We start from the raw sequence: 115,343 nt of genomic DNA on the forward strand, positions 1-115,343 counted from the left end.
AGACGGCGCAGAAGGATTATGCCGCATAGCCGCTGCCGGTGGCACAGCAATTGTACAGGATCCGGCTACGGCAGCTTTTAACACCATGCCGCAAGCCGCCTTAGATCAATGCGCAGACATACAATCCATGACGCCGGATCAGATGATCCGTTACTTAAGAAATATAAGCACCGCAAATAAACGTTGAGAAATGAAGCAACACAAACCGAAAACATTTACTATACTGTTGGTGGATGACAAAGCGGAAAACCTCGTATCGCTGGAACATATGCTGGAAGGCGATCACCGCGTTATCCTGAAAGCCACTTCCGGTAATGAAGCATTGAAAACCGTATTACGTCACGATGATATTGGGCTCATCATGCTGGATGTGCAGATGCCTGAAATGGATGGCTATGAAGTAGCCAGGCTCTTACAGACAAATCCTAAAACAAAAGATATCTCCATCATCTTTGTAACTGCCATCAACAAAGAGGAACAATATGTAATGCGCGGTTTTGAACAGGGCGCCGTAGATTACCTGTCCAAGCCACTGGATGTAAATGTGACCCGGGCCAAGGTGACCGTGTTTGAAAAGTTGTACCGCTATCAACATCAGCTGAAAGAGGCGATGATCGAGAAAGAGAAAGTAAACAAACAGCTGGAAAGGTTTATGTACGTGGTGGCACATGACCTGAAATCCCCGCTGTCCGGCGCTATTGGCCTCCTGGCACTGATCAATGAAGACGAACGGATTCAGAGCGCTCCCGATCTGAAAGAATATATGAAAATTGTATTGGGCGCCACCAATCACCTCACAGAAATGATTACCTCCATGCTGGATTATACCCGCCAGAGCGACATGGAACAAACGATAGAAGAAGTTAATGTACATGAACTGGTAACACAGTTATCGAAGCTGCTGTTTCCTCCTGCCAATATTCATATCGAAACAGGGGGGACCCTGCCGGTACTGGAAACCAACAAGCTGAAACTGCAACAGGTGTTTCAGAACCTCATCTCCAATGCCATCAAATACAATGATAAGAAGGATGGTCTTATCACCATCGGGGGCACCGACAAGGGCGAATTCTATGAATTCTATGTAAAAGATAATGGCCCCGGTGTAGCCAAACGCGATACCGACCGCATTTTCAAGCTGTTTGAACGGCTCGATAATGAAGGGAAAGGAGAAGGCTCCGGTATAGGCCTGAATATCTTTAAGCTACTGGTAGAAGAACAGGGAGGTAAGGTATGGGTAGAATCTTTACCCGGAGAAGGAAGTACATTTTATTTCCTCTGGCGGCAACGCTATTGATCCAGGGTTTCAAAGATCCATAGCCGGCCGCTGATCTGTTGGGTGGTAACAGGAAGACATGATACCGAGAGGGTGCTGTTTTCCAGTTGCCAGGTCCAGTTGGTCAGCGCATTTTCAGGAGAGGAAAACAGGTGTACGGCCTTTTTATAGATCTCTTCTGTATTCAATGCTTTATTCCGCAATTGCATCATCGCATCTGAAAGTACCGCCGGGAGCTGTTCTCCCGGTCCGGATAATCCCAGTAGTGTAGCGCCTTCCTGGTTCACCCATCCGGAAAAACCATCGTTGTTGATAAATACCAATGCATGCGGAATGGTGTGCAGGATGGCCGCAAAACGGATAGCTACCCGCTGAAAGTACAGCTGTTGCTGGGATTGCAGCAGAATTTCTTTCAAACGTAAACGGATCGTTTCTATACATTCTACAAAATCCGGTTCAAAGGAAGGCGGCTCACTCCAGCCCAACACCAGCAGGCTGTTGTTGGGCGTGGTATTTACCGGTATAATAATAGCAGACGACAACGCCTGCAATACCTCTTTAAATACATTTTCCTTTGGTACGGGCAGCTCCCGCCAGTAAATGGTTTTAAAGCCATGGGCGTACAGCAGCTTTTTAATGGGCTCCGGGTTCAGCACAATGTCGTTGAGATGAACGGGAGACGCGCATTTCACTTTGGCGGTATCTTCATCCTCAAACTCCAGTTGCAGGGCTATGTCGGCCCCGGTCAGATTTTTGACGAGCGAAATACTGAATGCAAGAAAGGAAGAGATGTGCTTGTCCTTATCCCACCGACTCGTTTGATTGATAAAATTTAAAGCTTTACGCTCCCAGATACTCACAGTATGTAATTGAAAAAATGAATTAAAGAAACGATTGAATGGCAGCTATTACTTCTGTTGGTGCGCTTACCTGCGGAAAATGCCCTTCTGTCTGTACCTGGGTACGGCGGCTGTTGGGGATATGTGTTTCCAGGTACTCACTCACCACTGCCGGTACGGCAATGTCGTTAGTGGTTTGCACTACCAGTGTCGGCAATGTTACTTTGGGCAGTTCTTCCCGGTAGTCGAGGTAAAAAATCGCTTTGGCCACCTGGATCGCAATATCCGGACGGATGGCCGACAGGGTGTCTGCAAAGGCATTAGCTAACTCGGGCCGGTCTTCATTCCGCATGGCCAGTTTCGAAAAGCCTGCTGCCCATGCATGATAATTTCCTTCCATGGCTTCAAAGAGGCCGTTCAGCGCAAGATGGTCGAAACCCCCGATGTAGCCGTCTTTCGGATCATTGAGGTAGCGCGGACTGGAACCCAGCAGGATCAGCTTTTCGATCATGCCCGGGTAGTGGATGCTGTTGAGCAACCCCGTCATCCCGCTTACAGAGTGACCTACAAAGGTGACGTGTTTTAATTCCAGTGCCTGTATAATATCCGCCAGATCCGTTGCATAGCCATGAATGGACTCATAACGCTTGGGGCTGTACGCTTTCATTTCTGCTTTACCACCGCCCACATTGTCGAACAGCACAATTTTATAATCGCTTTCAAATGAAGGCGTCACCTTGGAAAAAGTAGTCTGATCTAAACCGAAGCCGTGGGCAAACATGAGGGTCTGTGGTGCATCCAGGTTACCAATGACATGGATGTGATTTCTTGCGATGATGTCCATAGAACAATAAATATTTGAAAAATGATGACTATAGCAGGCCTGAAAAACAGGTTAATTTTGAGATGACGTACTAATCCCTAGTGGCAGCTAAGGAGGGTTAGTTCGCATTAAATATGCCTTTGCACTGGCCGTTAGGTCACATTTTTCAAATATAAGTAATTAGTTTGAACCAACTACCTACTAATAGGTATGGGGATGCTTTATTCCTTCCGCCGTTGTCCGGAAAGAAGATTAAGAAATAGCCCTTGCTTTTTTGAACCGCTTTTACATATATTTACGCTTAAACCTTTTGGTGATTGATGGACTTGCAGGATAACGCGCTGCTGGAGAGGATGCAGTTACTGGACGATAAAACTGCCTTTGATGAGTTGTATCACCGTTACTGGCAACCATTATACATGGCTGCCTACGCCAGGCTGCAGAACGAAGCAGACGCAAAAGATTGTCTTCAGGAAGTGTTTGTAGCCCTTTGGCAAAAAAGAAAAGAGATCGTCATCCGCGAAAAGCTGGATGCTTACCTTTTTATTTCGCTCAAATACCGCGTGCTCAATCATATCCGCCATCATCATAATTACCAGAAACACCTGGATATTTTCGCAGATTTTCCCCTTCCTTTTTTGCCTTCGGCAGATGCCCGCCTTTCCTTGTCAGAAATGCAGGAACTGATCGCAGATACCATTGCCGGTATGCCCGGAAAAATGAAGGAAGTATACCTGCTGAGCAGGCGGGACGGCCTTTCGGTGCAGGAAACAGCTACCCGATTGGGCATCTCCCAGCAAACGGTAAAAAATCAGTTGACCACCGCCTTAAAAAGACTGAAAGACCGGCTCCGGTCCTATAAATAATTTTTTTTCTACTCATCTGGTACTACCACTTAGCACGGGTGTCTTTAATAATACAAATGGTTAAAAGCGTGGATGTTCAACAGAAAATAGCTCAGATCCTCCAAAGGCTTGAAACCGGAACCTGTACTCCACAAGAACTGCAATGGCTGCAAGACTGGTATGAATCCCAGGACGCGCAACCTATGCATACATTCCGGGATGAAGCCCATCAGCAACAGCTGCAGGCAGATATGCTACAACATATCCATGCCCGGCTGGAGCCGGTTAGCACACCCGTGGTACGGATGCGCTACCGTTGGCAGATCGCAGCAGCAGTGATGGCAGGGGTAATCGGTATGGCCGGCTGGTGGTTCTTTAAGAACTGGCAGCCAAAGCACGACATGATTATTGTGCAGGTGGCCGCAGGGCAGCAAATGGATTTTGCATTGCCAGACAGCTCCCACGTGTGGCTCAACGCCGGTGCCCGGATGGAATATCCCCGGCAATTCGGAGAAGTTCGTGCCGTAAAGCTCGACGGAGAAGCTTTCTTTGACATACAACCGGATGCCCGTCACCCTTTTGAGGTACACACACAGGAGATTAATGTGCAGGTGCTCGGTACTTCCTTCGACGTGAAAGCATACAGCACCCTCGATGAAACACAGGTGACCGTGAAAACCGGTATGGTAAAGGTGTTACACGACCAGAAAGGACTGGATGTACTCAGCGCCAATGATCAGCTGACTTTCAGCAGATCGGCACAACAGTACATGAAATCAAAAGCAGACAACCAACAGATCAACGAATGGGCCAGCGGTATGATCAGCCTCTCGCAGGTAGGATTCGCCGAACTGGCTCTCACACTGGAAAATCAATACGGTGTGCATATCCGGTACAACCCGGCAGAAATGAAACACGATGAATACACGCTCCGGTGCAGCAAACAACTCAGCATCACCCAGGTCCTGGACCTGGTCAGCAGTATACATCCCTTACAATATGATATGAAAGAGAAAGAAATTACCATACATCGTAAAAACTAAATAGCGCATACAAGGAGGATGCAACCAAAATTAGTAAGGATGGACACGCTTTAAGCCATCCCTGCGATAGCTATGTCCCACCGGGAAATAAAAAACCGCATCTGTTGGAGCAGACACGGTTTTTAGAAAGTTATACAACAGTCAGGCAGTGATTTGCAGACACGCTTGATGACTGTTATATGCATTTAGTTAACACTAAAATCAACCAAATATATGCAAAAAACGCTTACGCTAACTTTTATACAACGTCTTATGAGATGGAGCGTAATGGTCACTGTTCTTATACTCGGAGGATTCACACTCCTCTTCGCCAATAACGGGTATAGCCAGCTATTACAACAAGTAAGAGTGACCGAAAAATTTGAGAACGAATCCCTCGCTTCCTGCGTGAAAAAACTGGAGTCCGGGTACCACCTTTCTTTTGGTTACGATAACCAGGAACTGGCCCGCTACCAGGTAAAAAAACTGACCTTCGTCAATGAACGGCTGGAGAAAGTCATGCACTCCCTGCTGGCGAATACACCATTGCAGTTCGTAGAGAAAAACGGCGTGCTGCTCATCGTGAAAGAGGTAATACCCGCCGCGCCTTTGCAGGAACAGCAACCAGCTCCGGGCAAAGTAAAAGGTGTTGTTACCGACAACGACGGACAACCGGTACCAGGCGTCACCGTGAAAGTAGCAGGTACCAAATATTATGCAGTGAGCAATCCGGAAGGCGTATTTGAAATTACCCTGCCCGCCGGAAACTATACGCTGCAACTGTCTTTCATCGGGTATAAACCCGTACAGCAAATGGTGAAGATCGTGCCAGGCACAGTAGCACAGCAAAAGCTCGCTATGGTAGTGGAAGCATCCCGCTTAACAGAAGCCGTGGTGATCGGTTATGGGGTGCAGGAAAGACGCAGCCTCCTCGGTTCCGTATCTACCTACCAGGCTTCTAAAGAGCCCGGACAAACGCCGCTGACCATCGACCAGGCCATGGTAGGTAAACTGCCCGGTGTATTCATCGCCCCTTCCAGCGGTGTGCCGGGAGCCGCCTCCAACATCACCATCCGGGGTATCAGCACCCTCAATGCCAACGGTAATTCACCATTGATCGTCATTGATGGCGTACCGATTTATGGCATCGATCCCAATGTAAATACAGTGAACTATAATGAAGGTAATTCCGCAGGATTTTCCTTTGGTGGTAACCAGGTGGTAAACGAATACCGCCAGCCTACCACTTTTGAAAAGAATCCGCTGGCCACCATCAATCCGGATGATATTGAATCCATCGAAGTCCTGAAAGATGCCTATTCTACCGCTATCTATGGCTCCCGTGGTTCTGCAGGGGTGATCCTCATTACCACCAAAAAAGGAAGCCGGGGTAAAATGCGGGTAGATGTTCAACTCAGCACGGCTTTCAGCAAACCGAGAGAACTCCCGAAACTCATGAACGGCGACCAGTATGCTGATTTCTATACGGAGCTCTTCCGCCAGAAGGATTCTGTCGGAAAAGCACAATCAAGCTGGTACTGGCCCTTAAACTATAAATTCCCGAAAGGCGTAAATACCAACTGGCTGGATGAAGTAGTACGTACTGCCAACAGCAATAACGCAGTGGTATCCATGAGTGGCGGCACAGAAAAATCCAATTACTACGTAAGCCTTGGTTATAATAAAGACCAATCCTACATCATTAACAACGACTTTACCCGCTACCAGGGCCGCGTAAATTTCGATAACCAGATGTCGAAATCCCTGAAAGTAGGCGTGAGTATGTCGCTGAACCAGGCTACCAACAATTCCCTCAGCGCGCAATGGGCCTACCGTGGCGCTATTCAGAAAGCACCCAATATCCCGGTGTACGACAGCACCGGTAAATACAGCTGGCTATTCGGTAAAAATCCTACCGGTCCGGAAGAGGTATCCAATCCCGTGGCGCAGGCGCTGTCCGGTAAAAACTACACCACCGATAACCGGGTGCTGGGGAATGTTTTTGCCGACCTGAAACTGCTGCCCTGGTTAAGCGCTCATACGGATGTAGGGGTAGACTGGATCAATTCCCGCTCCTATAACCGTATCATCGACCGGCCCAAGCTGGTAGGTGGCTCTGCTACGGAAACACAACAGCAGCTGCGGAAATGGGTAATCAACAACCGTCTTGATATCAATAAAATAGTGGGAGATGGGCATGCGATTAGTGCTATGCTGGGTCAGAGCTTTGAAACATCTACCGAAAATGTCAACGGTGTTTATGGCACCCGGTTCCTGACCGATGAAATGCTGAGCATTACTACCGCACAGGATAAAAGAGTACTGAATTCCCTGCAACAGCAATGGGCGCAGGTATCCTATCTGAGCCGCCTCAACTACGAATACAAACATAAATACCTCGCAGGCGTAACCTATCGCCTGGATGGTTCTTCCCGCTTTTCTGCCAACCACCGCTATGTGGGCTTCCCGTCTTTTGCACTCGGATGGGTACCCAGTGAAGAAGGTTTCCTGAAAGGCGTGAAAGCGATTGAACAGCTGAAGATCCGCGGTAGCGTAGGCTTTACCGGCAACGATGGCGGTACCGGCTATTATGGCAACCAGGGCCAGTATGTAGTGGATGTATATGGCGCTACTTATGGAAATACCACTACCATCGGCAATAAACAGCCGGCCAATCCAAACCTGGAATGGGAGCGGACCACCACCTGGAACGTAGGCGCCGACATCAGTTTATGGCAGGGCCGCATCACTGCTACCCTCGATTACTATCGCCGTCAGACCGCCAATGCTATCCTGCAATCTGCCCTGCCTTATTTTATGGGCTTCACCCTGCAACAGCAGAACCGGGCAGATCTGAATAACAAAGGAATTGAATTCAGTATCACCAGCGAAAACATCTCCCGGAGAGATCTCCGCTGGACCACTACCTTCAATATCTCCGGTAACCGTAATATCGTTACCCGCCTGCATCAGATCAGTGAAGAACAGCTGGCGGCACAGAATGAAACCTCCGGCGGTCGCTTCTGGCGAGTAGGTCACTCTGCTACGGCCTTTTACCTCTACGACTGGGCTGGCGTGAACCCGGTTAACGGACAACCGCAATGGTCAGATAATACCGGTAAAGTATCGGAAGTGCCTATCCAGAAACAGTATCCCAATGCACCTTATGAACACCGCAAATATATGGGCGATGCCATGCCGGTGGTATTCGGTGGTTTTGGTAATACCCTGAACTGGAAGAACTTTGAACTCAACTGTTTCTTCTCTTTCTCCGCCGGTAATAAGATCTATAACGGCGCCAAAGCGGCTATGTACAGCTACCTCGGTAGTTCCTATTCCGCCAATAACGTGTACAATCTTTCCACCGATCTGCTGAATTACTGGAAATCACCCGGACAAAAAACTGATATCCCGGCGCTGATCAATAATTCCAACTATGCACAGGCCGGATTTGGCAGTTCGTTCGACTATACGCTGGACCGCAAAAACGACCGTTTCCTGGAAGATGCTTCTTTTGTAAAACTGCGTAGCCTCCTGCTGGGATATAACTTCAATAGCAGACAGCTGAAAAATACCCGCGTGTTTTCTGCCCTGAAAATTTATGCAGAAGCAAATAATGTGTTTATTCTCACAAAGTATTCAGGCCTGGATCCTGAGGTGAGCGCATATGGCTCTTCTGCCCTGAACATGGGTTATGATGAACTTACGATGCCCTCGCCCCGCACATGGCGGATAGGAGTGAAAGCATCTTTCTAAAATTATTTAAACTGAGCCGGATATGAAAAAATACAGATACCATATAAGCCTGTTTACACTGTTGCTGGTGCTGGGCGCCTGCAACCGGCAACTGGACCTGAAGCCGGAAGGTACCATGGTAGAATCGGAACTGTTGAAGTACGAACAAACTACACAAAACTATCTCGCAGACACCTATCTGCGCATGATGGATGCCTGTGCCAGCGATAACTATCAGATAGGAGATCTCACCGGTGGTATTGCCGGTACCAATGATCCAAATCTTGCAAAAGGAACCATTGATCCACGTGATGAAAACTATACGGCCTTATGGTCCAAACCTTACCTGACCATTAACCAGGCAAACGTGATCATTAATCAGCTACCAAAGTATGCGCAGTTTGATAAAAGCAAACAGGCGCCCCTTATTGCAGAAGCGCTTTTTATACGCGCCTATTGCTACATGGTACTGTTACGGCTATACGGAGATGGGGCACTGCAGGGTAAAAAAGACAACATGGGCGTGCCGCTGAGAATTGCTTCCTTCGACGGGTACAATGGTTCGCAGGATATACCAAGGGCTACTAACGGAGCGGTATACACGCAGATACTGAAAGACCTCGACGCCGCTATTGCCGACTTACCGGCCGTTCGTCCGGATGCACTCAGCCAGGGCAGCAGGGCTACCAAAGGCGCTGCCAATGCACTCGCCGCAAGAGTATGCCTCTACAGCCAGCAATACGAAAAGGCCGCTACTTACGCACAGGCAGCCCTGACCGGTAATAATTACAGCCTCCAGCCCAACTTCTGGACCATGTGGCCGGATCATTACGCCAGTCTTGGTAGCTACCCCCTCAGCAAAGAAGTACTCTTCGCCTTCCCGGAAAGCTTTAACAAAACATCGAAGTCGAACGACAACAACGGCATCTATTACGCATACGGATACTATAAAACACTACCTGGTTTTCTTGCCTCCTACGGAGATCATGACGAAAGAAAAGATAGTATCAACCTTTCTTATCAGCCGGTGATGCGCAAATTCACCGACATGAACATGCGCGACAACGTAGTGATGATCCGTTTGCCGGAAGTAATGCTCACACTGGCAGAAGCACTCGCACAAACAAAAGGCGTGAACAGTACCTCTATCGATTTACTTAACCAGGTATACGCCCGCGCCTATACGGTAAGTCCCGTGCCGCATGTATACGTGGCGGCCGACTTTGCCACACCGGCCGCGCTGATAGACCGTATCCTGCAGGAACGCCGCTGGGAGCTGGCTTTTGAAGGATTCGCCCGTTTCGACGCCATCCGTTATGGCAAAGCACCTAACCCGGAACTGCCGGCTACCCGCTACGCATTCCCGATACCACAACACGAAATAGATATCACGCAGGGCCTGATCAAACAGAATCCCGGCTATTAATGGAAACCACCTCCCGGATCACATGATCCGGGAGGTATTAATCAATCATCACAAATGAAAAAAATCATCACCCTTCTTTCTGGTGTTGCGATCAGCCTGGGCAGCTACGCCCAGCAACAACCACAGATTACCTTACAGGGCACACTGGCCGGAGATCTGAAAGGATATAACAAAATGTATATCTACTCCCGCACATACCACGATTCCGCTGTCATTACCAACGGACACTATTCCATCAACATTCCCTTTAAAGAACCGGTGTTCCTGATGCTGTATCCCGAATACATCAAAGAACAACGCATGATGTACCAACCCTTTGGTATCCTCATGGATAAACCGGTTACCTACACCGTTACCAGCGATATTGCCAAAGGCATGAACGCCTCTGTGGTAAAAGGTTCGGAAGCAGTGGAAGTATTGCAGACCTATAAAAAACAGAAAGAAGCTGCCTGGAAACAGATGACTGAAACCCTGAAGAAAGAATATGGTCAGCCCTGGATGGATGAAAAAGATGCGCGTCATGCAGAATTTGAAGCCAGGCAGAAAGCCCTGCAACAACAGTACCTGGTGCCTTTGCTGCAAAAGCTGGTGAAGGATCATCCCAATTCCTTTGCGTCCGTTTTCAGTTTGGGAGAAGCGCGCGAAATGATGAGCACCGACCAACAGGATCGCCTCTACGCCGGATTGTCGTCCGAGATGAAGAAAACCAAAGAAGCGAAAGAGTTCCATCAGTTTACGGACGGAATTAAGAATTCCGCTGTAGGTAAAAAGGTGAAAGACTTTACCCTGCCCGATGAAAAAGACCAGCCACTGGCATTGCAGCAGTTTAAAGGCAAATACCTGCTGATCGACTTCTGGGCCAGCTGGTGCAGTCCCTGCCGCCAGTCGTTTCCTCACATGAGAGAAGTGTACCAGCAATACAAAGATCAGAACTTCGAGATCTACAGTATCTCCATCGACAAAAGTAAAAGTGACTGGCTGAAAGCAGTAGCACAGGAGAACAATCCCTGGAAACAGGCGCTGGATAACATCAATATTGCAGGCAGTGGTTTTGCAATCACCGGTGTACCTACTACTTACCTGATCAGTCCTGATGGTGAAATCCTGATGAAAGAAGTCGGTTTTGAACCCGATGGCAGCGGTGCTATTGAAAAGAAACTGAACGAACTGTTTGGCGCTAGCGTAAAGTCGGCCGCAAAAGCAACAGAAGCACCGAAAACAATGAAAGCCATGCCGATGGTGCCTATGCAGTAAAAGACCGGCTCACCTGTAATTTTAAATCATGTTATGAAAAGAATACTCACACTGTTGTTAATCTGTTGCAGCACCGCTGCAATGGCTCAGATGGAAGCCGCTAAAAAAATCATCCCGGATTATACACACGAAACCATGCTGAAAAGTTCGCCTTCAAAAATATGGCGGGTGATCAGCAACCTGCCACAGGTAAAGGATTATGCTAACGGTACTATTAAAGACGTACAGATCGTAACGGATAGAGATACCCGCTACCGCGATATCACGTTCACGGATAATCGCAAACGCCGCGATATCATTGACCAGGTGCATGATTCGTATAAGTTTTTTGTTTTCAGCATCGTATCTCCCTTACCCAATGGCGTTACACATGCTACCGTTACCGCACTGGTGGAGTCCATGCCCGATAAGGATGATATGTCGGTAGTAAGATGGAGCATTATCCTGGAAGGTGATAAAGGTGGCCGCAAACCACTGGTAGATACGCTCTCCGCAGAGATTGGCAATTATGAAGCCGGACTGAAGAAATTGCTGGAACAATAAACAACGATAGATATTGTCTTTCTCAGGATCCGCTTGCTAATCCTGAGAAAGACAAAATTCGTTATCTTTGCGCCTTACAAAAAAAGGCATTATGACCCGGCAGCAAAAAGCATTTCTGTTCGATCTGAACGGTACCATGATCAATGATATGGAATATCACCTCGAAGGCTGGTATAACATGTTAAACAAGCTGGGAGCCAACCTCCCCAGGGAAATTGTCAGAAGCCATATGTATGGCAAGAACGAGGAGCTGCTGGTGCGTGTATTTGGTAAAGATCATTTCACGCCGGAGCAGATGGAAGAAATTGCCCACGAAAAAGAAGTATTATACCAGGAAGCATTCCGCCCGCACCTGGAGCTGATTGCCGGATTACCAGCCTTCCTGGAAAAAGCCGCTGCTGCCAACATTCCCATGGCCATTGGTTCTGCCGCCAATACCTTCAACATCAACTATGTGTTGGACAACCTGCATATCCGTCCTTACCTGAAAGCAATCGTCAGTGCGGATGACGTTACTACCAGTAAACCCGATCCGGAAGTATTTCTTAAATGCGCACAGCAACTGGGTGTGAGTCCTGCCAATTGTATCGTTTTTGAGGATGCACCAAAAGGCGTGGAAGCAGCCTTGAACGCAGGTATGGAAGCGGTGGTATTAACCACAATGCATACACGAGATGAGTTTGCTGCCTATGGCAATATCCGCGCATTTGTAGCGGACTATACCGATCCCGTGTTACAACAGCTGTTTTTATAAATCAGGAATATTGTAATATAATTTCCTAATGTCAACCGGGTAGTATAAATTGCCGGGTTATAAATTATTGCTGGTATGACACGCTATACAGGGCAATCAAGAATGCTGGTAGCAGTTGATTGCATCATTTTCGGTTTTGACGGGGAAGCATTGAAGTTACTGCTGATCAAGCGCGGGTTCGAACCGCAGAAGAATAAGTGGAGCCTCATGGGTGGATTTGTACAGCCCAGTGAAAGCTTCGAATCAGCCGCCGCCAGGGTGCTGAACAAGTTAACCGGCCTGGAAGGCGTATACATGGAACAGCTGTTTGCCTTTGGTGAACCAGACCGTGATCCGGTGGAACGTACCATCTCTATTACTTATTTTGCCCTCATTGATATCAATCAGTATAAACTGCAGCTAAACGACGAGTACCATGCAGAATGGATCTCGCTGGATAAGCTGCCATCGCTGATCTTCGACCATACCGATATGGTGAGGATGGCGCAGGAAAAGCTCCGCTACAAAGCAGCCATTCATCCTATCCTGTTTGAATTGCTGCCGCTGAAGTTCACCATTCCGCAGCTACAATTGCTGTATGAAGCAGTATACGATGTTACTTTCGATAAACGCAATTTCAGCCGTAAGGTATTGTCTACCGGCCTGCTGATCAAACAGAAAGATAAAGACCGGCTCAGCTCCAAGCGTGGCGCCTTTTACTTCAAACTGGATAAGCGTAAATACAACGCTAAATTTAATGCCTTCCTGAACTTCGTTACTGATCCCGGCAACTTACGGTAAACCGATCCAGATAGTTCCTTTTACAGGTGGATTCAGCATCACATTCAGCTGACTTTCCGGTCCCATCTGTGCAGCATCCTGGAACTTTGTGCCGATGGGCGCAATGGCGCTCATAAAGCCGATATCACCGTCCGGAAAGGCTGGCGTGGTGTTGTTATTGGAAGCCCCTTTGGGCGCCTCCGGACGGAACACCTGTAAAAACGTACCCCCGTTACCGGTATAGAAGGTAAAAGGTGGTTCCTGTGTATAGAAAGTGGCCTGGTAAACATTGGCATGATAGCCCTTGAATTCCGGATAGATCCAGCTTTCTCCTGTTACCGTATTGTTGTAATCTTTATACCAGTTGCCAAAGAGCTGTCCCTGTCGCCTGTTTTTCCATACGCGGTAAGGCCCTTCGCCGATCCAGGCAAGCCCTGTTACTTTTTCTTCCGGATACCGGAAGGTAATACCGGTAAAAGGCGTTTCCCCTTTTACGTTATAGCTGTAATCCAGTTGAGCCGGTACTCCTGGCTTGAAATGCCATTTCAGCTGCAGGAAACCACTACCTTCATATCTCACGCTGATAAAATAACCAGTGGAATCATCACCGGAGCTGAATGAGGTTAACTGCTGTGAAACACCTGCCAGCACCGGGCCTCCGCCCAGTGAGATTTTTCCTTTGGGCGTGCGGATATGTAAGAGCTGCCCGGTAGCGCGACTGAAAGCATACACGCCGCTGCCATTATCCACATAAAGGGTATCGTGATTGTTGGTGATATTCAAACGCCCGTTCGCTGCGGGAAACTGCTTCACGTGCTTCATAGGAGAAGACAATGGCCAGCTGCGGTGGAGGATGTTGCGGCCGTAAATATCCTGTACGCTGAGGTATAAGGCATCCGCATCCTGCCATCCATCGGGGAGGGGAAGCTGGAGATAACCTTTGGTATGCGGCGCGAGGTCAGGTGCAGCAAGCGTACCGGTGGTGATGGTATCTGTGCGGGTATTTTTTCCGGGAGATGTGAACCGCAGCAGTTGCCATGTGAAGCGGCATCCGCCCAATTGCGTATAGTCGTAACGGTTTTCCACGGGTATCCGGCCGTCAAATACCGTAGGTATAACGGTCATGGGTATATGTACCGGCGACCATAATTCCCGGATGCTGTAAAAGCTGCCTTCCTTTTCGCGGTGTGGGCCTACAATGCCGTCTGGTGCATGGTTGCCATCGGTGTCGATGATGCCGTTTTTGTCGGTGCGTACCAGGCCTTCATCAGCAAAGGCCCAGAGGAAGCCGCCCGCGCCATGCGGATGTTGCAGGATACGGTCCCAGAAATCGGCCAGGCCGGCGCCCATACCGCCATCATACAGGCCATGCATAAACTCTGTGGGCAGGTAAATATCCGCATCGTATAAACTGGCATTTACGAGGTAGTTGAAGTTGGGATAATGTTTGGTATCCACACTGCTGAATCTTTCCCAGGGATGCAATACCGGGCGTTCCTGCGGATCATACAGCGCATAATCTCCATCCAGCGCACGGTTAAAGCCTCCTTCATTGCCATTGTCCCATGCAATGATGCTGGGATGGTTCACATCCCGTTCTACCAGTTCCCGCACCAGCCGGTGCCCGGTAATGGTATCATAAGCCGCCTGCCAGCCGGTGAGTTCATCCAGCACAAACATGCCCAGGGAATCACACACATCGAGAAAATGGGTGTCCGGCGGGTAGTGCGACATCCGCACCGCATTCATGTTCATGTCTTTCATCAGGTTTACATCAAGCAGACTGATGGCTTTACTGAGGGTACGTCCCGTTTCCGGCCACGCGCTGTGACGGTTTACGCCTTTCAGGATCACTTTGGTATCATTTACGTATATGCCATCCCGTGGTCTTACTTCAATAGTGCGGAAGCCAAATGGCTGTGTAACGCGGTGCAGCACCTGGTCGCCTTTCCTGATTTCCACTACCGCCTGGTACCGGTTAGGGTATTCTGCGCTCCAGGTAGCGGGGTGATCAAATTGCTGCTGCAGCGTATGTACTTCCCCGTGAGTGGCCGGTGTAGTCACTGCTTCCTGCAGCGGCTTACCGTCCATGGTAAGTACCTGTGCGCTCAGCGTGGCGCCATCCGGCAACGCCGTTGTAAACGCCTGCACGCTGAAATGGCCTTTTGCAGTCGCATTAATGGCGATACGGTCTATGTTTACCAATGGCTTCACTTCCAGGAAAACGGGGCGATAAATGCCGCCTAAGATCCAGAAATCTCCGTTGCGTTCTGCCCTGTTCACACTGGCGTTGGCCGATTGTTTACTCACTTTTACTTCCAACAGGTTGCTGCCGTTGCGTAACAGGGAGCCGATATCATACCGGAAGCGGTAAAAGCCGCCCTGGTGCACAGGGCCTGCCAGCTTACCGTTGATCTTTACTTCCGCATCGGTCATCACGCCATCAAACACAATATTCACCTGCTTGTTACGCCACTGATCCGGTGCATTGAACCGGTAACGGTATAAGCCCTGTTCATCGGCTTTCACCTTATCATGGCCATAATTGTAGCTGCCGAATCCCTGCTGTTCCCAGTTGGAAGGAACAGGGATCGTGGTCCATTTGCCGCTGCGCTGACCGCCGGAACAGTGGAAGTCCCAGGCAACGGTATGGTCTTTATCTGTACCGGAAAGATAGATGTATCGGGTGTCCTGTGCCATAGTCACCTGCATGTAAAACATGCCGGCGAGCAACAGTAGTTTTTTTGCTGACATAACGGAATTCATTGGATCATTGGATAATAAAGTTTTCGCTAAGGATATGCGCACATCGGGGGTAATTATCCGCTCTTCATTGTCAGTGAAGTGTCAGGTAAGCCCTATCTCCCCCCTATCTCCCCCCTATCTCCCCCCTATCCCAGTGCCCTGTAAGCCGCACCTATAAGATAGGAGTTATCTAAGGCTTAACGATGTCTTGTTCATGGGATATAAATAATACATTTTATCCAGAGATTAAGAAATATCTGGGGGATCGGTTGTAAAAATGCGTGAGCGGGTGGAAGGGGAGAGAAATGCAGTTGCCTTTGCCTGTTTAAGACAAAAGGCAACTGCAGGAAATATTATTTACCGAAGCACTTCATCATTTTATGGAAGATCTCGTTGTTTTCATATACACCACGGAACAGTTGGGAATTAGGTCCGTAAGCAAATACCATCACGGGAATACCGGTATGGTCGTTGGTGGCAAAGTGGCCACGGAGGGTGCCTTTGGCGATATCTCCGTCCATCAGTGCAAGTCCGCCGGTTTCGTGATCTGCAGTAACGATTACTGTGGTTTGTTTGTCCTGGTCAGCAAAGCGGAGTGCTTCTCCTACGGCTTCGTCAAAGTCGAGCATCTCCCGTACCAGGTAATCCAGGTCGTTCATATGGCCGCCGTGATCGATGCGGGAACCTTCCACCATCAGGAAAAATCCTTTGCCGGAGGCATTCAGTTGTTGTAATGCCTTTTTCAGGGCTGTTTTCAGGTAGTTACCACGACCGCCGCGCATGGAGGTAACCACTTTATCAGACAATATCACCAGGGTACGGTTTTTCGTAGTGGCGTTCCAGTTATCGAGGTTGTCATATACCTGGATGCCGGAAGCGGCCAGCTGCTGACCGAAATCCCTGTCCAGTTCTTCGCGTCCGCCGCCAACGGCCAGCTGCAGTTTGCTGTTCAGTAGTTGTTTTTCGAGGGTATAGGTGCTGTCCCTGTCGGCAGTATGGCCGTAGAAAGACGCCGGTGTGGCGCCGGTAATTTCTTCCGTTACAATAACCCCGCTCTGGATGCCTTTAGGCGCCAGTATTTCTGGGATTACAGGAATAGATACATAGGTGTTGTCCAGTCCGATAGCCCGGTTATGGGTTTTGGTACCGGTGCCCATGGCAGATCCGCCGGCTGCGGAATCGGTATGATAGTTATCTGTAGAGGCGGTCTTGGACAAGCCCAGCTGCTTCATCTGGAAGATATTGAGCGCGCCTTTATTGGCGGTATAGCCGGAAAACATTTCAGCCAGCCCGGTACCATCGCCTATCATCAGGATCACGTTTTTGGAACGCACCTGTGTGGCGTCGGAAGCAAACGTGGGCTGGTAAACCGGATGCACCGGCATATTGGCTGCAGTAGTGCGGGTGGTGTTATGCATTACATCATACAGCTCTTCCGGGTGGTCGGTACCGATCCAGTCGGCCCCGAGATCCATCAGTTTGTAGTAGGTAGAGCGGGTTGAAGGAGCGCCCCAGAAACGGAATGCATATCCCTGTTCATGGGCTTTATTGATTACCTGTGTTACTTTTTCCAGTTCGGTGGGTATGAGCGTGCCTTTTCCGTTCCAGCCGCTATACTCGTGAAAATCGACACTGAGCATCGCCACGCGCGGTTTTAACGCGGCAGGATATACGCTATCCGGACGTCCGTCGAAAAAGAAGATGGGATCATATTTTGGCCAGTTGGCCATAGGAGGCAGGTTGCCGGATAATACCAGTTTTACGGCATTGGGATTTACGCTTCTGTCGAAGTATTGCCGGTAGGGCAGCAGCAGTTCCTGTAGGGCCTGCAAGGTAGGCGTACCTGCTGTTTTCAGATCTATCAGTAATTGCATGGGGGCGCCATCGGCATAGGCTTTACCGTTATACAGGGCAAACTGTCGCAATACCGGTTGCAGGTACATTTCCCTGAATGTGCGGAAAGGAGTGATGGCGCTGGAATCATGTGCCACATAGATAACGCCGTTTTTCAGGTGTATATCCGCTTCTATAGAGCCAAACTGCAGCGAAGCGGCTGCATAGAAAGGAGTGGCCCGCTCATAGTCGTTATGAGAGTGTGCCTGTGCCATGGTATACTGTCTTATTTGTGCAGATGCACCGGTGGCCAGCATCACACCAGATAAAATGAACAGTGCTTTTTTCATTGTATGCTAAACGATAGTTTTAAAAATTCCGGTCCGGATTCTTCTTCCGGAAACGTATACGTGACCCGCGATCTACGGATGCAGCGCATGGTATGCTTCCTGCCGGAATTGGCCCGGCAGGCCTGCTTTTCAGCGGGCAAAGGTGCTACAATCCATCGGGGCTATTGTAACGTGGCTGTTTATCTTTATGTTAATTGTCTGTTTGAAAAATCGATTTAGTCAAGGCTGAAGGACTAAGATATATTTTAAAACCGATAAAAAGAAAGCGATGTGGATGGAATGAAAAACGTAAAAATTACAGGTTAAACGTGACGGTGTGCAGGAACTGATGGTGGGTGACTGTCTCTTAAAACGCTTCCTGTTTTCAGGGGATACCGGATTTATCTCAGAGTGTTGGCCAGTTCTGTACCAGTTCTTTCAGCTGGTTTTGTCCTTCCGGCCATTCTCCCAGTCCGGATTCACTGTTGAGATGTCCTTTGGCGCCGGCATTTACAAAACGGCTGCCCCAGTGACGGGCAAAAAAGGCGGCTCTTTCCAGGGAGCAATAGGTATCATTGGTGCTGGCTACAATAATACTTTCAAAAGGCAGGGCGATTAAAGGGATCGGAGAGAAACCGGTGGCCTCAGGCGGAAAGCCCGGGCGTTCGGCATCTGCCGGTGCTACCAGGAGCGCGCCACGGATTTTGCGGCGGGTTTGTCCGGCCCAATGCGCCAGTGCAATACAGGCCAGGCTATGGGCGGCTATTACTACCTGCGGGCCTGCATCGGCCACCGCCTGTTCTATCTGCGCTACCCAGCTGGCACATACCGGTGCATCCCAATCCTTTTGCTCAATCCGTTTTGTTCCAGGTATGGATTGTTCCCAAAGTGTTTGCCAGTGTAATTTTCCGGAGCTACCCAGCCCCGGTGCGGTCAGTACTTTTATTTCCATGACATTGAGGCATTGTGTCATGAAAGATAGTAAAAAGAATCACCAATTACGAATTGGTGATATGCTGTAAAAGAAAATAGCCGGGGCTGAAAAGCACCGGCAACAGGTAACAACCAAAACAGCATTGATTAATACTGAGTATCTTAAATATTTATGATATATAAGCAATCGCACCGGTCATCTCCCGGAAAAAATGAGAGACCCCGGCAGGGAAATAACCCACCGGGGAACATCCCCTGGTTTTTTAAAATACAAACCCTTTGCGCTTGAACATCCAGATATTCCGCCAGCCATCGCCCTGCTGTACAAGCGTCATTTCATTGGCATTCAGCTTGAGAATGTTATAGGTAATATTACTGCCCCAGCTGATATCTGCCCCATTGATTTTAATCCGTTGGTTCAGGGTATCCAGCGTAAAGGTAGCTTTGGTGGTAACACCACCGTGGGTGATGGAAAAATTGGTATTCCTGTTCAGGTCAAACTTCATTTCATCGTCCAGTACCCCCTGCTTTCTCAATTCGGCTGTACCATTTTGCCACCATGCCGGGCGGTCGGCATCCCCCGGGCCATTACCAAAGCAATACCCGCCAGGAACGTCTACCGCCCATACCCAGGTTTTACCATCCGCGCCGTTTGTCAGCAGGTCATATAACTTGCTGGAGAAGAACAACGGATCATTTTCACTGACGGTTACTTTTACAGAATCTGTTTTGGGCCCACCGCTGCCGTAGGCTGCATATTTGATGAAGAAGTCGCCCGCAAACGGCATAATTACCACCGCTTTTTCTTCTTTGCTGGTACCGAAACCATAATCCCAGAAGGGGATAACATTTTTTGTTCTGCTTTCCAGGGTAACCTGGTTATCATAATCCGGGTTCTGTTTAACAGAAAAATCCAGTTGCATGCCGGCCGGATCCGCAGGCGTGATTCGTTTTTCGTAGGGACTACAGGCATTGAACAAAGCCGCTGTAAGTCCTAATACATAAATATGCAGACGTTTCATTGTTATAGTTTTTAAAGTGTACAGGATCACCATCCGGTGTTTTGATGGAGGGTACCGTTTGATAAATTGATCTGTGTTTCCGGGATAGAGAACAGTCCGTTGGTTTCTGCCCGGAAACTGACATTGAATCCTGCCTGCGCAGAAGGGTTATCAATGGCCTGTTTCGCTGCGGGGATACCCTGCCGCAGCAGATCCCAGTAACGTTGTCCTTCCAGTGCCAGTTCCAGTCTGCGTTCCTGCATGAGCTGCGCTTTGTTGCTGAGTGTAATCCGGTGCGTCTGATCGCCGAAGGCGCGGTCACGTACCCTGTCGAGGTATCCCTGTGCTTTGCCTGCGTTGGCGGTCAGGTTTAATTCGGCGCCCATCAGCAGTACATCTGCAAAACGGATCACCATATAATTATCGAAATTATCCCACTGAAAACTGCCTCCCAGGTCATCCGCATTTTTATCTTTTAACGGTGTATACTTTTTGATAAAGAAGCCGGTATACTGTGCCTGGTCGTCCAGTTTGTAACTGTCGGCATAGCCTTCCCCGTTAATCGAAATAATGGAAGCTGTTTGCCGGCTATCGCCCGGCGCAAAAGAATGATACAAGGCTTCATTCACGGTAGCTGCGCCCCAGCCTTTGTAGTAAGGATCGAGGTTTTGCGACCGGATACCGATCATTACCTGCATACGGTTACCGTTCTGCTGATTCTGATCGCCCATGCCCAGGTAAGTATACTGGATCGTAAATACGCCTTCTGCGTTATTCTGCCCCGCGTAAGCAGTAGCACTTTCTGCCGATGCACGGAACAGGTTCTGGTATTTGGGGATCAGGCTGTGCCCACTGTTATTGATCACATCATCAATAGCGGCAATGGCATCAGCCTGCGAAAATACCCCGGCAATATCCTGTTTGTTATAGTAACCGGTATAGTAGAGAAACACACGCCCCAGTAAGGCTTCTGCGGCCCATTTGGTGGCCCTGCCGTACTCGCCGGAAGGAATGCTGCTGAATGCGGTAGCAGGGAGGTCATTGGCGGCCAGTTTCAGGTCGCTGGCAATGAGCATATACACGCTGTCGGGGCTCGCCTGCGGGATGTTGTAATTACCTGGTTCCAATGGTGCTGTCAGCAAAGGTACGTGCCCGAACATCCGCACCAGGTCGAAGTAATAGTAGGCCCGCAGGAAATGTGCTTCTGCGGTGTAACGTTTTTTAGTGGCATCATCTCCCTTGAAATCCACGGCGTCAATTTTCTGTATCAGTTTATTGGCGCGGTAAATACCGGTATAATATTTCTTCCAGGCATAGCTGTTCAGGTCATTCATCTTAATGCTCTTATCCCACTGGTTCCAGCCATTGTCGGAAGCACCACCGCCACCAAAACAGTTGTCGGATGCAATTTCTGAACTCAGGGCAATATTGCCGTAGCCATCCCAGTTAAGTACGCTGTACGCGGAAACCAGTCCCTGGTAAGCATCTGCCGGTGTCTTATAAAAATCTTCTTCTGTGATGGAATTGATGGGTAATGTTTCGAGGAAACTCTTTCCACAGGAACTCATTAACCCCGTTATGATGATTGCTGCAAATATTTTCTTCATGATTGCCGGCGTTTAAAATTTAACATTAAGACCGAATAAGATGGTTCTGGGCTGCGGGAAATAACCGAGATCCGTTCCGGACGACCAGCTGTCTATACCATAACCCACTTCCGGATCCAGCCCACGGTAATGGGTAAACGTAAATACATTCAGCCCGGATATATACAGTCTGAACTGCTGTATAGGTACATGTTTCATCAGTGTTTTCTTCAGGTCATATCCAAAATTGATACTCTTCACACGCAGGAAAGCGCCGTTGTGTACATAGAGGTCGGAGAAGCGGGTATAGTTCTGATTGGCTTCATTGCCCTGTGTTACACGGGGTATGTAGTTGGAGGTGCCTTCACCATGCCAGCGGTCAAACACAGCGGTGGTGTAGTTGTTGTAAAAGCGGTCATAGGCACGGGTACCATCCACGATATCATTACCACCAACGCCGTTCAGCAGTATAGCCAGATCAAATCCTCTCCAGCTGGCAGACAGGTTGATACCATAAGTATGCGAGGGGTTCGGATTTCCTACTTTCGTTTTATCGTCACCGTTAATCACACCATCTCCGTTCAGGTCTACAAAACGTACATCGCCGGGCTGTGCTCCCGGCTGTATTTTTTGCCCGCTTTTACTGGTATAAGCATCAATTTCTGCCTGGTTCTGGAAAATACCGGCTGTTTGCAGTCCATAGAAATAACCGATCGGCATACCATTCTGCGCGCGGAAATATTCATCCATATTGGAAGACAATACGCCGTTGTACGAGGGATGCAATACGCCTTCCTGGTTAGGGATTTCCAGTACGGTGTTTTTATTAAAGGCAATATTGCCACCGATACCAAGGGTTACTTCACCAAAGCGGTGATTGTAGTTGATGCCCAGTTCAATTCCCTGGTTCTGGATATTACCACCATTGATAAAAGGAGCCCCGGTGCCTACGATGTCGGGTATAGGCGCTACTACCAGCCAGTTGCGGGTGTTTTTACGGTACCAGTCGAAAGCAATGGTCACGTCTCTGAACAGGGTGGCATCAAACCCGATATCGATCTGCTCGGAGGCTTCCCAACGCAGGTTGGGGTTGGGGATCCTGTCAGGAGAAGCACCGATGGCTTTCTGTCCGTTGAAATAATAATCGCGGTAAGTAGAGTTGATAGTAGCCAGGTAAGCAAAATTATCAATCCGGTCGTTGCCGTTTTGCCCCCAGCCACCACGGAGTTTCAGGAAGTCGATCCAGGAATTGTTTTTCAGGAAAGATTCATTGGTTACAATCCATCCTGCAGAGAAAGAGGGGAAATTTCCCCAGCGGTTGTTGGCGCCAAAGCGGGTAGATCCGTCATGACGGATAATCGCCGTCAGCAGGTACTTCTCATCGTAGTTGTAGGTAACCCTGGCAAAATAGGAGTTCAGCGCATTGGTAGACCGTGTGCCGAACACTTTCCGGGTAGAGTCATTGCGGCCGTTGTCGATGATCGCATGATCAAAGTCGGCAATGATCAGGTCTGTTTTGCTGCCGTTCACGCTGTATCCTTCAAACTTATTGGCGGTAGTACCTACTACTGCATTTATGCTGTGTTTACCGGTGTTTAACTGGTAAGTAAGGTAGTTGTCCCAGTTCCAGGTGAGGTTGCGATAAATTCCCTGGCTGGCAGAAGGATGAAAGTTGCTGTTATTGGTACCCAGGTCGTAACCGGCTACGAAGGCATTGTTGTAATTATAGGAAATGTCGGCGCCAAAATCGGTACGCAGAGTGAGGCCTTTCAGCAGGGTGGCTTCTGCATAGATATTACCCAGGATCCTGTCGGTGATTGTCTGGTTGTTTTGTGTGTAATCGATCATGCCAACGGGATTGGGCTCGTCTGCATACGGCGATTTACCATAGCTGCCATCTGGCTTGTACACAGGGTATACTGGTGTTGCATTGAGCAATCCGCGCACTGAGTTATTGTAGATATTTCCTGTGCCGATACCCCGCTGGCGTGTATGCGCGAACGTGAGGTTCTCACCGGTTTTGATCAGGTCTTTATAAAGCTTATGTTCTGAATTGATACGGAAAGAGGTTCTTTCAAAATTGGATCTGCCTGGAAGTCCCATCACCCCTTGCTGTCCCTGGTAGGAGAGGGAGGTGGAGAAAATGGAGTGTTCATTACCCCCGGACAGATTCAGGCTGTAATTCTGGATAGGTGCATTTTTATTGGTCGCCGCTTTTTGCCAGTCGGGGTCTTTACCCAACCTGGTGATGGAGTCTGCACTATAAATCGGAACGGAGCCGGAGTTGATCGCCGCTTCGTTCATCATGTTGGCGTACTGTTGTGGATTCAGCAGGTCCAGTTTGCGGGCAGGGTTCTGTAAGCCATAGGAGGCATCAAAGCTGACGCTCATTTTGCCGGCGCGGCCTTTCTTCGTGGTGATAATAACGATCCCGTTGGCGCCGCGTGTACCATAGATCGCGGAGGAAGCGGCATCTTTCAGTACATCGATGGCGGCAATATCGCTTGGATTGATGTAGCTGATATCTTCTGCCGGAAATCCGTCTACAATAAAGAGCGGGCGGGAATTGCCATTGGTACCGATGCCCCGGATGGTAAACTTCATGGCATCGCCAGGCTGACCGGAATTGGAGGTCACCTGTACGCCGGGTGTTTGCCCCTGCAAGGATTGTTCAACGCTGATGCTGTGATTTTTTACCAGGTCTTCGGTATTCAGGTGTACCGTGGCGCCGGTCACTACTTTTTTCTTCTGGCTGCCATATCCCACTACGATGAGTTCATCGAGGCCGGTGGCGGTGCTTTCCAGGCGTATGTTCATGGCAGCGCCAGGCTTTGCCGGGAGTTCCTGTTTCGTATAGCCGATGAGCGACAGTACGAGGATGTCGCCCGGATTTGCCTGCAATGTGAAAGTGCCTTCACCATTGGTGACGGTGCCACGGGTAGTTCCTTTGATGATGATATTTACACCAGGCAAAGGAACGCCGGTTCTGGCATCGGTTACTTTGCCGGTAACGTCTTGCCTGACAGGATGCGTGTATGCCTTTCCGTTATTGGCGGCTGCATGTAGTGCCGGCGGCGCCGCAGTAGCCAGGCTGCATACAGCAAGCGCCTTCAGGACGGTTTGCCGTGGAAAGTAGTGGCTGATTGTGTACCAGTTTTTCATGTTTAACGTGTTTTATTTAGGCAAAGGAGTTGTATCGTTACTGAATGTGAAACCTGTTGGAAAAAGGCCCGGGTCAGATGGCCCGGACCGTTGTTGCTATTCCATTATATGTTATCATTTTACCTGTCTTGTCACTGATATCCGGACCCGCTTCTTTTCGTTTACCCACAAACGTTACCAGGAAATGCCGTTGCTGCAGCATACCGGGGAAACTACCTTCCCGTTGCCCTATCTGTAATGTTTGCGTAGCCTCATTCCAGCGGAACGGGATGTTGCTGAAAGCGCCTTTTTCATACTGGTAGTTTGTGTTTTCATCTTCATAAAGGGTAAATTCCCCGTCTTTTCCCGTATACACATATAAGTGGATGGTATCTGCCGGGCGTTCACTGGTGTATTGCAGCGCCGGTCCTACCGGGAGGATAGCGCCTTCCTTTACATACAGTGGCATCCTGGACAATGGCGCCGGGGCGGTAATATGGCGGCCACCAGCTTCATATTTTCCGGTATAGAAATCATACCAGCCGTTACCAGCCGGCAGGTATAATTCGCGGCTGCGTGCATGGTAGTCCGTTACAGGATTCACCAGCAGGGAAGGGCCGAACATGTACTGGTCGCGGATATTTAATACGGCGGTATCTGCGCCATAATCCATGACCAGGCCCCGCATCAGCGTATAGTCGTGGTGGTAAGTGCTGCCGGCTACTGCATAGAGATAAGGCAGCAGGCGATAACGCAGCTGGTCGTAGTATAACATTGACTGGTAAGCTTCGCTGCTGTCAGGAGCGATGTTAAACATCTCCCGGTAGGGGTATTGCCCATGTGAGCGGAACAGCGGGCAGAAAGCGCCATACTGGAACCAGCGGGTATTCAGTTCCCGCCATTCTTCCAGTGCAGGTCCCTCCGGGTTCGGATGGTCGTATTTATCTTCCACGAAGAAACCGCCGATATCGGTGGTCCAGTAAGGCAAACCAGACATGCTGAAATTGAGGCCGCCGGGAATCTGTCTTTTGAACTCTTCAAAAGTGGCGGCGATGTCACCACTCCAGGTGGCGGCTGCATAGCGTTGCAGGCCTGCATAGGCAGAGCGGGTCAGGATAAATACCCGTTGACCGGGTTTTGCTGCCCGCTGCCCTTCATAAATGCCCTGAGCATTTACCAATGCATACGTGTTAAAGTATTGTGTGGAAGATCCCAATGCTGTTGGGTTCATCAATGATTTACGGTCTGCTATGGAGGCATTGGATAGGATATCCGGCTCGGTTGCGTCCAGCCACCAGGCATCTACTCCCTTGCTGAGCAGGTTCTTTTGCAACAGGCTCCAGAACAGTTTGCGTGCTTCGGGATTAAAAGCATCATAAAACGTAGATACGTAGCCGTTACCTATCCAGTCGCGCTGCCTGTTTTTGATATTCTGTTTGTAGAGCCAGTTTTTACGGTCGAATAATTTGTAATTGCCGATACCTTCATAGAATTTCGGCCATACAGAGATCATGAAATTAGTATGGTATTGCTGATGCAGGCGGTTGATCATGCCCTCCGGATCGGGAAAACGGGCAGCGTCAAATTGCTGGCTGCCCCATTCGTCCTGTTTCCAGTAGCTCCAGTCCAATACGATATTGTCCAGCGGAATTTTCCTTTTGCGGAACTCCGCTACGGTGTTTTCAATTTCGTCCTGCGTTTTATACCTTTCCCTGCTTTGCCAGAAGCCCAGTGCCCAACGCGGTATCATGGTGGCTTTGCCGGTTACCTGCCGGTAGCCACTGATCACCTCGTCGGTATTTTGTCCGTACATGAAGTAGTAATCAATACGCTCACCCGCTTCAGACGATAACTGCATTTTATCTACCTCTGCAGCCGGTGTGGGAGAGAGAAATTTGAGGGAAATGAAGGATTGCGTAGTTTCAGGAATCCATTCTATTTTGATGGATGTTGCTTTCCCTTTCCGGAGCTGATGGCGGAACACCGAAGCACCGGGGTTCCAGCTTTCCCGCCACCTGTCGAGTTTCAGTTGTCCGTCTATCCATACTTTGGTGTACCCGGAGGTAGTCATGAAGAATTTAAACTCCCCGGTTTCATCCGCATTTACGCTACCTTCCCAGGTCACTTTTCCTTTCACCATGGGAAAGGCGGCGGGTAATGCGCTTAATTTGTCCAGGAATTCATAATCAATTTTATCTTCCACTGCTTTCACATACACGGTATTATTATAGCGGTCGCCGTAAGTAGCTGTTAAACCACCTGCTTTCCCCTCTGCTGAAATTAAGTGTAAGGCAGACAATTGCTCAAATGGGCGGTTATCTCCGAAGCGGGTGATGGAATAGTTATCCCACAATATTCCATAGTTACGGTTTGATACGAGGAAAGGTACTGCTGCTACAGAGTTATACTGGGTGAGATCTATATCCTGGTTTTTGTAGTTCATTAAACCGGTCTGGTGTTGTCCCAGCCCATAGAATGCTTCATTGGCCGGAGATTCAAATACCTGCCGGATGCGGTATAAAGATTTACCGTCGATAGTAACGGGGGTAAAGCTTTTACCCCCACCACGCGCTTCCTGTAAAATGAGGCGGCCTGCTTTGTCCCTGAATTCCACTTCGCCGGTATGGAGTGCTACAGTGGCAGTAAGACTGGCAGTTGTCAGGGTTACTGTTCCGGGGTGTTCTTCTGAATCCCACTTTACGGAATTGCCCTGTATATCTATTGCCATCAGGCTCGGAGATCCGTTGAAATGTTCGTCTGCTGTGGCGGTTACATGGATCACCTTATCAGAGATCACCTGTAATTTCACTTGTCTGACCCCGTTGGGCGCAGGATTTTTTAAATGTATCAATAAACCATCTGATAGTTTGTCGACCTGCCCGGCATAACACCAGGAGGTCAGCAACGTCATTAGTACGATCGGTATCGCCCTCTTTATCTGCATATTTGAACGGATTTTTTTCGTTGGTTGAACGTGGTGTTTACACAGGTCCGTGGGGGACATGTATGTTTATTTTCAAAACGTGTTTTACTTCAGAACGTGTGAAAACAAAAATAACGGGCCCCCGGGAATCGCAGGGTACGGGTATGTTTTAGATGTAGGGCGATTATGTTAACCACCTGCCTGATGAGGGTATTCAATTGATACCGGTATGGGCATTGAATGTTAATAATTGAAACAGCATGACATTGGTTTTAAAGCGTTTACAGCAGGAAGAGGCCGATGAGTGATACGGTGATCAGACCCAACAGCAGAATTTCGAGAATGAGGTAAAGCCGGTTGCTCCGTTTAAAGTTTTGCTTGAACATAGTTGGTAGTAATAACAGATCCGGCAAAATTATTCTATGCGCCCCGTAGGAAGGGGGCGCATTTCGTTATTTGATAGGGCACTTTTGTTGTTTTACGGCATGATGTAGTATTGATGTAGCAGCATTATTTCTTCTTCCCGTATACGGAAGGCAGCACGTTGTACTCCATCTTAAAGTATTTCGTAAAATATTTGGGATTATTGAAGCCTACTTCATAGGCCACTTCTGCTACTGTCAGCTGGCTTTTTTCGAGCAGTTGTGCCGCACGCTTTAAACGGATACTACGGATAAATTCGATGGGAGACCTGCCAGTGAGGGCCAGGATCTTTTTATAGACAGATACCCGGCTCATGAAAAGCGCTTTGCTCAGTTCTTCTACGGAGAAGTCGGGGTTGGCGATATTCTTTTCTACAATCTGTAAGGCGGTTTGTATAAACTGTTCATCCGCGGAAGAAACAGCCACTTCGCTGGGATTGGCTGCTATATGCTGCTGGAATGTTTTCCGGAGCGACGACTGTTGGGAGATGATATTTTTGATCCGCGATAATAGTACTTCAAAATTAAATGGCTTGGTAATGTAGTCGGACGCCCCGGTTTCCAGGGCCTCCAGTTGCTGGGCTTCTTCCGCCCTCGCTGTGAGCAGCACAACAGGCAGGTGGGCTGTCCGCTGTTGTCCGCGTATTTTCTTACAGAGTTCGAGGCCATCCATTTCCGGCATCGAAATATCGCTGACGATGAGATGGGGGAGGGTGTGTTGCAATACTTTCCAGGCTGCCGCCCCGTTTTCGGTGGCTATGATCTGGAAATACTGTCCCAGGTTATCTTTCAGGTAAAAGCGAAAGTCCTCATTATCTTCTACCAGTAAAACCACCGGTTTTTTACTGTTGCTGTTGACCGGAACTGAGGGAGGAATATGTGCGGCGGTGCTGATTACTTCCTGTACCGTTCCGGCAACTGTTGCTGTTACTGTTTTTACCGGCAAACACACGGTAAAGCAGCTGCCCATTTCCGGGGCGCTGTCTACACTGATGCTGCCACCATGCATCTTCACAAATTCCCTGGTAATAGACAGGCCTATACCACTGCCCTGGTTTACCATAGAAGCAGGTACTTCATGCTGAAAGAACCTTTCAAAGATATGTGCCTGTTTTTCCGGTGGAATACCAATACCGGTGTCTTTTACGGCTATCTCCAGCTGTTGACTGTTCTCCTGGTAGCTAACGTGAACGGATATACTGCCGTTTTCAGGTGTAAATTTAAAGGCATTGGATAGGAGGTTGAAAAGGATCTTTTCTATTTTATCTGCATCATATAGCATGGTCAGTTCCTGTATATCGCTCTGAAAATTAAGCTGGATATGCTTTTTCTCGGACAGGTCGGAAAAGGAGGAGGTCAGGTCTTTTATAAACCCGATGATTTCGCCTTCGGCGGGATGTAATTTTATTTCCTGTACTTCCATTTTACGGAAGTCGAGTAACTGGTTGACCAGGTTGAGTAAACGCCGGGCATTACGCTGCATCAGTTCCAGTTGTACTTTTAAGCCGCTGTCGGCCGACTGGCGCATCATCTTTTCCAGCGGGGCAATGATCAGGCTGAGCGGGGTTCTGAATTCATGACTCACATTGGTAAAGAAACGGATCTTCAGGGCGTCCAGTTCGTGCATCCGTGCCGCTTCCTGTGTTTGCTGCGCTACCCGGAATTTGAGCCGTTCCCGCTCCAGGATGATCCGGCGGGCCAGCAGCAGGGCGCCCAGGATCAGCAGCGCATAGCCGATAAAGGCGGGCCAGGTTTTCCAGAAAGGAGGCAGCACCCGGATTTTCAGGGTAAGTGCTTCTTCATTCCAGACACCATCGTTATTAGAGGCTTTTACCCGGAATGTATATTCTCCCGGATCCAGGTTGGTGAATGTTGCTTTTCGTTGGAGGCCGTCAGTATACAGCCAGTCTTTATTAAAGCCTTCCAGCATATAGGCATACCGGTTTTTCTCCGGATGGAAATAGTTGAGGGAGGCAAATTCCAGTGAAAAAACATTTTCCTTATGTTTCAGGGTGATGCTGCGCGTTTCGGGCATAGAGGCCTGCAGCAGGATGCGGCCGTTGACCTGTTCACCGGGCAATATGCTTTTATTAAAGATCTGGAGATCCGTGAGTACTACGGGAGGCAGGTTATTATTAAGGGCAATGGCATTCGGATAAAAAAGATTGAAGCCATTACCACCGCCAAAGATGAGTTCCCCGCGACTGGTTTTCAGGGCGGCGTTTTCATTAAAGTCTTTGCCTTGCAGGCCATCGGATTCATCGTAATTTTTAAAAGTATAGGTGGGGGTGGCGCCTTCCCGGATCATCATATTGGATAATCCATTGGGAGTACTCATCCACAAACTGTGATCATTGGCTTCCAGGATATTGAGGACAGAATTATCCGGCAGGCCGTCTTCCTTCCGGAATGTACGGAAGTTGTTGTCTTTGCGGTGATAAAGGTCCAGTCCTTCGCGGGTACCTATCCAGATGTGGTCCTGGCTGTCCTGGAAAATGCATACCACGTTGTTATGACTCAGGCTGCCGGGAACATTCGGGGTATTGCTGTAATGTTTAAATGTGCCGGTCGACAGCTGCAGTACATCCAGTCCATCGGAGGTACCTATCCAGAGATTTCCCTGCCGGTCTTCCATCAATGCTGCGATATATTTAGACGGCACTTCTTTCCGGTAGTGTCTGAACTGCCCGGTGGCGGGGTCCATTCGGTTAAGGCCGCCGCTGAGGGTCCCTATCCATAGCTGGTGCCGGCTGTCTTCCAGTACTTCCCAGATACTGTTGTCGCTGATGCTGTTGGTATCGGCGGGGTTGTGTTTATAATGAATAAAGCGCCGGCCATCGAAGCGGTCCAATCCCCCGAAGTAGGTACCTATCCATAGCTGCCGGTTATGATCTATGCAGAGGCTTACGATTACATTCCCGGAAATGCTGTTATTGTTGCCGGGTTCATGCCGGTATTGGGTAAAGTTGTTGCGGCTGCGGTCAAAATAGATCAATCCGCCGCCATTGGTACCGATCCAGAGATTGCCGGCAGCATCTTCCACAAAACGGTTCACATCATTGTAAGGCAAACTGTTACGGCTATACGCCTGGTACTGGTACAGCGGGAATTTGACCATGTTTTCATGGTAATAATTCAGTCCTTTTTTGAAAGTGCCTACCCATATGATACCGGTATTGTCTTTATAAAGACTGGTAATGCTGTTCTGGCTCAGGCTGCGGTTATCTTCCGGGATATTTTCTATATACCGGATCGTCTGTTTTTTCTTATCGATGATATTGATCCCGCCATGATCGGTGCCGATCCAGATGAAACCATTGTTATCCGGTACAATACCTCTTACAATGTTGTTATTCAGGGGAAGCCCGGGAGTAGACTGGTCGATATGCCGGAAGCGGCCGGTGCCGGCTTCAAAATAGTAAGCTCCGTTGTCTTCGTTGTTACTGAAGAGCCAGAGGTCTCCATCCATATCTGCCGCCATAGACCAGGTGGTACCCGGGCTTTGGGGGCGAACGAGCGTTGTGTTGCGGTAAATGATCCGATGGTTGCGGGCATCCATTTTTTCAAGAATGCCATTGCTGTGCAGGAGCCAGTAATGGCCACTTTTGTCGGGAAGCAGTGCGGATACGGTATTGGTGGCGATACTGGCGGTATCGGCAGTATGTTTGAAAGAAAGTGCTTTTTGCTGGTTGTGCACCAGGAAAATCCCGGCAGTAGGGTGAAGGAACCAATAGTTGCCGTGGTTGTCGTTTACAATATCAGTGATTACATTGCCCGGGATGCCCCATTGTTGCAGGACCTGTTCGGGATGCCGGTTAAAGCGTGTGCTGACCGGGTCGTAAATGTTGATACCGCTGCGGGTCTGGATCCAGAGCTGCTGTCCCGGTCCGGGCATGATCTTATTGATGTTATTGTCTGTCAGGGAGGTGGTATCCCGCAGGTCGTGCTGGTAAACGGTAAAGTGGTAGCCATCGAAGCGGTTCAGTCCCGACACGGTACCAATCCACATAAAACCGGTGCTATCCCGGAAAATACAGTTTACCTGGTTATTGGACAGGCCCTGGTTAATATCAATCCGGTTAAACTGATAGGGAAGGGTTTGCCCCTGCATTGCAGTGGTAAAGAGAAAGGAAAAAATGACTATAAGGACCCGCTTCCGCATGTACGCACACCTTGGTTGAAAAATTGTTGGCCTGACAATTATAATGGCGCAACAATATAGTAATAAACGGATACAAAAAAAGAAAGGTCGAAAGAATTCGACCTTTATTGCTAAAATTCCACGTTATGGCACTCAGGTCCATAAAAAGTTAATCAGCTAAAAATCCGGCATAACCGGTATATGATAAATGATATTTGCAGTTTTTAATTGGGGTAGCCAGCCTCTTGCTATACAAAAGTAGGTGAAGGTAAAACGAATGTCAAGAAATTAGCAAACAATATTTAAAAAAAAATAAAAAACCTTCCGGACGCGCATTTTTTTCTGTGGCTGGATAATTTCAGATTATAATCTTTAAAGATAAATGAGTATTTTTTTGCCAATCTGAAAATCCATGAAACGTATTGCTTTAAGTATGATGCTGTTAGGAGGTGTGATCACTGCCGCCTTCGCGCAGTTGTCGCCCGCTAAGGGAGGAACTGTTACGCTAGACTATTATTACAATAATGAATCAAAGCCGGATAAGGCCGGCAACCCGGTAAGGTGGCACTACGTGTGGGGGGAAACGGATGATGGGGGTGTATCGCTCTGGGGGCATATTTTTGATTCCCTTGGCGTGAAAAAAGACAGCCTGTTGACGGCGCCCACCGCCGCCAACCTGAAAAAGACGGGGATCTATATCATCATAGACCCGGATACCGAAAAAGAATCTGCCCATCCCAACTACATGAATGAAAAGGATGCCGGTGTTATTTACAACTGGGTAAAAGCTGGTGGGGTACTGGTATTGCTGGAAAATGATTCTGCCAATGCGGAGTTTGCACGCTTTAATCTCCTCAGCGAAAAATTCGGAATTCATTTTAACGGAGATAGCCGTAACCGGGTACAGGGGCAGAACTGGGAACAGGGCGCGTTTCATATCCCTGCAGGGCATGAAATATTCCGGGGTGGAAGAAAGGTCTATATCAAGGAGTTATCTACCCTGACGCTGAAATCGCCCGCCCGTGCGGTATATAAGGACGGTGCACATGTAATCATGGCCGTTGCCAGAGTTGGCAGGGGAACCGTGTTTGCTGTGGGTGACCCCTGGTTTTACAACGAATATGTGAATGGGAGCAGGCTGCCGGCATCTTTCCAGAACTATGAGGCAGCAGGGGATCTGACGCAATGGCTCATAAAAGCAGCCAACCGCTAATATTTCAGGAAATTGATATTTCGCCGGATACCGGCAAATTTACTGCGCTTCAGGGGGGAGTGGCGGAAGATGGTCTTAAAAGCTTCTTCTGTCATTTCTTCCCAGTCGCGGGTAGAAAAGTTCAGTATAGCCGGTACCGGAGTAAATTCGGCTTCTTTATTGGCTTTGGCAAAACGGTTCCAGGGACAAACATCCTGGCAGGTATCGCAGCCAAACATCCAGTCATCAAACTGCCCTTTCATCTTATCAGGGATCAGTTGTTCTTTCAGCTCAATGGTAAAGTAGGAGATACATTTGCTGCCGTCTACCACGCCGGGCGCCACAATAGCTTCCGTAGGACAGGCATCCAGGCAACGCGTACAGGAGCCGCAGAAATCGGCTACCGGTCCGTCATATTCCAGCGGGATATCCGTGATGAGGGTGGCTATAAAGAAAAAAGAACCGGCCTGCTTATGGATCAGGTTACCGTTTTTACCGAGCCAGCCCAGCCCACTGCGTTTTGCCCAGGCCCGCTCCAGTACGGGTGCAGAATCTACGAAACCGCGGCCCTGCACAGGACCAATGCGCTCCTGCATCCGTAATAACATGGTTTTCAGCCGTGCCCGGATTACTTCATGATAGTCATTTCCATAAGCATACTTGGAAATACGCGGGGCGTCGTCGCGTTGCCGCTCGGAGGGGAAGTAGTTAAACAGCAGGGTGATCACCGATTGCGCGCCATCTACGAGCTTTCGCGGATCTATCCTTTTGTCGAAATGATTTTCCATGTATTGCATGTTGCCATGCATACCTTTATTCAGCCAGTTTTCCAGCCTGCGCGCATCGTCGTCCAGCTGCTCCGCTTTTGCAATGCCGCAATGGTCAAATCCCAGTTCTTTCGCCAGCTCTTTTATGAATAAAGTGTGGGTCATCCGGGCAAAATTACTATATTATTTATATCTTAGGCCGGCATATTATCCCATATGCCCTAACTGTATGCGCTATACCTTTGTAATGCCGATGACGGTTGTCGGCTGTTTGTTCGCCTTGTTTACCTATGCCCAGGATGGTAGTAAAATGAAATTCGGCAAAGTTTCCAAAGAAGAATTTGCTATTCAGAGATCCGAGAAAGATACCGGCGCCCATGCCATTGTTTTATCCGAAATAGGTTCTTCTGCTTTTGAATCAGATGGAAACGGTCTCCGGCTCATCTATAAAGTACACCGCAGGTTTAAGATCATCGATCCCAATGGCTACGACGTAGCTACCGTGCAGGTATCCCTCAATAAATCAGAGGCAGGAGAAGAACGTCTCCAAAACCTGAAAGCAGCTACCTATAATCTTGAAAACGGTCAGATCGTGGAAACGAAACTGGAAAGCGAAAACGTTTTCAACGATAAACAGGATAAGTCACTCATGGTAAAAAGATTTACGTTACCAGCCGTGAAACCTGGATCTATCATCGAATATACCTTTAGTGTCACCTCTCCTTTTTTCAGACATTTACGTTCCTGGGATTTCCAGGGCAAATACCCCCGTTTATGGAGTGAGTACAGCGTCGCTATTCCTGAATATTTTGATTATGTATTGATCCCTCAGGGATATGAAGAATATGTGGTGAAAACAAAAACAGCTTCCCGTACTACTTTCTCGCTCAGATCAGATGCGTCGGGAAGTATGGCTTCTGCCAGGTCTTTTACGGTGAGTCCACAGGTATCTACCTATAAATGGGCACTGAAAGATGTACCACCCATTAACCAGGAAAGCTTTATCACTACAGTAGATAACTACGTAAACCGGATAGAATTTCAGCTGTCGGCCTACAACTGGCCCGACGAGCCACGTAAGCCGGTACAAAGTACCTGGCCGCAACTGATGAAAGACCTGATGGAATCAGAATACCTGGGAGGCGTATTGAAACCTAACAACGGTTTCCTGTCTGATAAAGTGGAGGAGCTGACAAAAGGCGCCAAAACAGATGCCGACAAAGCAAAAAATATCTATAACTGGGTACGCGATAATTATACCTGTAGCAACTACAGTACCATGTGGATGGATAAATCATTGAAATCCGTCTTCAATTCAAAGAGTGGTAATGTGGCGGAGATCAATATGCTGCTGGTGGCCATGCTGAAAAAAGCAAACCTGTTTGCTACGCCGCTGTTACTCAGCACCCGCGCAAACGGATACGTATACCAGTTCTATCCTTTATATACCCACTTTAATTACCTGATTGTTGGGTTGAACCTGGGAGATGAATATGTAAAACTGGATGCCTCTGAACCTTTGATGGGCTTTGGAAAACTGCCTGCCAGATGTTACAACGGCGCAGCCAGGATGCTCGACGAGTTTGCAGAACCTGTGATCCTGGGCGCAGATTCACTGAGAGAACAGAAGTATACCAGCGTTATCCTCGGAAAAATAGAGAATGGTATGGTATCCGGTGCATTCGCACAAAGACCCACCTACCTGGAGTCTTTCGGCGTAAGAGCAGCAGTGAAAGAGAAAAGTATAGACGAGTATTTTAAACAGGTGACAAAATCCTATACGGGCGAAATCTCACTGGAAAATAAAGCTATCGAGGACCTCAAAGAACTGGAGTCGCCGGTGATGATAAAATACGATTTCAAAATGCAGATGGGAGAGGGAGATATATTATACATCAATCCACTTCTCAATGAAGCTACCACCAGGAATCCCTTCAAAGCTATGGAACGTAAGTTCCCCGTGGAAATGAATGCCGTGTATGATGAAGTGTTTTCTTTCAACATGGATATCCCGGATGGTTATGAAGTGGATGAAATACCCAAACCAGCCATCGCTAATTATAATGAGAACGAAGGCCAGTTCCAGTACCTCATCCAGCAGGTAGACAGGCACATCCAGCTGCGCTGCCGCGTAAGGCTGACCAAGGCCAACTTCACGCCGGAAGACTATCCCTCCCTGCGTGAATTTTATGATCTCATAGTGAAGAAGGAAGCAGAGCAGATTGTATTAAAAAAGAAAAAATAAAGTATGGGTAAACTATTATCAACCGGTCTGGCGCTGTTACTGTGTATGGCGGCTCCTACCGCAAAAGGAGGAGATCCGGTATACCCTGCAAAAGATATTCCCGACTCACTGAAAAAGGACGCGCACCTGGTAAGGCGCATCGATGAAACCACCATCAGAATAATTGATGAGACAGAGGCCAGGGTCATTTTTCATTATGTGACTACCGTACTTGATGAAGCGGGTGCGGAAGACACAGAAGTGATGTTATTCTATAACAAATTACAGGATATCCGTTCTATCAGCGGCGCCCTGTTTGATGCCGAAGGCCGGTTGGTGAAACGCCTGAAACAAAGCGATATCCAGGATGTGAGCGGTGCGGGCGGAGGTACACTCATGACAGATACCCGTATCAAACATCATCAGTTCAACTACAGCGTATATCCTTATACGGTAGAATATACTGTTGAAATGCGTTACAATTCACTGTTCTTTTTACCTTCCTGGACACCGCAGGCAGGAAGCGATTGCACCGTAGAACTGGGTAAACTGACAATAACAGCACCCGCCACATACGCACTGCGGTATCAGAGCTATCGCTACAATGGCCAGCCGGTGGTCACCACAGAAAAAGAAAATAAGATTTATACCTGGGAAGTAAAGCAACTACCCGCGATGAAGAAGGAATCATACGCCACAGAATTCTATCGCCGTACTCCCAGCATATTGCTATGCCCATCGGACTTTACCATGGGAGGGTTTAAGGGTAACCTGAATACCTGGAAAGACTTTGGCAAATTTGCCTGGCAGCTGAATGAAGGCCGCGACGTATTGCCCGATGCCATCAAAAGCAAAGTAGCCACGCTCACACAGGGACTCAGCCGGGAAGAGAAGATAAAAGCATTGTATCGATACCTGCAACAGAATTACCGTTATATCGATATCACCCTGGGAATTGGCGGCTGGCAAACCTTTGATGCCGCTTCGGTAGCTGCAAACGGATATGGCGATTGTAAAGCACTGACAAACTTTATGATGTCGATGCTCAAAGAAGCTGGTATCAGGTCCAATTGGGCATTGGTAAAAGCAGGTGACGACGAGCATAGCTTTGAAGCAGATTTTCCCTCTCCGCAGTTCAACCACGTGATCCTCTGTGTACCCGGCGAAAAAGATACCACCTGGCTGGAATGTACCAGCAATACACTGCCCGCCGGTTATCTGGGTAATTTTACGGACAACAGACCAGTGCTGCTGGTAGATGCAGAAAACAGTAAGCTCGCGCATACACCGGTATATGGAATCAGCAGCAACGAACAGATACGGCATATTACGGCTACTATCGATTCCAGTGGTAATATCGATATCAATGCCAGTACTTTTTATACCGGTTTGCAGCAGGACCATCTGCACGACCGCCTGCATTCACTCAGTCGTGAAAAACAATTGGAACTGTTACGCAAAGGACTTGATTTCGGGAGCTATGATATTAACGATTACCAGTGTAAAGAAAACGGCACAACGCTTCCTTCTATTGAAGAACATATACAGATCAAAGCAAACAACTATGCAACGGTAACGGGTAAACGTATGTTCGTAGTGCCGAATATCATGACCCGCAGTGGCAGGAAATTAGAGGAAGAAGGCCCACGTGTTTCAGAACTCCAGTTTGAATTTCCTTACCGGGATATTGACTCTGCGAGTATTATCCTGCCGGCAGGATATAAGCCGGAGTCGCTTCCGCAGCCGGTAACCATTACAGGTAAGTTTGGCCATTACAGTGCCAGCGTTTCCCTGAAGGGGAATACCCTGACGTATATACGAAAGATAGAACATAAGGATGGGATCTTTCCGGCAGCGGATTATCCCGAACTGGTTAAATTCTATGGGGCAATTTTGCGGTCCGACCGTAGCCGCCTGGTATTGGTAAAGGAATAAGCACTACAACAAAGCGGGCCATTGGCCCGCTTTGTTGTTTAACTATAAAAGCTTGATCCGCTCTTCTTCCAGGTCTATCTGGAATATCTGCCAGCGGATAATCTCGTCCGGAAATTCCGGATCCTTGTTCATCCCGACCAGGAACTGTCGCTGCTCTTCCAGCAACTCCAGGTAATGATATTTTGCGGTTTCACTTAAGCCTGCATTTTCCGGTTGCCGGATTTTATTTTCCCATTGCTCAATCATATGCTGCAACTTCTGGTCGGTAAGCAGCCCTTTCACTTGTTTTTCTCTTAATAGTCTTACTGTTTCCTCCACCATCAACCTTTTTACCTTCGCTTTCAGCGCATCTTTCGGCTCTTCATTGGTATGAACATTGATATTCGAACGCCTGATAAGAAAGGGCAGCGTAAGGCCCTGTATCAGGAGCGTAAGCAGGATCACCACGAAAGTAATAAACAGGATAAGGTTCCTGTGAGGAAACGGGTGGCCATGCAGTTGGGTAGGAATAGCCAATGCTGCTGCCAGGGACACCACGCCCCGCATGCCGGTCCAGCCCATTAACAGCGGCAACGTTAGTAAACGGCGTGTACTCCTGCTCAGCATCTTCGATGCCACACCGGGTCGGAATATACGTGTAGCCAGCATCGCGGCATATGAACTGAGAATCCGCGCAAAGATCAGTACCGCAGTGGCCAGTACACCATAAAAAATAGCTTCGCTCAGGGGGGTATTGTCCGCACGTAAACCCGCTACCACTTCCGGCAGTTCCAGGCCGATCAGCATAAACACCACACCATTCAGGATAAAGATGAGGGCTTCCCAGAAACTTCGGCCCATCACACGACTGGAGCTGGACAGAAAGGAGAAACGCCGGTTGGCCAGGAAGAGGCCACCCGTTACTACCGCGAGTACTCCGGAGCTATGCACCGTTTCGGCAATCCAGTAAAGGAAATAAGGCTCAATAAGCGAAAACACAATATCTGATGGCGCATCGGTAGGGAGGCGTTTATGCGCCTGCATGAAGAGCCATCCGAATATCAACCCAAGTCCCACGCCACCCATTACCATCCAGGAAAAATCAACGAATGCCTCCTGGAAAATGAATTGTCCCGAACCTACCGCAATGAGCGCAAATTTGAAAATGATCAGAGAAGACGCATCGTTAAGCAAACTTTCCCCTTCCAGTATAGCTGCCATGGATCTGGGGATTTTTACAAATTTCATGATCGCTCCCGCGCTTACTGCATCGGGTGGTGATACGATGCTGCCGAGAAGAAAACCCAGCGCCAGTGTAAAGCCAGGGATCAGGTAGTTGGCCAGCAGCGCCACCGCAAAGGCTGAAAAGAGCACTACCAGGAATGCAAAGCTGCCAATCATGCGCCACCATTTGGACATTTCCTTGAAGGCAACACTCCAGGCGGCATCAGATAACAACGGCGGCAGGAAAATAAAGAAGATCATATCCGGGTCGATCTGTACCCTCGGCAGCCCGGGTATAAAGCTCACCGATAACCCGGCTATTACCAGCAACACAGGATAGGCAATCCTTAATTTGGTTGCCAGCATTTCAATCAATACAATAATGGCTACCAGGGCCAGAAGAAGGGGTAGTTGCTGATGCATATGGAAATCATAAGTATGCCAAAGTAAAATCAATTTTTTTAATTGGGGCTTTAACATATTGTCACGGCTCCCCACATACGCAGATTTCCCCGTTCGTTTCAAAAGAAAAGCTGCCCCACACAGATGATGAGGCAGCTCTTACTTTATTCAGCTCTTCTTGTTATTTTTCTCTTACACTCACAGAAATATGCCTGTCTTTTTTCTTTTCCTCGTCAGGCGCTGTAGCGGCAGCTTTGGCAAACTGTGAACCATAGCCTTCTGCACCGAGTAATTGTTTGGTATCAGTTTTACTGTTCTTCAGGGCAGTTACCACAGATTCTGCGCGGTCTTTCGACAGCTTCAGATTCAGGGTGCTATCGCCGGTACGGTCGGTATAACCGCCAATCTTGATTTTAGCTTTAGGAAATGCCTTCATGATCGCAGCAATATTGCCTACCTGTTTCATACTTTCTTCCGTAAGCTCCGCACTACCGGTTTTGAAATTGAGGTTGTCGAAATCGAACCAGACATCCTTGCCGGCCGGGCGGCTGTCATCTTTCAGGAAAGTGACCAGCTGGTCTTCTATACCACCTTTATAGGCGTCCAGTACGGTGCCATCGGGCAGTGTTACCTGGATGCTTTCACGGGTAACTACCGGGCCACCTTCCGTAACGCTCATGGTGGCAGAATCGGCCAGCTGACTGGTAGTAACACTATCGGTGATAACGGTATTGTCGTGTTTACCGCTTCCGCAGCCACGCATCAGGTACCATAACAGGATAATGGCAACGAGAATGAGCAGTAGCGACCATACCCAGCGATTGCTGGATCTGGCCTCCGGTTTTATATTCACGGCGCCACCAGTGGTAGTAGCCGTATCCAGGTGAAGCAGGCCGCCCAGCTTTTTGCCAAGGTCGCCGATATTGGCGAGTCCGAGTACACCTGCAATATTCAATCCTCCCGGAATGGCTCCCAGGATCTTGTCTTTCTGCGAATCCAGGAGGGAAAGGAAGGAGTTGGGAGATAGATTGTTTTGAGCAGCGTATTGTCCTACTGTGCCAAGCGTGGCCGGTGCTGCGGATTGCAGCAGGGTGCTGGCAGATGATTCCTTGATACCGGCATAGGAAGCTAACATGCCGATGATCGCATTTACCTTGTCGCCAAATAAACTGCGTAACAGGTCTGCGCCTTTACTGAGTAAACCGCCTGCTCCGCCCTGTAAGGCGCCGGTAATAGCAGAGGGATTTGCATCTCCTGCCACTCCTTTTACCAGGTCGAGCAAACCACCAGCGCTGCCGGCTGATCCGGCTTTATTCAGCAAGCCTGTTAGTACCACCGGTATAATACCACCTATAGCCTTCTGGATGCCGCCCTCGCTTTCTCCCAGTTGTGAGGAAGCCTGACTAACGACATTATTGTTGAAAATACTTTTAGCGCTTTCCAGTAAATCGAAAGACATAATTGTAGGGTTTAAATGATGAAGAATGTGATGATAGTTCTGATTCTAAATCATCCAGCTGTTAGCAGGAATGTACAGTTGCACTGCAAGGACTTTTATAACAACAGAGCCGCCCGCGTTGTTTGATTCCCGTAATAATAAACATTCAGATATAAGTTTTAACATATAAATGCTGATTATTAAGAGATTGATTTTTAGGTAGATGTGAACTTTTTTATCGTTTTCTCTTGGCTGCCCGGTCATTATATCGTACCTTTACTTCGCTTAACGCAATTTCCGACTGTTGAATGTGCCTTCCGCGCACGATGCAATACGCTATAACAGTCAATATTTATTGGATTTGATCATTTGTCGGGCCACATCGTGCCCGGTTTCCCTTTCCGGCTAGCTGTTTTTTGCAGTTGCATGCACATAGAATTCCTATGTCGCCAGGAAAAAGATCAGCTTAAACATATTTAAAAATTGATAACTATGATTAAACAATCATCGTATTGGTTTTTGCTATGCTTACTGCTTCTCTTGCCCAGTATGCTTGTTGTTGCACAGGATAGTACCGAAACCAGAAAAGATAAGCCCACCTTTCACATAGGCGGAGCCTTGCGCTTTAATTACAACCTCTCTACCTGGAAAAAAGAACAGGTAAAACGGGGTGGCGATTTCGGCTTCGATATGTTCCGTGTTAATGCAGATGCGGCGTGGAAAGGCTTATCACTGCACGCCGAATACCGCTTTTATTCGAAGGACTTTGGCGGCGCCATGCTAAAGGAAGGATACGTTCGTTATCACTTTAATGACAGCACACATATCGACATCGGCCTTACACAGGTGCCGTTTGGTAACCAGACCTACAACTCCCACAGCTGGTTCTTTAACCTGCCTTATTATGTAGGTAAGGAAGATGACTACGACATGGGGGTCAAATTTGAACGACGCAATCCCCATTGGCTTTACCAGGTCGCGTTTTTCAAGAACGCAGAGGAACTGAATTTTGGTGATAAAACAGAAATAGATCCGGGCCGTTATTCCTACGATGTAGCCGGAAGAAATAAAGAAGTAAACCAGGGAAATGTGCGCACGGAATATTTCTTTGATGCGAATAACAGTATAGGCGCTTCCGTGATGCTGGGTGGTTTGTACAACATCCCTTCAGGCAACATGGGAAGCCACTGGGCCGCTGCACTACATACCAATCTTAACTGGCGCCGGTGGAATCTCAAACTGCAGTCGATGTACTATCAATATAACGTTGCCGACTCAACGCAGTTTGAAAAAGCAATAGACATGGCGGCCTACGGCGCTGCTTACCAGGTAGCTGCCCGCAGCTTTATGCACACCGCTTCGCTGTCGTATACACAACCGGTGCATTGGGGGCCGGTCAGCACACTTACTTTCTACAACGATTACTCCTATATGCATAAACCGGAAACCGGTTTTGCAGATACACAGATGAATGTACTGGGATGTATGATCACCGCCGGGCACATCTACACTTATATAGACTGGGCCGCCGGAAAGAACCATCCATGGCTGGGTCCTGTATGGACAGAAGCCCTTGCTGCCGGAAATACGGATGCCGGATGGCATAGCCGGTTCAACATGAACATCGGCTACTACTTTTAATTATTCACCGCTACACGCTAATGGAGAAAAGATTCACCGGCAGCGGACAGCTAAACACTTTACAGATGCCTAAACTTCAAATCGATAACCTCACCCTCATCTTTGGCCGCGAACGTCAGACGGCGCTGCAACTGCTCCGGGAAGGTAAAAGCAAAGCAGACATTCTCGATGCCACCGGTTGTACCGTGGCCGTGAAGAATGCTTCGTTCCAAGTAGAAAAAGGAGAGTTCTTTGTTATCATGGGACTTTCCGGCAGTGGCAAGTCGAGTTTGCTGCGCTGCCTGAACCGCCTGATAGAGCCCACCGCCGGTGATATCCTGCTCAATGGTACCAACATCACTGCCCTCAATGAAGCGGCATTACAACAAACCCGCAGAAAGGAAATATCCATGGTGTTCCAGAAGTTCGGATTGCTGCCACATCGCACCGTTCTGGAAAATATTGCCTTTGGCCTGGAACTCCAGGGCATGGCGCCACGGGAAAGGAACGCCAAAGCCACGGAAGTAGTGGAACTGGTAGGTCTGAAGGGCTACGAACAAATGCTGCCCTCCGAACTATCCGGTGGTATGCAGCAACGTGTAGGTCTCGCACGCGCGCTGGCCAACGATCCTGAAGTATTGCTGATGGATGAGGCATTCTCTGCACTCGATCCCCTCATCCGTACCCAGATGCAGGATGAATTGCTCGACCTCCAGGAAAAAATGCATAAGACCATCATCTTCATTACACATGATCTGGATGAAGCCATCCGCCTGGGCGACCGTATCGCCATTATGAAAGACGGAGAAGTCATCCAGGTAGGTACCCCCGAAGAAATCCTCACCGCACCAGCCAATGATTATGTGTCTTCTTTCGTAGAGAAAGTAGACCGCAAAACCATTATCACTGCTTCTTCCATGATGGATACCAAACCTACCATGGCCGTATTCCGTAAAGATGGCCCGGAAGGTAGTTTGCGTAAGATGCGCGCCACCGGGCTCGACATCCTGCCGGCGGTTACGGTGGATAAACATTTCCTCGGCTTTGTGTATCTCCGCGAAGTACTGGAAGTAAAGAAACGTGGCGAACCCACCATTGAAGCCGCCATCCACCGCGATGTACCCGTGGCCTATCCGGATACTACAGTGGAGCAGATGCTCCCTTTTATCGCAGAAACAGATAAACCGGTAGCCGTAGTGGATCCGAAGAACAACAAACTCCTGGGACTTATTTCCCAGACTTCCCTGATTATTGAAACCACCGGCAATCAGCCGGTATAACTGATACGAACAAACGAAATTGATATGATTAAAATCGGAACATATATAGAACAATTCATTAACTGGCTTACCCATAACTGCGGGCCGTTTTTCAAAACGGTAAAAGTAGGTGTGGAAGCCATGGTGAACAGCGTACAATGGTTGCTCACCTTTACCCCTTTTTATGTGGTCATCGCCTTATTGGCATTGCTGGCCTGGAGGAGGGCCGGATGGGGTGTCGGGACAATGACACTGCTGGGACTCAGCCTCATCTATGGCATGGGCTACTGGGGGCAAACCATGGAAACACTGGCACTGATCCTCGTGTCTGCTGTGATTGCCCTGCTGATTGGGATTCCGTTGGGCATCTGGGCCGCAAAAAACAACACTGCCGGTAAAGTGATGCGCCCGTTGATGGACTTTATGCAAACCATGCCCGCATTCGTATACCTCATTCCTGCGGTATTATTCTTTGGCCTCGGTAAAGTCCCCGGCGTATTCGCGACCATTATTTTTGCCATGCCGCCTGCTGTGCGCTTAACCACCCTGGGCATTAAACAGGTACCGGAAGATATTGTGGAAGCCACCCGCTCTTTTGGCGCTACTTCCAGGCAGTTACTTTTTAAAGTGGAGTTGCCACTGGCTATGCCTACGCTGCTGGCTGGTGTAAACCAGACCATCATGATGGCCTTGTCGATGGTGGTGATTTCTGCGATGATCGCTGCAGGCGGACTGGGAGAAGTGGTCCTGAAAGGGATTACCCAGCTCAAAATAGGACTGGGCTTCGAAGGTGGCATCGCCGTGGTGATCCTGGCCATTATCCTGGATCGGATTACCCAGTCGTTCGGAAAGAAAAAACAACGTGCTAAACACTAAAACCATTTGATATGAAGAAATTACTTACACTCGCCCTGGCTGCACTGGTTGGCTTTACCGCCTGTAATTCCGGCAACGGCGCAGGCGAAAAGAAAATTACCATTGGCTATGTAAACTGGGCAGAAGGTGTGGCCATGACACAACTGGCCAAAAACATCCTCGAACAGAAAGGCTACACCGTAACGCTCAAAAATGCAGATGTAGCACCCATATTCGCCGCCGTGGCCGGTGGTGATGCCGATGTATTCCTCGATACCTGGATGCCCGTTACTCACCAGAATTATATGGAAACATTCGGACAAAAAGTAACCGTGCTGAATACCAACTATGAAGGCGCGCGTATTGGCCTGGTAGTACCCGACTATGTAGCTGTAAAAAGTATAGAAGAACTGAATGCAGCAAAGAAGAAATTTGATGGCCACATCGTTGGCATTGATGCCGGCGCCGGTATCATGAATAAAGCAGAACAGGCAGTGAAAGATTACGGTCTGGACTATCAGTTACAATCCTCCAGTGAAGCAGCGATGATGGCTACACTGAAAAAGAGCATCGATGAAAAACAACCGGTGGTAATTACCGGCTGGGCCCCGCATTGGATGTTTGCCCGTTACCAGCTCCGTTTCCTGGAAGATCCTAAAAAGGTGTTCGGAGAAACAGAAAAGATACAGACCATTGCCAACAATGAATTCAGTGTATCCGACACCGTAGCCGTGAATTTCTTCCGTAAGTTTCAGTTGAACAGTGAACAGTTAGGCTCCCTGATGGGCGCACTGGCCGACGCGGATGGTAAGGAAGATGCTGCTGTAAAGGACTGGATCGGTAAGAACCAGGAATTAGTGAAACAGTGGGATTAAGCGAGAGATAACAGGTGCAGTTATGCACCATCTGCCGGATAAGGAGGCTGACCATTCGTTTGGTCAGCCTCCGCTTTTTTAAATAACGCTATACTTTTTACATCTGTCAGGGAAGTTGCATCCGCTGCTGATTTCTGAAGATCACCACTTTTACCTTTTTATCTCCGTAAAAATCAGTTGCCTGTTGCAACTCTTTTACATTGCTTACATTTTTATCACCCAGCTGCAGGATCACATCTCCTGCTTTTACCGCATAGCGGAAACCGGCGGGCACAGTTACCAGGAATGCGCCTTTATCGTCCGGTAAGCCGGCAGCAGAGCGCTCTCCCAGTGTTTCAATATTTTTCACCTGTGCCCCCAGCCAGTTGCTGATGCCGGCGCCGGTAGCGGTTATGGTTTTCAGCACCGGTAGTGGTGCTTTCGCTGCCAATTTCTTCAATGCAGGCGATACTACCCCAAACTGATCCATCGGGAAGTTCCGGAAACCAATCTTCAACGCAGGTGAGCCGGGTTGTACACGGTAATCCCCTTTTGCCGGTGAAATGAATAATGGATCGCCGGAAAGGGAATGCACATCCGTGGAAGTATTCATAGCAGCTGCATCGGGAAACAGGTTGTTGTCGATGGTATCACCCCAGTATTTAATCCCGATAGGCTTGTAGCTGCTGGTCACGATATTGTGACGGAAAATATCATGACTGTTGGCAAACCATACATGCGGATGGAAGGAGTTATTGAGGATAATATTGTTTTCCACCGTGCGGAAAAAACCTTCCCGGAGTTTGAGTCCGCCGTTCAGGCATACATTACTGTAGATGTGATAATTGGAAGAACCATCGTCCAGGTCAATGTCCCAGCCATGATCACAGCGGAAACGGTTATAACGCAGCACATTGGTTTTCACGGCGTCCTGTTTTACCAGCCAGGGGTGCAGTGCCACCATGCTATCCATCATTTCCCGATCGGGGTACCACCAGCGGTCGCGTCCCCAGGAGTTGAAGGCGCCATGGTCGCCGGTTTCCAGTACGGTGTTAAATACATCATTGTATTCAATGAGGTGTCCGCCCCAGGTACCTTCACTCACGTTGATGCCTGCACGGGGAACATCATAAATGGTATTATGTGCCACCGTAATATCCATGGCCATCGAAATCTGTACACCGGCGCTTTGCTTTTCGATACGGCCGGTACGGTAGATCAGGTTATCAGAGGCGACACAGGAATCAGGGTAATTGCGGCTTTTGGGGCCCGCTGCGGTATCCATTCCTGCAAATACGGGTGATTGGTTGTATTCAAATAACGGCGCCCTCACGGCGTCCGGATTGCCCACAAAGCACACGCCACTGCCACCGGCATCATGGATATGATTACCAGTGATCGTAGCATGACGGTTATAATTGCTGACGAATACCGCATTACCGCCGTTCTGATCAAACTCACAATCCTTGATGGTGCAATGTTCGGTGCCATCCAGCAATACGGCGCCGCCCCGGTAAATGGCCCAGTCGCTTCGCAGCAGCGGCTCACGGGTATCCATAAACGTAGCATTGCTGTGAGCAAAACGTATCCCCTTCCACGTGACATCTTTCACGGGACGTGCTGCATCGCCTTTCAACACCACAATTTCAGAAAACCGGGATATCACCACTTTTGCTTTTTGTAAGTTGGTACCGGGTAATGGTTTGTAGTACAGCGTTTTATTGGCTTTGTCGTAATACCATTCCCGCGATGCATCGAGTTCTTCAAAAATATTTTCCACGAAACGGTGTTGTTCATTCATACCCATCTGCCGGTTGTTCTGATAGCCGCCTTCCAGCTGTAAAGTGCCATCTGCCTTCACCCCGGTGATGCGGTAGTGATAGCCACCCCATTCAGCGCGGTGCAGGGCATGGATATAGCCGCCTTCGGGATGCTGCCAGGTTTTTATCCTGGCGGGACTAAGGGCATCAGCAGCGGTGCCGTTAAAGTGTTTGGCACTGCTGTCGTAGTTCGGATAGCGTGCAAGGATCTGCTGCTCATTATTGATATAAAGCTGATGGAACTCAAATGGCACATCAAGTGTGGCTTTATAAATGCCGTTTTTCCAGGCAGTCCATTGCAGTTGGAGCGCTTGTCCGCCACTGATCGTGACTTGCCCGCCTTGTTTGGACGCCGCCTGGAAAGTAACAGGACCATTAAAGTAACCGGCCGTTATCAGTAAGGTGGTGTCCAAAAAATAGGTGCCTGGCTGAAACAATATATTAACACTTTTCCCAGGCTCTTTCTGCTGGTGAATATGTGCCAGGGCTATGGCGTGACTTAAACTTGTAAAAACGATCCCGCCAGACATCTTCGCCGGTGGATCAGGAGTAACTGATATCGATATAGATTTATCCGGCGTTATCTGCGCTGATAACACGGTGGTAATCTGGCATAACGCTGCTGCATATACGATACAGGTAAGGAGTTTCTTCATAACTGCTAAACGGTGAATCGTAAATATACCCGGAATAAACGGGCGGTTGTAATGAAAAATTAGCAGTTACTAGGCTAATTTTCTGCTAAAAATGCAGTAATCATTCGCTTTATATGTCATAATTTCCGGATATACAACATTGGATCACGGTTTGTTGTTATCCAAACACGTTTGATAACACAAAAAAAGGAGCAAAACAGACAGATATGAACTTGAATAATTTCACTATAAAATCGCAGGAAATACTGCAACAGGCACAACAACTGGCTTTTAATAACCAGAACCAGTCTATCGAAACAGGACATCTCCTCAAAGCCTTATTAAATGATGAGGATAGTCCGATAGAATACTTATTGAAGAAGAATGATGTAAACACATCATTTGTGAACAATAAGTTAAATGAACAGATCAACAAATACCCGCGTATGGCGGGAGGTGAAGGCGGTCAATCGCTCAGCCGCGATGCCAACAACGTCATCCTGCGTGCAGGAGCCGCTATCAAGGAATTCAAAGATGAGTTTGTAAGCGTGGAGCATTTACTGCTGGGTATCCTGGGAGGAAATGACGACACCGCCAAACTGCTGAAGGATGCAGGTTTAACCGAAAAAGGATTGAAAACCGCTATCCGCGAACTCCGTAAAGGAGATACCGTGAATTCACAAAGCGGTGGTAACCAATATAATACTTTACAGAAATACGCCAAGAACCTGAATGAAATGGCGAGGGAAGGAAAGCTTGATCCGGTAATCGGCCGTGATGAAGAGATCCGCAGAACATTGCACATCTTATCCCGCAGGTCAAAAAACAATCCTATCCTGGTAGGTGAACCAGGTGTGGGTAAAACCGCTATCGTAGAGGGACTGGGACATCGTATTATTAACGGCGACGTACCGGAAAACCTGAAATCAAAGATCATTTATGCCCTCGATATGGGTGCTTTGATGGCAGGCGCCAAATACCGTGGTGAGTTCGAAGAACGATTGAAAGGTGTAGTCAAGGAAGTAGCAGAAAGCAATGGAGAAATCATCCTCTTTATCGATGAAATTCATACGCTGATAGGTGCAGGTGCCATGGAAGGCGCTATGGACGCTGCCAACATCCTGAAACCAGCCCTGGCAAGAGGAGAACTCCGTGCCATCGGTGCTACTACCCTCAATGAATACCAGAAATATTTTGAAAAGGATAAAGCCCTGGAACGTCGTTTCCAGAAGGTATTGGTAGATGAACCTTCCGTAGAAGATGCCATCTCCATTTTACGTGGACTGAAAGAAAAGTATGAAAGTCATCACCACGTACTGATCAAAGACGAAGCAATTATTGCAGCGGTAGAATTATCGCATCGCTATATCACCGACCGCTTTTTACCGGACAAGGCGATTGACCTGATCGATGAAAGTGCAGCTAAGTTGAGACTGGAAATGAACTCCATGCCGGAAGAACTGGATGAACTGGAAAGAAGGATCCGTCAGCTGGAAATTGAAAGGGAAGCGATTAAAAGAGAAAACGATGAAGACAAGCTGCGCGAACTTGGAGAAGAGATCGCCCGTTTGGGTGAAGAAAGAAACACCTTCAAGGCGAAATGGCAGGCAGAAAAAGAAGTGGTAGACCAGATTCAGAATGCCAAATCAGCCATTGAAAACCTGAAGCTGGAAGCCGAGCAGGCAGAGCGTAACGGTGACTTCGGCCGTGTGGCAGAGATCCGTTATGGTAAAGTAAAGGAACAGGAAAAACTGGTTACAGATCTGACAGAAGAACTGAATACAATATCTGCTAATCACAAACGTCTTCTTAAAGAAGAAGTAGACGCAGAAGATATCGCGGAAAACGTGGCGAAAGCAACCGGTATCCCGGTATCAAAGATGATGCAGAGTGAGAAGGATAAATTACTCCACCTGGAAGATGAACTGCATCAGCGCGTAATAGGTCAGGAAGAAGCGATCATCGCCGTATCTGACGCTATACGCCGCAGCCGCGCAGGATTGCAGGATCCGCGCAGACCTATCGGTTCCTTCATCTTCCTGGGTACGACTGGTGTCGGTAAAACAGAGCTGGCGAAAGCGCTGGCAGAATACCTGTTTGACGATGAAAACATGATGACCCGTATAGATATGAGTGAATACCAGGAGAAACACTCTGTGAGCCGCCTGGTAGGAGCGCCTCCGGGATATGTAGGATATGATGAAGGTGGTCAGCTGACAGAAGCTGTACGCCGCAAACCATACTCTGTGATCCTGCTGGATGAAATTGAAAAAGCACACCCGGACACCTTTAACATTTTGTTACAGGTACTGGATGATGGCCGCTTAACCGATAACAAGGGCCGTGTAGTGAATTTCAAGAACACCATTATCATTATGACCAGTAATATGGGAAGCCATATTATCCAGGAAAATTTTGAAAACATTAACGACGGTAACCGTGATGAAATCGTAGATAAGACGAAAGATGAAGTGATGACACTGCTGAAACAAACGATCCGTCCGGAGTTCCTGAACAGGGTAGATGAGGTGATTATGTTCCAGCCATTAATGAGAAGTGAGATTAAAGGAATAATTAACATTCAGTTACAACAACTGAAGGATATGGTAGCTAAAAATGGCATGATATTGGAATTTTCAGACTATGCGTTAGAGTATCTTTCTGTACAGGGTTACGACCCGCAGTTTGGTGCAAGACCGCTGAAACGCCTCATCCAGAAGGAAATCATTAACCTGTTAAGTAAGAAGATCCTGGCAGGTGATATTGATAAATCCAAACCCGTGCTGATCGATGTGTTTGATGGCGTAGTGGTAATCAGAAACAATTAATTCTAAATACGACGATACATAGTTAACGATAAGCCCCGCGATTCTTCGCGGGGCTTTTTTATGTGTGGATCACTTTCGTTAAATTTGAATGAATCAAAAAATTAACCATATGGCCGGAGAAAGAGAAAGACGATTTATGCAGCATGCCATCGCGTTGTCGCGCAAGGGGATGGAGAATGGTGACGGCGGTCCTTTTGGGGCCATTGTTGTGAAAGGAGAGGAGATCATCGGGGAGGGGTGGAACCAGGTGCTGGCAGATACTGATCCTACAGCACATGCGGAAGTGGTGGCTATTCGCCAGGCTTGCCGCAAACTGGGTAGTTTTCAGCTGGAAGGTTGTGAAATTTACACGTCCTGCGAACCTTGCCCGATGTGCCTGGGCGCTATTTACTGGGCGCGGCCGCAGCGGGTGTATTATGCGAACACAAAGGAAGATGCTGCCGCGATTGACTTTGATGATTCGTTTATTTACCGGGAGATAGGGGTGGATCATGCCGATAAGAAAATTCCACTGATTGCTTTGCCGGATAAGGAGGCATGGGAAGTTTTCCGGAGATGGAAAGAAATGGGGGACAAAAAGCTTTACTGATTTATACGTGTAAAAAAAATGCAGCGGAGTTTTTCCGCTGCATTTTTTGTCACTATCTTCTCAGGGAGAAATGGTAAGCCCAGAACAATGCGAGTAATAAGAAAAGTATACAGAGAATAATAACGACCAGGGAAATATAAGTATCCGATTTTCTCCTGGTGCGGTAGCGTTTACGTAATTTTTTAAGAAGACTCCATTTCATTTCAATGATCCATCCGGGAATCTTCTCCTTTTCTTTTATGGCAGACAATCCTTCCAGAGCATCGCTGCAAAGCTCACAGTCGGACAGGTGCATTTCTACTTCATGTTGTTCTTCCGCAGTCAGCTTCCCCTGCACATAGTCCAGCAGCTGCTGTTGCGTAGGACAGCTTGTAGTTACAAAAATATCGTTGAAATGCTCGTTCATATCACTATTGATGCAAATTAACTTTTGTTTGCGCGTTGTTGTTTTTCCAGTAAAAGTTTCAGGTTTCTCTTTCCATTCTGGATATAGCTCTTAACCTGAAGCAGGCTATATCCGGTTTGATCAGCAATTTCCTGATAGGATTTCTTTTGCAGGTAAAACAGTTCCACACAGATCCTTTGTTCCGGGTTTAGCTGGCTCATAGCCAGTTCCATATTTTCCAGCAAGATATCCTTTTCCTGGTACACCTGTTTATCTTCGGTATCAGCGGCGATACCTCCCATATGTTTATCGGAAATTTCCTCTTTGTATTTCAGGTGTTTCTGTCTCAATTGCATGAGGCAATAATTCTTTGTTACCTGGTAGATCCAGGCCCGGAAATATTGTATTTCATGTTTATTGATGTCAGATAACATCTTGAGAAAGATTTGCTGTACCGCATCGCGTGCGTCCTCTTCGTTTTTGAGGTACTTCATGCACATACCCAGCAAAAGCAGGGCATACCGGTCGAAAAGCACACCTATCCAATCACTGTTGTTATCAGCTTTGAACCGTTGCAGTAGCTCCTGGTCTGTTAGTTGTTGTATGTCTGGATTATTCACAGGCTAAATAAAATGGAATGCTGCATATCAGATGCAGCATTCCGCAAAAATCCATAAATATTTTGATATTTTATTTTTTACATACCATCTAAGGCTTGCTGGGCGCTATTTTTCAGGGAGCCATCCATGCGGATCACCTCTTTAAACATACGACGGGCCTTTCCCATCTGGCCTTTGCTGCGATAACAGATAGCCAGCTGATAGCGTGCCATCTCTACGTATTTGCCGGAGCTCACCGATTCAATTCTTCTGTAGCGGTCGATGGCTTCGCTGAGGTTGCCCTGTTGCTGGTATACCATGGCTGCTTTGTAGAGATATTCGTCGCTGTTGATAGCGGTAGACTCTCTTTTAGCGGGTTCCGGATCTGGTGCCTTCTCTTTTTCTTTGGGAGCGGCGGCCGTTTCCGGTTTGGGGTCTGGTTTCTTATCTTCTGTTTTGTCCTTGTCTTTCTGACTGGCTTTATCGGCTGCTTCTTTTTTCAGGGAATCGGCCTGTTTTTGCAGGAGTGCCTGTTTGTGGATGCTGTCTGCTACATGTTTCTTCTGCAGCGCTTTCAGCGCAGCCGCTTTTTTAATGGCAGCAGAATCCGGATGTACGGGTGTTACTGCCGGTTTTAGCGGTGTCTCTGTTTTAGCAGCAATTACCGGCGTTGCAGCCACTTCGTGTGTAGCCGCCGGTGTAGGTGTAACCACGGGTACATTGGTGGCTACGTTTTCACGTGCAGAGTCCACGGGTGGTACGGAAGCTGCCATGAACCGGATGGGAGGCTGATTCCGCATATGTCCTCTGAGTACATACACGCTACCCACGCCCAACCCGATGAAGGCGGCGATCCAGAAGTACACCAGCATGTGTTCCTTATTCTTTTCCTTGCGGGTATATTGCGCTACTTTATGTACATGTGAAACCGGCTGTATGCTGTTTTGCACATAGCGTTGCAGTTTACCGGTAAGGTCATGGTATTGATCGGTATTGTCCTGTTTTTCCAATGCCTGCAGCGCATCATAACACAGATCACAGTCTGTGAGATGTTGTTCTACCAGATGTCTTTCCACGTCTGTTAATCTTCCTTCCATATACCGGGGCAGCTGATCTTTGCTGAGGCAGCGGATGGAGGAGAAGATCTTCAGTACTTTCTCATTATTCGGTTTGTTACTTAGCATATCCCTGATTCATAAATAGCTTGGCAAGTTTTCCTTTGGCGGCTTTCAGTTGTGTTCTTAACTTTTCCCTGGACAGCCCGGTACTGGCTGTGAGGTCGGCAAAGGATTTATTTTCAAGATAAAATTGCGTAAGGAGTGCACTATCGTCTGCATTTAGTCGCTGTAAAGCCTGTTCGAGCCTTACAATGAGATCCTGACGGTCAATTATATTGGTGGCGGCTTTATCTACGGTATTTTCTATATGCAGCAGGTCCCTGCCATCGCGTGAAGGATAGAAGGGGGTATTTTTTTCTGGTTTACCCAGGTATCCTTTCTGTATATGTAAGATCCATTCATTGGCTTTGTAGATGGTCTGCGTTTTAAGGCTGGCATTTAGCCGTTGCAGCAGGGCGGGAAAAACAACGTTGGGGTCGAGGTTGGATTGGTTATTCAGATAAGGCATTGTTACAGCAACCAGTAAATGACTGTACCTGTCCATCAATACGCCTTCCGCCTCGCGGTCATGTTGTTTCCTGGCGCGGGATATTAGCTCTTTATCTGATAAATTGGTTAACTGTTGTTGCATAAACTTATTACTTTATATTTACGTACAAAAGCGGAAAAAGTTCATTTAGCGCATAAGATTATTGAATAATAAAATGGATTTATACAATTAATATGCCATACGCCATTGTCATTGTGCCAGTTGCGCCATTACGGAGTGCGGCCTCACATAAAAGCGAAATGATTTCCCAGTTGTTATGGGGAGCGGGGGTGGAAATCACCGAAACGGCTCCCGATGGCTGGGTAAAAGTGAAAAACCAGTACGACGATTATACAGGATGGGCTACTGCCGCCCATCTGGAAATAATATCCGATGCTTTATACCTGGCACCGCCCGCGTTTTACCTTCCGGGTTGGGTGAACCGGGTACGGATGAATGACCAGTTGATGCAGGTGCCTTTTGGCTGCCTGGTGAAGAGCAACAGCAATACTTCCACGCAGTGGGGAAATATTACCGTAAAATTCGAAGATCAACTGCTTCCTTTTCCGGTATCCGGGGAGGTAGATGTTACCGCCTTAAAGAGCGCCGCATGGCAATTTTTGAATACGGGTTATCTCTGGGGTGGCGTCAGTGTATTCGGTACAGACTGTTCTGGTTTTACACAAAATGTATTTAAGTTGTCCGGTATTTCTTTGTGGCGCGATGCTTATCAGCAGGCAGCCCAGGGAAACACGGTTGATTTTTTGCAGGAAGCCCGGCTGGGGGATCTGGCCTTTTTCGATAATGAAGAAGGACGAATCACACATGTGGGGATCCTGCTGAATGACCACGAAATTATTCATTCTTCCGGAAAGGTACGGATAGATCCGATAGATAACCAGGGAATCATTAATGCTGATACCGGCTTACGGACGCACCGGCTACGGATTATCAAAAGATATTTTTAGGCAGCAGGTAGCTTACGGAATCGCATTTCAGCGGTGCGTAAGCGGCTGAAATGCGTACGGAATACGTTTAAACAAAAAAGCAGCGAAGAGAAGACCCTTCGCTGCTTTTTTGTTTAAAGCTACGATTTAGCTCTGTTTGAAGATCTTGCGGTAGTCGTCGAAGCTCTTCAGAATAATTTCTTTTGCTTTCTCTTTGTTCTGGAATTCTTCTACCACAACGGTTTTCTTTTCCAGTTTTTTATATTCTTCGAAGAAATGACGCATTTCATCGATGAAGTGAGGAGGCAGTTCGCTGATATCGTTGATATAGTTTACGCTCATGTCGTTGGCTGCTACGGCAATGATTTTATCATCTGCTTCGCCACCATCAATCATTTGCATAACGCCGATGATTTTAGCATCGATGATACACATTGGTACGCATTCTATCTGGGAGATCACCAGGATATCCAGTGGATCATGGTCATCGCAGTAAGATTGTGGAATAAAACCATAGTTGGCAGGATAGTAAACGGAAGAATATAAAACGCGATCCAGTTTCAGCAAGCCGCTTTCCTTATCCAGTTCGTATTTAGCTCGGCATCCCTTTGGAATCTCTATAATTGCATTTACAACATTTGGCACTTCAGAGCCGGGACTCACACTGTGCCAGGGATTTGTCATCATAATAATCTACTTTACTTTAAGGTTTATTGTTCAATATTGGCTTAATGTTGAAAAGTGAATAAAGTATTCACCTCACTTTTCATGAAGATATGGTCAGGTTTCCGGTAAGTAAAAACAGGAAGTGAGCCACACATCAAATCATTAATGCGTGGCAAAATTAAGGGAACTAGCCGTTAATAGCTAAAAATTATCCCTTCCTTTTTTGTGTAAAATGTAAAAGGAGGTGTAATTATTAGTTGCGGTTACCATCAGATGCGCTGTCGATCAATATGGGCGTACCATTCAGAGAGTCGCCGGTAACGCCGGTAGAATCGATGTAGGTCCTGGCACCACCGGTTTGCGGTGTGTAGTTGGGGATGATGCTGTCGAAGGTCAGGGAAATTTTCCACTGTCCGTTCTCTCTTACCATCTGTAGTACTTCTTTCTGGTGGGCGGATGAGTTCAGAATAGTGACAGCGGCTTTGTCGCCGTTTTCCTCTATGTTGACTACCTCAATCCTTGCATTTTTAATCTTTTCTCTTTCGGCGCCACTGCGGCGGCCGTCAAAGATGGCATAGATCTGTAATACCTGTTGGGATTCTTTGGTGGCATAATCCCTTGCCTGGTCGTAGTTCGAATCCTGAATCGCATGCATAAACGCCAGCGCTACCTCTTCTGGGGAAGCCCTTTTCTTACAACTGCCTAACAGCACGGTTGTAATCAATGCCAGTGTCATGATTCGAAAAAAATTGGTCATGCGGTCGATAAATTATAATATATCACAACAAAAATAGGGGTAAACTTCAATTCTGCAAAGTCAATCAGCTATAGCACAATACATTCACAGGCTTCCGGACTGAATGTTTCCCTTGGATAAAAACAGGTGAACTTACGGCAATCGCCGTTAACAAAGAGTTAAATATTTAGATAATTGCTATTTTGATAGCCGGTTATTGCCGGAACAGGAAACCTGCCCTGGTCAATAACCAATATCAAAATAGCAATCGTCTTATGCTTTATTTGTCTTTATTGGCGTCGTAAGCCCTGATGATGGCTTTCACCAGTCTGTGTCTTACCACATCCTCTTCATCCAGTTCCACATGCCCGATGCCTTCAATATTACGAAGGATGCGGGTAGCCCTTTCCAGACCGGATTGCTGATTTTTGGGTAAATCTATCTGCGTCAGGTCACCGGTGATGATGGCCTGGGCAGAGGCGCCGATACGGGTTAGAAACATCTTGATTTGCAGGTCAGTGGCATTTTGCGCTTCATCCAGGATAATAAAGGAATTATCCAGGGTACGTCCACGCATATACGCCAGTGGTGCAATTTCAATGACGCGGTTGGTCATGTAGTAGCTCAGCTTTTCTGCAGGGATCATATCATCCAGCGCATCGTACAACGGCCGGAGATACGGATCGATCTTTTCCTTCAGATCTCCCGGTAAAAAACCAAGGCTTTCGCCGGCTTCAACCGCAGGACGCGTCAGGATGATCTTTTTTACTGCCTTGTTTTTGAGTGCACGAACTGCCAAAGCTACGGCGGTATAGGTTTTACCGGTACCGGCAGGACCTATGGCGAAGATAATGTCGTTCTTTTCTGCCAGCGCCACCATCTTTTTCTGATTGGATGTACGCGCCCTTACCGTTCTGCCGTTGGGTCCAAACACCAAAACTTCATTGGGGTTACGCTCGCTGAAATGATCGATTTTTGTGCCTTCCTCATCTCCCAGAATCTGTTCAAAATAGTTCTCTGTCAGGTTACCGTTCCGTTCCAGGTATTTAACGATCTGACCGATTTTTTCCTCCGCTGTAGCCACTTCTTCCGGTGCCCCACTCAATTTTAACTGGGTGCCCCTGGACAGGATCTTAAGCAATGGGAATTTCTTTTTCAGCAGATCAAGCTTTCCGTTGTTAACACCGAAAAACTCTATGGGATTAATACTGTCTAAATTGATGATGGATTCAGTCAATGATTCTACGATTTAATTGTCCAGGAAATGATCGGTATTTTTCAATCCGAATATATTTAATTCTTGTACAACCTGGAAGACGCAATTGTTAAGCTATCACTAAATTCTGTACCCGTTCTGTTTGAAGGATTCAACTTTAGCGGCGATATCCTTGTTACTTAAAGCGAAGATACGCGCGGCCAGAATGGCTGCATTCTTAGCACCCGCTTTTCCTACTGCCAGTGTACCTACCGGTAAACCCGCAGGCATCTGCACAATTGAATACAGGGCATCAATACCACCTGGTAAACCACCATCTAAAGGAACTCCAAGAACAGGCAGCGAAGTGTAAGCTGATACTACTCCCGGTAAGGCTGCTGCCATGCCCGCTGCGGCAATAATTACGCCAAAACCCTTTTCCTGAGCGGTTACACACAATTCTCTAACTTTATCAGGATTGCGGTGAGCAGAAGCCACGATCATTTCACTTTCAATACCGAAATACTGTAAATGTTTTTGTGATTCTTCCATTACAGGCTTATCACTCTCGGAACCCATGATAATCAAAACTTTCATCTGATGATATTTTTTAAATTATAATATAATAAAGTTATCCCAAAGATATTGATCGTTTGACAATTTTAGAAAACTCAAAATCCACAACGCGTGGATAAATCATCCCCCGATCCTATCTATCCCCCTGTTCATTCTACGTTAGCAGGGAATTGCCCTTTATCCAACATTTTATTACTTTTACCTGCCTAATAGTGTTTTTTATTATATAATGCCTACTTTAGGCGTTTCCTGACACAACGATTTTAGATTCTGCTATCATATGAATGTAGTTATGCTGGAACAGCATTACAGCCACTTACAGCATCTTGAAACCGCTATTAATGCCTTTGCACTCTCTGTTACGATGGATGCAGCGGGGACGGTGACTGCGGTTAATACGCAGGTGATAGCCGCATTGCAGCCATCAGCCGGTCCGCATACCGGTGTTCCTTTTACCCGGCTCTTCCGCCCGGCCCACGATGCACATTGGCAGGATACCTGGCAACAACTCACCGAAGGCAAACCGGTACAGGAACAACTCTGCTTTTATATACACGATTCCGACACCCCTCTCTGGCTGGAAGCAGGCATCACCCCTTTCTTCAGCCAGGATGGCCAGTTCACCCACTGCCTGCTCATCGGCATCGATATTACCGCCCGCAAACTCACGGAAATCAAACGCACCCAGCATGAAGTATACTACGGCCAGGTGCTCGAAAACCTTCCACTGGGGCTGCAACAATTCTCCCCGGAAGGCGATAACATGGACATGAACAACCGGCAGCGGGAAATATGGGGAAATCAACATGCTTTCTTTACCAAGCCAGGCTATAAATGGCTGCAGGATCCGTTTTACCGGCTCAACGGACTCGCCGGTATGTTTGAGGAAGCCCGTAAAACCGGCAAAACCATCAAACGGGAAATACTGCTCAGCTACCGCGAAAAACACCTCGAAAACGTGACCCGGCTTTACCCGGTTTACTTTGAGGCCACGATCTTTCCGCTCACAGATCAGCAGCGGAATATGGTCAATATCTTCCTGATACTGGATGATATCACCGAGAAAAAAATATCGGAACTCAGTCTCCAGAAAAGCGAACGACTGCTCGACAATATCATCGAAAACCTCCCCATCGGGTATATACAGTTTGATAATTTCGGTTTTATCCGCCGGATCAATCAGACCCAACGCTTTTTCTTTAATTCCCCGCATCCCGCTATGCGTCAGCCTTTCAACGTGATGAACGATGAACTGGCCACCATGTTTGAACTGGACAAACTATTTATCCAGGCACTGGAGGAAAACAAATCGCTGCGCGTGGAAAAACGCATCGACTTTTCTCAGGACAAACGCTGGACTACCGTAGGACGGGAAGTATACCTGGATCTGACCGTGTTTCCGGTGATAGAGCCGGTCGACAAGGAAATGATCGTAGTAGCGCTGGTGAATGATATCACCGATAAAAAACTGCAGGAACTGGAAAACAGGAAGAACCAGGAATTCCTGCAGCAAACCGGCAGCATCGGTAAAATAGGCGGCTGGGAAATGGATATCGACAGCGGAAAAGTACGCTGGACCGATCAGGCCTATGCCATCCACGACTGCCCGGAAGAAGAGGATATCAACGTAGACAAAGCCATGGCGTACTACACGCCGGAAGCCCGGGAAGTGCTGGAGCAACTGATGCAGCAATGTATGGATACCGGGAAGCCTTTTGATGCGCAACTCACCATCATCACTACGCAACAGCAGGTAAAACGGGTGCGGTCCATCGGGCAGCCAGGGTATGTAGACGGCCGCCTGGTACGCATGTACGGCGTGGTACAAGATATTACCGAGCAACTGGAAATCCGGGATGCACTGACCCGCAATACAGAACTGATGCGGCTTTTCTTTGATACCATCGATATGGGGTACGCCGCCATGGAGAAAACAGGTAACCTCAATTTCCTGAACCGGAAGGCAGAGAAAATGATCGGTCACCCGGTAGCAATAGGCGCCAATATCTTCGAAGAATTCCCCCGCCTCAGTGGTACCGTGTTTTATGCCCGCCTGCAGGAATGTATCCTGCAACAGGCCTCCCAATCGTTCGGGATCTATTTCCCGGGGGTAGACAAATGGTATGACTTCCTGCTTACCCCGATGCAGGATGGCGGTATTTCTGTGTTTATGCGCGATATTACCGACAGCCGTAAACTGCAGAAAGAGTTACGCAAAGCCAACGAGCAGCTGTCCAATCTGAATAAGAACCTGGTGAACCAGAATAAGCAGCTGGAAGACTTTGCCCATATCACCTCACATAACCTGCGGGCGCCCATTGCCAACCTGAAGGCGCTGATGCAGATGCACAATGAGGCATCCGCACAGCAGGAGCGGGATCTTTACCTGGGCATGGTGCATGAGGTGATCAAGAAGATCGATGAAACGCTGAACGACCTGGTGGAAGTGGTGCAGATCCGGAAAGATGTGAATGTGGAGAAGGAAAAACTGTTGTTTGCGGAGCGCTTACAAAAAGTGCGTGATATTTTACTGGTAGATATAGAAACCAGCAATATCCAGATCACCTATGACTTTGATGAGGAGCCCGTATTAGAATATCCGAGGGTATACCTGGATAGTATTTTACAGAACTTCATCACGAATGCCATCCGGTACCGTTCTTCAGAACGTACGCCGGCACTGCATTTGCGCACCTGGAAAGAGAACGATCATATTTATCTCAGTGTACAGGACAATGGTGTGGGAATAGATATGGAGCGGTTTGGCAACAAGCTTTTCGGCTTCAGAAAGACTTTTCACAAGAATAAAGACGCGAAGGGAATTGGCTTGTTCATTACAAAAACCCAGGTAGAAGCAATGGGTGGAAGTATAAGGGCAGAAAGTCATCCTGGAGAGGGTACCAAATTTATTATTACTTTTAGATCAGAATAAACCCCCTTTATGAAGTTGATCAATACGATTTTTATTGTAGATGATGACCCGATTCACCAGCAGATTGCTAAAATCATGATCGAACGTCAGGCTATCAGCAGTCATATCCGCGTATTTTCGGATGCGCAGGATGTGCTGGATCTGCTCCGGGAGCATGCAGGAGAGGCGCAGGCTTTGCCGGATCTTATTTTGCTGGATCTGAATATGCCTGTGATGGATGGCTGGGAGTTCCTGGAAGAATATGCTGTTTTCCATGATCAGCTGCCTAAGCAAATCCGGATCTTTGTACTGACTTCCTCTATTGATGAAAAGGACAGAGAGCGTGTAAATGCTTATAATTTTGTTACAGGATACCTCACCAAGCCATTATCCAAGGAAATTATTGCGCACTTGTCTTAAGTGCGTGGATGGTTTTTTCAGGATCGGCAGCAGAGAAGATAGCGCTGCCAGCTACTAACACATTTGCGCCTGCCTGGATGAGTTGTCCGGCGTTTTCGGTACCTATGCCGCCATCTACCTCGATGAGCGCGTGCGCATGATTGTCGGTGATCAGCCGTCTCAGTTGCCTGATTTTCTGATAGGTTTGTTCGATAAAGGTTTGTCCGCCGAAGCCTGGGTTTACGCTCATGACTAATACCACATCAATATCCCGGATCACATTTTCGAGCATGCCTACCGGTGTGTGCGGATTAAGCGCTACGCCGGCTTTCATGCCAAGCCCCTTGATCTGCTGTATATTCCGGTGGAGGTGGATACAGGCTTCGAGGTGAACGGTGAGAATATCAGCGCCGGCTTTTTTGAAATCGGCTGCGTATTTTTCAGGTTCTTCGATCATCAGGTGTACATCGCAGGGTTTCTGAGCTTTCTTCTTGATTTGTGCGATGACCGGCAGGCCGTAGCTGATATTAGGGACAAACCGTCCATCCATGACATCCAGGTGGAACCAGTCGGCTTCGCTGCGGTTCACCATGTCCACTTCTTTTCCCAGTTCCAGGAAATTCGCTGCCAGTAAAGATGGCGCCACTAAAACAGGATGATTTTCCAAGTGATGTATTTTTGAGTAATGTAAATTTAAGTAATTACGGGTTCAATCTTTTCAGGGCCGCTGTTGCTTCTTTAAAGTCTTTTTTAAAGGAAGATGCCTTTGTATAGTCTTCAATAGCCAGCGCTTTATTCCCCAGTTGCTCCTGTATGGTAGCGCGGTAGTAGTACGCCCAGGCATCTGTGGGAGCTGATTTTGCTGCAAGATTATAATAGGTATACGCCGTTTTCCAGTCTTTTTTACTGCTGTAAATTTTCCCGAGTGCCAGGTAAGCGGCTTCAAATCCGGGATCAGCCACAATACACTGACGGTAGGTATTGAGTGCCGCCGCCTCATTACCCAGTTCTTCCTGGAATTGTGCGGCTTCATATAACGGATAGGCGTTTGTGGTATCGAGCCGCCATGCCTGCTGGTAATAATTCAGTGCTGCCGGTGCTTTGCGGCTGCGCAGCAGATCGCCGAGTTCCATTACCGCTTCAAATTCCGGTTGCGGACCGGCGGCATGAATCGCGGAAGTAAGGTGACGGATGGCGGTAACAGTATCCTGTTTATCTTCTGCCATGCGGGCTTTCAGGTAAAAGGCCTTATCGCGGGCATCGGTCGTTTGGGCGAGCACGTTAGCCAGGCTATCTGCGGCTTCGTATTGTTTATTTTCTATCAAAGCAGTGGCCAGTCTGTATTGCAGGTACGTATAGCCGGGCGCGGTATTCAATGCCTGGCGGAAGTTGGCGGCTGCTTTTTTGTAATCATTGACGATGAGAGCAGCTTCACCTGCGCCGGCCCAATAATCGGTATTGGCGGGCATGAGCGCCGCTGCTTTTTCAAAATCGCTCTGTGCCAGCGCAGGATTGGTATTAAACAACAGCAAAGCGCGGTGGTAATAGAGTTCCGGGTTATCCGGGAATTGCCGGATGGAATCCGTTACCGGGCGGATAATATCGCTGTTTAATACGGAGTCCGGACCGTTGGCCGTTGTTTGCTGGCGGGTGCCGGCATTATTATTACATGCCAGGGCACCCATGAATAACAGGAGGATAGGTAAATACTTCATACTGGCGCCAAAACTACAGAATCATTACCGCATTAACCAGTTTTTGAAAGCAGCATAGTCGGTTGTCAGCAGGGTAGCCTGTTTTTCCTTACCATATAACGACATCACTTTGGCGGGCGTATATATTTCCTCGCGGATGGCCTTTGGAGCGGTATCTTCAAATTTTACCGGGTGAGCGGTTTCCAGGAAAACGCCGGTCAGTTCCGGGGCGTGTTCGAGGTAACGTTGCAGTCCCATGAAGCCTACAGCGCCGTGTGGATCGAGCATGTAATGGTTTTCTTTCCATACCTGTTCCATGGTGCGGACAGTATCTTTATCGTTGAAGCTATAGGCGGTCAGTTTTTCCGACAGGGAAGGCAGGCTGTTGCCGAACAGTTCCAGGATGCGCACAAAATTGCTGGGATCTGCCACATCCATGGCATTGGAGAGGGTAGGTTGTGCCTTGGCTGGTTCATATTTGCCATTGGCCATAAAACGGGGCACGGTATCATTGATATTGGTTGCCGCCACAAAATGCGATACGGGCAAACCCATAGCAGCGGCCATCATACCCGCGCAGATATTACCGAAATTGCCACTGGGAACGGAAAATACCAGTTTCGGATGTGCGGCTTTCATTTGTTTATAGGCCAGGAAATAATAAAACATCTGCGGTAACCAGCGGGCTACATTGATAGAATTGGCGCTGGTGAGCGGACGGCGGGACTGCAGTTCTGCATCGAGAAAAGCGGTTTTCACCAGCTGCTGACAATCATCGAAGGTGCCTTGTATTTCCAGGGCATAAATATTATTGCCGAGTGTAGTCAGTTGTTTTTCCTGGAGCGTACTTACTTTATTGGAAGGGTAGAGGATCACCACTTCTACACCGGGAACATTGTAAAAACCACTGGCTACGGCGCCGCCGGTATCGCCGGAGGTGGCCACCAGTACGGTAACGGGTTCGGTGCTGTTGCGGCGGAAGTAGCCTAGGCAGCCGGCCATAAAGCGGGCGCCTACATCTTTAAAGGCAAGGGTAGGGCCATGAAACAGTTCCAGCGCGTAGGTATGACCGGTTACTTTCTGTACAGGAAAAGGAAAGTGTAAGGTATCTTTTACGATCTTTTTTAACGCTTCTTCGGGTATTTCATCGCCTACAAACGGGCTGATTACTTTCAATCCGATCTCGTGATCCGTATAGTCGTGCAGGTGAGTAATGAAATCGTTGTCCAGCTTTGGTATCTTTTCCGGAAAATATAATCCCCTGTCTGGTGCCAATCCCTGAACTACTGCTGTTTCAAAATTTACCTGGTGTTGTTTGTTCTGTAAGCTGAAATACTGCATGAATAAAACGTTGTTAATTGGTTAGTCAATCACTTTTACACCTTCGGTGTTAATCTGGGAAACGTAGATTTTATAATCCACGCCAAGTGGTGCGTAAACGCTATCCATTGTGGCCGCTACTTTGCGGGCATTTTCTTCTCCTTTACTGAGCATAAAAACAGAGGGGCCGGATCCGGAGATACCACCACCCAAAGCGCCGGCTTCACGGCATTTGAGTTTCAGTTCATGGAAGGCGGGGATCAGGATGGAGCGGATGGGCTCTACGATAACGTCTTCCAGGGAGCGGGCTATCAGTTCATAGTCGTTTTGGTAAAGGCCTGCTACGAGTGCTCCCACGTTACCCCACTGCCGGATGGCATCTGTCATCAGTATTTTTTGTTTCAATATTTCACGGGCATCGGAAGTTTTCACTTCTATCTGTGGATGTATCACGGTTACCCACAGTTCTTCCGGAGTATGCAGGGTGGTAATATCCAGGGGCCGGTAGCTTCTCACGAGGGTAAAACCGCCGAGAATGGCCGGGGCTACGTTGTCGGCATGGGCGGAGCCGCAGGCCAGTCTTTCCCCTTCCATGGCAAAGCGTACCAGTTGTTTTTTGGTAAACGGTTCACCCAGCAAATGGTTCACACCTACTACTGCACCGGCGCTGCTGGCGGCGCTGGAGCCGATACCGCTGCCCGGGTGGATCTTTTTAAAGATTTCTATTTCAATGCCTATATCAGGGCGCTCATATTTCTGCAACAGGGCCTGAACGGCTACACCGGCAACATTACGGGATGTTTCCAGGGGCAGGTCAGCGCCATGGATGGCAGTAATGCGGATACCGGGTTCGCTGCTCCTACGGAGAATCATCTCATCGCCCGGCGCATTGAGGGCCAGGCCGATTACATCGAAGCCACAGGCTACATTGGCCACTGTTCCCGGTGCAAATACTTTTATACTATCCATATCACCTTTAAGTTAGTTTAATTTAATAATTGATTGTCAGGATTGCAACACTATTCATGTAAAGTTTACAATCTGGCGCTGCGGATGATGTCTGCAAAGATGCCGGAAGCCGTTACATCTGCGCCCGCACCGGCTCCTTTCACGATCAGCGGCTGGTCTTTATAGCGGCTGGTGGTATACAGCACGATATTATCTTTTCCTTCCAGTTTGAAGAACGGGTGATCTGGTGCCACGCTTTGCAGCCCTACGGAGGCTTTGCCATCTTCATAGCGGGCCACGAACTTCAGGCGCTTGCCTTCAGCGTCAGCGGCTTCGCGCAGGCCCTGGAAGTGACCGGCATGTGTATCCAGCTCTTCATAGAAAGCAGGAACAGAAGGGGCATCGAGGCATTCGGCCGGGAGGAAGGAGTAGTTGGTAATTTCGTCCATCTCAATGGCAGCGCCACTTTCCCTTGCCAAGATGAGGATCTTTCTCATCACGTCTTTTCCACTCAGGTCTATGCGTGGATCCGGTTCGGTATAACCTTCGTCCTGTGCGGCTTTCACGACTTCGCGGAAGCTGGTGCCATTCAGGAAATGGTTGAATACAAAGTTGAGACTGCCGGAGAGCACGGCTTCGATGCTGTGTACCTTATCGCCGCTTCGGATCAGGTCATTCAGGGTATTGATGACCGGTAGTCCGGCGCCCACATTGGTTTCAAACAGGAAAGAGGCGTTGTACTTGCGTGCCAGGTCTTTCAGCTGTTTATAATAGGCATAGTCGGAAGAGCAGGCAATTTTATTGCAGGTCACTACGGAGATACCGTGTTGCAGGAATTCGTGGTATACGGCGGCGATGTCGCTGCTGGCGGTATTGTCCACGAATACGCTGTTACGCAGGTTCAGTGCTTTGATCTGCTGTACAAAGCCGGCGGTCGACAGCTGCTGGCCCTGCTGCAGTTGCTCGCGCCAGTTGTCCAGTGCAATACCGGTGTCGCTGATGAGGGTATGCTTACTGTTGGCCAGTCCGATGACGCGGATCTGCAGGCCCAGTTCATGCTGGAGGTAATGTTGCTGTTGTTGCAGTTGTTCCAGTAGTTTGCTGCCTACATTACCTGCACCGGCGATGAAGAGGTTCACCTGTTTCAGCGGTGTTTCAAAAAAGGTTTCGTGCATTACGTTTAGCGCTTTTTTGATATCGGCTTTGTTGATGACAGCAGAAATATTTTTTTCGGTAGATCCCTGTGCGATGGCTCTTACGTTTACCCCATTTCTGCCCAGGGTGCCGAAGAGTTTACCGCTGGTGCCATGATGGTTTTTCATTTTATCTCCCACTACGGCTACGATGCAAAGGTCTTTTTCCACGAGGAGGGGTTCGATCCGTTTTTCGTTTATTTCCTGTGAAAACTCGCTATCGACGGCAGTTTTGGCTTTCAGCATATCTGCTTCATGGATCCCTACGGTGATAGAGTGTTCAGAAGAGCTCTGGGTGATCAGGATGACGTTGATGCGTTCCCGTAAGAGTGATTCAAACAGTCGTTTGGAGAAGCCGGGTATACCGACCATGCCGCTTCCTTCGAGGGTGAGCAGGGCGATGTGCGGGATACCGGAGATGCCGGTTACCGGGAAACTGCGGTCGGCGCTGTCCTGGATCAGGGTACCGTGATCTTCGGGGGCAAAAGTATTTTTGATCCAGATGGGAATGCGTTTGCTCATTACCGGCTGGATGGTAGGCGGGTAAATAACTTTGGCGCCGAAGTGCGACAGTTCCATGGCTTCCACATAAGAGATGTGGGAGATCGGAATGGCCTGGGATACGATGCGGGGGTCTGCGGTCATCATGCCGCTTACATCTGTCCAGATATCCAGCACTTCTGCGTTAACGGCGGCGGCAACGATAGCGGCGGTGTAGTCGGAACCGCCACGGCCCAGGGTAGTGGTTTCGCCATCGGCGGTAGCGGCTACAAAGCCGGGTAATACTACATAGTCGGCGGGCGACTGTGCGAAGTACTGTGTAATATGATGATTGGTGGCAACAAAATTAACGGCGGCGTGGCCAAAGTGGTTATCGGTAACGATTAGTTCGCGGCTGTCTTTGCAGGTGGCGGAGAAGCCTTGTTGTTTCAGCTTTTCAGCTACGATCACGCAGGACATCAGTTCGCCGTAGCTCATGATTTTATCGAGGGTGCGGGGACTGAGTTCTGCTACCTGGAAGATGCCATCGCAGAGGTTTTCGAGGGCATTCAATTTTTTCTTCAGCTGGCTGATCTGGCCACTCTGTGCGGTGATAGGGAACAGTTCGCGGATGGTATCCAGGTGCCTGGATTCTATTTCCTGCAATATGGTTTTATAGTCTTCGTTACCTTGTTCTGCGAGTTGTCCGCAGCGTATAAGCTTGTCCGTTACTCCGCCAAGTGCAGAAACGACAATGGCATATTTACCGGCAGGTTTATGTTGTTTGAGGATGTTGCAAACCTTGTCTATTGCTTTGGCGCTTCCTACTGAAGTGCCGCCAAATTTTAATACTTGCATATGGAAAATTTATACGTAGAGAACTCCGGGACCTCCCGGTTATGTACCACCCTTGTGGTCGTTGGATCATATGTGAAAACTAACCCCGCAGTGGGGTTGTAATAATGGTGGTCGTTGTCGCCATAGTGCCCGCGTTCTGCCTGGAGGCAGAAGTAGAAGAGAATTGATATGTGTAGAACGGTATCACTATTGAAATATGACGATTGTGTAACAAAAGTCTACAATTACACTGGTAAATAAAAGCGCAGTGTCTATTTTTAGAAATGTTTTAAAATTATGCCATTTTGTTAGTTTATATGATTGTAATAATTGTTTTTTGTGAATGGAATTCAATATAATGCATGGAAAGCAATATTTGTATTATTGCATCAGGTGAATAAAAGGGCTTTTGTATGACATTTTTATGACTGAATATGTAATTGTCAGGTAGAATTGGAAGAAAAGAATGTAGAAGAAGTGTCTGCTATAAGGCCTGCATCTCCCGTAAAAAAATACCCGCAGGAAAATACCGTTCTTATGTTGCTACCTTCCTGTCGTCATAAAAATCATTTCTCAATTCCCCCTTTTTCCTTACCTTGCTCATCTAAACAATTGCCACTTGTCCATTTCACTGAAATATACAAGCAATAGTCAGCTTAACTACTACTTTCTCATGGCCACGCTTGCCATGGATTCGACTTTGGCATAACCTTTCCCAACGGCCGCTACCGGCCATCCTTCGTATTTATATACCGTAACTTTGTGATAGTATTCAGTTGCTATTCGCGTGCATGTGTATCATGATTTTTTCTGCTGCTATCTGCAGGTTGCGCGGTATTCATATAAAATTGGAATTATACACCAGTACAATGGCATCATACACCCATTCAATCATTAATTGTACACCAAAACAATTTTTTCAAACCACCCGTTATGCCACATTATCATAAACTCGGACAGATACCACATAAGCGCCACACCCAGTTCCGCAAACCGGATGGCCAGTTGTATTCGGAACAGTTGTTTTCCACGGAAGGCTTTTCCTCTCATTCCAGCCTGCTGTACCACTGTCATCCCCCTACGGAGATAGTGAAAGTAGACGAGCCTTACTCTGTTGCGCCCAGGGTGGCGGAAGAGAAAATGCTGAAACACCGCAGCTTTATCGGTTTTAATATTAAACCCGAAGATGATTTCCTGGACAGCAGAAAAGCGGTACTGGTAAACAGCGACCTGCATATTGTGCTGGCATCGCCCCGGAAAAGCATGGAAGGTTATTTCTACAAGAACGCGGATGCGGATGAAATGATCTTTATACACGAAGGTAGTGGCGTACTGAAAACACAGTATGGTCAGCTGACCTTCGGCTATGGCGATTACCTGGTGATCCCGCGTGGTACTATTTACCAGATCTCTTTCAACAGCGCCGACAACCGGCTCTTTATCGTAGAGTCGTTTAGTCCTATCCGTTATCCGAAAAGATACCTCAGCAAATACGGACAGCTTCTGGAACATTCCCCTTTCTGCGAGCGGGATATCCGTCAGCCGGAAAACCTGGAAACGATTGATGAGGAAGGCGACTTCCTGATCCGCATCAAAAAGAAGGGCGTTATTTACCCGATTCATTATAAGCATCATCCATTCGATGTAATCGGATGGGATGGATGCGAATACCCGTTTGCCTTTTCTATCCACGATTTTGAACCGATCACCGGGCGGGTACATCAGCCGCCACCGGTGCATCAGACTTTTGAGGGCAACAATTTCGTGGTATGTTCTTTCTGTCCGCGTTTGTTCGATTATCATCCGCTGGCTATTCCGGCGCCGTATAATCACAGCAATATCGACAGTGACGAGGTATTGTATTATGTAGACGGCGACTTTATGAGCCGTAAGCATGTGGTGCGTGGTATGATCACATTGCATCCGGCAGGGATTCCACATGGTCCGCATCCGGGTGCCGTTGAAAAAAGTATCGGTGCAAAAGAAACAAAGGAACTGGCCGTGATGGTAGATACTTTCCATCCGTTGCAGATCACGGAAGCCGCACTGGGCATAGAAGACGGCAGTTATGTGATGAGCTGGTCAGAATAATAAAACAAACAGAAACCAACCAACTAATAAAACCAAAACAATTGAATGCTATGGAAACAGCAGTTATGAATGCAGACAACTTAACCGGTCAGCAAGATTTTTTACCACTCAATGGTACTGATTACGTAGAGTTTTATGTAGGCAATGCCAAACAGGCGGCTATTTATTACAAAACCGCTTTTGGTTTCCAGTCGGTCGCTTATGCCGGCCCTGAAACCGGTGTAAAAGACAGGGTATCCTATGTGCTGGTGCAGAACAAACTGCGCTTTGTGCTCACTACTTCTCTGTTGCCTGATACTGATATTGCGCGTCATGTGGCCAAACATGGCGATGGTGTGAAAGTGCTGGCGCTGTGGGTAGACGATGCGCGTTCTGCGTACGAGGAAACTGTGAAACGCGGTGCTACGCCTTACCTGGAGCCAGTGGTGGAGAAAGACGAATTTGGTGAAGTAGTACGCAGTGGTATCAAAACTTATGGTGATACCGTACACATATTTGTGGAGCGTAAAAATTATAAAGGATTATTCCTGCCGGGCTTTAAAGAATGGAAAACGGCCTACAATCCGGCGGATACCGGCCTGCAATATGTAGATCATTGCGTAGGTAATGTGGGTTGGAATGAAATGAATACCTGGGTGGAGTTTTATGAGCGTGTTATGGGCTTCAGGAACCTGATTTCCTTCGACGACAGCGATATTTCCACGGAGTATTCAGCTTTAATGAGTAAAGTGATGAGTAACGGTAACGGTCGTGTGAAGTTCCCGATCAATGAGCCGGCGGAAGGAAAGAAGAAATCACAGATTGAAGAATACCTTGATTTCTATGGTGGCCCGGGTGTTCAGCACGTGGCGATTGCGACCAACGATATCGTAAAAACCGTAACTGAACTGCAAAGCAGGGGCGTAGAGTTCCTGACGGTGCCGCCGGTATATTATGAAACATTACTGGACCGCGTGGGTAAAATCGACGAGGAAATTGCACCGCTGCAAAAGTTAGGTATCCTGGTAGACAGGGATGATGAAGGTTACCTGTTGCAGATCTTCACCAAGCCTATCCAGGATCGTCCTACCGTATTTTTCGAAATCATTCAGCGCAAGGGTGCGCAATCTTTTGGTAAAGGTAACTTCAAGGCGTTGTTTGAATCTATTGAAAGAGAACAGGCGCTGAGAGGCAATTTATAAGCTATCTGTTACTGACGGAAGCGTTACAACAAAGTCAGCCTGCCATCCGCTCCGGTGTATCCGGAGCGGATTTTTTTTGTGAGTGATTTTCCTGGCCGCTATGCGCAACCGGCGGCTGAAGCTATGATGATTGTAAAGTCCTGTAAAGTATTATTGTTTCCCCTTATATGGCTATCGTAAAAATACATAGGGATGTTAACGATATGTAAATGATGCACTATTGGAAAACCGTGCCCAGTAATCCCCCGTATATCTTGCGTCTTTTCCCGCAGTCGCCACACTTTAGTAATTTTTATACAGTATACTAATATTTAATATTTGTAACCTATGCTCACAATGAACATAGCCCGTGGGGCTATCTATGCCGCTTTGGTGACATCGTTCACCGTTTTTTCCGCCTTTCGTAGCGAAGGCAACCGTACTTTTCAGGGACACAGGGAAGGAGTTTCCAGCGATGCGCTCCGAACGGGCAACGCCGAGGGGCAGCAGACCTATCTGCATAAGGTAGTGTCGCCAGCCGGGCAAACATTGCTGGAATACAACGCAGACCGTACGATCCGCCGCATTGTGCAGTTGCGGAAAACCGAAAATGATACCTACAGCGACATACAGCTGCCGGTATATGAAAATGGCAGGGTCGTGAAGTGCCTGTCGGCCGACGACGAGAAAGCAGTGACCGGAGATCCTTATCTCGCTTTCGAATACAGCGGCGATAAAGTGTCCAGGATCAGCTACTACCGCGACAATGCCGTGTATTCCTACGATTCCCTGGTATATGATGCCAGCGGTAAAATAGCGACACGCCACCAGTTTGGCCGTAATGCTGCCAAAGCCACCTGGGAAAATACCGGTTATCTGCAATATACCTGGACCCCTGAGGGAGATGTAGAACGCATGGATACCTATGGTAAACAACCTGGCTACAGCAAATTCGTATATACCTCCTCTGTCAGCTATACGTACGACCGCAAACAAAACCCACAGCAACAACAGCCTGAACTGGCCTTACTGCTGGAAGGCGGCGCCGGTAATCTCTCCGCGCATAATGTGCTCACCGAGACTATCAGTTCGCCCAATACTTCCCGGGTCATCACCAATACCTACACCTATGCCTATAACGGGAAATACCCGGTGAGAGCCACTTATAGCTCAGGTATGGATGCTGCTACCGTAAAACTGGAATGGATAAAGCTACAGTAATGTAATAATCGCTTAACTTTACAATATTAAAATAGAGGTTCCGTTTTTATGAGGATGCAAACACTGTTCGGTGTATTGTTTTTGTTAGGTGGGATATTCCAGGCTTTCACGGCTATATTGATCTATCAGGGGCATAAGCACTATATATTGAAGATTGCTAACAGGAAAGTAAGTATGGTAATATATTTTATTTTTGCCCTGTTATTGTTTTATCTTGCTTATATAAATCTGGTCTAAATATTTAAATTTTGTTGAATTAGTATATGAAGCGACTTGTTGTAATCGTCCTGATACTGTTGGGTGCAGGCAAAATCTTTGCCCAGCAATCTTTCCTCGACAACCAGAAAATGTTTCCAAAAGTAGGGGAGGCATATCGTGAAAAGGAAGAGTTGCTGAAGAAAGAGTTCGAAAAGAAAGGGTTGACTTATCCTGCAAAGTATATGTTTGTCCGTTCCTTCAAACTGGATAGTGAAATGGAGATCTGGGTGAAAAACAGCGCTGCGGATACTTTCCGCCTGTTCAAATCCTACCGCGTGTGTACGCTTTCCGGTAAAATGGGGCCTAAGCGCAAGGAAGGTGACCGCCAGGTGCCGGAAGGATTTTACTATATCAACGATTTTAACCCGAATAGTAACTATCACCTGTCACTGGGAATCAACTACCCGAACTTCTCCGACCGCATCCTGAGCGATCCGAAGAATCCGGGTGGTGAAATCTATATCCATGGCAATTGTATTACGGTGGGTTGTATTCCGCTGACCGATGAATTTATAGATGAGGTATACATCATGGCGGTAAATGCGAAGAATGCCGGCCAGGATTTCATCCCGGTACATGTATTCCCGGTGAAGTTTGGCAACCAGGGCTCTATGAATTACCTGGGTACCTTTACACTTACCGACAGTTCCTCCAAACAGTTCTGGACAGAACTCCGTTCTGCCTACGATTATTTTGAAAAACATCACCGTCTGCCGGTTGTACTGGTAGATGACAAAGGTAAATACGTCCTGTAACAGTCGCCAGACGCAGGACCCGGTGGGTAGATGGAAGTCTCAGGCAGACTGACATCTACCCATCTCTTTTTGAGCCCCTTCCTAATTTCAACCGCTGGTCCATATTTCACCCCTCTTTATTTGGTTTTTAGAAGAATTTTTTCCAACTTGTTCGAAGGTCAAATCAACTTACTATTTATGCACAGAAGAGACGCAATAAGGAATGTGGCGATTTTGTTGGGCACCGCCATTTCCGCTTCCACGTTGTCAGCTTTAGAGAGCTGTACAGGTTCCGCTCCGAAAAACTATGATTTGCAAAAGCCGGAAACCAAAGCGTTACTGGCGGAGATAGCGGAAACCATCATACCCAGAACCAGTACTCCTGGTGCAAAAGATGCCAAAGTAGAAGACTTCATCATCATGATGATGAACGATTGCTACAAAAAAGAAGACCAGCAGGTATTCCTGGATGGCCTATCCAAAATTAACGCGGCGAGTGAGAAGCAATTCAAAAAAGGCTTCATGGACATTACACCGGAACAACGCACTGAACTCCTCACCGGTATTGAAAAAGAGCGTGTTGATTACAACAAACGTAAAGATAAAAAAGAAGGAGATCCTACCCATTATTTCCAGTATCTGAAAGAACTGACCCTGCTGGGCTATTTCACCTCAGAGCCGGGTGCCACCAAAGCGCTGCGTTATGTAGCTGTTCCCGGTAAATACGAAGGCTGCACTCCTTATTCCAAAGGAGAGAAGGCCTGGGCTATGTAATCCTCTTTTTTACGCTTTAAATGACGACCAATGAACCTGAATATAAAAGCACAGGCAGAGAATACCTATGACGCTATTGTAATAGGCTCTGGTGTAAGTGGTGGCTGGGCAGCCAAAGAACTGACTGAAAAAGGCCTGAAAGTACTGATGCTGGACCGTGGTAAGCCACTGGAACACGTAAAGGACTATGAAACTGCTACCAAAGACCCATGGGAATTCAAACACCGTGGCCGCATTACGGTAGATCAGCGCGAAACGCATCCCAAGCTGAGCCGCGACTACCCTTACAGTGAACACAACGAAAAATACTGGATCAACGATTCCGAAAGTCCATATAACGAAGTAAAACGCTTCGACTGGTACCGTCCCGATATCGTGGGAGGTAAATCCATTATGTGGGGCCGCCAGTCGTACCGCCTGAGCGACATCGACTTTGAAGCTAATCTGAAAGACGGTATCGCCGTTGACTGGCCGATCCGTTACAAAGACATTGCTCCCTGGTACGATTACGTAGAAAAATTTGCCGGCATCAGCGGAACCCGTGAAGGGCTGCCACAACTGCCGGATGGCCAGTTCATGCCCGCCATGGAAATGAACTGCGTAGAGAAAGATGTGAAGAAAAGTGTAGAAGACAAATTCAAAGGTCGTATCATCACCATGGGGCGTGTGGCCAACATCACGCAGCCATTGCCTGGCCGTGAGAAATGCCAGTACCGTAACCTGTGCAGCCGGGGTTGTCCGTTTGGCGCTTACTTCAGTACCCAGTCTTCCACTTTGCCGGCTGCAGTAGCTACCGGTAACCTGACGCTCCGCCCTGATTCCATCGTGAACTCTATTATCTACGATGAAAAAGCAGGCAAAGCTACCGGCGTAAAAGTAATCGACAAGCATTCCAAGGAAATGGTGGAATACTATGCGAAAGTTATCTTCATAAACGGTTCTACCCTGGGTTCTACCTTTGTGATGATGAATTCCATTTCTTCCCGTTTCCCGAATGGTCTGGGTAACGACAGCGGCGTACTGGGTAAATACCTGATGGATCACCATTTCCGTACAGGCGCTTCCGGTACCGCAGAAGGTTATGAAGATAAGTACTACTTCGGCCGCCGTGCCAACGGGATCTATGTTCCCCGCTATCGCAACATCGGTAACGACAAACGCGATTATATCCGTGGATTCGGCTACCAGGGTGGCGCCAGCCGTTCCGGTTGGAGTCGCGGTATCGCGGAAATGGGTGTGGGTAAAGACTTCAAGGAAGCGATTACCGAACCAGGCAAATGGAGCATTGGTTTAGGTGGTTTCGGAGAATGTTTGCCATATGAAGCCAACCAGGTAACCCTCGATACTTCTGTGAAAGACGCATGGGGGCAGCCGGTGTTGAAATTCGATGCAGAATTCAAGGAGAACGAGAAAAAGATGCGTGTGGATATGATGAACGATGCTGCAGAAATGCTGGAAGCAGCGGGCATCAAAAACGTGAAGACATACGACAACGGTTCTTATCCGGGTATGGCCATTCACGAAATGGGTACAGCACGTATGGGCCGCGATCCTAAAACATCGGTGCTCAACGGCTTTAACCAGATGCACGCCGTGAAGAACGTATTTGTGACGGATGGCGCTGCGATGGTTTCCGCCTCCTGTGTGAATCCTTCATTGACGTACATGGCCCTGACTGCCCGCGCAGTAGACTACGCCGTGAAAGAATTAAAGAAAGGAAATCTCTAAAAATATCACTGTAAGCAGCGGTCAGGGGATAGCTTTATAAAGGCTGGTTCCTGGCCGCTACTGGCGTTAATACACAACGACATGAATCTGAATATAAAGGCAGAAAAGGAAAATACCTATGATGCCATCGTGGTTGGTTCCGGTATCAGCGGTGGCTGGGCAGCGAAAGAGCTGAGTGAAAAAGGGCTGAAAACACTGGTGCTCGAAAGAGGCCGCAATGTAGAACATATCAAAGACTACACTACCGCCATGAAAGCACCGTGGGAGTTTGCACATCACCTGCAAACCACCAACGAAATGCGCGATAATCACCCCATCCAGAGCCGTTGCTATGCTTTTGATGAAGCCACACAGCAATTCTGGGTAAATGATAAAGAAAATCCTTACAACGAAGTAAAGCCGTTTAACTGGCTGCGCGGCTATCATGTAGGAGGCCGCTCCCTGATGTGGGGCCGCCAGGTATACCGCTGGAGCGACCTGGATTTCGAAGCCAATGCAAAAGACGGTCACGGAGTTGACTGGCCTATCCGTTATAAAGACATTGCTCCCTGGTATAAATATGTAGAAGAATATATTGGTGTAAGCGGTCAGGCAGAAGGCTTACCGCAATTGCCAGATGGTGTTTTTCTGCCTCCCATGGAGATGAACTGCCTGGAGAAACACGTGGCTGCGCGTATTAAAGAAAGGTACAACGACCGTATTATCACTATCGGCCGCGTAGCGCATCTGACCAAAGGGTTAAAAGACCGTGGTCCGTGTCAGTTCCGTAACCTCTGTGCACGTGGCTGTCCGTTTACCGGCTATTTCAGCAGCAACGGCGTTACGCTGCCCGCAGCAGCTGCCAGCGGTAATATGACCCTGCGTCCGGATTCTATTGTACTGGAAGTATTATATGATAAAGATAAAAGTAAAGCGACCGGTGTAAGAGTGATGGATTCCCATACCCTGGAAGTAGTGGAATACCACGCGAAGATCATCTTCCTGAATGCCTCTACACTCGGTACCAGCTGGATTATGCTCAACTCAGTATCGGACCGTTTCCCGAATGGTTTTGGTAACGACAGCGGGCAACTGGGACATAACCTGATGGATCACCATTTTGGCGTGGGCGCCGGCGGTGAGTATGAAGGTTTCGAAGACCAGTACTATAGCAGCGGTCGCAGACCTAATGGTATCTACATTCCCCGTTTCCGTAACACCAACGCCAACACCATGCAGAAAGATTATGTGCGTGGATTTGGCTACCAGGGCGGCGCCGGAAGGGGCAGGGGAGAAAGTTGGGAAGGCATCGGCGTACAGCTGAAAGAAGCCCAGGGCGAACCCGGTAAATGGAATATGGGTGTTGGCTCCTGGGGCGAGCATCTGCCTTATTTTGAAAATAAGGTGACGCTCAATAAAAATAAAAAAGACAAGTACGGCTTACCCACACTTGATATCGACTGTGAGTTTAAAGACAATGAACTGGCGATGCGTAAGGATATGCAGGCGAGTGCCATTGAAATGCTGGAAGCAGCAGGATTAAAAAATGTGCATGGCTACGACAGTGCACCGCCTCCGGGACATTGCATTCACGAAATGGGAACAGCCCGTATGGGTAAAGACCCGAAAACGTCTGTACTCAATGGTTTCAACCAGGTACATGCAGCTCAGAATGTATTTGTTACCGATGGCGCCTGTATGAGTTCCTCCTCTTGTGTGAATCCTTCTATCACCTATATGGCGCTTACTGCGCGGGCATGTGACCATGCCATCAGCGAATTGAAAAAAGGCAATATTTAAGTCGCACGGATACGTGTACAGGAATTTTGTTTCCGGGATATTTTTCCCGGAAATAAAATTCCGTATCTGTTGTTTCCCACTTTTTTGACGTATTTTGTACGCTTATCACCCACTTTAACTGAACAATGAAAAAAGTAATCCTAAGCGGTATGCTGGCGTTATCCTGTTGGATGGGGCAGGCAGTACAGGCACAGCAAAAACATTCCTTTGCATTAAGTACAACAGATTTCATGCTGGATGGAAAGCCCTTCCAGATGATCAGCGGAGAAATGCATCCGGCCCGTATTCCACATGAATACTGGCGTCAACGTATCCAGATGGCAAAAGCAATGGGTTGTAATACAATTGCAGCTTATGTTTTCTGGAACTATCAGGAGCCGGTGAAAGGGCAGTTTGATTTCAGCACCGGCAATCACAACATTGCAGAATTTATTAAGATAGCACAGGAAGAAGGCATGTGGGTGTTGTTACGCCCCGGACCTTATGTATGTGCAGAGTGGGAATTTGGCGGTTTACCCCCCTACCTTTTGCAAACACCGGATATCAAAGTGCGGTGCATGGATCCGCGTTATATAGCAGCGGTGAAAACCTATGTGGAGCGACTGGCAGCCGAAGTAAAACCTTTGCTGGTAACCAACGGCGGACCAGTAGTAATGGTGCAGATAGAAAATGAGTATGGCAGTTATGGCAATGATAAAACATACCTGAACACCTTAAAGGATATGTGGGTGACTAATGGCATCAATGTTCCTTTTTATACAGCGGATGGTGCTACCGCTTATATGCTGGAAGCCGGCGGTGTAGAGGGGGCAGCTATCGGGCTGGATTCCGGTGGTTCTGAAGCTGATTTTGCAGCGGCGAAAAAACAGAATCCAAATGTACCTGCATTCAGCAGCGAATCTTACCCAGGCTGGTTAACCCACTGGGGCGAGCAATGGCAACGTCCGGGTATTACGGGCATCGCGAATGAAGTGAAATTCCTGATGGATACGAAACGTTCTTTTAACCTGTACGTTATTCATGGGGGTACCAACTTCGGTTATACTGCCGGCGCCAATTCCGGCGGCAAAGGAGGTTACGAGCCCGATGTAACCAGTTACGATTATGATGCGCCTGTTAACGAGCAGGGTAGCGCGACGCCGAAGTATGATTCCCTGCGTCAACTGATAGGTTCCTATCTCCCGAAGGGCAAAAAATTACCGGCAGTGCCCAAACCTATTCCGACGATCACTATTCCGGCTTTTAATCCTGCGCCATTTACTTCTGTGTGGGATCATTTACCACAACCGGTTAATTCCCCGCAGCCTAAACCGTTTGAGGCTTACGGACAGGACTATGGTTTCATAGTGTATAAAACCACGCTGATAGGACATAAAAGCGGCAAGCTGACGATAAAGGATTTGCATGATTATGCCACCGTGTTCCTCAATGGCAAATATATCGGCAAACTGGATCGTCGCCTTGGAGAGAAAACCATCGAGATTCCGGTGAGCGATGTGAAAAATCCGGTACTCGAAATCCTCGTAGAAGGAATGGGCAGAATCAATTTTGCAGAAGCGATCATCGACCGCAAAGGTATCACCGACCGGGTAGTACTGAATGGTATGACACTGATGAACTGGGATGTTTATTCCTTACCGATGACGGAAAAATTTGTACAGGAATTAACAGCCTCTTCTTCCAACGCTACCAAACCGGGGCAGTTTTTTAAAGCTACTTTTAACCTGGATAAAACCGGAGATACTTACATCGATATGTCTGGCTATAAGAAAGGTATTGTTTGGGTAAATGGTCATAACCTCGGCCGTTACTGGGAAATAGGACCACAGAAAAATCTGTATTGTCCTGCGCCGTGGTTGAAAAAAGGAGCGAACGACATCGTGATATTTGATTTACACCAGGAAGCAGCAGCACCGGTAAAAGGTGTAGCAGGGCTGTAATAATTTATATTCCGGAAGAAGCAGCAGTGGTTTTACCCTGCTGCTTCTTCATTTATAGGGAGATAAGATTTGCTTTTACGTTTTAGCAAGACAGATACGGGTTTGTGTACATCCTACACAAACGATTTATTTCTCCCTGCCTTGCTTTTAACCCTGAAAATTGTTATCTTAGGAATGGTGGTTTTTCATTTATTTACTATTCTAAAAGTCTTGCCATGGGAAAGGTACGTAACATCCTGCAAGTCAAGGGTCACGCAGTATACTCCATTAATCCCGACAACACTGTTTTTGAAGCCCTGCAGCAACTGGTCGATCACAATGTGGGCGCATTAACGGTGGTAGACAACAACGATCATTTTATGGGCATCTTTTCGGAACGTGATTACGCGCGTCGGGTGATCCTGAAAGGACGTGCTTCCAAGGAAACACTGATCCGCGAAATTATGACGGAGCGGCCGATCACCGTATCAGAAGATGATTCCATTGAAGATTGTATGGGTCTGATGACAGATAAACGTATCCGTCACCTGCCGGTAGTAGATCCTCAGAACCGGCTTATCGGTCTTATTTCTATCGGAGACGTGGTGAAGTTCATCATCGATGACCAGCAGCATATTATTACCAGTCTGGAAGGTTATATAAAAGGCACCCATGTCTGAGAACTACTTCGTAGTTCCGTAGCCACACCTGCCGGCAAATGGTAGCAGTAAAATATCAAATGTATGCTGACTTATTCTTCTGTTACCAGCAACCGGTATATCCCGATAACACCTTTGTCTGAGCAGTTGAATGCGAGGGTTTAACCCGCCCTGTTCTGTTCATCACTGGTACCGGTTTTCCTTTCACGCGCTGCCTTGATAGTGGCGCTGCCGAACTTATAGCTGAACGACAGGTTTACCGTCCGGAACTGCCAGGTATTGAAGATGTTTAAATGCAGGTTGGCGAAGTCCGCAGAACCACGGTAACTCTCGTTCCGTAATATATTGTTGTAACTCAGTTTTACCGTGGCATTCTTATTCAGGAACATTTTCTGCACGCCCACATTTAAGTTATACTGCGCATATCCCTTGAAAATTCCGAAGATAAAAGGGGAGTTGTAATAACCCATTACTTCCACTTTGAAATCTTTCGGAAGGGTAATGGTATTGGTACTGCTGAGATAGTAGTTGAAATTATAACGGTAATAAGGATCGTTGGTAGCAGGATCTTCAAACCGGTATTGATTATAGGAAAAATCGAAATTATTATCACTGGTCCACCATTTGGTGACCTGGAAAGGCAGTGTAAACAACGCACTGTAGATATCTGTTTTGTCGTAGTTACGCTCGGTGCTGATGGACGCTTTGGTGCTGTCGTCCTGTATAATAAATTCTTCCATCATGTCTTTGATGCGGCTGTAGCGGAAGGTAACAATGTACTTGTCTTTAAAGGTATACGCCAGTTCTGCTATGTTGCTGTATTGTGGCTTCAGGAAAGGATTTCCTTTAAAGTAAGTGTACTTGTCCAGGTAGAACATAAACGGATTCAGTTGCCCGTATTGTGGTCTTTCTATCCTGCGGGACATCGCTAAACTCAGCTTGTTCTTATCATTCAGTTTCTGTTCGATGTTGATGTTCGGGAAGAAGTCGGTGTAGTTACGTTTTACGTTTGTTTCCGTAGTAAAGGAGTGCCCGGAAGACACCGTGTTTTCCACCCTTAAGCCCAACTGTACATTTGTTTTATGTAATTGTTTTTTATAGGTAGCATAGGCTGCATAAATATCTTCCTGGTAATTAAACTGGTCGCTCAGGGAAGGCGAAGGCTTGAAACTGCCATTGGCCAGGGAATCGAATTGCAGCAGGTTAGTGGTGGTAACAAAGCTGGCCTTGGCACCGGCTTCGAGTTTGCTTTCTTTACCGAGTGGCCAGCTAAGATCCGCTTTCAGACTTTTGATGATCACCTGGGTACCACCGGTGGTGCGGATACTGTTCGGATTCCTGTTCAGTTGTGTTTTGGCGTCATACAGGCTGTCGTTCAGCTGCATGAGGCGATGATTGTTGAACTGTGCATAATCGGCATCAAAACTGATTTCCTTTCCGCCTGCAGTATCAATAATGGCTTTATAGTTCAGGTTCAGCGCTATGTTATCAAATTTGTTGTTGTTGGTGGTCAGGGAGTTCACCGTGGAATCCGGGAGCATGTTTTGCTGGCCCAGATTGGCGGTGCTGAAGATCTGGTTGCTGAAAGCATTTTTATAGCCGTTGGCCAGCACGCCGATGGTTTGTTTTTCCGTGATGAAATAATCCATTCCTATCTTCAGGTAATTATTTTTAAAACGATTGCGCTGGAAGATACTCTGGTCAAGGAAAGTGGTGCTGCCATCCTTTTCCAACAGGCTCCGGGTGTAATGCCGGGTGGTCTGACGGGGATAATCGCCCTGGTCAAAGTTGCCGAAGAGGTTGAACTTTTCCGTTCTCCAGTTAATGTTGCCGGAAATACCATAGCGGCCGTACCTCGACTGTGTAAGGGTGGCATTGATGTTACCGTTGATACCGGTCATCTTTCCCTTTTTTGTTTTTATGTTGATGATGCCCCCATTGCCGGCTGCATCATATTTGGCAGATGGGCTGGTGAGAATTTCTATCGAGGCAATGCTTTCCCCGGGTGTTGTTTTCAGGAGATTGGTAAGTTGTTCGCCACTGAGGTAAGTCAGTTTACCATCGATCATGACGGTAACGCTCTGTCCTTTCAGTGTAACGTTTTCGTTGTTATCTACCTGTACGCCGGGTGCGCGGCGGAGCAGGTCAAGCGCCGTATTGCCGGCGGCGCTCACACTGTTTTCAATATTCATGACGGTTTTGCCGGCGGAGCTTTCGATAAAAGGCTTCTGAGCAGTAACATTTACCGCCTGGAGGTTTTTCCCCAGGGTGTTCAGGCGGATAGTGTCCAGCTGGAGGCTTTTATGGGCGCCATCCAGTTGAAAAACCTTACTATAGGAAGTATTATACCCCATCTGGGAAGCCTGGATGAAATAGTGTCCGTAGGCGATATTGTCGAAGCTACAGCTACCGGTAACGGTAGTCAATTCGCCTTTTACCAGGAGGGAATCCTTTACCTTCCTTACCATAACGCTGGTAAAGGGGAGGGGTTTGCCTTCGGGGTCCGTAATTGTCAGTGTTATTTTTCCCGTGGATTTGGGCTGTTGTGCGAGGGTCGTGAGCGCACAAAAAAGCATTCCCAGGGCTACGATGATTGTTCTCATACTATCGTTTCCGTTGTAAATTTTCTCAAAAGCTAATAAACCAAAAAAAGGGGCTGTTATTTTCTGCTGCAGTTATCCTTATAGTACCGAAATGCCATTCTTAAAACATCCTGCATTTTGCCAAGCGGCATCGTTTCAGTCTCGCTCGCAACACATGATTGGGTAGAGGGACAAGAAGGAGAAGGTGTTTCCCGGAAATTTCCCAGGGTAATAAGGTAAATAGGTAGTTCGTCCGGGTTACTGGCGGAAAGGTGGCCTCGGTTGACCATGGAGCCTCCGCATGCCAGAACCAGCAACACAACGGTACTCAGGCTTAAAACGATAGCAACTTTTTTCATACCACATTTTTACTAAAGACGAACGGGTACGAAAAAAGTTGCACGGAGGATTCAGAATATTTTACTGGATAAATTTATTTTTTCCAGAGACGCTGTATGGTGGCGGGTGAACGCTGTTCCAATAAAACAGGATGACCGTCGCTGAGTTCTTCCAGCAGGCCGGCCTGGTAATAACGGACGGTCAGCAGCTCCAGGCCCTCGTTGTACACGATTTTGAACTGTTCGTGGAGGGTTTTGATCAGGAGTTCTATCTTTTCCGGGTTATTGTCGATGCAGCAGGAGAAGTTGATGGCCCCGTTCTGCATCAGGTTTATTTTCACTTTCAGGCCATGGAAGATCTCATAGATATCGCTGATCTTATCTTCCGTGATAAAGGAAAAGTCTTTGGAGGTAATATTGAGCAGCACCTGGTCCTTTTTCAGCACAATAATGGGCGGTAATTGCTTTACATCGGCAGTTTCGCTGATTACGGTACCCGGCAGGTTTTTATCCAGGAAACACTTTACCAGCAGGGGAATCTGTTTGTTCTGCAGTGGTTTGATAGTTTTTGGATGGATCACCTGGGCGCCATAGTAGGCCATTTCAATCACTTCAGCATAACTGATCTCCGGAATATTAACGGTATTAGGGAATTGTTTAGGATCGGCATTTTTAAGGCCTTCCACATCTTTCCAGATGGTCTGGCTTTCTGCATCGAGCATATTGGCAAAAACCGCAGCGGAATAATCACTGCCCTCACGGCCCAGGGTCACACTTTCATTTTGGTCAGTACTACCGATAAAGCCCTGTGTAATGACCATATTGATACTGTTGAACAGCGGCTGTACTTTTTCGGTGACCTGGCGCTGGGTGTAAACCCAGTCGATATTGGCATCCCGGAAATTATCGTCTGTACGGAATATGTCTCTTACATCCAGCCAGGTGTTGGTAAGACCCACCGTATTAAAAAAGGCGCTTACAATGGCGGTACTGAGCAATTCACCCAGGCCCACCAGCTGGTCATAGTAATAGTCGTAGGTGCGGAGGGGCGTTTCGCCCAGGGTCCATTCTGCTTCGGTAAAGAACTGTTGCAGTTGGGTAAACAGGGCATGTTCCCGGTTACCCAGGAGCGCTTCGGCTACATTCAGATGATGATGTTCAATATTAGACAGTAGTTGTGCGGCAATTTCCCGGTTGCCCTGGAAAAAGTTTTCTGCCACCTTTTCCAGGTCGTTGGTGGTTTTGGCCATGGCAGAAATAACAATGAGGAGTTTTTCGTCCGGAAATGACTGTACAATTTCGGCCACCTGCCGGATACGTTCAACACTTTCTAAACTTGCGCCGCCAAACTTGAAAACCTTCATATGATAGTTTATCTTCTTTTAAAAAATTATTTGGCAAAGTAATACAAGTTTAGAATTGTTTTAAAATCTGTTTATAGATAAATGACAGTTCCGTTAAAATAGTTTCAATTGCCCTAATTTCGTCCATACAACCTAACGTTATGAATTTGAAGCAAAAAGTAATGACCCTGGATGAATTTACCATCCAGGAGTTGCGGAATTATCCGGGTGCAACCGGCCAGTTATCCGGTTTGCTGCGCGATATTGGTCTCGCTGCCAAAAGAGTAAATGTGGAAGTTAATAAAGCCGGCATTGCTGATATTTTAGGAGAGGCCGGCAGAACCAATGTGCAGGGCGAATCAGTGAAAAAGCTCGATGAATTTGCCAATGCACAATTTATCAATTCATTGGAAACCAGTATCTACTGCTGCGGCGTGGCCTCAGAAGAAAACGAAAACTTCATTCCTTTCCACGATGAGCATTCCAAGAAGTCGAAATACGTGGTATTACTGGATCCCCTGGATGGCTCCAGTAACATTGATGTGAATGTATCTATCGGTACCATTTTCTCTGTATACCGCCGTCTGACCCCGGAAGGCTCCGAATGTGAGCTGGAAGATTTCCTGCAGCCTGGCACCAAACAGATTGCAGCCGGTTATATTATTTATGGTTCTTCTACCATGATGGTATATGCGACCCGTCGTAGCGTGCAGGGCTTCACCCTGGACCCTTCCATCGGTGAATTCTGTTTGTCGCATCCTAACCTGAAATGTCCGCCGGATAGTGATATTTTCTCTGTCAATGTGGGTTATTACCATTTATATGAAGAAAAGACCCGTAAATCCATCGACCATTTTATGGCCCGGAATGAAAACGACCGGATCTACCGTCATCGTTTCGTAGGCTGTATGGTGGCGGAAATACACCGTACCCTGATCCAGGGCGGCATCTTTATGTACCCGGCTTTTGGTAAATATCCCGCCGGCCGTTTAAGACTCTGCTACGAGTGCAACCCGATGTCCTTTATCATGGAGAAAGCAGGGGGCGTGGCGATGGCCAATGGTAAACAGCGGTTGCTGGAACTTAAACCGGTACAATTACACCAGCGGATGCCTATCTTCATCGGCTCCAAAACCATGATGGATACCTGGCAGCGCATCATTAACGAATAGTAAATAAAATATATTTTTGAAAACGGTGTATAGCGGATACAAAAAGTCCACTGTACACCGTTTTTAATTTCTGGTACAGCGCTTGCTAAACCTGGCGCGGTTTTAATAGTCTTTATTATAACTCATTACTTATTTTTAATTATTAACCATTTTATCTCTATGTTGATTTTGAAGAACCAGCGGATCATCGCATTATTAATCGGTTTGTTGGCCGTTATCCAGGTTAGTGCGTGTTCACGTGCCACCCATCCGGCAGACAGCAGTAATGCAGGTGGCAGTATGGATGAACAGATCCTTTACTACACCAACAAGTTCCGTCAGTCCAAAGGGCTGAAACCACTGCAGCTGGACCCTACCATCAGCCAGCAGGCACTCCGCCACAGTAAAGACATGGCCAATGGCAGCACCGGTTTTGGTCACGAAGGGTTTGAAGACCGCGTAGCCAACGTATCCAAAAAAATGGGGCGTGTGGCGGGCGCCGCTGAAAACGTGGCCTACGGCACCCTCGATGCCGAAGCGGTGGTAAACGGATGGATCAAAAGTCCGGGTCACCGTAAAAATATGCTGGGCGATTACACGCTCATAGGTATTGGTACCGCCCCTAAAGGAAGGATCACTTTCTTTACACAGGTGTTTATCAAACAATAGTCAAAGGGGAGCGGACTGGTGAAATGCACTTCCGCTCCCCTTAAATCTCCCTTGTTTTTCGCATTCTTTCTGTAATTTGGCCCCATGGAAAAGAAAAAGATTATTGAGGTCAGTAACCTGGTGAAAAAATACGGGGAATTTATCGCAGTAAAAGGAATCAGCTTTGAGGTATACGAGGGAGAAATTTTTGGTCTCCTGGGCCCTAACGGCGCAGGTAAATCCACTACCCTGGAGATTATTGAAACCCTTCGGGAGAAGACAGGCGGTCAGGTGATGGTAGGCGGGTTCGATCTCGACAAATCTCCGAACGATATTAAGAAAATCATTGGTGTACAGCTCCAGAGTTCCGGCTATTACCCCGGGCTGAACCTGGTAGAACTGATCGAAATGTTTGGTGGTCTTTATAACCAACCGGTGGAGCCAATGACCCTCCTGGGCATGTTTAACCTGGAAGACAAAGCCAAAGCAAAGTTCAAGGAACTGTCCGGTGGACAGAAGCAGCGTTTTTCCATTGCGACTACACTCATCAATAAGCCACAGATCATTTTCCTGGATGAACCTACTACCGGTCTGGATCCGCAGGCCCGCCGCAATCTGTGGGAACTGATCCAGCAGGTGCGCAGCCAGGGTACTACCGTGGTGATCACCACGCATTATATGGATGAAGCAGAATTCCTGTGTGATCGTTGCGCGATCGTAGACAGTGGACAGATCATCGCGATCGATTCTCCCGATGCCCTCATCGACAAACTGGTTTCCTCCGGTTTCGAAAGGAAGAAAGAAGTTAAGAAAGCCAACCTGGAAGACGTATTCATTCATCTTACCGGTAAAGATTTACGGGAAGAATAAACTACATACCGGATGGAATCATTGCAATATCCTATCGGCCGCTTTGTTGCGTTGCCGGATTATACGCCGGCGCAGTTACGGACATATATCGATGATATCCGTTACCTGCCGCAACTGGTGGAAATTGCCGTGCAGCAACTGGACGAATACCAGTTGCAAACACCTTACCGCCCGGATGGGTGGACGGTAGCACAGGTGGTACACCATCTGGCAGATAGCCATATGAACGGGTATACCCGCATGAAACTCGCGCTTACAGAAGATAAACCGGTGATCAAGCCCTATGAAGAACAACTATGGGCCGAACTACCCGATGTGAAATTTACGCCGGTCAACATGTCCATCACCTTATTGTACGCATTGCACAGGCGCTGGGTAAGCCTGATGGAGCATTTAACTCCGGAAGACTGGGAACGCACGTTTATTCATCCCGCTAATGGTACACAACATAACCTTAAAACCCATGCAGCCAATTATTCCTGGCATGGCAAACATCACCTGGAGCATATTTTGCGCCTGAAAGAAAGAATGGACTGGTAAAGCATTGTTATTATGAATATGGACTGGAAATTACTCTCATCAGAATATCTGTTTAAAGACGCATGGCTGACGGCCCGGGTAGACACCTGTGAAACACCCGCCGGTAAAATTATAGCACCTTACTATGTACTGGAATATAACAACTGGGTGAATGGGGTAGCACTGAGAGAAGACGGACAGGTGATTATGATCCGGCAGTACCGGCAGGGAGTAGGTAAAACATTGCTGGAAATTCCCGGTGGTACCATGGATGATACAGATCCGGATCCTTTATTCGCTATGAAACGGGAAATGCTGGAAGAAACGGGATATGCCTTTAAAGAATGGGTATCATTGGGCACCATTGCCCCGAATACCGCCTCCAGCAATAATTATACGCATATGTTCCTGGCATTGGGTGGCGTAAAAATGCAGGAACAGCAGCTGGATCATAATGAAGATATTGAAGTGGTGATCATGCCGCTGGAAGAACTGCAGCAACTGGTATTGGATAACAAGATCGTACATAGTCTGCATACTACCTGTATCTTCTACGCGTTGCTGCATCTCGGCAAAATGAAGCTGATAAAATAACTACATCACTTCTGCTACAATAAAAAAGCTGCCACATACAAGAATCATATCTTCCGGCTGGGCATGTTGCCTGGCCGCCTGGAGGGCCGTCTGAACGGTAGCATAAGGAGCACCCTTCAATCCGCTTTCCGCTGCCATCTCTGCGAGTGCCACTTCATCCAGCGCCCGTGGAATCTGTGCTTTGCAGAAATAATAATGTGCAGTGGAAGGAAACAATGGCAATACTTTCTCTACTTCCTTGTCTTTTACAAAGCCCACTACGATATGTAACTGCTGATAATTCACATGGCCCAGTTGTTCCATGATTTCCTTTATGCCCGCTTCGTTGTGGCCCACATCCAGTACCGTAAGCGGATGTTGTTTGATCACCTCCCAACGGCCTCTCAACCCTGTCAGTTTTCTTACATGCGACAATGCCTGGGTGATATGATCCCAGGTAATATGCCAGCCGTTTTGTTGTAATATTTTGACAGCAGACAATACACCCATCACATTTTTTTCCTGGTAATGTCCTGTCAGATCGAGTTGCAAACGGCGCATCTGTTGTTGACGTGTATCCAGCAACGTTAGTGTGAAGTGATTGTCTTCGATCGCATTGGAGGCTTCGAGCCATTCCTGGTCTGCAAAGTGAATGGGAGCGCCTGCGGCCTGGGCGGTATTGATAAATACGTCCTGTACCTCCGACTGTGTTTCACTGATCACTACCGGTACACCTGGTTTGATGATGCCGGCTTTTTCAGCGGCTATTTGCGGGAGGGTATCTCCCAGGAGATTTTTATGATCAAAGCTGATATTGGTGATCAGGGATAATTCAGGAGTGATCACGTTGGTGCTGTCGAGGCGACCGCCAAGTCCCACTTCGATGATGGCAATATCTACTTTTTCTTCCTGGAAATAGCGGAAGGCCATGGCAACGGTGAGTTCAAAAAAAGAAGGCTGTATGTCTTCTATATGCGGTCGCATCGTATCAGTGAACTGTGTCACGAAATCTTCCGGGATCATTTGTCCGTTGATCCGGATCCGTTCTCTGAAATCCAGCAGATGCGGGGAGGTATATAGCCCGGTTTTATAACCGGCCTGTTGGAAAATAGCCGCCAGCATATGGCTGGACGAGCCTTTACCATTGGTACCGGCTACGTGTATGGTTTTGAACGAATGATGTGGTTGTTGCAGCAGATCAAGTAATGCAATGGTGTTATGCAGATCTGTTTTAAAAGCACTGGCGCCCACTCTGGTAAACATGGGCAGCTGTGCATAAAGATAGTCCAGCGTTTCTTTGTAAGAGGCCATATCAATAATTATTAACCGGGCAGCCCAGCTGGCGTTTGCGCATTTTGAAAATGCCGCCACCATTACCGTCACCCCGTTGGAACATGCTTGAATTTAAGCGCAAAGCTACGAAAGCGTCTGCATGATCGATGCGTCTTTCAAAGAGGTTGGTAAAAATTGTACTGGAGCCGATGAGGAGAGGCCCGATGCGGATCCCTGCTCCTACATCTGCCTGACCGTTGCGGTTAATGGTGAATGGCATATAGGCGCCAAAAAGGTAGGTTTCATACCGGGGCGTGATACTGAGCTGGGTTAATGCGTATGTTTTGGAAATATCGCGGTTACCGGCGGTTAATGCGATTACTGCATGTGCGCTGATAAAGAAACGGTTGTCGATGTTATAGTCGCCCATCAGGTTCAGGGCAGTAGGCAGCATCATGTTAAAAGTAGAATCGGTGCCCAGTGGTGTAAAATATTTATTCAGCCGGCGGGCGTATTGCTGCAGGCTTTCTTTTTTCTTGTATTGTATTTCTTTCGGGTCCACGTTATCGTTCACAAGACTGAGGTCTGTATTGATCGGTGCTTTCTGGTATTTGATGCGGCCGATGTCGGTAATGGAGGCGCCTATACGAAATTTATAATCGTCTGCATCTGTACCTTCATAGGCGCCGAAGCCGCCATTGTCCGGACGGTACTCATAGATGACGCCGATATCGGCACCGATCCCATTATTATGAAACAGCTGGAGGTTTTTCTGTGCAGGTGTTTGCCAGTCATCCATTTCTTTGTTATAGGCATAGTACAGCGTACCGCTGGTAATACTGGCATTGCGGGAATTGTTTAACCGGAAGTCAACGTTTTTCACGGCGGCATACCCCGCGGCGACGCCACTGAGTAATTTAAGGGTTACACCCGCTTTCCATCGGCCGGTGTAGGTTTCTTTAATGGTGCGGGCATAGCTGAAGCCCAGTTCATGCCATACATGTGAGGATACACCGGCGCGGGGAATGCTCAGGTTGTCGCCCTGGAATCCCTTGTTGGGGAAATCCACACCAAAAAAATTGGCGATAGGGGTGGTGATGTTGCCACCGCTGCTGCTGCTGCGCATGCGCCATACAAAAGAAACGGACTGTTTTTCGTCGATGGCATACAATACGGAGGGGAGTGCTATTTCAGCCATTTCCCAGCCCATTTGTTTTCTTTGGGCGCCTTCATCGAGAAAATAGTCCCGGTTACGTTTCAGCGTATCGGGCATATTGAACAATACAGATTTCGGAACACTGAAATAGGTGTTGCCGGCATTTACATCTGCACCGATTATATTGACATCCCATTTGTAGCGATAGCCGGCGGCACTGGCGGGGTTAGAGAATACGCCATAAATACCCGCGTAGTTACTGTTGTTGTAACCCGGGAATGTTTGGGCCATAATGGCCTGCGTTAGCAACAGCAACATAGCTGTGCTAAAAAAGATACGGTTAAGTCTTACTATCATCGTTGGCGATAAAAAACAGGTTTCTCGAAATGGCACAGAAATTCCGTGCCTGTCAGCATTTGAAGTCATAGGTTGAGATATAGGAACGAATGAAAGAATTCCGGGACGAACCTATGCTGTTCGGATCAGGTGACTGACCGTGCAGCTGTTTTTCCAAAAAATCCTTCTATAGTAATTGTTACTCTGCTTTGAAAAAGAAGCGGATGGTCCCAAACTGTTCTTCGGGAGCGTCCGGATTGGCATTATACTTTAGTTGTCCACTGGAAGCCGCTTTTTTGGCAATCTCTATCAGTCGCGGGTTGCTGATGGTAGACCCTTTCATGCTAAAAGTGGCGGAGGTGACATTCCCTTTCTGATCTACCTTTATATTGATGGCTACATAGCCGGATTCTGTACCGTCGTAAGTTACCTGTGGTCTGCCGATGAGGCTTCTGCCGTTCAGGTGGAAATCGGAACGTCCGCCACCGAGGCCACCGCCCGTGTATCCGCCGCCGTTAGGATTGCCTCCCAATTGGCCACGATCGCCGGGTTTGCCGGTATTACCCTCACCGGTAGCGTTGTTGGAGCCATTAGCACTGTTGCCGCTGTTGGCACTGTTGCCGGTGCCACCTGAAAATACCGCTTTGGGTTTAGGTGCAGGAGGAGCCGGTTTAGGAGGTGCTTCCACTGGTTTCTTTGTTGGCTTAACAGGCTTAGGTTCTATTTTCTTTGGAATTTCTTTGGGTTTCACCACCGGCTTTTCCGGCTTTTTTATTTCAGGAGCATCTTCTTCATCTTGTGTGGCGATGTCCTGTTGTGGTTCTGCTACGTCTGGTGCGGCGGTAGCCGGACTTTCAGCGGCAGCGGGTTGCGGAGCGGCTGCACTGGGCGGATTGGGATTCAGTGGTTGCTCATCGCCCATACCATCATCAGAGGTACCGAGGTTTACTTCCATTCCCAGGTCCTGATCAGGTAAAGGTGGTGGCGCTGAAAAACCGGTAAATACAAGGGCCACTAACAGCAATGCATGAACGCCGATAGTAATTCCCAATGCCTGTAAGTTTTTTTTACCGTTTTTCTCCTCCATGATAACCTTATTGAGCGCCTGTTTAGACCAAAGTTAATGTTTTGATCCAGAAAAAATAATCACTCATCAAAAGATGAATTCCGGATCTTTGCAAAAACTGTGCTGTTAATCCTATTATGAAAAAATATTTTTCAGCGATTTTATGAACCTTGCCAGACAAACGATCCGTCTTTATCAGAATGCATACACCGGTTTATCGCCTGCCACCTGGTGGTTATCGCTCGTGTTGCTGATTAACCGGAGCGGTACCATGGTCATTCCTTTTATGACCGTTTATCTTACCCAGCATCTTCATTTCAGTATTGCCCAGGCAGGCCTGGTGATGGCCTGTTTCGGTACCGGTGCCATTGTAGGCGCCCTGCTGGGCGGATGGCTATCTGATAAAATTGGGTTCTACCAGGTACAGTTCTGGAGTCTTTTCTCTAACGGATTATTATTCATTTTATTGGGTCAGATGCATACGTTTGAGCAAATATGTATCTGCGTATTTGTGATGAGTTCTGTAGGAGATGCCTTCCGTCCGGCGAACAGTATTGCTATTGCGGCCTACAGCGCTCCGGAAAACCGGACCCGGTCATATGCCCTGAACCGCCTGGCGGTGAACCTTGGTTGGTCGGTAGGCCCTGCTATTGGGGGAATTCTGGCGAGCTTCAGTTACCAGTTGCTTTTCTGGGTAGATGGGTTTACCTGTATGGGAGCGGCGCTGCTGATGCGGTTATTCCTGCCGCCGGTGCCTGCGCCTGTAAAAGAAGTAAAAACGGTAGTGAATAAGGACGACAAGGTCTGGAAAGATCATGCCTACCTCTGGTTTTTACTCTTTGCTACACTGAATGCTATTTGCCTGTTCCAGTTTTCCAGTATAGTACCCTTGTACTTTAAAGAGGTGATGCACCTGGAGGAATGGGCTATCGGGCTCAATATGTCGGTAAACGGGATACTGATTGCCCTGGTGGAGATGGTAATGATTTATCGCCTGGATGGAAAAATGCCCAACCTGGCTTTTGTGGCACGTGGTGCGCTCATGGTGTGTGCGTCCTACCTGCTGCTTTGCCTGTTGCCTCCTGTATGGGCGCTGGCGGTGCTGTTTATGGTGGTGATCACTTTCGGGGAGATGTTCTGTCTGCCTTTTATGAACAGCTTCTGGATTGGCCGAAGTAAAGACCATAACCGGGGACAATATGCTGCGTTATACACCATTTCCTATTCGCTGGCCAACATTGTGTCGCCTACTACAGGGGCTTTTGTGGTGCAACACCTTGGATTTAAGCCCTGGTGGGCAATAACGGCGCTGGGTTGTGTGTTGTCGGGGGCGGGTTTTCTCTGGTTGCAGAAACGGCTGGCAGGTAAGCAGATTACCAGCCAGCCCTAAAAAACTGTCCTCAGGAATAGTTTGCTTTACCTGCAGACGAAAGGTGTAATCCTTACTTCAATGGCCGGTGTACACACATTCCCGGTAAATGATATGGAAGCCGTTTTATTTATGATCGGCTTGCAAAATTCACCAGCCGGACCGTTCATTCCTGCATAAGCCACACCAGTAGAGGGATAAGCTGAAATCCCTACGTTAATGATATAGTCGCCGTTGGAAAGATTTCCGGGAAAAGTATACGGAAATACCGGGTTGGTTACCGTATATGTGGTGCCATTCGGGACATAGATCAGTTGCAGCCAGTTGGTAGATATACCTGTACTGTAAACAACAATTGTTGGCCCACATCTTTTAACCGTTTTTTTTGATGATTTTCCGGAATGATCGTTTAAGATATTAAAACTGCTGCCTAACAGTAACATCACTGGCAAGGCCAGCAAAATGAGGGATTTTTTCATATTCGGGTTATTTTGGTTAAACAATCACTTAAACTACCTTTTTGAAACGGCATTTTAGCTTAAAATCGAGTCTTGATAACTTAATCTATAACCCGTAACTTTACCATTATTGCTATAAAATCCATAATTTTGCAGAGAAATTAGTAAAATTGGTTAATGAAAGTAATTCAATTTACTGTCCCCGTTGCCGATGAAGGGGCTGTCGTAATACAGGAAGACATCCTCCCTTACTTCTATAATTATCTCCATCGCCATAAGGAGGCACAGGTAACGCTTATTATAAAGGGAGAAGGCACCCTGATTGCGGGTAACTACACCCAACCCTTCAAAGCGGGCGACATCTACGTAATTGGCGCCAATCAGCCACATATGTTTAAAGGAGATGCCCGGTATTTTGAAAACCTGCAGGAAAAGAATATTCACGCCATTCACATCTTCTTTGACCATGAGCATGCCTTACAGGGCTTATTTTCCCTGAAGGAGATGGAACCTGTGCGGAAGTTCCTTCAGTTGACCGCAAACAGTTTACAGTTACCTGCTGAGTACACCGAGAAAATAACCCAGGATATTTTAAAGATCTCCCGTTTGAGCGGAGCTGAACGGCTGCTGGCTTTTGTAGGAATGCTGGTCTTTTTTTCCAAACAGGTAAAAGACTGGAAATCCTTATCCACCGGCTTCTCCCGTCATTCCTACAGTGAGTCGGAAGGTTTGCGGATGAATGATATTTACCAGTACACCCTGGAGCATTACGCCGAGAATATTTCCCTTGGGCAGATAGCCAGCATAGCACATCTGACCACCTATGCTTTTTGCAAATACTTTAAGAAACACACCCGCAAAACGTATCTTGAATTCCTGAATGAAATCCGGATCAATGTGGCCTGTAAGAATATCATTAATGGTGATTTCGACAGCATTGCTGCAGTAGCTTATGCCACCGGCTATAATAACCCGATTACCTTTAACCGGGTGTTCCGGAAAGTAACAGGGATGTCGCCCTCTGCCTATGCCAGGCAATACCGTTTTGAGGAGGCCGGGTGATTACATCTTCACTCTTTTAAAAAACGCGATCAGGCATTATTGCCATCTTTCTTTCTGCCGGTGACTCCCGGCGGTGGTGTTTGCCGTGCGGCTATACCCAGTATAAAGTAGTGATATTTTGTCCTTCCGGCTCTTTAACTCCCCCGTCAAACCGTAGATAAGCCCCAGCTCATAGGTGGAGCTTATAAGGGTTGGGAGTAGGGGGGAAGTAGGGGTTAGATAGGGCTTACCCCCTGGAAGGCTTACTGGTGGCATGTCCTGCAACGCGTTTTTTCGTCTTTTTGGGACCTGGGTTGTGCTGTATGGATATTCTGGCAGGAGAATTTAGTATCAGTATGCATAAAAACAGCAAAGCCATTCCGGTGATCCGGAACGGCTTTGCTATAAATATGTTTGTGCGGTTAATGAGCGAAATCACTCATGTAATCACCAGTAATACGTTCTATTGGCGGATTGAAATAACCGAACTTCAGATCAGGGAACTCTTCCTGGATCAGCTCCTGTAATTGTTTCACGCCCAGGCATTCCCCTGTTTCAGTGATACCCAGTTTTCCGAGGTACCAGTCAGGATCAATGTTGAAGTTACGCCACTGGATCATATCCAGGTTGGTTTCCCGGATGAGGTTCCGCAGGGCTTCGTATTCATCGGCGCTATCGGTCATACCCGGAAACACAAAGTAGTTGATAGAGGTCCAGCCACCGAATTCCTTTACTACTTTCAGACTTTCGATCAGGTCTTCAAAAACGTAGTTATTAGGACGGTAGTAGGGTGTATAGAACTTCGACTGTGCAGAGTTCATACTCACACGGATACTGTTCAGGCCCGCCTCGCAGAGGGCTCTTACCGCATCCGGCTTACTGCCGTTAGTGTTGATATTAATGCTGCCTTTTGGCGTATGCTTCCTGATTTCAAGGATGGATTCGCGGATAGTTTCCCACATGAGCAGCGGTTCGCCTTCGCAGCCTTGTCCGAAGCTAACGATGGGGAAGGGAGCTGTTTCCAGGTGAGGCACAGTGTACTCCACGATTTCCTGTGCTGTTGGTTTGAAACGCAGGCGATCCTGTGTAGAAACAATGGTTTCTTCTTCCGGCTGGAATGAAATGCAACCAACGCAGTTGGCATTACATGCAGGAGAAGAAGGAATCGGGCATTCCCATCTCCCCATAAAATAATTACGGGCAGCAGGGCACTCGTAGGTAAGCGCGCAGTTTTCTGCAAGATGCTGTACGAGCCGGTTATGCGGATAGGCTTCCACCAATGTTTTTACACCTTGCTTTACTTTTTTGTCGTCGAATCCGGCGCATTCCTGGCGGATATCCGCTTCGATACGGGTAGCCGGTACATAGAATTTGCCATCCAGCCAGCCTACTGCGGTGTAGCAGAACAACGGCAGGGTAGGCGCATCCGGCATGGTTTCGTAGGCCGACAGGTAAAAGCCGGTATGGGCAGGGGGAATAAATGCGGCTACCGCCCATCCTTTTTCACACAGCTGCATATCGCCGGTAGCGGCATTGATACCGATACCCCGGCGGCCGGGCAGCTCATACAAATTACCTCCTTCCGGTAATTCAATCCATTCCTCCGGATCAACCGGCCATGCATCCCAGCCACTGCGGCCAGTGGTATACAGGCTGGTATCTTCAAAAATATTACCGTTACCGTCTGAGTATAATATGTAAGGTGTTTGTTTTAACATTTTTTGTGTTTAGTCGGATTATTGCACCCTGCTCTGGAAGAAGTTATTCAATGCTTCCCTTTGTTCTTTACCTGGTTCGTCCAGTATTTCCAGCTGCAGGATCTTGTTATTCTTAAAATCTATTGTAAGCAGGTCGTTCCGCAAAATTACGTTATTCAGTTCGTTCCAGCCAACCAGCCTTTTAGAGAAGGTAGTAGGCAGGGTAATACCGGTGGTATCCATTTTCACATAAGAAGGCTGGAAAATCCGGTATTCCATCCAGCCAACGTAGGCCAGTCCTGCTCCTACGAGGAACAGCAGGATGGCGGTAACCGGCTGGAGATGCGACAGGAAGTATAAACTGCCGGTGAGGCAGATCAGCGCTTCTATCATCCGGGCTACCGTATTTACTTCGGTGAACTTCTTAAATCTTCTCATGGTAAAAGGAAAGCCGATACAAAGCAGGCCTATGATCAGGAAAAACACTACCAGGAACCAGTTGGGTTGCGGACTGCGGTAAATACCGATCGCGTTAAACAGGAACAGTATGCCGGTAAGCCCATGCATCACCGGTAATAACCGGATTCTGCTGGGGGTATTCGGATGCAGGATGCGCAAACTTTGCATGAACAGGAATGTAAGATTAAGAATTGGACTTGATCAACAGGTTACAGAGTTTGAACAGCACACGGGCGCCTACATTGGCATCCCATTCGTCGTGTGAAGTGCTCACTTCATTCAGGTCGAAACCGATCAGCTGACGACCACTTTCCAGTACCCTTTTGAAGAGGAAATAAATCTGTTCTGCTTCGAAACCACCTGGTACCGGGGTGCCGGTATGCGGGCATAATTTCGGATCAAGTCCGTCGATATCAAAACTGATATATACCTGTTGCGGTAAATTGGCTACGATGCTGTCGCAGATCGCTTTCCAGGATTCACCTTCAAATTGTCTTTCCTTGATATCTTTATCGAAGAAGGTTACTACACGGCCTTCGCTGTTGTTCACATAATCCACTTCTTCCTCGCAATAATCGCGGATACCTACCTGCACCAGTTTGGTGAGTTCCGGTACTTCGGCCAGTGCATTGTACATGATGGAAGCGTGGGAGTATTTGAATCCTTCATATGCATCACGCAGATCGCAGTGTGCATCGATCTGGAGGATACCAAATTCTCCTTTGTGTTCACCGATCGCTTTGAAGAAACCCAGTGGCGTACTGTGGTCGCCACCTACCAGACCAACGAGCTTGCCTTTTTCCAGCAAACCTTTGGTTTGTGTGTATACCCATTCGTTCATGGCGCGGGTACCATTGCTCACATCTACCAGTGTTTTCTTCAGGAATTCATTTTCAGAAATATCTCCCCCTTCGGTCAGGAATTTCAGGTATAATTCTGCTTCTTTCCGCAGGTAATCGCTGCGTAATAACAGGTGTTTGTCTGGTTCCCGCATATAGAAACCCTGTTTCCATCCGTCTTTCACATCAGCATCATAAAGGTCTACCTGGAAGGAAGCCCTGAAAATGCGTTCCGGGCCACGGGCGGTACCATTGTTATAGGAAACCGTTACTTCCCAGGGAACAGGTAATAATACCAGCCGGGCTTCTTCTTCTGAAAAGGGTAAGCCAAAAACGTTGTTGGACAGCAGGCCAACCGAGTTAGGGTCAAATTGAGATAAATCTGCCATGATAAAGTCGTACTTTTCTAAATTCCGCGCAAAGATAGGATTATGTTTACTTACAGCCCTCCTTCTCCAAAAAAGAATTGCCTTTTATATAAATTTTGTCCGATGAAGGTCATTTTCACTTAATTTTGCCGATTAATCGGAAACAAATAAAGTACGGCAAAAAGGGAAGAATAGTTAAAGTCGCGTTGGTAAAGGGTTTTTGCAGCTTGTGTCAAATCAATAGGGAAGATAATTTTCATATGAAAAAAACAAATATTATTCTGCTGGTGGTAATTGCGGTAGCAATTGGTGTGATAGTTACGATGGTGGGTGATTTCAGTACCTATGAAACCTTCGCGACAGCCCGCGAAAAAGAAGGGAAGGAGTTCCACGTGATTGGTAAACTCGATACCCTGCAGGCCATGCACTACGATCCGATCAAAGATGCCAATCTTTTCAGCTTCTACGTACACGATAAAACAGGGGAATCCCACAAAGTCGTTTTCTACGGCGCCAAACCTACCGATTTTGAAAAAGCAGAATCCATCGTACTGACCGGTAAAATGGAAGGCAATGAATTTCATTGCAACAAGATCCTGATGAAATGTCCTTCTAAATATAAGGACGACCAGGTTGCCGTAAGCAACAAACAGATATAAGTTTAGCTATGTATATGTATAGGATTGCCGTCAGGTAGTCAGATGCCACAATATTCACATCTCTCAGAGGAATTTTATGAAGTTTGTAGGGGAACACTTATTGCCGGGCCAACTAGGCCACTTCTTTGCCATACTGGCATTTGTAGCATCTATGGTAGCCACTGTGGCTTATTATAATGTAGTAAAAGGAAAGGAACCATTAGCGCGCGAGTCGTGGAAACGACTGGCCCGATGGTCATTTATTTTACAATCCGCCGCTGTAGTGGGCGTATTCACCTGTCTGTATGTTATTCTGTATAACCACTATTTCGAATATAAATACGCATGGCGCAACACGTCCCGCGACCTGCCTATCCAATACCTCTTATCCAGTTTATGGTCCGACCAGGAAGGTAGCTTCCTGCTCTGGAGTATCTGGAACAGTATCCTGGGGATTTTCCTGATCCGTACTTCCAAAAACTGGGAAGCCCCGGTAATGACCATCTTCTCACTGGCACAGTTTATTATGGCCAGCATGCTGCTGGGTATCTTTATCCTGGGCTATAAAGTGGGCAGCAATCCGTTCATGCTGCTGAGAGAAGCACCTGAAAACCAACTGGCGCCTATCTTCCAGACACCGGATTACATGCAGCATATCCATGATGGTAACGGATTAAACGTTACCCTGCAGAACTACTGGATGGTGATTCACCCACCGGTACTGTTCCTCGGTTTCGCTTCCATGATCATTCCTTTTGCCTTTGCTTTTGCAGGCTTATGGGTGAAAGATTATACCGGTTGGGTAAAACCGGTTCAACCATGGGCGCTGTTTGCGATCATGATGCTGGGAACCGGTATTATGATGGGCGCCGCCTGGGCATATGAATCGCTTAACTTTGGTGGTTACTGGGCCTGGGATCCGGTAGAAAATGCCTCCCTGGTACCATGGCTCACCATGGTGGCCGGCGTGCATACCCTCCTGGCTTACAAAGCTACCGGGCACTCATTGAAGTCGACCTTCTTCTTCTTCTTTATTTCTTATGTACTGATCCTGTACTCCTCTTTCTTAACAAAGAGCGGCGTACTCGGAGATACTTCCGTACACTCCTTTACCGATATGGGTATGACAGCACAGCTGCTGATTTCCATGCTGGTATTTACCATTCCGGCGATTGGCCTGCTGATCATCCGCAGAAAAGATATACCGTCCGTAAAGAAAGAGGAAAACAGCTACTCCCGCGAGTTCTGGCTGTTTGTAGGTTCCCTGATCCTGCTGATTGCAGCGATCCAGATTACCTTCACCACTTCTATCCCGGTATGGAATAAAGTATTGAGTGGTACCGGTCTGAAATCCCTGTTCAACATGAACGATATTGCGCCGCCGTCTGACAGTATTTTCCACTACAACAAAATCCAGATCTGGATCGCCATTGTAGTAGGTATACTGACAGCTATCGTGCAGTTTATGCGGTATAAGGATACCCCACGTGGTGAAATCACGAAGAAACTGGCTGTGCCAACGGTTGTTTCTTTATTGCTAACCGGACTGGTGGCCTGGAAAGGAACCATCACCTACGATACCTATGGCGCGGGCTTCCTGACCGCCATCTACCTGATGCTGTTTGCCAGCATTTACGCGATTGTCGGTAACTTCTTCTATATCTTCTCCGGACTGAAAGGCAAACTGAAAAATGCGGGTGCTTCTGTTGCGCATATCGGTTTTGGTATGGTATTACTCGGTGTGCTGATTTCTTCCGCCAAAATGGAAGTGATTTCACTGGACCGCATGAAGATGCTGGGAGATGGTATTTTCACCAAAGAAAGTAAACAGAATCCCCGTGAGAATATCATGCTGCCAAAAGATGTACCGGTGCAGATGGGCGACTATCATGTTACCTATACCGGCGACTCTGTTGCACAGGGCGATCCTAAAACTTACTACGTAGTACAATACGAGAAAAAAGACAGACAAACCGGTAAGGCACTGGAGCGTTTCACGCTTTATCCTGATGCGTTTGTCAATAAAAAGGAAAATGCATTATCGTCCAATCCTGCCTCCAGGCATTATCTGACAAAGGATATCTTCACCTATGTATCTGCAGCGCCTAACCGCGATGAAGCAGCTAAATCAGATACTACTCCTTATGTTACACATGAGATGAAGCAGGGTGATTCTGTATTTTTCTCCAAAGGATTTATTGTGCTGAAGGGATTAAATACAAAACCACAAAACCGTAACTACGTTCCGCAGAACGGTGATCTGGCAGTGGGTGCTGAACTGGAAGTATATACGCAGACAGACGATCATTTCAAACTGCAGCCGATCTATTTCATCCGCGACAGCAGCTACCAGTACAGCGTGGAAGATACACTGGCGCCGCTGAACCTGAATGTACGGTTCTCTAAAATAATGCCTGCAGAAAACAAGATAGAACTGAAAATCAAGGAGGCGACCAGCTTCAATGATTATATCGTGATGAAGGCATTGATCTTCCCGTACATCAACGTTTTATGGCTGGGTATCCTGGTAACTATTTTCGGTACAGGGATGTCTATTTATCAGAAAGTAAGAAGAAGATAACCACCGGTTATTTCAACATAAAGAGAATCCTTCAACGGCATTGCTGTTGAAGGATTTTTTCTTGGTTAAATCCGGGAAAGGGACGCGGCGTTTCAGAATTCTTATCTACATTTAGTACTACTAAATATCCTGATGATGCGTAGGTGGTTGCGTATATCCCTGATCGTTATAGCCACGCTTTCTGTGGTATATCTCCTTGGTCCCAAACCGGCCACCCCTGATTATCCGCTGGCATTTCCGGCGGTTCCGGCAGCGGGGGCTGCCCTGAATGATTATGTGAGCAGCCGGGAGGCTGCACACCGGCTTAAGCCGGATAACCAGGCCCGTATTATCTGGCAGGATAGCGGTTTCCATAAAACGCCTTATTCGGTGGTATACCTGCATGGATTTTCCGCCAGCCAGGAAGAAGGAAACCCGGTGCACCGCAATTTCGCGGCACGTTTCGGGTGTAATCTCTACCTGTCGCGGCTCGACGGCCACGGTATCGATACCTCCGACCAGTTGTTGCACATGACAGCTACCGGTTTATGGGAAGATGCCAAAGCAGCGTTGGCCATTGGCCAGGCGCTGGGCGACAAGGTAATCCTGATGAGTACATCCACCGGTGGTACGTTGGCGCTGAAGCTGGCCGCCACCTACCCCGATAAGGTGTATGCCCTGGTTAATATGTCGCCCAATATCGCCATCAACGACAACCTGGCTTTCCTGGCAAACAATCCCTGGGGGCTGCAGCTGGCAAGGTGGGTGAGTAAAGGCGATTTCAGGCATGGCAGCGACAAGGATCCCGAAGTAGCGAAATACTGGTACAACGATTACCGCCTGGAGGCGGTGGTGCAACTGGAAAACCTCCTGGAAAGCACCATGACAGACGACACGTTCCGGAAAGTGCATCAGCCGGTACTCAATCTATATTATTACAAGGATGAGGCCCATCAGGATAAGACGGTGCGGGTGTCTGCCATCCTGGAGATGGAGAAAAAGCTGGGTACACCGGATTCACTGAAAGCGGCGGTGGCCATTCCCGGGGCGGGTACGCATGTGATGGGCTGCACGCTGACCTCGCACGATGTTCCGGCTGTGGAAGCAGCGATCGCGGATTTTGCCATCCATACGCTGCAGATGAAGCCGGTACGGTAACACTTTTTAGTCAGCCTGAAATCTGAAATCTTTTATAACTTGTGGTAACATTACCTATATAAGCAACGTTAGTTAACTATGCGTCTCCGTTTTCAAACCTTCATCGTTTCATGGTCCCTTATACTGGGCATATCCCTCTGTCACAACCGTGCCATGGGACAGGAAGCGCGTGGGGCGGATGTGATACCGTTGCATGCCATTGTGGTAGGGCAGGACACCATCCCGGTGATCACCCTGGCCATTTTTGATGTGGTGGCTAAAATGCCCAAAGCATTGAAGAAGGAACACGAACGCTGGAGCCGTTTGCGTAATGCAGTGTATGTCACCTATCCTTTTGCGAGATCTGCCGCCAGGGTGCTGAAAGATGTAAATACCCAGATGGCTGGTATGAGCAAAAAGGAACGCAAAGCTTACCTGGCCTCCAAAGAAAAGGAATTGAAAGCCCAGTTCGGCGATAAACTGGAAAACCTCTCGGTATACCAGGGAAAAGTACTCATGAAACTGATTGACCGCGAAACGGGTCAGAACTGTTTTGAAATCATCAAGGAGCTGAAAGGTGGATTTAATGCCCGGGTGTGGCAAACCGTCGCCTTCTTTTTCGGAGGCAACCTGAAAAGCGACTATGACAAGCAGGAAGACCACGACATCGAGGTGATCGTACAGGAGCTGGAAATGTACCAGCAATACCGCGCCTACAATTAATTGGGTTATCTTCGTAATATTCGCCTGTATTGAAAAAGGGATTATTATGAAAGCAAGGACCTTACTGATCAGCTTATTATTTATTTCTTCCGGAGTGATGGCCCAGGTGGCCGATGACGATCCTGTGTATGTGCTCGACAGCGTGGTGGTAAACCAGGCAGCCATTGGGCAGGTATCGCCCGACCGGATCGGGGTGATCACCATTGCGAAAGGCTCCAAAGCAGTATTGAAATATGGCAGCCAGGCCGAGAATGGCGTGGTATATATAGAAACCAAACCTTTTGCCCGGAAACGGGTCAATGTGCTGTTAAGCCAGGAATCTCCGGCATACGACAGCCTGTTGCGCAAATACGGCAGCGACAGCAGTTTTTACTTTATTGTGAACGGCAAACCCGTTACACCCACCAATGAAACCGGTTTGATGACCATCGACCGGAAAACCTTCCGCTCGGTAAGGGTGATCTCTGACAAAGAGGTACAGGACAAGTACCAGGTAATGGACCGGAAGGCCGGGATTGTCATTACCAGTTCAGAAGATTAAATATTTTCCCATCTTTGCACCTCAATTTACAGCATATGAAACTAGATATACTGGCTATAGCGGTGCACCCGGACGATGTGGAACTGGGGTGTGCCGGCACACTGATGATACATGCAAAACAGGGGATGAAAGTGGGTGTGGTAGATCTTACCCGTGGAGAATTAGGTACCCGTGGTACGCCTGAATTGCGTGAACAGGAAGCGTTGGCAGCGGCAAAAATTATGGGATTGGAAGTAAGGGAGAACCTGGGTCTGGCAGATGGATTTTTCCGGAACGACACGATGGAGCAGATGGCGATCATTACCGCGATCCGCAAGTTCCGCCCGGATATAGTACTGGCGAATGCCATGGATGATCGTCACCCGGATCATGGAAGAGCGGGCAAACTGATTGCCGACAGCTGCTTCCTGGCAGGATTACGGAAAGTAGAAACAAGTGTGGATGGACAGGCGCAGGAAGCGTGGCGTCCGAAGCAGGTATTTCATTTCCTGCAGGACCGGTATCATGAGCCTGATTTTGTGGTAGATATTACAGCCGTGATGGAGCAGAAGCTGGAAGCGATCAGAACATTCAGTTCGCAGTTCCTTGCACCTAAGGATAACGAGCCGCAGACCTATATTTCAGGATCCGGCTTTTTCGATAGTGTTATTTACCGGGCGAAGATGCTGGGCAAAATGGTAGGGGTGGAGTATGCGGAAGGATATACCTCTGCGAAGATGATCGGTATCCGCAACCTGGCGGATCTGATCAGTGAAACGACCTGATAACTGACAGTAAATAAATTAAATCGGGAGAAAACGACGGATATATCCGCTGTCATCTCCCGATTTTTTTCTATCCGATAAAATCGATCATAAGATAATTGTGGTGACGTGTTGCCTGGTTGGGCAACAATTGTCGCAAGTTGTGGGGCGGGAGTGCTAACCGGCTGCATCAGAACTTGCCGGCACATAAAAGTCCTACCCCTTTGGGGTGTTTTCAGAAACGGTCAATGGGACCCGCTAAACACTAAATGAACAGATCTCTTGTAGCGTCAAATTCATCGTGTTTTATGATGCTGTTTTTGATAAACGGGATCAAAGCAAGTCCAATCGTGATAACCACCAGTAATACGTATTTTTTCTTCATTTCCATGCTAATTTGATTAAAAAGTCCACTTATATAACTAAATAACGTGCCAAAATGTTACAGAAATAGCATAAAAATGTTAACTCAAGGATATTTTTTTTGATTATAATCCCCACTTTCCCCGATATACGCGTCACCGCAGTACAAAGCCCTATATATAGAGAAACTCAATGTCACATTCTTAAAATCTATTTGATTAATAATGAATGTAATGTGATCTTTGCGGCGTCAAAAGCAATAAATCATTAGTCTGTAAATCAAAAAGAGAATAGTTATTATGAAAAATGTTATTTTATCCGTAGGGTCAGAGTTTCCTGAGTTCAAAAAAACGGCAGTAGTTTCTATCGAAAAAGGTAAAGAATTTTATGAATTGTCTTCTGAAGAACTGAAGAACTCCGGCAAATGGATGGTGATGTTCTGGTGGCCTAAAGACTTTACTTTCGTATGTCCTACTGAAATAGCTGAGTTTAACAAGCATGCGCAGGATTTCGCGGATCGTGATGCGGTACTGATTGGTGCATCTACCGACAGCGAATTTGTACACGCTGCCTGGAGAAGAGATCATGAAGATCTGCGTGGTCTGCAGTTCCCTATGCTGGCTGATACTTCCAAATCCCTTGCTACAGAACTGGGTATCCTGGAAGCCAATGAGAAAGTGGCTTACCGTGCTACTTACATTGTAGATCCACAGGGTATTGTACGTTGGGTTTCCCTGTACGATCTGTCTGTAGGCCGTAGCGTGAAAGAAGTACTGCGTGTACTGGATGCACTGCAAACAGATGAGCTGTGTCCTTGCAACTGGACCAAAGGTGAAGCTACGCTGACTGCTTAATTCAAAGAATCCTTTAGTGTTTTATACGGGGTGGTCCTGTCGGAAATATCTTGGCAGGACTACTTCCCGGAATAAAATGATAAAATAAAAAAATTACATATTATGTTTGCAACTACAAATCAGGATACGGCTGTTCAACTGCTGGAAGCGGTGGGTTTAGCGGCAGATCAGATTTCGGGAAAACTGCAATCCCTGGCGAATGTGGATGCCCGTTATCTGAAAGATCTGAAGATCAATGTATCCAACTCTCTTGCAGCGGGAACGCTGACAAAGAAAGAGGCGTATATGATTGGCCTGGCAGTGGCAGTAAATGAGAAGCATACGGATCTGCAGGCGTCTTTTGAGAAGCTGGCGGTTCAGGAAGGAGCAACCGACAAGGAAATAGCGGAAGTGATCAGTTGTACTTCCCTCATGAGTGCCAACAACGTATTTTATCGTTTCCGGCATTTTGTGAACAAGGAATTTTACACCACTACTCCGGCTGGTATCAGGATGAGCATTATGGCAAATCCGGTATTGGGGAAAGAGTTTTTCGAGCTGCTGAGCCTTGTGGTATCTGCACTGAATGGTTGTGAAATGTGTGTGACTTCTCACGAAGAAGCGCTGTTGAAACATGGAACGGATCAGCAGAGAGTGTTGGAATCGGTAAGATTAGGGGCAGTTTTGCGTAGCCTGATCGTGCTGTTGTAAAATATTTTTTTCGGCAAAAGACAGATGTAAATTTGCCTGATAATCTAATGGTTATCAATCTTTTGCATTGTGTTCACATTTTAAGAAGCCATTTTTTACGGGTGTCTTTTATGCATTTGTGAATAAATTCATTTAATAATATTTGCAAAATCCATAAATAAATTGGACTTTTGCATTCCTAAATTTTTAGATCATGGCAAGAGTATGTCAGGTGACAGGAAAGAAGCCGATTACAGGTCACCATGTTTCCTTCTCCAACATTAAGACAAACAGAAGGTTTCTTCCTAACCTGCAAAAGAAACGTTTTTTCCTGGCAGAAGAGGACAAATGGATATCATTGAAAGTATCTGCTGACGGTTTGAGAACCATCAACAAGAGAGGTTTGTATGCAGTTGTGAAGGAATTGCGTGCAGCTGGTCAGGAAATCTAATTCTAAGACTCACTTAATTTGTAATACACAATGGCAAAAAAAGGTAATAGAGTACAGGTAATTCTGGAGTGCACAGAGCATAAGACTTCTGGCCAACCCGGAACTTCCCGTTACATCTCTAACAAGAATAAGAAGAATACTCCTGAGCGTCTGGAGTTGAAAAAGTACAATCCTATTTTAAGGAAGGTTACTGTACACAAAGAAATTAAATAAGTAATTGTTGATGGTGAATGGTTGTATTTGCGTACCGCCAATTAGCCATTACCATAAAAACAATAGAATACCATGGCAAAAGTAGCTTCAAAGAACTCGAAAGTAAAAGATGCTAAAGCAGCAGCTGAATCAAAGGTATGGACCAAAGTTATCAGAGCAGTACGCTCTCCTAAAACTGGTGCTTACACCTTTAAGGAAGCTATTGTGCACAAGGACAAGATCCAGGAGCACATGAACCAAAAGTAATTCGGCTTTACTAATAATACTGAAAGGCTGTCCCGTTAAACGGACAGCTTTTTGTGTTTGGGGGATGAAGGAGCCTTGAAGAGGCAATTCGCTACAGCGTGCGCTACCGGGATAATTTCCAGGTTTTGGCAGCAATGGCTTTTATATCGCTATCACAATTTCCACTGTTAACACAAAAGGTGTACTTTAGCACCCTGATGTAAATGATGCTGCAGAAAGGCAGCCGGATAACTCAAAAAAAACCGGAATATACCGGACCCAATTAATCTAAACTATGAGCTTTTTCAATAAACTATTTTCCAGGGAGAAGAAGGAAAATCTGGATCAGGGTTTACAAAAAACCAAAGAGAGCTTCCTGAGTAAGATAGGACGCGCCATTGCCGGAAAATCGACCGTAGACACGGAAGTGCTGGATAACCTGGAAGATGCCCTTGTTTCTGCCGATGTAGGCGTAGATACCACCGTAAAGATCATAGACCGGATCGAGCAACGGGTAGCAAAAGATAAATATTTAGGAACCAGTGAATTGAACCGGATGCTGCAGGAAGAAATTGCCGCCATCCTGGTAGATGCACCAGACAGTGGTTTCCGCGATTTCGATACACCAGTTGGTAAAAAACCCTATGTGATTATGGTGGTAGGCGTGAATGGAGTGGGTAAAACCACCACCATCGGTAAACTGGCCTATAATTTCAAGAAAGCGGGCAAATCCGTGATGCTGGGTGCGGCAGATACCTTCCGTGCAGCAGCAGTGGATCAGCTGACGATCTGGAGTGAAAGGGCAGGAGTGCCTATCGTGAAGCAGCAGATGGGATCAGACCCGGGCGCAGTTGCATTTGATACAGTCCAGAGTGGCGCCGCTAAAGATGTGGATGTGATAATAATTGACACGGCTGGCCGTTTACATAATAAGCTTCACCTGATGGACGAGTTAGGGAAGATCAAGCGGGTGATGAAGAAAGTAATTCCGGATGCTCCGCATGAGGTGCTGCTGGTACTGGATGGCTCTACCGGGCAGAACGCACTGGAACAGGCCAAACAGTTTACTGCTACCACAGAAGTAACGGCGCTGGCGATCACCAAACTGGATGGAACTGCAAAAGGCGGTGTAGTACTGGCTATCGCCAACCAATTCAAAATACCGGTAAAATACATTGGTATCGGTGAAAAAATGGAAGATTTACAGGTGTTTAATAAAGAATCTTTTGTAGAGTCTTTATTTAGTGTAAATGGCTGATTTTAATTAGATTGTGAATGCTGTTTCATTATCTTTCTAACAGATATTTAATATTTTACTTGAAGTAATACCATTGTTCGGGCTCCAATTGGAGCCCGGCTTATTTTTTGATCAACTTTAAAGCTCTTTGTTTGTATTTATAAAAATGCACTGCATTTATTACATTTGAAAATTGTTCCCTTTTTGTACCCTTTTTAACAATTCGTAAGTTTATGATAGTACAGCACATAGATCGAGTTGAAGATATTACACCAGCGGAATTCAAGAAGAACTACTACCACCCACGAAAACCTGTAATCATTCCGGCGGCAGCACTCAGCAAACATTGGCCGGCCTATAACAAGTGGACATGGGATTATTTCAAATCAATAGTCGGAGACAAGACAGTTGGGGTATATAATAATGAACGCGCCAACGAAAACACCCTTGTAAACGGAGCAGATGATTATATAACATTCGGGGAATACCTGGATATGATACAAAAGGGGCCGGTTGCGCTTCGGATCTTTCTCTTTAACATTTTTCAGCATGCCCCACAGCTGGTAGAAGATTTTACTTTCCCGGATGAATTGGCTTCCGGTTTTCTGAAAAGGTACCCGATGCTGTTTGTAGGCGGTGCCGGTTCGGTGGCGCATATGCATTACGACATCGACCTGTCGCATATTTTCCATACCCAGTTCATAGGCCGCAAGCGTGTACTGTTGCTGGAAAACAAGCAATCCCCCCTTATTTACAGGATGCCCTTTACAGTAGAAAGTGCCGCCAATTTTGTGAACTGGCACGAACAACTGGACCAGGAGCACTTCCCGGCATTAAAGCATGCAAAGGGATATACTACCATCCTGGAGCATGGAGACACCATGTTTATGCCGGCAGGCTACTGGCATCACATGGAATACCTGGATGGCGGTTTTGCCATGAGCCTCCGTGCCCTCGACCCATCTTTCGTTAATAAATTAAACGGCCTTTACCATTTGGTAGGATTGAGGGGAATGAACAACCTGATGATCAAGATGGCCCCCAAATGGTGGTATCATTATAAAAGACAAAAGGCCCGGGAGCGTGCTGACAAAGCCATACAGGCTATCTCCTGATACCATCCGCCTCAGTATGCTAAGTAGCTAATCAGCAGTTACTTAGCATTAATTTCAGATTGTCAAATCTTTTTGCTACCTTTGCACCTTCCTTAACCCCCACTAAGACTCAAGTCACAAATACAGTAAGTCTGCTGTTAAATTCAATCAGTGTCTGTGTGTCTTCGTGGCGGTAGCGGCTCAACGATTGATTGACCGCTTGTTTAAAACAATTCGCGCTTGAAGACAAAAACTTTAAAGAAAGACAAGGTTAATATTATTACGCTTGGTTGTTCCAAGAACATGGTGGATTCAGAAGTACTGAGCGGACAGCTCATGGCTAATGAAATCGATGTAGTGCATGAGAGTGCAAAACGCGATCATAACATCGTGGTGGTGAACACCTGCGGATTTATTGACAAGGCCAAAGAAGAATCGATTAATACCATCCTGGAGCAGATCGACCTGAAACAACGGGGTAAACTGGACAAAGTTTATGTAACCGGTTGTTTGAGTGAACGTTACAGGGGAGACCTGGAATCAGAAATTGCAGGTGTAGATGCCTGGTTTGGTACCATGGAACTGCCTCAGCTCCTGAAAAAGTTTGATGCAGATTATAAAGCAGAACTGGTTGGAGAAAGATTACTCAGTACCCCCTCACATTATGCTTACCTGAAAATAGCGGAAGGTTGTAACCGCACCTGTTCTTTTTGCGCCATTCCGCTGATGCGGGGTAGCCACGTTTCCAAACCAATTGAAGACCTGGTGAAGGAAGCAGAAAAGCTGGTGAAATCAGGTGTAAAGGAAATCATGCTCATTGCACAGGAACTCACCTATTATGGTCTGGACCTGTACAAACAACGCCGTCTGGGCGACCTGATGCGCGCGCTGGCAGGAGTGGAAGGACTGCAATGGATTCGTCTCCATTACGCTTATCCGACCAAGTTCCCGATGGAGATCCTGGATGTCATGAATGAATTCCCGAATATCTGCAAGTATATCGATATGCCGCTGCAACATGCTTCCAATGCGATGCTGAAGGCGATGAAACGCCAGATCACCCGGGAAGAAATTGAGCAGCTGGTACACGACATCCGTGCGAAAGTGCCGGGTATCTGTTTACGTACCACGCTGATCGCCGGTTTCCCCGGTGAAACAGCCGACGACGTGGAAGAGCTGAAAGGTTTCCTGGAAAGAATGCGTTTCGACCGGGTCGGTGTGTTTACCTACAGCCATGAAGAAGGCACCAGCGCTTATGCACTGGAGGACAACATCCCGGCAGAAGAGAAGGAGAGCAGGGCGCAGGAAATTATGGAAGTACAGCAGGAAATCTCCCTGGAAAAAAACCAGGAGAAAGTAGGAAAGATCTTTAAAGTAATAGTAGATAAAAAAGAGGCAGGCAGATACCTTGCCCGTACCGAGTTCGATTCGGTGGAAGTAGATAACGAAGTGATCATCGACACAACCAAACGCCTTAAACCCGGCGATTTTGTGGAAGTGCGTATCACCAAGGCGTTTGACTACGACCTCGAAGGAGAGTTGGTATAAACACGTACAGCCGATAGCTAACCGCTAAAAGCTGAAATAATATTTCTAACAGCTGATAGCTAACTGCTAAAAGCTATATCCACAGCTCCCGACGGAGCTTGATTAATGCAAATCAATGACTACATTTGAATCACTGGGCTTACAAGAGCCTATCTTAAAGGGAATTACGGACCTGGGCTTCGTTTCCCCAACTCCCATCCAGGAACAGGCAATACCAGTATTGTTAGGAGGCGACCGCGATTTCGTAGGTCTGGCCCAGACGGGCACCGGTAAGACTGCTGCATTTGGCCTTCCATTGCTACAGCAACTGGATCTTAAAATAAATAAACCACAGGGACTGATCTTATGCCCTACCCGTGAACTCTGTTTACAGATCACCAATGATCTGAAAAACTTCAGCAAATACCTCGGCGATGTGAGCATCGTAGCTGTATATGGCGGTTCCAGCATTGTTCAGCAACTGCGTGAACTGAAAAGAGGAGTACACATTGTAGTGGCTACTCCTGGTCGTTTACTCGATATCATTGACCGTGGCGCCGTGAATTTTGAAAACGTGCGTTACGCAGTACTGGATGAAGCAGATGAAATGCTGAACATGGGATTCCAGGAAGATATCAACAGTATCCTGTCCAACACTCCGGAAGGAAAAACAACCTGGTTGTTTTCTGCTACCATGCCACAGGAAGTTCGCCGTATCGCCAAGAAATACATGGAAGATCCGTTTGAACTGACCGTAGGTAGCAAAAACAGCGGTAACGTTAATATAGAACACGAATACTACGTAGTGCGTCCGCGTGAAAAATATGCGGCCCTCAAACGTATCGTGGATTTCAATCCTGAAATTTTTGGTATCATCTTTACCCGTACCAAAATCGAATCACAGGAAATTGCTGAATCACTGATCAAGGACGGCTACAATGCAGATGCCCTGCATGGTGACCTCACGCAGCAACAGCGTGATAAAGTGATGAAACGTTTCCGTGAAAGAGCCTTACAGGTACTGGTGGCAACCGATGTGGCTGCCCGTGGTATCGACGTGGATAACGTAACACACGTTATTAACTACGATTTACCGGATGACGTAGAAAACTACACCCACAGAAGTGGTCGTACCGGTAGAGCAGGTAAATCAGGTATCTCTATTGCTATCATCAGCAGCCGTGATACCGGAAAGATCCGCCAGATCGAACGCGTTATCCAGAAGAAATTTGTAAAAGCAGAAGTACCGGATGGTTTCGCAGTATGTGAAAAACAACTGTTTGGCCTGGTGCATAAAGTACATAACGTAGTAGTAAACGAAGAGCAGATAGAGCCTTACATGGAGCGCATCAACGAAGAGTTTGCATCCATGACCAAGGAAGACCTGATCAAACGTTTTGCTTCCCTCGAATTTAACCAGTTCCTGGAATACTACCAGGATGCACCTGATCTGAATGCAAAAGATGACAGACGTGCAGGTACTTTGGGCGAAGACAGAGGTCCACGCAGAAGCGATGGCAAATTCACCCGTTTATTCATCAACCTGGGTTCAGTAGATGATTTCAACCGTGGCGATATGCTCCGTTACCTGTGCGACAACACTGGCTTACGTGGTAACAAAATCGGTCGTATCGATCTGAAAGGTGTTTACTCTTTCTTTGAAGTAGAGAACGAAGAACTGCCAAAAGTAACCGAAGCTTTCAAGAAAGTGGAGTACAATGGCCGCAGCGTGAGGATAGAAATGTCCCAGGATGGCGACAGACGTCCCCGCACCGGTGGTGGTGGCGATCGTGGTCCGCGCAGGGAAGATGGTCCGCGTAAAAGAAGCTGGAGTTCAGAAGGCGGCAGCAGCCGTCCGGGCGGTAGCCGCAGCGGTGGCGACAGACGCGAGTCTTTCGGCAGCGGTGGCAAACCTCCGTACAAGAAAAAATACTAATCCCGTAAAACGGAATAGCGATATTTAGCAAAAGGTGTCCTTCGGGGCACCTTTTTTGTTTTCAAGAAAATATCTGTTTCATCCTGACTGTCAATTTCCCAAAAATTAAACTATCTTGTTAATCCAGACACCCAATTCACACGTTACTATGACCGGAGATACAAAACGCGCTTTACAACAGTATGTAGAACCATTTACCCTTTTTTCTTCCAGTGATATTACACTTTTCCAGGCAGGCTCACATTACCGGCTATACGAAAAGTTTGGTGCGCACCCAATGGAGGTGGAGGGCGCCAATGGCACCTATTTCGCTGTTTGGGCACCCGATGCAGCGTTTGTAGCGGTGATGGGCGATTTTAACGGGTGGGATCATTACAGTCATACGCTATACCCGCGCTGGGATAGCTCCGGTATCTGGGAAGGTTTTGTACCAGGTGTGAAACCGGGTTCCCTCTATAAATACTTTATCCGGTCGAACAGTGGTGAAGAACTGATCAAAGGCGATCCTTATGCCAACTACTGGGAAGTACGTCCAAAAACAGCTTCCGTGGTGTGTCAGCTGGATTATGAATGGGATGATAAAAAATGGATGGACCATCGTCGTAAAAACAATGCGCTGGATAGTCCATATGCGGTTTACGAAGTACACCTTGGTTCCTGGCGCCGCCCGGATCCCAACGATCCGGAGCGGGTATATTCCTACCAGGAAATTGCCGATATGCTGGTGCCTTATGTGAAGGAGATGGGCTTTACCCATGTGGAACTGATGCCTGTGATGGAGCATCCTTTTGATGGTTCCTGGGGATATCAGATCGCCGGTTATTTTGCGCCAACATCCCGGTATGGTACGCCGCAGGACCTGATGGAAATGATTGAGGCCTTTCACCTGGCCGGTATCGGTGTGATACTCGACTGGGTGCCGTCCCATTTTCCTTATGATGCGCATGGCCTGTTCCGCTTTGATGGATCACATGTGTATGAGTATGCAGATATGCGGAAGGGCTATCATCCCGACTGGAACAGTTATATTTTCAATTATGCCCGTAATGAGGTCCGGTCGTTTTTACTCAGCAATGCCATATTCTGGCTGGATCGTTTTCATGCCGATGGCTTACGTGTAGATGCGGTGGCTTCCATGATACACCTCGACTACTCCCGGGAGCGGGGTGCCTGGCTGCCTAATGAACTGGGAGGCAATGAAAACCTGGAGGCGATCAGCTTCCTGAAGAAACTGAATGAAACAGTGTATGCGTTGTATCCGGATGTGCAGACCATTGCAGAAGATTCTACTTCGCATTATGGTGTGTCCCGGCCTACGTTTATGGGAGGACTGGGTTTTGGTATGAAATGGATGATGGGCTGGATGAATGACACCCTCGACTATTTCAAGAAAGATCCGATTCACCGGAAATGGTACCAGAATGACCTGACCTTCAGCCTGGTGTATGCTTTCGGAGAAAATTTCATGCTGCCGCTGAGTCATGATGAAGTGGTGCACGGGAAATCGCCCATGTTGTATAAGATGCCTGGCGATGACTGG

The 115,343-nt window shown here is 47.5% G+C and carries 91 protein-coding genes (2 of these 91 running past the window's edge); 54 read left to right on the plus strand and 37 right to left on the minus strand.

What is annotated here, in order from left to right:
• Both BMW79_RS14435 and BMW79_RS14440 read left to right on the plus strand, forming a co-directional pair.
• Positions 1–187, plus strand: the 3' portion of a protein-coding gene (locus BMW79_RS14435; protein ID WP_245752487.1) for a chemotaxis protein CheB. The gene continues 395 nt to the left of window position 1, outside the view; the window shows 187 of its 582 coding nt (coding positions 396–582); its start codon lies off the left edge, out of view; it ends in the stop codon at positions 185–187.
• Positions 188–190: 3 nt separating this feature from the next.
• On the plus strand, positions 191–1,297 hold the full coding sequence (locus BMW79_RS14440) for a sensor histidine kinase (RefSeq protein ID WP_089895886.1): 1,107 nt from the start codon (positions 191–193) through the stop codon (positions 1,295–1,297).
• Here the strand turns inward: BMW79_RS14440 and BMW79_RS14445 are convergent.
• Both BMW79_RS14445 and BMW79_RS14450 read right to left on the minus strand, forming a co-directional pair.
• The gene (locus BMW79_RS14445; RefSeq protein WP_089895888.1) at positions 1,291–2,136 is read right to left on the minus strand and encodes a hypothetical protein; all 846 of its coding nucleotides are present in this window, start codon (positions 2,134–2,136) and stop codon (positions 1,291–1,293) included. The genes BMW79_RS14440 and BMW79_RS14445 overlap by 7 nt on opposite strands.
• Positions 2,137–2,158: 22 nt before the next feature.
• Positions 2,159–2,959 carry an alpha/beta fold hydrolase gene (locus BMW79_RS14450; protein WP_089895890.1) on the minus strand — a complete coding sequence of 267 codons (801 nt, stop codon included), beginning with the start codon at positions 2,957–2,959 and terminating at the stop codon, positions 2,159–2,161.
• A gap of 299 nt (positions 2,960–3,258) precedes the next feature.
• On the opposite strand from BMW79_RS14450, the gene BMW79_RS14455 reads away from it, so the two are divergent.
• The 8 genes from BMW79_RS14455 to BMW79_RS14490 all read left to right on the plus strand — a co-directional run bounded on the left by BMW79_RS14455 (position 3,259) and on the right by BMW79_RS14490 (position 13,297).
• The gene (locus BMW79_RS14455; RefSeq protein WP_089895892.1) at positions 3,259–3,804 is read left to right on the plus strand and encodes an RNA polymerase sigma factor; all 546 of its coding nucleotides are present in this window, start codon (positions 3,259–3,261) and stop codon (positions 3,802–3,804) included.
• A 56-nt stretch (positions 3,805–3,860) separates the two neighbouring features.
• Positions 3,861–4,826, plus strand: coding sequence for a FecR family protein (locus tag BMW79_RS14460; protein ID WP_089895894.1), 966 nt, complete (start codon positions 3,861–3,863; stop codon positions 4,824–4,826).
• Between the two features lie 252 nt (positions 4,827–5,078).
• Entirely contained in the window at positions 5,079–8,561 is a 3,483-nt protein-coding gene (locus BMW79_RS14465; protein ID WP_177192171.1) for a SusC/RagA family TonB-linked outer membrane protein, read from the plus strand.
• A gap of 22 nt (positions 8,562–8,583) precedes the next feature.
• Positions 8,584–9,966, plus strand: coding sequence for a RagB/SusD family nutrient uptake outer membrane protein (locus BMW79_RS14470; protein ID WP_089895898.1), 1,383 nt, complete (start codon positions 8,584–8,586; stop codon positions 9,964–9,966).
• 54 nt (positions 9,967–10,020) lie between these two features.
• On the plus strand, positions 10,021–11,220 hold the full coding sequence (locus BMW79_RS14475) for a TlpA disulfide reductase family protein (protein WP_089895900.1): 1,200 nt from the start codon (positions 10,021–10,023) through the stop codon (positions 11,218–11,220).
• A gap of 33 nt (positions 11,221–11,253) precedes the next feature.
• Positions 11,254–11,763 carry a hypothetical protein gene (locus BMW79_RS14480; RefSeq protein ID WP_089895902.1) on the plus strand — a complete coding sequence of 170 codons (510 nt, stop codon included), beginning with the start codon at positions 11,254–11,256 and terminating at the stop codon, positions 11,761–11,763.
• 91 nt (positions 11,764–11,854) lie between these two features.
• Positions 11,855–12,517, plus strand: coding sequence for an HAD family hydrolase (locus tag BMW79_RS14485; protein WP_089895904.1), 663 nt, complete (start codon positions 11,855–11,857; stop codon positions 12,515–12,517).
• A gap of 75 nt (positions 12,518–12,592) precedes the next feature.
• Complete coding sequence (locus tag BMW79_RS14490) at positions 12,593–13,297, plus strand: NUDIX hydrolase (RefSeq protein ID WP_089895905.1); 705 nt, start codon at positions 12,593–12,595, stop codon at positions 13,295–13,297.
• On the opposite strand, the gene BMW79_RS14495 is transcribed toward BMW79_RS14490, so the two are convergent.
• The 8 genes from BMW79_RS14495 to BMW79_RS14535 all read right to left on the minus strand — a co-directional run bounded on the left by BMW79_RS14495 (position 13,289) and on the right by BMW79_RS14535 (position 32,351).
• The gene (locus BMW79_RS14495) at positions 13,289–16,030 is read right to left on the minus strand and encodes a glycoside hydrolase family 2 protein (RefSeq protein ID WP_177192172.1); all 2,742 of its coding nucleotides are present in this window, start codon (positions 16,028–16,030) and stop codon (positions 13,289–13,291) included. The genes BMW79_RS14490 and BMW79_RS14495 overlap by 9 nt on opposite strands.
• A 344-nt stretch (positions 16,031–16,374) precedes the next feature.
• Positions 16,375–18,204: an alkaline phosphatase gene (locus BMW79_RS14500; RefSeq protein ID WP_089895910.1), complete on the minus strand. Its 1,830-nt coding sequence runs from the start codon at positions 18,202–18,204 to the stop codon at positions 16,375–16,377.
• A 385-nt stretch (positions 18,205–18,589) separates the two neighbouring features.
• A complete protein-coding gene (locus BMW79_RS14510; RefSeq protein ID WP_245752490.1) occupies positions 18,590–19,156 on the minus strand; it encodes an RBBP9/YdeN family alpha/beta hydrolase in 567 nt (188 codons plus the stop codon).
• A gap of 223 nt (positions 19,157–19,379) precedes the next feature.
• The gene (locus tag BMW79_RS14515) at positions 19,380–20,138 is read right to left on the minus strand and encodes a hypothetical protein (RefSeq protein ID WP_143059162.1); all 759 of its coding nucleotides are present in this window, start codon (positions 20,136–20,138) and stop codon (positions 19,380–19,382) included.
• Positions 20,139–20,164: 26 nt separating this feature from the next.
• Complete coding sequence (locus BMW79_RS14520; RefSeq protein WP_089895918.1) at positions 20,165–21,724, minus strand: RagB/SusD family nutrient uptake outer membrane protein; 1,560 nt, start codon at positions 21,722–21,724, stop codon at positions 20,165–20,167.
• A 12-nt stretch (positions 21,725–21,736) separates the two neighbouring features.
• The gene (locus BMW79_RS14525) at positions 21,737–24,865 is read right to left on the minus strand and encodes a SusC/RagA family TonB-linked outer membrane protein (protein ID WP_089895920.1); all 3,129 of its coding nucleotides are present in this window, start codon (positions 24,863–24,865) and stop codon (positions 21,737–21,739) included.
• Between the two features lie 73 nt (positions 24,866–24,938).
• Positions 24,939–27,788, minus strand: coding sequence for a glycoside hydrolase family 31 protein (locus tag BMW79_RS14530; RefSeq protein WP_089895922.1), 2,850 nt, complete (start codon positions 27,786–27,788; stop codon positions 24,939–24,941).
• 489 nt (positions 27,789–28,277) lie between these two features.
• The gene (locus BMW79_RS14535; RefSeq protein ID WP_089895924.1) at positions 28,278–32,351 is read right to left on the minus strand and encodes a hybrid sensor histidine kinase/response regulator transcription factor; all 4,074 of its coding nucleotides are present in this window, start codon (positions 32,349–32,351) and stop codon (positions 28,278–28,280) included.
• Between the two features lie 391 nt (positions 32,352–32,742).
• On the opposite strand from BMW79_RS14535, the gene BMW79_RS14540 reads away from it, so the two are divergent.
• Positions 32,743–33,543: a hypothetical protein gene (locus BMW79_RS14540; protein WP_089895926.1), complete on the plus strand. Its 801-nt coding sequence runs from the start codon at positions 32,743–32,745 to the stop codon at positions 33,541–33,543.
• Here BMW79_RS14540 and queG read toward each other — a convergent pair.
• Positions 33,540–34,454, minus strand: coding sequence for a tRNA epoxyqueuosine(34) reductase QueG (gene queG, locus BMW79_RS14545; protein WP_089896895.1), 915 nt, complete (start codon positions 34,452–34,454; stop codon positions 33,540–33,542). The two genes, BMW79_RS14540 and queG, sit on opposite strands and share 4 nt — an antisense overlap.
• A gap of 64 nt (positions 34,455–34,518) precedes the next feature.
• Between queG and BMW79_RS14550 the strand changes: the two genes are divergently transcribed.
• Together BMW79_RS14550 and BMW79_RS14555 are read left to right on the plus strand one after the other, a co-directional pair.
• Positions 34,519–36,534, plus strand: coding sequence for a DUF3857 and transglutaminase domain-containing protein (locus BMW79_RS14550; RefSeq protein WP_177192173.1), 2,016 nt, complete (start codon positions 34,519–34,521; stop codon positions 36,532–36,534).
• A gap of 3 nt (positions 36,535–36,537) precedes the next feature.
• Positions 36,538–38,448, plus strand: a complete 1,911-nt coding sequence (locus BMW79_RS14555; protein WP_089895931.1) for a DUF3857 domain-containing protein — start codon at positions 36,538–36,540, stop codon at positions 38,446–38,448.
• 42 nt (positions 38,449–38,490) lie between these two features.
• On the opposite strand, the gene BMW79_RS14560 is transcribed toward BMW79_RS14555, so the two are convergent.
• A complete protein-coding gene (locus tag BMW79_RS14560) occupies positions 38,491–40,074 on the minus strand; it encodes a Na+/H+ antiporter (RefSeq protein WP_089895933.1) in 1,584 nt (527 codons plus the stop codon).
• A 160-nt stretch (positions 40,075–40,234) separates the two neighbouring features.
• Complete coding sequence (locus BMW79_RS14565; RefSeq protein WP_089895935.1) at positions 40,235–41,512, minus strand: OmpA family protein; 1,278 nt, start codon at positions 41,510–41,512, stop codon at positions 40,235–40,237.
• A gap of 528 nt (positions 41,513–42,040) precedes the next feature.
• Between BMW79_RS14565 and BMW79_RS14575 the strand changes: the two genes are divergently transcribed.
• The 4 genes from BMW79_RS14575 to BMW79_RS14590 all read left to right on the plus strand — a co-directional run bounded on the left by BMW79_RS14575 (position 42,041) and on the right by BMW79_RS14590 (position 46,100).
• Positions 42,041–43,132 carry a hypothetical protein gene (locus BMW79_RS14575; RefSeq protein WP_218150314.1) on the plus strand — a complete coding sequence of 364 codons (1,092 nt, stop codon included), beginning with the start codon at positions 42,041–42,043 and terminating at the stop codon, positions 43,130–43,132.
• Positions 43,133–43,197: 65 nt separating this feature from the next.
• Positions 43,198–44,391 carry a quaternary amine ABC transporter ATP-binding protein gene (locus BMW79_RS14580; protein WP_089896896.1) on the plus strand — a complete coding sequence of 398 codons (1,194 nt, stop codon included), beginning with the start codon at positions 43,198–43,200 and terminating at the stop codon, positions 44,389–44,391.
• Positions 44,392–44,415: 24 nt separating this feature from the next.
• The gene (locus BMW79_RS14585; RefSeq protein ID WP_089895940.1) at positions 44,416–45,246 is read left to right on the plus strand and encodes an ABC transporter permease; all 831 of its coding nucleotides are present in this window, start codon (positions 44,416–44,418) and stop codon (positions 45,244–45,246) included.
• A gap of 11 nt (positions 45,247–45,257) precedes the next feature.
• Positions 45,258–46,100: a glycine betaine ABC transporter substrate-binding protein gene (locus BMW79_RS14590; RefSeq protein WP_089895942.1), complete on the plus strand. Its 843-nt coding sequence runs from the start codon at positions 45,258–45,260 to the stop codon at positions 46,098–46,100.
• Positions 46,101–46,206: 106 nt separating this feature from the next.
• Here BMW79_RS14590 and BMW79_RS14595 read toward each other — a convergent pair whose 3' ends face one another.
• Positions 46,207–48,555, minus strand: coding sequence for a PDZ domain-containing protein (locus BMW79_RS14595; RefSeq protein ID WP_089895944.1), 2,349 nt, complete (start codon positions 48,553–48,555; stop codon positions 46,207–46,209).
• 206 nt (positions 48,556–48,761) lie between these two features.
• On the opposite strand from BMW79_RS14595, the gene clpB reads away from it, so the two are divergent.
• Together clpB and BMW79_RS14605 are read left to right on the plus strand one after the other, a co-directional pair.
• Positions 48,762–51,362, plus strand: coding sequence for an ATP-dependent chaperone ClpB (clpB, locus tag BMW79_RS14600; RefSeq protein ID WP_089895946.1), 2,601 nt, complete (start codon positions 48,762–48,764; stop codon positions 51,360–51,362).
• Positions 51,363–51,471: 109 nt separating this feature from the next.
• Complete coding sequence (locus BMW79_RS14605) at positions 51,472–51,951, plus strand: nucleoside deaminase (RefSeq protein WP_089895948.1); 480 nt, start codon at positions 51,472–51,474, stop codon at positions 51,949–51,951.
• A gap of 52 nt (positions 51,952–52,003) precedes the next feature.
• Here the strand turns inward: BMW79_RS14605 and BMW79_RS14610 are convergent, their stop codons facing one another.
• The 4 genes from BMW79_RS14610 to BMW79_RS14625 all read right to left on the minus strand — a co-directional run bounded on the left by BMW79_RS14610 (position 52,004) and on the right by BMW79_RS14625 (position 54,684).
• Positions 52,004–52,357 (minus strand): anti-sigma factor family protein, encoded by a 354-nt coding sequence (locus BMW79_RS14610; protein ID WP_089895950.1) that lies wholly within the window; start codon positions 52,355–52,357, stop codon positions 52,004–52,006.
• A gap of 17 nt (positions 52,358–52,374) precedes the next feature.
• Complete coding sequence (locus BMW79_RS14615; RefSeq protein WP_089895952.1) at positions 52,375–52,956, minus strand: RNA polymerase sigma factor; 582 nt, start codon at positions 52,954–52,956, stop codon at positions 52,375–52,377.
• Positions 52,957–53,033: 77 nt separating this feature from the next.
• Positions 53,034–54,119 (minus strand): tetratricopeptide repeat protein, encoded by a 1,086-nt coding sequence (locus BMW79_RS14620; protein WP_089895953.1) that lies wholly within the window; start codon positions 54,117–54,119, stop codon positions 53,034–53,036.
• On the minus strand, positions 54,109–54,684 hold the full coding sequence (locus tag BMW79_RS14625) for an RNA polymerase sigma factor (protein ID WP_089895955.1): 576 nt from the start codon (positions 54,682–54,684) through the stop codon (positions 54,109–54,111). The genes BMW79_RS14620 and BMW79_RS14625 overlap by 11 nt, the downstream gene beginning before the upstream one ends.
• A gap of 92 nt (positions 54,685–54,776) precedes the next feature.
• On the opposite strand from BMW79_RS14625, the gene BMW79_RS14630 reads away from it, so the two are divergent.
• Positions 54,777–55,550, plus strand: a complete 774-nt coding sequence (locus BMW79_RS14630) for a C40 family peptidase (RefSeq protein WP_089895957.1) — start codon at positions 54,777–54,779, stop codon at positions 55,548–55,550.
• A 126-nt stretch (positions 55,551–55,676) separates the two neighbouring features.
• On the opposite strand, the gene BMW79_RS14635 is transcribed toward BMW79_RS14630, so the two are convergent.
• The 4 genes from BMW79_RS14635 to purE all read right to left on the minus strand — a co-directional run bounded on the left by BMW79_RS14635 (position 55,677) and on the right by purE (position 58,723).
• Positions 55,677–56,216, minus strand: a complete 540-nt coding sequence (locus BMW79_RS14635) for an inorganic diphosphatase (RefSeq protein WP_218150315.1) — start codon at positions 56,214–56,216, stop codon at positions 55,677–55,679.
• Positions 56,217–56,448: 232 nt separating this feature from the next.
• Positions 56,449–56,952, minus strand: coding sequence for a nuclear transport factor 2 family protein (locus BMW79_RS14640; RefSeq protein ID WP_089895961.1), 504 nt, complete (start codon positions 56,950–56,952; stop codon positions 56,449–56,451).
• A 259-nt stretch (positions 56,953–57,211) separates the two neighbouring features.
• Positions 57,212–58,168: a PhoH family protein gene (locus BMW79_RS14645; RefSeq protein WP_089895962.1), complete on the minus strand. Its 957-nt coding sequence runs from the start codon at positions 58,166–58,168 to the stop codon at positions 57,212–57,214.
• A 99-nt stretch (positions 58,169–58,267) separates the two neighbouring features.
• Entirely contained in the window at positions 58,268–58,723 is a 456-nt protein-coding gene (gene purE / locus BMW79_RS14650) for a 5-(carboxyamino)imidazole ribonucleotide mutase (RefSeq protein ID WP_089895964.1), read from the minus strand.
• A 259-nt stretch (positions 58,724–58,982) separates the two neighbouring features.
• Between purE and BMW79_RS14655 the strand changes: the two genes are divergently transcribed.
• Together BMW79_RS14655 and BMW79_RS14660 are read left to right on the plus strand one after the other, a co-directional pair.
• The gene (locus tag BMW79_RS14655; protein WP_089895966.1) at positions 58,983–61,634 is read left to right on the plus strand and encodes a PAS domain-containing sensor histidine kinase; all 2,652 of its coding nucleotides are present in this window, start codon (positions 58,983–58,985) and stop codon (positions 61,632–61,634) included.
• Between the two features lie 9 nt (positions 61,635–61,643).
• On the plus strand, positions 61,644–62,033 hold the full coding sequence (locus BMW79_RS14660) for a response regulator (RefSeq protein WP_089895969.1): 390 nt from the start codon (positions 61,644–61,646) through the stop codon (positions 62,031–62,033).
• On the opposite strand, the gene rpe is transcribed toward BMW79_RS14660, so the two are convergent.
• The 5 genes from rpe to thrA all read right to left on the minus strand — a co-directional run bounded on the left by rpe (position 62,014) and on the right by thrA (position 68,505).
• A complete protein-coding gene (gene rpe, locus BMW79_RS14665; protein WP_089895971.1) occupies positions 62,014–62,679 on the minus strand; it encodes a ribulose-phosphate 3-epimerase in 666 nt (221 codons plus the stop codon). The genes BMW79_RS14660 and rpe overlap by 20 nt on opposite strands.
• A 34-nt stretch (positions 62,680–62,713) precedes the next feature.
• Positions 62,714–63,727: a tetratricopeptide repeat protein gene (locus tag BMW79_RS14670; RefSeq protein WP_089895973.1), complete on the minus strand. Its 1,014-nt coding sequence runs from the start codon at positions 63,725–63,727 to the stop codon at positions 62,714–62,716.
• A 24-nt stretch (positions 63,728–63,751) separates the two neighbouring features.
• Positions 63,752–65,047 (minus strand): threonine synthase, encoded by a 1,296-nt coding sequence (gene thrC / locus BMW79_RS14675; protein ID WP_089895975.1) that lies wholly within the window; start codon positions 65,045–65,047, stop codon positions 63,752–63,754.
• A 21-nt stretch (positions 65,048–65,068) separates the two neighbouring features.
• Positions 65,069–65,995: a homoserine kinase gene (locus tag BMW79_RS14680; protein ID WP_089895978.1), complete on the minus strand. Its 927-nt coding sequence runs from the start codon at positions 65,993–65,995 to the stop codon at positions 65,069–65,071.
• Positions 65,996–66,060: 65 nt separating this feature from the next.
• Positions 66,061–68,505: a bifunctional aspartate kinase/homoserine dehydrogenase I gene (gene thrA, locus BMW79_RS14685; RefSeq protein WP_089895979.1), complete on the minus strand. Its 2,445-nt coding sequence runs from the start codon at positions 68,503–68,505 to the stop codon at positions 66,061–66,063.
• A gap of 912 nt (positions 68,506–69,417) precedes the next feature.
• On the opposite strand from thrA, the gene BMW79_RS14690 reads away from it, so the two are divergent.
• From BMW79_RS14690 to BMW79_RS14735, 9 genes are all read left to right on the plus strand, one after another.
• Complete coding sequence (locus tag BMW79_RS14690) at positions 69,418–70,575, plus strand: homogentisate 1,2-dioxygenase (protein WP_089895981.1); 1,158 nt, start codon at positions 69,418–69,420, stop codon at positions 70,573–70,575.
• 50 nt (positions 70,576–70,625) lie between these two features.
• Positions 70,626–71,756 carry a 4-hydroxyphenylpyruvate dioxygenase gene (gene hppD, locus BMW79_RS14695; protein ID WP_089895983.1) on the plus strand — a complete coding sequence of 377 codons (1,131 nt, stop codon included), beginning with the start codon at positions 70,626–70,628 and terminating at the stop codon, positions 71,754–71,756.
• 327 nt (positions 71,757–72,083) lie between these two features.
• A complete protein-coding gene (locus BMW79_RS14700; protein ID WP_143059164.1) occupies positions 72,084–72,956 on the plus strand; it encodes a hypothetical protein in 873 nt (290 codons plus the stop codon).
• A gap of 263 nt (positions 72,957–73,219) precedes the next feature.
• Entirely contained in the window at positions 73,220–73,969 is a 750-nt protein-coding gene (locus BMW79_RS14710; RefSeq protein WP_089895986.1) for a L,D-transpeptidase family protein, read from the plus strand.
• 177 nt (positions 73,970–74,146) lie between these two features.
• Positions 74,147–74,722, plus strand: a complete 576-nt coding sequence (locus tag BMW79_RS14715; RefSeq protein ID WP_089895988.1) for a gluconate 2-dehydrogenase subunit 3 family protein — start codon at positions 74,147–74,149, stop codon at positions 74,720–74,722.
• A gap of 30 nt (positions 74,723–74,752) precedes the next feature.
• Positions 74,753–76,450 (plus strand): GMC oxidoreductase, encoded by a 1,698-nt coding sequence (locus BMW79_RS14720; protein ID WP_089895990.1) that lies wholly within the window; start codon positions 74,753–74,755, stop codon positions 76,448–76,450.
• Positions 76,451–76,531: 81 nt separating this feature from the next.
• A complete protein-coding gene (locus tag BMW79_RS14725) occupies positions 76,532–78,229 on the plus strand; it encodes a GMC oxidoreductase (RefSeq protein WP_089895992.1) in 1,698 nt (565 codons plus the stop codon).
• 125 nt (positions 78,230–78,354) lie between these two features.
• Positions 78,355–80,169 (plus strand): glycoside hydrolase family 35 protein, encoded by a 1,815-nt coding sequence (locus BMW79_RS14730; protein WP_089895994.1) that lies wholly within the window; start codon positions 78,355–78,357, stop codon positions 80,167–80,169.
• A 215-nt stretch (positions 80,170–80,384) separates the two neighbouring features.
• A complete protein-coding gene (locus tag BMW79_RS14735; protein ID WP_089895996.1) occupies positions 80,385–80,828 on the plus strand; it encodes a CBS domain-containing protein in 444 nt (147 codons plus the stop codon).
• A 140-nt stretch (positions 80,829–80,968) separates the two neighbouring features.
• Here BMW79_RS14735 and BMW79_RS14740 read toward each other — a convergent pair whose 3' ends face one another.
• The 3 genes from BMW79_RS14740 to BMW79_RS14750 all read right to left on the minus strand — a co-directional run bounded on the left by BMW79_RS14740 (position 80,969) and on the right by BMW79_RS14750 (position 85,091).
• Positions 80,969–83,410 (minus strand): TonB-dependent receptor, encoded by a 2,442-nt coding sequence (locus tag BMW79_RS14740; protein ID WP_089895997.1) that lies wholly within the window; start codon positions 83,408–83,410, stop codon positions 80,969–80,971.
• Between the two features lie 56 nt (positions 83,411–83,466).
• Positions 83,467–83,748, minus strand: coding sequence for a hypothetical protein (locus tag BMW79_RS14745; protein ID WP_089895999.1), 282 nt, complete (start codon positions 83,746–83,748; stop codon positions 83,467–83,469).
• A gap of 74 nt (positions 83,749–83,822) precedes the next feature.
• On the minus strand, positions 83,823–85,091 hold the full coding sequence (locus BMW79_RS14750) for an aspartate kinase (protein ID WP_089896000.1): 1,269 nt from the start codon (positions 85,089–85,091) through the stop codon (positions 83,823–83,825).
• A gap of 140 nt (positions 85,092–85,231) precedes the next feature.
• On the opposite strand from BMW79_RS14750, the gene fbp reads away from it, so the two are divergent.
• From fbp to BMW79_RS14775, 5 genes are all read left to right on the plus strand, one after another.
• Entirely contained in the window at positions 85,232–86,242 is a 1,011-nt protein-coding gene (gene fbp, locus BMW79_RS14755; protein ID WP_245752493.1) for a class 1 fructose-bisphosphatase, read from the plus strand.
• Positions 86,243–86,401: 159 nt separating this feature from the next.
• Positions 86,402–86,890 (plus strand): CAP domain-containing protein, encoded by a 489-nt coding sequence (locus BMW79_RS14760; protein WP_218150316.1) that lies wholly within the window; start codon positions 86,402–86,404, stop codon positions 86,888–86,890.
• A gap of 84 nt (positions 86,891–86,974) precedes the next feature.
• A complete protein-coding gene (locus BMW79_RS14765; RefSeq protein WP_089896002.1) occupies positions 86,975–87,739 on the plus strand; it encodes an ABC transporter ATP-binding protein in 765 nt (254 codons plus the stop codon).
• A 12-nt stretch (positions 87,740–87,751) separates the two neighbouring features.
• Positions 87,752–88,279, plus strand: a complete 528-nt coding sequence (locus BMW79_RS14770) for a YfiT family bacillithiol transferase (RefSeq protein ID WP_089896004.1) — start codon at positions 87,752–87,754, stop codon at positions 88,277–88,279.
• A gap of 12 nt (positions 88,280–88,291) precedes the next feature.
• Complete coding sequence (locus BMW79_RS14775) at positions 88,292–88,852, plus strand: NUDIX hydrolase (RefSeq protein WP_245752495.1); 561 nt, start codon at positions 88,292–88,294, stop codon at positions 88,850–88,852.
• Here BMW79_RS14775 and BMW79_RS14780 read toward each other — a convergent pair whose 3' ends face one another.
• From BMW79_RS14780 to BMW79_RS34330, 3 genes are all read right to left on the minus strand, one after another.
• Complete coding sequence (locus BMW79_RS14780; RefSeq protein ID WP_245752497.1) at positions 88,853–90,142, minus strand: bifunctional folylpolyglutamate synthase/dihydrofolate synthase; 1,290 nt, start codon at positions 90,140–90,142, stop codon at positions 88,853–88,855. It abuts the gene before it with no gap.
• Position 90,143: 1 nt separating this feature from the next.
• The gene (locus BMW79_RS14785) at positions 90,144–91,616 is read right to left on the minus strand and encodes a DUF5723 family protein (protein WP_089896007.1); all 1,473 of its coding nucleotides are present in this window, start codon (positions 91,614–91,616) and stop codon (positions 90,144–90,146) included.
• A gap of 178 nt (positions 91,617–91,794) precedes the next feature.
• Positions 91,795–92,682, minus strand: a complete 888-nt coding sequence (locus tag BMW79_RS34330; protein WP_089896008.1) for a hypothetical protein — start codon at positions 92,680–92,682, stop codon at positions 91,795–91,797.
• Positions 92,683–92,824: 142 nt separating this feature from the next.
• Here BMW79_RS34330 and BMW79_RS14795 point away from each other — a divergent pair, with 142 nt between their 5' ends.
• Positions 92,825–94,051, plus strand: a complete 1,227-nt coding sequence (locus tag BMW79_RS14795; protein WP_089896009.1) for an MDR family MFS transporter — start codon at positions 92,825–92,827, stop codon at positions 94,049–94,051.
• Between the two features lie 26 nt (positions 94,052–94,077).
• Here the strand turns inward: BMW79_RS14795 and BMW79_RS14800 are convergent, their stop codons facing one another.
• Positions 94,078–94,509 (minus strand): hypothetical protein, encoded by a 432-nt coding sequence (locus tag BMW79_RS14800; RefSeq protein ID WP_089896010.1) that lies wholly within the window; start codon positions 94,507–94,509, stop codon positions 94,078–94,080.
• A 156-nt stretch (positions 94,510–94,665) separates the two neighbouring features.
• Between BMW79_RS14800 and BMW79_RS14805 the strand changes: the two genes are divergently transcribed.
• Complete coding sequence (locus tag BMW79_RS14805) at positions 94,666–95,550, plus strand: AraC family transcriptional regulator (RefSeq protein WP_089896011.1); 885 nt, start codon at positions 94,666–94,668, stop codon at positions 95,548–95,550.
• A gap of 401 nt (positions 95,551–95,951) precedes the next feature.
• On the opposite strand, the gene BMW79_RS14810 is transcribed toward BMW79_RS14805, so the two are convergent.
• The 3 genes from BMW79_RS14810 to BMW79_RS14820 are packed head-to-tail and all read right to left on the minus strand — an operon-like array spanning position 95,952 to position 98,913.
• Positions 95,952–97,247, minus strand: coding sequence for a radical SAM protein (locus BMW79_RS14810; RefSeq protein ID WP_089896012.1), 1,296 nt, complete (start codon positions 97,245–97,247; stop codon positions 95,952–95,954).
• An 18-nt stretch (positions 97,248–97,265) separates the two neighbouring features.
• Positions 97,266–97,853 (minus strand): hypothetical protein, encoded by a 588-nt coding sequence (locus BMW79_RS14815; protein WP_089896013.1) that lies wholly within the window; start codon positions 97,851–97,853, stop codon positions 97,266–97,268.
• A 16-nt stretch (positions 97,854–97,869) separates the two neighbouring features.
• The gene (locus tag BMW79_RS14820) at positions 97,870–98,913 is read right to left on the minus strand and encodes an agmatinase family protein (RefSeq protein ID WP_089896014.1); all 1,044 of its coding nucleotides are present in this window, start codon (positions 98,911–98,913) and stop codon (positions 97,870–97,872) included.
• 239 nt (positions 98,914–99,152) lie between these two features.
• Here BMW79_RS14820 and BMW79_RS14825 point away from each other — a divergent pair, with 239 nt between their 5' ends.
• The 16 genes from BMW79_RS14825 to glgB form a co-directional block, all read left to right on the plus strand.
• On the plus strand, positions 99,153–99,551 hold the full coding sequence (locus BMW79_RS14825; protein WP_089896015.1) for a cytochrome c maturation protein CcmE domain-containing protein: 399 nt from the start codon (positions 99,153–99,155) through the stop codon (positions 99,549–99,551).
• Between the two features lie 76 nt (positions 99,552–99,627).
• Entirely contained in the window at positions 99,628–102,111 is a 2,484-nt protein-coding gene (gene ccsA / locus BMW79_RS14830) for a cytochrome c biogenesis protein CcsA (RefSeq protein WP_089896016.1), read from the plus strand.
• Between the two features lie 135 nt (positions 102,112–102,246).
• Entirely contained in the window at positions 102,247–103,248 is a 1,002-nt protein-coding gene (locus BMW79_RS14835) for an alpha/beta hydrolase (protein ID WP_177192174.1), read from the plus strand.
• Positions 103,249–103,326: 78 nt separating this feature from the next.
• Positions 103,327–103,950: a DUF4294 domain-containing protein gene (locus tag BMW79_RS14840; protein WP_089896018.1), complete on the plus strand. Its 624-nt coding sequence runs from the start codon at positions 103,327–103,329 to the stop codon at positions 103,948–103,950.
• A 46-nt stretch (positions 103,951–103,996) separates the two neighbouring features.
• Complete coding sequence (locus tag BMW79_RS14845) at positions 103,997–104,491, plus strand: hypothetical protein (RefSeq protein ID WP_089896019.1); 495 nt, start codon at positions 103,997–103,999, stop codon at positions 104,489–104,491.
• Positions 104,492–104,526: 35 nt separating this feature from the next.
• On the plus strand, positions 104,527–105,255 hold the full coding sequence (gene bshB1 / locus BMW79_RS14850) for a bacillithiol biosynthesis deacetylase BshB1 (protein WP_089896020.1): 729 nt from the start codon (positions 104,527–104,529) through the stop codon (positions 105,253–105,255).
• Between the two features lie 641 nt (positions 105,256–105,896).
• The gene (locus tag BMW79_RS14855) at positions 105,897–106,451 is read left to right on the plus strand and encodes a peroxiredoxin (RefSeq protein ID WP_089896021.1); all 555 of its coding nucleotides are present in this window, start codon (positions 105,897–105,899) and stop codon (positions 106,449–106,451) included.
• A 102-nt stretch (positions 106,452–106,553) separates the two neighbouring features.
• Entirely contained in the window at positions 106,554–107,141 is a 588-nt protein-coding gene (locus tag BMW79_RS14860; protein ID WP_089896022.1) for a carboxymuconolactone decarboxylase family protein, read from the plus strand.
• A gap of 193 nt (positions 107,142–107,334) precedes the next feature.
• Positions 107,335–107,571, plus strand: a complete 237-nt coding sequence (gene rpmB, locus BMW79_RS14865) for a 50S ribosomal protein L28 (RefSeq protein WP_089759466.1) — start codon at positions 107,335–107,337, stop codon at positions 107,569–107,571.
• Between the two features lie 30 nt (positions 107,572–107,601).
• Positions 107,602–107,784 carry a 50S ribosomal protein L33 gene (gene rpmG, locus BMW79_RS14870; RefSeq protein ID WP_089896023.1) on the plus strand — a complete coding sequence of 61 codons (183 nt, stop codon included), beginning with the start codon at positions 107,602–107,604 and terminating at the stop codon, positions 107,782–107,784.
• Between the two features lie 72 nt (positions 107,785–107,856).
• Complete coding sequence (locus tag BMW79_RS14875; RefSeq protein ID WP_089896024.1) at positions 107,857–108,030, plus strand: DUF4295 family protein; 174 nt, start codon at positions 107,857–107,859, stop codon at positions 108,028–108,030.
• 274 nt (positions 108,031–108,304) lie between these two features.
• Positions 108,305–109,267 carry a signal recognition particle-docking protein FtsY gene (gene ftsY, locus BMW79_RS14880; RefSeq protein WP_089896025.1) on the plus strand — a complete coding sequence of 321 codons (963 nt, stop codon included), beginning with the start codon at positions 108,305–108,307 and terminating at the stop codon, positions 109,265–109,267.
• Positions 109,268–109,479: 212 nt separating this feature from the next.
• Positions 109,480–110,361 carry a cupin-like domain-containing protein gene (locus BMW79_RS14885; protein WP_089896026.1) on the plus strand — a complete coding sequence of 294 codons (882 nt, stop codon included), beginning with the start codon at positions 109,480–109,482 and terminating at the stop codon, positions 110,359–110,361.
• Positions 110,362–110,580: 219 nt separating this feature from the next.
• Positions 110,581–111,888 (plus strand): 30S ribosomal protein S12 methylthiotransferase RimO, encoded by a 1,308-nt coding sequence (gene rimO, locus BMW79_RS14890; RefSeq protein WP_089896027.1) that lies wholly within the window; start codon positions 110,581–110,583, stop codon positions 111,886–111,888.
• Between the two features lie 115 nt (positions 111,889–112,003).
• A complete protein-coding gene (locus BMW79_RS14895; protein WP_089896028.1) occupies positions 112,004–113,803 on the plus strand; it encodes a DEAD/DEAH box helicase in 1,800 nt (599 codons plus the stop codon).
• Between the two features lie 148 nt (positions 113,804–113,951).
• Positions 113,952–115,343, plus strand: partial view of a 1,4-alpha-glucan branching protein GlgB gene (gene glgB, locus BMW79_RS14900; protein ID WP_089896029.1) — the 5' portion only. It continues 570 nt past the right edge of the window; only the first 1,392 of its 1,962 coding nucleotides appear in the window; its start codon is at positions 113,952–113,954; its stop codon lies off the right edge, out of view.

It is taken from the genome of Chitinophaga arvensicola (assembly GCF_900110835.1).
GTDB lineage: Bacteria > Bacteroidota > Bacteroidia > Chitinophagales > Chitinophagaceae > Chitinophaga > Chitinophaga arvensicola.

Coding starts and splice junctions, on each gene's coding strand:
- BMW79_RS14440 (WP_089895886.1), top strand. CDS start 191: ATGAAGCAACACAAACCGAAAACATTTACTATACTGTTGGTGGATGAC.
- BMW79_RS14450 (WP_089895890.1), bottom strand. CDS start 2,959: ATGGACATCATCGCAAGAAATCACATCCATGTCATTGGTAACCTGGAT.
- BMW79_RS14455 (WP_089895892.1), top strand. CDS start 3,259: ATGGACTTGCAGGATAACGCGCTGCTGGAGAGGATGCAGTTACTGGAC.
- BMW79_RS14460 (WP_089895894.1), top strand. CDS start 3,861: ATGGTTAAAAGCGTGGATGTTCAACAGAAAATAGCTCAGATCCTCCAA.
- BMW79_RS14465 (WP_177192171.1), top strand. CDS start 5,079: ATGAGATGGAGCGTAATGGTCACTGTTCTTATACTCGGAGGATTCACA.
- BMW79_RS14470 (WP_089895898.1), top strand. CDS start 8,584: ATGAAAAAATACAGATACCATATAAGCCTGTTTACACTGTTGCTGGTG.
- BMW79_RS14475 (WP_089895900.1), top strand. CDS start 10,021: ATGAAAAAAATCATCACCCTTCTTTCTGGTGTTGCGATCAGCCTGGGC.
- BMW79_RS14480 (WP_089895902.1), top strand. CDS start 11,254: ATGAAAAGAATACTCACACTGTTGTTAATCTGTTGCAGCACCGCTGCA.
- BMW79_RS14485 (WP_089895904.1), top strand. CDS start 11,855: ATGACCCGGCAGCAAAAAGCATTTCTGTTCGATCTGAACGGTACCATG.
- BMW79_RS14490 (WP_089895905.1), top strand. CDS start 12,593: ATGACACGCTATACAGGGCAATCAAGAATGCTGGTAGCAGTTGATTGC.
- BMW79_RS14495 (WP_177192172.1), bottom strand. CDS start 16,030: ATGTCAGCAAAAAAACTACTGTTGCTCGCCGGCATGTTTTACATGCAG.
- BMW79_RS14500 (WP_089895910.1), bottom strand. CDS start 18,204: ATGAAAAAAGCACTGTTCATTTTATCTGGTGTGATGCTGGCCACCGGT.
- BMW79_RS14510 (WP_245752490.1), bottom strand. CDS start 19,156: ATGACACAATGCCTCAATGTCATGGAAATAAAAGTACTGACCGCACCG.
- BMW79_RS14515 (WP_143059162.1), bottom strand. CDS start 20,138: ATGAAACGTCTGCATATTTATGTATTAGGACTTACAGCGGCTTTGTTC.
- BMW79_RS14520 (WP_089895918.1), bottom strand. CDS start 21,724: ATGAAGAAAATATTTGCAGCAATCATCATAACGGGGTTAATGAGTTCC.
- BMW79_RS14525 (WP_089895920.1), bottom strand. CDS start 24,865: ATGAAAAACTGGTACACAATCAGCCACTACTTTCCACGGCAAACCGTC.
- BMW79_RS14530 (WP_089895922.1), bottom strand. CDS start 27,788: ATGCAGATAAAGAGGGCGATACCGATCGTACTAATGACGTTGCTGACC.
- BMW79_RS14535 (WP_089895924.1), bottom strand. CDS start 32,351: ATGCGGAAGCGGGTCCTTATAGTCATTTTTTCCTTTCTCTTTACCACT.
- BMW79_RS14540 (WP_089895926.1), top strand. CDS start 32,743: ATGAAACGTATTGCTTTAAGTATGATGCTGTTAGGAGGTGTGATCACT.
- queG (WP_089896895.1), bottom strand. CDS start 34,454: ATGACCCACACTTTATTCATAAAAGAGCTGGCGAAAGAACTGGGATTT.
- BMW79_RS14550 (WP_177192173.1), top strand. CDS start 34,519: ATGCGCTATACCTTTGTAATGCCGATGACGGTTGTCGGCTGTTTGTTC.
- BMW79_RS14555 (WP_089895931.1), top strand. CDS start 36,538: ATGGGTAAACTATTATCAACCGGTCTGGCGCTGTTACTGTGTATGGCG.
- BMW79_RS14560 (WP_089895933.1), bottom strand. CDS start 40,074: ATGCATCAGCAACTACCCCTTCTTCTGGCCCTGGTAGCCATTATTGTA.
- BMW79_RS14565 (WP_089895935.1), bottom strand. CDS start 41,512: ATGTCTTTCGATTTACTGGAAAGCGCTAAAAGTATTTTCAACAATAAT.
- BMW79_RS14575 (WP_218150314.1), top strand. CDS start 42,041: ATGCTTGTTGTTGCACAGGATAGTACCGAAACCAGAAAAGATAAGCCC.
- BMW79_RS14580 (WP_089896896.1), top strand. CDS start 43,198: ATGCCTAAACTTCAAATCGATAACCTCACCCTCATCTTTGGCCGCGAA.
- BMW79_RS14585 (WP_089895940.1), top strand. CDS start 44,416: ATGATTAAAATCGGAACATATATAGAACAATTCATTAACTGGCTTACC.
- BMW79_RS14590 (WP_089895942.1), top strand. CDS start 45,258: ATGAAGAAATTACTTACACTCGCCCTGGCTGCACTGGTTGGCTTTACC.
- BMW79_RS14595 (WP_089895944.1), bottom strand. CDS start 48,555: ATGAAGAAACTCCTTACCTGTATCGTATATGCAGCAGCGTTATGCCAG.
- clpB (WP_089895946.1), top strand. CDS start 48,762: ATGAACTTGAATAATTTCACTATAAAATCGCAGGAAATACTGCAACAG.
- BMW79_RS14605 (WP_089895948.1), top strand. CDS start 51,472: ATGGCCGGAGAAAGAGAAAGACGATTTATGCAGCATGCCATCGCGTTG.
- BMW79_RS14610 (WP_089895950.1), bottom strand. CDS start 52,357: ATGAACGAGCATTTCAACGATATTTTTGTAACTACAAGCTGTCCTACG.
- BMW79_RS14620 (WP_089895953.1), bottom strand. CDS start 54,119: ATGCTAAGTAACAAACCGAATAATGAGAAAGTACTGAAGATCTTCTCC.
- BMW79_RS14625 (WP_089895955.1), bottom strand. CDS start 54,684: ATGCAACAACAGTTAACCAATTTATCAGATAAAGAGCTAATATCCCGC.
- BMW79_RS14630 (WP_089895957.1), top strand. CDS start 54,777: ATGCCATACGCCATTGTCATTGTGCCAGTTGCGCCATTACGGAGTGCG.
- BMW79_RS14635 (WP_218150315.1), bottom strand. CDS start 56,216: ATGATGACAAATCCCTGGCACAGTGTGAGTCCCGGCTCTGAAGTGCCA.
- BMW79_RS14640 (WP_089895961.1), bottom strand. CDS start 56,952: ATGACCAATTTTTTTCGAATCATGACACTGGCATTGATTACAACCGTG.
- purE (WP_089895964.1), bottom strand. CDS start 58,723: ATGAAAGTTTTGATTATCATGGGTTCCGAGAGTGATAAGCCTGTAATG.
- BMW79_RS14655 (WP_089895966.1), top strand. CDS start 58,983: ATGAATGTAGTTATGCTGGAACAGCATTACAGCCACTTACAGCATCTT.
- BMW79_RS14660 (WP_089895969.1), top strand. CDS start 61,644: ATGAAGTTGATCAATACGATTTTTATTGTAGATGATGACCCGATTCAC.
- BMW79_RS14670 (WP_089895973.1), bottom strand. CDS start 63,727: ATGAAGTATTTACCTATCCTCCTGTTATTCATGGGTGCCCTGGCATGT.
- thrC (WP_089895975.1), bottom strand. CDS start 65,047: ATGCAGTATTTCAGCTTACAGAACAAACAACACCAGGTAAATTTTGAA.
- BMW79_RS14680 (WP_089895978.1), bottom strand. CDS start 65,995: ATGGATAGTATAAAAGTATTTGCACCGGGAACAGTGGCCAATGTAGCC.
- thrA (WP_089895979.1), bottom strand. CDS start 68,505: ATGCAAGTATTAAAATTTGGCGGCACTTCAGTAGGAAGCGCCAAAGCA.
- BMW79_RS14690 (WP_089895981.1), top strand. CDS start 69,418: ATGCCACATTATCATAAACTCGGACAGATACCACATAAGCGCCACACC.
- hppD (WP_089895983.1), top strand. CDS start 70,626: ATGGAAACAGCAGTTATGAATGCAGACAACTTAACCGGTCAGCAAGAT.
- BMW79_RS14700 (WP_143059164.1), top strand. CDS start 72,084: ATGCTCACAATGAACATAGCCCGTGGGGCTATCTATGCCGCTTTGGTG.
- BMW79_RS14710 (WP_089895986.1), top strand. CDS start 73,220: ATGAAGCGACTTGTTGTAATCGTCCTGATACTGTTGGGTGCAGGCAAA.
- BMW79_RS14715 (WP_089895988.1), top strand. CDS start 74,147: ATGCACAGAAGAGACGCAATAAGGAATGTGGCGATTTTGTTGGGCACC.
- BMW79_RS14720 (WP_089895990.1), top strand. CDS start 74,753: ATGAACCTGAATATAAAAGCACAGGCAGAGAATACCTATGACGCTATT.
- BMW79_RS14725 (WP_089895992.1), top strand. CDS start 76,532: ATGAATCTGAATATAAAGGCAGAAAAGGAAAATACCTATGATGCCATC.
- BMW79_RS14730 (WP_089895994.1), top strand. CDS start 78,355: ATGAAAAAAGTAATCCTAAGCGGTATGCTGGCGTTATCCTGTTGGATG.
- BMW79_RS14735 (WP_089895996.1), top strand. CDS start 80,385: ATGGGAAAGGTACGTAACATCCTGCAAGTCAAGGGTCACGCAGTATAC.
- BMW79_RS14740 (WP_089895997.1), bottom strand. CDS start 83,410: ATGAGAACAATCATCGTAGCCCTGGGAATGCTTTTTTGTGCGCTCACG.
- BMW79_RS14745 (WP_089895999.1), bottom strand. CDS start 83,748: ATGAAAAAAGTTGCTATCGTTTTAAGCCTGAGTACCGTTGTGTTGCTG.
- BMW79_RS14750 (WP_089896000.1), bottom strand. CDS start 85,091: ATGAAGGTTTTCAAGTTTGGCGGCGCAAGTTTAGAAAGTGTTGAACGT.
- fbp (WP_245752493.1), top strand. CDS start 85,232: ATGAATTTGAAGCAAAAAGTAATGACCCTGGATGAATTTACCATCCAG.
- BMW79_RS14760 (WP_218150316.1), top strand. CDS start 86,402: ATGTTGATTTTGAAGAACCAGCGGATCATCGCATTATTAATCGGTTTG.
- BMW79_RS14765 (WP_089896002.1), top strand. CDS start 86,975: ATGGAAAAGAAAAAGATTATTGAGGTCAGTAACCTGGTGAAAAAATAC.
- BMW79_RS14770 (WP_089896004.1), top strand. CDS start 87,752: ATGGAATCATTGCAATATCCTATCGGCCGCTTTGTTGCGTTGCCGGAT.
- BMW79_RS14775 (WP_245752495.1), top strand. CDS start 88,292: ATGAATATGGACTGGAAATTACTCTCATCAGAATATCTGTTTAAAGAC.
- BMW79_RS14780 (WP_245752497.1), bottom strand. CDS start 90,142: ATGGCCTCTTACAAAGAAACGCTGGACTATCTTTATGCACAGCTGCCC.
- BMW79_RS14785 (WP_089896007.1), bottom strand. CDS start 91,616: ATGATAGTAAGACTTAACCGTATCTTTTTTAGCACAGCTATGTTGCTG.
- BMW79_RS34330 (WP_089896008.1), bottom strand. CDS start 92,682: ATGGAGGAGAAAAACGGTAAAAAAAACTTACAGGCATTGGGAATTACT.
- BMW79_RS14795 (WP_089896009.1), top strand. CDS start 92,825: ATGAACCTTGCCAGACAAACGATCCGTCTTTATCAGAATGCATACACC.
- BMW79_RS14800 (WP_089896010.1), bottom strand. CDS start 94,509: ATGAAAAAATCCCTCATTTTGCTGGCCTTGCCAGTGATGTTACTGTTA.
- BMW79_RS14805 (WP_089896011.1), top strand. CDS start 94,666: ATGAAAGTAATTCAATTTACTGTCCCCGTTGCCGATGAAGGGGCTGTC.
- BMW79_RS14810 (WP_089896012.1), bottom strand. CDS start 97,247: ATGTTAAAACAAACACCTTACATATTATACTCAGACGGTAACGGTAAT.
- BMW79_RS14815 (WP_089896013.1), bottom strand. CDS start 97,853: ATGCAAAGTTTGCGCATCCTGCATCCGAATACCCCCAGCAGAATCCGG.
- BMW79_RS14820 (WP_089896014.1), bottom strand. CDS start 98,913: ATGGCAGATTTATCTCAATTTGACCCTAACTCGGTTGGCCTGCTGTCC.
- BMW79_RS14825 (WP_089896015.1), top strand. CDS start 99,153: ATGAAAAAAACAAATATTATTCTGCTGGTGGTAATTGCGGTAGCAATT.
- ccsA (WP_089896016.1), top strand. CDS start 99,628: ATGAAGTTTGTAGGGGAACACTTATTGCCGGGCCAACTAGGCCACTTC.
- BMW79_RS14835 (WP_177192174.1), top strand. CDS start 102,247: ATGCGTAGGTGGTTGCGTATATCCCTGATCGTTATAGCCACGCTTTCT.
- BMW79_RS14840 (WP_089896018.1), top strand. CDS start 103,327: ATGCGTCTCCGTTTTCAAACCTTCATCGTTTCATGGTCCCTTATACTG.
- BMW79_RS14845 (WP_089896019.1), top strand. CDS start 103,997: ATGAAAGCAAGGACCTTACTGATCAGCTTATTATTTATTTCTTCCGGA.
- bshB1 (WP_089896020.1), top strand. CDS start 104,527: ATGAAACTAGATATACTGGCTATAGCGGTGCACCCGGACGATGTGGAA.
- BMW79_RS14855 (WP_089896021.1), top strand. CDS start 105,897: ATGAAAAATGTTATTTTATCCGTAGGGTCAGAGTTTCCTGAGTTCAAA.
- BMW79_RS14860 (WP_089896022.1), top strand. CDS start 106,554: ATGTTTGCAACTACAAATCAGGATACGGCTGTTCAACTGCTGGAAGCG.
- rpmB (WP_089759466.1), top strand. CDS start 107,335: ATGGCAAGAGTATGTCAGGTGACAGGAAAGAAGCCGATTACAGGTCAC.
- rpmG (WP_089896023.1), top strand. CDS start 107,602: ATGGCAAAAAAAGGTAATAGAGTACAGGTAATTCTGGAGTGCACAGAG.
- BMW79_RS14875 (WP_089896024.1), top strand. CDS start 107,857: ATGGCAAAAGTAGCTTCAAAGAACTCGAAAGTAAAAGATGCTAAAGCA.
- ftsY (WP_089896025.1), top strand. CDS start 108,305: ATGAGCTTTTTCAATAAACTATTTTCCAGGGAGAAGAAGGAAAATCTG.
- BMW79_RS14885 (WP_089896026.1), top strand. CDS start 109,480: ATGATAGTACAGCACATAGATCGAGTTGAAGATATTACACCAGCGGAA.
- BMW79_RS14895 (WP_089896028.1), top strand. CDS start 112,004: ATGACTACATTTGAATCACTGGGCTTACAAGAGCCTATCTTAAAGGGA.